The sequence below is a fragment of the Ktedonobacter racemifer DSM 44963 genome, assembly GCF_000178855.1.
GTDB classification, from domain to species: Bacteria; Chloroflexota; Ktedonobacteria; order Ktedonobacterales; family Ktedonobacteraceae; genus Ktedonobacter; species Ktedonobacter racemifer.
Genome location: NZ_ADVG01000001.1, coordinates 1,441,789 through 1,557,131, shown reverse-complemented (window position 1 = coordinate 1,557,131; position 115,343 = coordinate 1,441,789). Strand labels below are relative to the sequence as shown.

The window sequence follows — 115,343 nt, the reverse complement described above, 5'->3', positions numbered from 1 at the left end:
CTCTTTCTTGCTGGGCTTGTCTACTGCTTTTTTCCATTCTTTCTAATGGTGACATTTCTCCTCATTTTCCTTATGCTTAGGAAGACGAAAGCAATGCGAAAGCAAGATCAAGGACCCTGCAAAACCAATGAGGAATTGTCCCTCCACCAAGGAGCAACATTGGCGCAAGAGAGGAGGATGTATCATGGCACAAATCACTGTCCATATCCGAACCGTTCAGGATGCCTGTATTGCCGTAGGATGGGCTGGGCATTGCACACTTACTATTGACCGGGAGACGCAGGCAGGAGGGATGGGATTGGGTTTCAATGGAAGGGAGTTACTCTGAAAAAAACATCTCGAGCTTTCTCCTTATTCTTCAATGAACGCTCGCTAATTATCATACCGAGAAGAAAGGAAAAGAACCATGTCAACACCGAACAGCGAACAGGGGAAGAGTGCAATTCAGATTGTTGCCGAAGCCCGCAAAACCATCCCAGAACTCACCGCCGCACAGGCGAGAGAGAAGTTGGATCAGGGACAAATTGGTCTGCTGCTTGATGTCAGGGAACCCGTTGAGTGGGAGAAAGGACATATTCCAGGGGCAGTACTAGCCCCACGCGGCATGCTAGAATGGTATGCCGACCCGACAACGCCTTACGCCAAACCAGAACTCACGACGAAGCGGGATGCTCACATCATTGTAGCGTGTGCCTCTGGTGGGCGCTCGATGCTGGCGGCTCAGACACTCCAGTCGATGGGCTACACCAATGTGGTAAGTATGGCAGGCGGCTTCAATGAGTGGAGCAAGCAAGGGTTCCCCATCGAGGAGGGGACGGCAGAGATGAAATGACCGTTCTACCAACATATATGCTGGTGAATATAATGAGAGACGAAGGCAGAAGCCTACCACCTTGGAGAGCTTCTGCCTTATACTTGTCTTCTACTATCAGATCACGTAAGCCTGGGCAGGCGATCGTCCAGGCAAGTCAGGGTATGGCCAGGAATGCTCAGCATGCTGCGCCTCTCGCAACCAGAGCAATGATCCTCTAAAAGCATAAATCCTCGCTATTGCAAAGAGAGTGCTGGCCGAAGCAAGGCAAGCATATTCTCGCGCGAAACAACGATATCTCAGTTGTTGTTTACCAGGCGTACAGGCCGGCAATAGGGGAGCGGGGATTGCACGTGGACCATACGGCTGTGCTGCAAAAATAACAGCCCTGGGGGCGATGCTTCAGGCTTGAACACTATCTGATCCTTGTGTTACACTCTTCCTGAATCGGTATATTTTCTCGCAGGAAGGTTACAAATAACATGGACCAACACACTCCCCTGCAAGCGACCGCTACCAGCCAGTGCTTCGAGTTCAGCGCGCCACTGGAGTTGGCGGAGGCCAGACGCGATATGGTTTCGTCGCCGACGCTGGCGATAAATGAGGCGGTGTCCAGGCGGCGAGCGGAGGGCAAGGAGACGCTGCATCTAGGCTTTGGCGAAGCGATATTTCCTCTGCACCCAGCGCTGCGCCAGGCGTTGGCGGAGGCGATTGAGAGTACAGGCTATGCGCCGGTGGCAGGGGTGTTGAAATTGCGCCAGGCTATCGCGGGCTATATGGAACGCACGCGTGGCATAAGCTGCAGCGAGGAACAGGTGGTTGTGGGACCGGGGAGCAAACCCTTGCTCTACGCGCTGCTTCAGGTGCTGGAAGGGGATGTACTCGTACCGCGACCGTCGTGGGTGAGCTATGGTCCGCAGATCAGGCTCGCCGGGTGGCAGGTGGTCCCGGTCGCGACCGATCCTGCGGACCACCACCGTCTCACCCCGGAGGTGCTGAGCGATGCTGTGACCGCCGCCCACGCGTCAGGAGCGAAGCCGCGTGTGCTGATCGTGAATTCGCCCAGCAACCCGACGGGTGGGATGCTGGCAGAAGAGGATGTTGCCGTACTGGGAGCCTGGGCGCGCGCGCATGGTATTACCATCATCAGCGACGAGATCTATGCCGAGCTGGCCCATGGCTGGCGGCCTCATGTTTCGCCTGCGCGTTTCTATCCGGAGGGCAGCATTATCACCGGGGGACTTTCAAAAGCGTTCTCCGCCGGAGGCTGGCGGCTCGGCTACGCTATACTGCCCGCCGGCGAGCGCGGCGCGCAACTTGGCAAGGCTCTGCGCGCGCTGGCTAGCGAGATCTGGTCCGCCGCGGCCACACCGATCGAAAAAGCAGCCATCGTGGCCTTCACCCCCAACACGGACCTGGAGACCTACGTGCGGCGCTCGGCGCGTATTCATGGCTATGTCACCCACGCGCTGTATCAGACGCTGATTGAACTGGGCGTCGCGTGTCCCAAACCGGCTGCCGGGTTCTATCTCTATCCCGACTTTGCCCCCTGGCGCGGCACGCTGGTTAATCTGGGGGTCACAACCGGCCAGCAACTGGCGCAGTACCTGCTCGATGAATGGGCTATCGCGACTCTGCCCGGTGTGGCCTTCGGCGAGGAACCGGACGCGCTTCGCCTGCGATTGTCCACCAGCCATCTCAGCATCGTATCCACTGGCTCAGCGCCGAAGGAACAGGCAGCGGAACTCTGGCAACTGCTCGCTCAGGCTGATGCTCTGCCCGTTCCGGGAGAGGCGGGCCAGCTGGTCGGGCCTGATCTGCCGGAGTTGGCGAAGGCGCAACTGCGCTGGAGAGAAGTGATCGGATATTTCAACAGTCTGGCGTAGTCCAGAAATAGCGATGAAATGCTCAGCGAGAGTGGCTCCTGATTTATACACAACCAGGAGCCACTCTCTATACAGGATAATGGAGAGAACTATGGATGAGTTTCCCACGTGGCTCACAGCTACGCTCGCGTCCGACGCGACTGAAGGACAGGGTGTTCTTCCAAACACTATTCTTCCCCTGCAATCCGCCTTATGCGTTGTTGGTCCGGCCCGCGTGGTGTTGATAAGTCAGGACGACAACCTGGCGGTGCGTAAAGTGCTGGAAGTACCGCCTGCGCCGGGTTCTGTGCTGGTTGTCGCGGGAGGGAGTACATCGCGAGCCGCAACTATTGGCAGCTTGATGGCGCTCGAAATGCAGAATGCGGGAATCGCCGGGCTTGTGACGGATGGCCTGGTTCGGGACTCGCGGGAAATCCGCGAGTCAGGGTTTGGTGTATGGTGCCGGGGCGTGACTCCCATGGCTCCCCATTGGGTTGGACCGGCCTATATCGGTGGCTCGATCTCTCTTGGGGGCACAATCATCCAGGACGGCGACCTGGTCATTGCTGATGATGACGGTGTGGTGATCTGGCCGCAAGAGCGCATCAGTGAATTGCTGATCAAGGCCGAAGCCAGGCTTCAGCAAGACAATGCGCGGTTGGCGCAACTGCTAGAGAAAAAATGAACTGATCCGCACTTGTTTTCTTTCCCTCGAACTGGCCCACAGAGATGTCCCGCGCGACGTTTGAGAAGCCCTGCGCAACGCAAGCCTGGCATTGACAACAAGGCGAGCTTATGATATATTTTTTTGCATGCATCTGATATATCACATAGGCCGATAGGATATATCTCTACGGAAAGTGACTTCAAGGATGAGGAGCAGCCTGTGCAACTAGCTCAGGTCCGCAGTGCTTTTCGCCACGCTGATCCTACTTCCTTCTCCTATGAGAGCGTCGTCTGCTCTCTTGCCTATACTGTTGTACATTTTGTCAGGGGGCGAATTCGCTTTGGCGAACAGCTAGAGCGCTATTTCTCTCACCAAGGAGGAAAAGAGGAACCCTGTACAATACCCGCCGTCGAGAGCATAGAGATGATTGCCGCAAAGTTCCACTCACGCCCGCTAGGGTGTCATAGGAACCACTTCCATAGTGCTTTGTTGATGGATAAGTAGCGCAATATGTGAACATATGATACGTTTCGGGAGTGCCCTTAACATAGGTATGTTTATAACAACCTGACGTGCCATAAATTGGCATATTGGTTTCGTTATAGAAAACTCAGTTGCATGCCTGGCTCGTGTTTGAGACAAGAGAGGCAGGCATACAGCCGAGTCGATGTCAGGTCGTGCATATGATTGGTTGTCTCACTTCAATCGATTGTCTTCGATCGATGGATGGCGAGCGGCCAGGAACAGGGGAGACTATCATACACGGGCATTTTCTCCTGCCTCATGGCCATCCACAATACGACCACGCGTGTCATTTTCTCCATGGGGCGTGATCGCGTGCTGCCCGCTCTGCTTGGGCGCGTGCACCGCCGCTGGTTCTCTCCATATACCGCGATTATCGTGCAGACGATCTTTACGCTGGTGGTTGGCCTTGGCACAGGGTTGTGGTTAGGTCCGGGGGCAACTGGCGCCTATGGTTTCACCGGGGCCATCGGGACAGTGGCGATTGTGGTTGTCTACATCCTGAGCAATATCGCGCTGATTCGCTATTTCTTCGGGTTGCCAGAGCGCAACGTATTTGCGCATATCATTTTGCCGCTCCTGGGTGTAGCCGTGCTGGTGTATCCTCTGTGGGCAACTGTTCAGCCTGGCCAGGCATATCCATATAATTGGGTCCCGATTATCGTGCTTGCCTGGCTGGTGATAGGGATCGCAACCTACTTTTATTTCCACGTCAAGTCTCCTGAGAAGCTGACCGCGCTGGGTTCTTTCCTGGCTGAAGACGCTTCAGCCGAAGAGCCCGCGCTGCTGGATGAGGAGCAGGTTGCCGGGTAGGTTCGTAGACGCGGGGCAGTGACAAAGAAAGAAGGTATGGTGTCTGCGGATGACACGAGGGCGTAGGTGATCCGCAGACGCGATATGATGGTGGAAACGCATGCTAACAGTTGAAAACAAAGTTATTTATTCCACGCTTGCAGAACTGGTTGATCCTCAGCATACAGCGGTCGTTGTTGTGGATATGCAGAACGATTTTTGTAAACCTGAAGGGGCGTTTGACCGATTGGGGATAGATCTCACGATGTATGTGCCGATGATTCCACGCCTGGAGCGGCTGTTAGCCGACGCGCGTGCCGCTGGTGTCCTGATTATCTATATTAAGATGACGGTGCTCCCGGGTCGTCGCAGTGAGTCACCGGCCCAACTGCGTTTTAATATGCGCTTGCATTTGCCATCTCATCCTACGAGCGAGCCGCTCTTATACACGGTAGAAGGTACCCCTGGACAGGAAATCATTCCAGAACTGGCTCCAGAAGCGGGCGATCTCATTGTACAAAAATACCGCTCAAGTGGTTTCTGGGGGACAAATCTGGATTTGCTTCTGCGCAGCAATGCGGTCGAGACAGTGGTTATGACTGGTTGTACCACGGAGGGATGCGTTGAGTCTACCGCGCGCGACGCACTCTTCAACGATTACTATGTTGTACTGCCAGAAGATTGCGTGGCGAGCGATGATCCGCGGCAGCATGAAGCCTCGCTCTTTTTGATGCGTCACCGCTTTGATGTGGCCACGTCTGATGATATTCTGGCGATCTGGCAGGGAGTCGACAAGAAGACGAAGCGATCCTGACTGCTGAGCCGGTGGGGTGCTGGCGAAGCGTAGGGACAAGAGTCGGATGAGAAGGAGGGCGTGTAATGAACAAATTAGCTAGCAAGGTCGCGATTGTAACTGGCGCTGCCCATGGCATCGGACGCGGGATCGCGGAAGCCTTCGCCCTTGAGGGGGCCGATGTCGCGATTGCCGACGTGGCGACTGCCGAGGAGGCACAGCCTGTGCTGGACGCGATACGCCAGATCGGGCGGAAAGCGCTGTTTGTGCGTACTGATGTGGCGGATGAGCAGCAGGTACGAGCAATGGTGGACAGCGTGCTTGAGACCTTCGGACACGTGGATATCCTGATTGGGGACATCTGGATACCATCTTCAATAATGCTGGCGTTATGCCCCATCAGGACGAATCAGTCCTGACCCTGGATGTTGAACTGATGGCACGTATTTACGCAATCAATGTGACAGGGACCGCTTTGTGCTGCAAATATGCTATACCATATATCAAACGGACGGGCGGTGGTGCGGTCGTCAATATGAGTTCGTTCTTGGCGGTCGTGGGCTGCATCAAGCCGCAAGATGCCTATGGTGCCAGCAAGGGAGCCATTGTGGCTTTAACGCATTCCCTGGCCGTGCAATTTGGCAGAGATGGCATTCGTGTGAACGCGCTCTGCCCCGGCCCGATCGAAACTGAGCATGTGCGGCACTTTTTTGCTGACGAGGCGGCACGAAAGTTACGCCTTGATCATATCCCGCTGGGACGTTTTGGGCGGCCAGAAGATGTCGCAGAACTGGCACTGTTTCTTGCATCCGATGCCGCGGGTTGGCTGACGGGTCAGGCTATTGTGCTCGATGGCGGTGTTTCGTGCAATTATTTCAGCGTTTTGTAGTATTTCAAACGAAGAGGAACCTATGTGTCGTCTGCTTGGGTATCTGAAGCTCCCCGCGCTAAAGCGACGGGGGTTCCAGGGGTTCGGCCCACGCTTCCCGTCCTTCTCGCTTCAGCAAGAAAGCTGGCTCTAGTGGTGGTCCCCCTGAACTTTCGGGCAGACGCGCTCTCGCACGAGTCAAACCCATGCTTCGGGGCAAGGTCTGCCCCTCTTTCGCGCGTTGTGTGAGACGCTCGTGTGCTGCCCGCAGGCGCGCTTCCGCACCTTCCCAATACTCCTGGTATCGGGCACACGAGGGAATGGGGTCTGCTGGATCAAGGTAGGCAGCCAGAAACGCCGAATACAGGTCGCGTTGCACGGGACCCACGCCACACGCGCACCGATGCCAACGCTGCGAAAGCGGCTTCTTGAGCTTCTTGCCACAGCCATGACACCACTGGCTCAGCGCGGTGGTGCGTGTGGGGACTTCCACCAGGATGCCGCCCGTACTCTCAACGGTGCGCCTCAACAGTTCCACAAACATCCCTGGTGCTCGCAGTCCCACACTCTTGCCAAATTGCCTCTGCCATGCCTTATAGGAAATCTTTTCGATGATGATGGTGCTGCCAAGCTTCACTACCTGATGCACTTTGTGCCCATGCAGGCTCTTGCGATGCGCTACGAGTTTGCGCTCTTTGCTCGCCTTGCGTTGCCGGGTGGCCTGGTAGCGCTTACTCTGCTTCCAGTGCAGCTTTTTCTTGCCTTGTTTTTTGATGCGCCCCTTCTCGTCGTAGTGCTCAGGATTGGCCGCCCTACGTTGCCGCTCCATCTGCCGTTGCAAGCGACGAATGGCTTTAGCATCAGGAGCCAGTTGTGCACAGAACACCTCCAGGCTTGCCTCTCCTTGCTGGGGGAAGAGGGCCAGGGTGGAGGGACCAAGGTCACCGCCAACAATACTCGCGCCAACTGGGTGTTTTTTCTTTCGGTGGGGCTTGCCCTCCAGTGCCAGTTGCACGACATAGCGATACCCCTCTTCATCAGCGCCCGCCGCTCTGGGGCTGCTGGCAGGACGCTGGATGAGGCGGGCAAACTTGATGCGGTGCCTGAGCCCATGGGTGACCACTTCATCCTTCCAATCGATGAGGGCGGGCAGCTGGTCTCCGTTCCAGAGCAGAGACCCCGCGTTTCCCTCCTCGGGTGGTTGCAGGACGAAGCGCAGGCTGGTATCGTTGCGCTTATTCTCGAGACTGGAGAAGCCGCGTCCTCGGCTTTTGAAACGCACCCGCTTTCCTTTCCCCAGGCAGACGCGATTGAGGGCGCGATAGGCACGGGTCGCCAGGGTTTGCGCGAGGACGGCCTCGATATGCTCGGCAATCCAGCCCACGCGCAGCCCCTTGACGGTTTCATGCAACGCCGTCTCGGTGAAGCCATACGCTTTGCGCAAGGCGGAGAAGACTGCCGCTCGTTCCGCTTTGTGGGTGCGAGGAAGGGCGCGGGCCTCTTGCCAGGCGGGGTCAGACCGCATGCGGCGCAGGCGCTTTTGTCCTTGGGAGAGGATGGCGTTGTAGAGCTGACGAGCGGCTTCCAGATGGGAGCGCAGGCGGGCGGCTTGCCCTGGATCGACGGCCAGGGGCAGCTCGAGCAGAAAGGTGGGGGTCGCAGGTCGCTTCTCCTGCTGTTCCTTCTTCTTGCGTTGTCCCTGACACTTCTTCGGCATTGTGGCCCCTTCTTCGAACACACACGTGATCTCGATCCACTGACGTCTATTGTACCAGAGGAACGGGAAGAACGCTAGTTCTAGGTATCTGCCCCTGCTCTCTTTCCTCTCATCCAGCAGAGGCGGCGATTCATCCCCGGCATCAATGACCGGGGCTTTCTCGCCGCGTTCTCTGTAACGCGTGAGCCGGTTACCGTCGCCCATCTCCTAAACAATACATTACAGGCATTTGTGGAAGCGTCACACCTTCACGGTGACAGCTGGGGCTTTGCCTGGTACGATGAGTCCAATCGATTGCAAGTGGCGAAAGCTCCTGAGCCAGCTCACGCCAGCAGAGAGTTCTCTAACCTGGCAGAACACATGCGTACCGATACCTTTCTCGTCACTTGCGCTGGGCCACCCCTGGTTTTCCGCTCAGTATAGCCAACACGCATCCGTTTACTTATGATCAGATGGCTTTTGCGCATAATGGGCTCATTCAGCCCAATGCAGAACTCGAAAAACTCATTGCTCCGCAGCTGCACGAAAACCTTGCGGGGACGACGGATAGTGAACGCCACTTTCTGGCACTTCTCTCCGCGCTTGAGAGTGCACCTGTGGTTGAGGCTATACAGACATATATAAAGCTGGTTCACGAGCACTTGCAGGTAGTAAGCGCGAATTTTCTCCTACTCATGCCAGACGCGCTCTACGCAGTCTGCGATTTTGATCCGCAATCTGAGCTAGCTCAAAAAGAACCAGACTACTTCTCACTGAAGTATCGCATTACAGACGATGCGGTCTTGATTGGTTCAACAGGTTTGCAGCAGGATGAAGCATGGAAAACGCTCGAAAATGGTCAGATGCTCCTTGTCAATCGTGGTAGACTTAGGGTGGCTGTTATCGATATCGCCGATAAAAGAGAAATCGGCTGAAGTTCAATGCAGGAGTAGTACCGATCATTACTTCAACAGGAGACACGAAGAAGATAGAGCGCGCCAGCGATGTCGCGTATGAGCGTATCCGCGCTATGATTATTGATCTGCGTCTGCAGCCGGGGGCAATGGTGAATGAGTTGTCCCTGGCCGCGGAGATAGAACTGGGACGGACGCCGGTTCACGAGGCAGTGGCGCGCCTGGTGGTTGATCGCCTTGTGAAGGTGCTTCCCAGGCGTGGTCTAATGATCACACCAATTGGACTGGAAGAAGTGCGTGAAATTTTCGAGGCACGTGAGGCGATCGAGTGTGGCAATGCTTACTTCGCCGTACAACACGCGACTGCTGCCGAGCTTGCAGAACTCCGTCGCCTGGTTGAGCAGGCGGAGAACGCTCGCGAAGAGACAGCTGTGCAACGGTTTTTAGATGACGATCAGTTTATTCATCGCTTCCTTGCCAGTTGTGTGCACAATTCGTTATTGCAGGATGCGACCAATCAGATCTTGATGCATAGTTTACGTTTCTGGCGCTTCTATTTTGCAAGGTATCATATCGCAGAGAGCACTCTTATCTCTCATCGAGCATTGCTTGCGGCATTGGAGCAGCGCGATGCTCAAGGAGCGTATATGGCTATGCGTGAGCATATACGAACCTCGCGTGCTTTACTGAACAAGTTGTTCTAAAAAGGATCTCTCTGCGAGTACCTCCAGGTATCCTCCTCACCGCCTCTGAACACCCCCGCATTCATGCATGGGGATGCGCAGAGGCGTTCCTTGTTAGATGAGAGGGGATGGAGAAGAAGAAGAACCTGACATAGAGCAGATAATCACCTGTACTGGCGAGACAGGAATCTCAAGCGTATTTCCGTGACCGGGTCCAGCCTCACTTGCGTCGTCCTGCCTTCATCAAGCGCTTGCAAGATCACAAGTTTTTATTACCAGAAGCGCAAATGTTGGCCCATACCAATAGAGTAAGAAAACTGCGAAAAGCTTTTCAACACCGACGCAATTACTCTTCAACTCGTAAAAATGTAAAAAGGACTTTTTCTAAAATTATCGCGGATTCTGGTACTTTTTCTAATTTCATTGAGGATTTTTCTAAACGTAGAGGGCCACTCTGGACCCTCCTCCTGCTCATTCTATTCTAAAGTTACTGCGGACGACACAGCCGAGCATGATCTCCAGTGTTTTGATGGAATAGGCTGCTTTGATAAAGTGTTTTGTAGAGAGAGATGAACAATCTCAGCTTGCTCAAGGAAAACAGGCTAGGACAAAACCCGAGACCCTTTTATTTCCCAACAAAAATTCATTGAGGAGAATCCCTATGCTCGATTTCAGTACAGTAAAAAGCGGTTCTCAGAGCTTTGCAGACATGGCCGCTGGTCTGACAAAAGCCGATCTTTATCAGCTTACCAACGAAATGATCGATGTAATGCACGAGATCGTCGTTGATGCAGTTGATGCGGACGTAACATTCGTGCCAGTAGACCCCAACGCGAACGATACCTTTGGGAAACCCGAAGAGGCCACCCTGGCGTGGACTCTGGGCCACGTGGTGGTTCACGCCACCGCTTCGTCTGAAGAGTCAGCCGCGCTGGCTCTCGTGCTGGCCCGTGGTCTGCCGGTTGAGGGTCGTTCGCGTTATGAGACACCATGGGAGAGCGTAACAAGTATCGCCCAGGTGCGCCAGCGTCTTGAGGAGAGCCGTCGTATGCGTCAGGCCATGCTCGACGCGTGGCCTGACGAGCCTCACCTGGATATCACCTATTCACCCTACCCGCAAATTGGCGAACTCAACGCCATTGGCCGCTTTATCCTGGGTTTATACCACGATGCAGATCACCTGGATCAACTGCGTGAAATCGTGCGTCAAGCAAGTGTGGCTCGCGTGTGACATTGTTGTGGTGGGGCGGCGAAAGTCGCTCCATCGCTCTGAGAAATGGAGTAATTACAGCTTGCCAGCCTCTCTAGAGAGCGAGATATTCCTCAACAGGGATGAGTATATCTCGGTACATGAGACAAAAACAAGACTTGCTGGGGATGAAGAGGTGCTTGTTGTATATCACTGCAGGCGAATGGGGAATAGTAGGCTCTCAAGCACCACAATCATGGAAGAGATGGCATGAAAAGCCACCTCTTCCATGCGCCTTTCTTCTGTCAGGAGCACCTTCCATATGAAACAGTGCCATCGCGTCTCTTTTCGTGAGGGAGGGGAAGATGGACCGAAAATGTAGTTCCTTTCCCTTCCTCACTTTCAATCTCGATGTCTCCCCCATAATGGGTGGCAATCTCATGCGCGAGGTATAAACCCAGCCCTAGTCCAGGGAAGACGCCTTTTCTCTGACTGTACGCTCCCCGGTCAAAACGGTTAAAGATCGTGTGTTGATACTGTTTAGGAATACCAACTCCATAGTCTTGCACTTGAATGATGGCTGCGTTCTCTGAGGTACCCAGGAAGATGTCTACATCGTGTGCCTGTGGAGAGTATTTGATGGCATTACAAAGCAGATTCGTCACAACCTGTTCCAGCTTGTATTTATCCCCTACGATGTGGATGGGTCCTGCTTCAGGGACGTGAAAGCAAAGGGTATGCGTCGTCGTTGCCTGCTGAACCTGCTCGATAGCTTCCCGGATCATCAAATCCAGGTCAAACAGGTCATCAGCATAGTCAAAATACCCCTGCCGAATCTTAGAGACATCCAGGAGGTCATTGACCAGATGCGTCAAGATGGTAGTTTGAGCCTCTATCAGTGAGAGGGAACGCTCCTGATCCTCCTCTCGTTTCTGCTTTTGCTTCAAGCGTTGGACGAGCAGTTTCAGCGCGGTGAGCGGCGTCTTGATCTCATGGCATGCGAGACTGATAAACTCGTCTTTGCGCTTATCCAGTTCTTTCTGTGCCGTGATATCTAGCACGAATGCAATATAGGTTTGGTGTTCATGATCACACAGCGCTTTTCCTGTCAGGATAGGAACCCGCCTACCGTCTTTTCGCTCTATTTCGCTTTCATAGGGAAGGCAAATTCCTGTCTCCACAAGTTCTTGTGTTGCTTGAAGATGTTGTTCCCGAAATGCAGAGGGCATGAAGCTGAAACAATTGAAAGTTCCTGAACGCGTTTCTGTTGGCGTCCATCCTGTGATATGTGCCCATGCCTCATTGGCATCCAGAATGTTTCCCTGAATGTCACCAAGCACAACACCAAGAATATTGGACTCGAAGAGGGTATAGAATTGAGCTTCGCTGATCTGCCCTCTCTTTCCCAAAGATGTTTTATCCTCGATATCCGTGCAGGTGCCCAACCAGCGGGTCACATGACCATGAGTATCTTTGAGGGGCAGACCACGGGAGAGAAATCGGTGATATGCTCCTGTCCGTCCATTCTGAAGCAGATACCTTACATTATATAGTCGGCTTGTCTGCACAGCAGCGCGCCATGCTGTCAGAACTTTTCCTCGATCGTCTGGATGAACCCATTGGAGCCATCCATTCCCATGTACCTGTTCGCGGTTGGTCTTGGTAAAGGCATACCAGTGCTGATTGAAATACTCTCTGTAGCCATCGGGGCGTGCCATCCAGACGATGTGGGGAATGGTTTCCGCGACCTTTATTGCGGAAAGCACTTCAATGGATAGATGTGCGTGAGTGATATCGTTCTCCATATCATGAAACATGTATTTCTCCTCCATTTTTACCTCATAAACGAGAGACGTGTTCACCGAAACCGCCGCAGGATGCCCCTGCCCTTTCAGGCATGGGGAGGAATGCGGCGTTCCTTTGTAGGTAGCTTGGGTGGAATACGCCGTAGACATTCTTTCATCTACGCAGGGCTATGTAAAAGTCAGCAGAGACCCCAAGAGCAAGCGAGCAACCAGATGAGGTCGAGCGTCGAAAAGCCGCATTTGCTTGGGAACATTCGTCACGCCACAAAAATCGAGCAGTCCTAGGAGAAAACTGTTCAAGACTGCCAGGACGCGGGGAGCGGCCCCCTTGCGGACCTGACAATGATCTTCACGAAGCGTCACATCACGCCGATGGTGGAGGCGATTTTGAGAGCTAGGCAAGAGGGATCGCTCCCTCCTGCCCGCCTTCAGAACCGGACATGAGAGCTTTCCCCTCATCCGGCTCCTCAATGGGATGGCTCGTGTCATGAGTACCCCAGACATGCTTCTTTGTATGTCGTTGATCGTGGCAGTGCCGATGGAGAGCGAAAAGATTACTGAGTGCATCTGTACCCCCTTCACTGCGGGGAGTGATGTGATCGATCTCAATCAAATCGTTCTCGGTAAAGTGCAGTTCACACCAACGGCATTTCCCTTGTTGCTTGTGCAGCAAGGCCCCCAGTTTACTCCTGTTGAGCGGATGAGATTGTTGTAATCTCTTCGCCCAGTAGAGCAGGTTACCATCGAACGGGCTGGCCGTGCCTTTCACCTTCACATGGCGTTGGATCGCCGTTGCTGCGTGATCGCTGAGATAGAGTCCATCAGGCGTTGCAAAGCGCCAGTGATCTTGTCCCATTGTTCGCCAGTAGCGCGTTCGTATCCAACTCGCAGACTTGCGTGTGTGTCGGCGTTTGGCCCAGCGAAGCAGAAGCGGAAACAGGTGGTAGTCGCAGTCATTGAGAGTTTTCTTGGCGGCGACGCTGCGGTAGTAGCGTGACCATCCACGGATCTTTGGGTTCAGTTGCCCAATGAGCGCGCCTTGAGAAAGCCCTGTGCCTGCGAGCACTACCGCCCGCAGCCCTTCCCGATGCCGTTTGATAGCTTCTTTACTGGGGCGAATGAGTGTTTTGAAGCCAAGCCGTTTCCCGTGCAGAGTTCCTGAATGGTGTTTACCAACAGAGTACTGTCGGATCTCAAAACCTAAGAAGTCGAAGCCAGGGGCTTCTGCCCCAAGCGCTTCGAGCGTGTGAGCGATACGGGTTTTGCTCGGCTTCATTTCTAATCCCATGTCTTTCAGCCAGTCTTCTAGCCTGCTTTTGGCCTGTTCAATCCCCTCGCGAGTTCGATACAGCACCACCAGGTCATCTGCATAGCGAACCAGCCTGGGCTTATCCTTGCCTTTGTAGCCTTGTTGAACAGCTTGCAGCATCCCATGCAGGGCGATATTGGCAAGTAAGGGACTCAGTGGACCTCCTTGCGGAGTTCCGGCTGTCGTTGGCTCGAACACGTTGTCTTCCAGCACTCCTGCTCTGAGCCAGGCTTTGATGGCGCGCCTCATCGCGGGAAAGGTCTGGAGTTTGTGTAAGAGTGTTTCGTGATTGATCTGGTTGAAGCAATTCGCGATATCTGCATCAAGCACATATTTGGGCTGTTTGCAGATGTAAATGAAAATGGCTTGAATGGCATCCTGAGCTGAGCGACCAGGACGAAACCCGTAGCTGTCAGCCTCAAATCGTGCCTCCCATTCGGGCTCCAACGCCAATTTTGTCAGGCATTGATGAGCGCGATCCAGCATCGTCGGGATGCCTAATGGCCTTTTCTCTGCCTTTCCTGGCTTGGGTATCCAGACTCGTCTGGTTGGCTGTGGTTTGATCTGCTTGTGATGACGAAGGTATTTCACCAGCGCCAGGCGTTGGGCTGGTTTGACAGATTTGATTCCATCGACTCCAGCCGTCCGCTTGCCCTGGTTATCCTGCGTCATCTTGCGTACTGCCAGCGTCCGGGCTGCTTTCGACTTCATGAGTAACCGTTGAAGGTTGTGAACTGCTTTGTCATTGCCACGAAGAGAGGCTTGATAGATCCGTTTTTGCAGTCGGTACACCGTTCGTTCTAGCTTACGCCAGGGCGTCTGTGTCCAGTCTTCGATTGGTTGGGGGACAACCATCGCTTCCGTTTCTTTCCTGTGACTCATGGCTCTATCCTCCATCTCACCGTGCCGACGTCAGCGTATCCTCTGGCTTTCCCAGAGGCCTTTGCTTCTTCGGCAATCCTTCTCTCCGAGAACATGCGGTTGGTTGCCTGCTCGCTAGATCGACCACCAGCGAGAGTTCTCGCAGAGTTATTCCGTTCCGATCAAGTGTTTTGCGTTCCCGTAGGTTCGTCTCTATCCGCCGGGTCAAGGGGGTGAAGTCGAGAGCCGCATTGATGTTCTCGACCCCTATGTGACCGTGACCATTTTGGTCAGAGCCTCTTACCTCGCGTTGGCTCTTTCACTGTGACGACGGTTCATCGAGCGTTCGCTTGCGCTAACCGTAGGAACCTGTGTAGCGGAGACCACCTGGTCGAGGTCCAGGCTCTTCCGCATTTCTCCCTGCTTCACGGATTGATGACCAGTCGCTACCGTGAGGGAGCCGCGTTTCCTCTTTCACCCAGAGGATGGGGAATTGCGCCCCACATCACTCGATCAGTTGTCAAGGAGCTTTCTCCTTGCTCGCCATCCTTGAGCTTTCGCTCATTTCGGCGAAACGGATCGCACCAATGCCCCAATGCTCTCGTTGCAAGCGCAGAAGGTCCGCGCGCAGTGGCGAGCGCTGGAGAAAGATTCGTCAAGCCATAGACGACCTCCTGATGACGCTTCCCCGATCGCTCAATGGTGCGAGTCAGGCGAAAGACTTGAGCCACTCCTGGCCAGTTCGAAGAGAGAAAATCATTGAGTTCGGTTGTGGCAACCAGTTCCCGGCGCTCCAGGCGTCCATGCCCTTTGCCGAAGGTCTGAGCCGTCCGCCAATCCCAACAGTCTGTTGGCGGTTCGCTGAAAAACAGATGCAGATCGTCGCGCAACGTTGGCTGGTTGCCCTTGGCGATCAGCAGATAAAACCCTCCATAGGCATCGACCGTGGTGCAAAACGTTTTCTGGGTATGCAACGCATCCGCTGACAGAATGCGTCCTTTCACCCACAGCGGAGTCAGAAACTCCGAGACAATGCTCAACTCGTTTTGCTTCTCGCCCACAATTTGCTCTTTGAGCAACACTCCTGTTTGGGTCTCATACAATCCCACCTGATGCATCGGCTGTTGATCTGCAACGTGATGTCCGAGCGTACCTCGCAACGTCTTGCCGTCTAAAGCGAGATGGACATGGGTTTTTGCCTCTTCTTGCCCCAGCAGTCGGCTTGGTTCCTCTCCACACCGCTTGGTGGCCGCAACCCGTAGGATAAACTGGGCCAGCACTTGGTTCACCTGCTCGGCGTCCAGCGTGCGCAACACATTGCTGTAGGTTGAGGCACACGGAAAGCTGGGCCGTGGCCAGGCTATCACTTGCTTGAGCCACTGCGCACGCAAGCGGACCCACTCGGCTATGGCCGCAGGCGTTGTCATTCCAACCAGTTTGCCCAGCGCGACCAGCGTCAAAATTTGGGCAACGCTGTAGCGCACTCCCCGTTTGTGCCGGCCATCAACCACTTGCTCAAAGGCTCGATACACTGACATCGCTTCGATTTCCTGTAACCATTCTTCGGCTTCCCTTGCTCCTTGGGGCATGTTATAGTTCATCCAACGGCCTTCCTTGCTTGTTGAGATCTTTGCTTTTCTCAGTGTAGCAAGGGAGTTCTTTTTTGCCTTCTCTCTGGGACTTTTACATCGCCCTGTCATCTACGACTTCTCTATTGACAAGCTATTGAAAAATATGATAAACTGTACAGTATGAAAACGGTACTAACAGCAAAACTCAAATTGAATGCAACGCCCGAGCAGTTCAAGGCATTACGCACGATGCAACTGGCGTATCGTGATGCTCTCAACTATGTCAGTACGTATGCCTTTGAACATGGCAAGATAAGCAATGCTGTTCGCTTGCAAGAGGGAACCTATGATGAGATTCGCCTCCGTTTTCATCTCCCCTCACAAATGGCCTGTTCTGTTCCTCGCCAAGTTGGAGCCACGTATAAAGCTCTCTGGACAAAGGTGAAGAACAACGCTGCTCATCTTAAGGCAAAGAAAACCAAAAAGCGGCACAAAGGGCTTGATAAGGCTCCTACGTTTCTCTCTCCCACGCTGACCTATCAGTATAAGAAGGATTACACGTTCAAGAAAGAGCAGCAGGTAAGTATCCTCACTCTTGAGGGACGTGTCAAGGTTCCCTATACTGGCTATGATAAGCACGTGGCATTGATCCAGCGTGGAGCGGAGATAGGTGCATCGAAACTCTGGTATGACAAGCCCAAGAAGCAGTTTTACCTCCTCGTCTCCCTTGAAGTGGAGACGGCTGATCCTACCCCCGAAACACACAAGCAAGTCGTTGGCGTGGATGTGGGGATGCGATACCTTGCCGTCACGGCGACAATGCAAGGGAATTGCACCTTCCATGCTGACATCTCTACGGTTGCCAAATCACGCCACTATGCACGACTGAGAAAGCGTCTGCAAAAAAAAGGCACTCGTTCTGCAACGAGAAGGCTCGTTGCCATCAGTGGACGAGAGAGACGGTTGAAAGCAAACGCCAATCATGTCGTGAGTAAACGGATTGTTACCCACTATTCTCAAAGCTTGATTGGACTGGAGCATCTGACAGATATTCGCGAGCAGACCAAACGACGGAAAGGCAAAAGTGCCAAACAGCGCAAAGCCAATCGTGCCTTTTCCAAATGGTCCTTTGCAGAGTTGCACAGTATGATCGCTTATAAAGCGCTCTTGCATCGAAGTATGGCGATCAAGGTGGATGCCAACTCTACCTCGCAGGCCTGCCCCAAATGTGGGCACACCTGCAAAGAGAATCGCCCTAACCATGGTTTGCTGTTTGTCTGTAAGAATTGTCAGTACATGCTCCATGCCGATCTGGTTGGTGCTAGGAATATTGCCATGAGAACGCTTCTTATCCGGCAAGACTGGATAGGAACGGGCGTCTTGTCAGTACGCCCTGATGTGTCGGACGATGAAGCCAAAGCAGCACGCCTGAAAAGGTATGCTGAGTTGCGGTGGAGTTCAGACACAAGCCCTCGGCTTTAGCCGTAGGGTATCTGACGTCTTCGTCCATGTTCCCTTGTTCCCAATACTGTTGAGCCTCACCCAGATCAACCAATCCCAATTGCTCAACGATTGCTTGCAATTCTTGCATTGTCGTCATATGCGTTCTCTCCCTTTCCCAGTAATATTGAGCTTCACCCAGATCAACCAATCCCAATCGCTTAACAATATCCCGCAACTGTTTTTTTGTCGTCATAGTCTCCCCTTTTTATATCCTCTTGCTTTATGCGCCTGTTCTCGTGCGTTTCTGCCTTGTCTCTTCTATCAGAAGAGCGTAACAAGGTCGCGCCGGGCAAAACAGAAAAAGACAACGTGCGTTCGGGTGCTCCCTCTCCCTTCTTGAAAAAGCAATATCTATCTCTTCATGCGTTTCCTCACTGGAAGCATAAGCGCGTACAATGAGCAGCAACAGACAGACCCCAAAGAAAAAAGGCATTGTTCTTGAATACTGTTGTCTGCTCTGCCAGAGAGGGCTGTCTACACTCTCGTGGCCTGTTGTTTCTCTCTCTGCGTGGTCATAGTATAGATGGCAAGAATGCATGGTGTCATGCGGCAGAAGTAGTAAATGAGCATTGGGGCATCTTTGCTACTTTGGATCAATGTGCCTCTTGTGAGAGGTAGTATGGTGGGAAGTAGGAAGAACCGTGAATGGTGCCCGCTCTCACGCCAATGATGAATAAATTGAAAGCGATGTATTTGCCCTCTCGAAGATTTTTGGGAACAAGGCAGTGTTCCCAATGAGCGTTTGCGTGCAACGAGAGTGGAGCAAATGTTGCGTTCAGCCATTGGGAACAAGGCTCTCTCTTCCTCTTAAGCGAGTGATACACCAATGCCAAAGTTAGCAGCACACCGGGTGACCTGGGACCCACAAGCAAGAGCATATCAAGTGAGCGAGAAGACTGGATCACACACGACTTCATGGCTCATGCATGGCGAGAGCCAGCAGTGGTCTGATTGGCTCTCAACAGTGTCCTCTTTTGCTTTTGAGAGCCGGGATGGGCATCGTTTCACCGCACGCAAAGAGACCCGGACAGGGGAGCACCTCTACTGGATTGCCTATCAGCGGGTGGGGAAGAGGCTTGCCCGGAAATACGTTGGTTTGCCCAATCAGATGACCTTGCCGCGATTAGAAGAGGTGGCTCGTGTCCTGTCTAGCCAGGATCAGCCTATGTCAGTCCCGTCTGCGGGCCAGACTGCATCTCAGAAGGTGGATCAAGGGAAGTACGTTCTCTCTCCATGTGAGATTCCTCCAGTGTCACAAACACTGGTGCCACGCCCTCGCCTGATCGCACAACTCAATGAAGGGTGGAAGCACGCGCTCACGCTCGTCTCTGCGCCCGCGGGCTTTGGGAAGACGGCCTTGCTCGCTACGTGGATACGAACCCTTCCCCCTGGCAATCCAGATGTGGCTTGGATCAGTCTTGAAGCAAGGGATAATGATCCCGCGACCTTGTGGACGACCTTGCTCATGGAACTAGAGGACAACCATCAAGAGACGACGTCGTCACGTCTCCAGGCGGCATCCATGCCAGAGGATTCGCTGTTGTTCAAATACGTGATGGAGACCCTGACCAACAGAAAAGAGCACCTTCTGCTCGTCCTGGACGATTATCAATGTATTACAGAGCCTGCTATTCACACGGCCCTGATGTCTCTGCTTGACCAGCGGATTCCTCGCGTTCACCTGGTCATTGCCAGCCGTGTCGATCCACCATTTCCCCTGGCTCGCCTGCGTGCATATGATCAGATACTGGAAATCCGCGAGGAGCAGCTCTCCGCGACGTTACAAGAGGCCACAGTTTTCCTGCGCGAGGTCATGCAGGTACATCTGACCAACGAGGAGATCCAGGAGGTGGAAGCCCTCACTGAGGGCTGGATGGCGGGATTGCGGCTGGCCGCCCTTACTCTCAAGGGACAGCCTGATACAGCGAACCTCCTCCAACGTCTACGCCAGAACCGTGATATTCTGAACTTTTTACTGGATGAAGTGGTGCAACAGCAGCCAGAGTCAGTACGAACCTTCCTGCTCGAGACCTCTATCGTGAACTTCCTATGCGCCTCCCTCTGTAATCAGATGACGCAACGGACAGACAGTCAAAAGATGTTAGAGTATTTAGAGCAAGCCAATCTCTTTATCGATCCTCTTGATACTGGGCACAGGGAGTATCGATACCAAACGCTTTTTGCAGAAGCGTTGCGCTACCGCTTGGAACAGACGCCCAGCATCAATATCACAGAACTTCACGCGCGAGCCGGTCAATGGTTTGAGGAACACGGCAACCTCCATGAAGCGCTGGATCATGCGATAAAAGCGCGCGCCTGGGAGCACGCGGCAGATATGATGGAGTCACTTTGGCTGCAAGGTATCCATTTTGTATAAGCAACCATTACAAAGTATCATCATCTCTTGCATATCTCAAGCAGATAGAGTATACTTGGATGTATGAAGTTATCGAGTTATGCCAAGAAGATTGGGATCAGTTATAACAGCGCCTGGCGTATGTGGAAACGCGGCCAGATTCCCGGCTATCAATTGCCCACCGGCACCGTGATCATTGATCCGCCAGAGCTTCGCTCGGTTCCGGTCCACGCCGTCGCTGTGTATGCTCGTGTTTCAAGCAGCGAAAACAAAGACAACCTGGAAAGGCAAGCCGAGCGGCTGGTGACCTGGTGCAATGCCCAAGGCTGGTCGGTCAGCAAAGTCGTCAAAGAGTGCGGCAGTGGCATCAACGATCAGCGGCCCAAGTTTCTGGCGCTGCTGGCAGATCCCAAAATCGGGCAGATCGTGGTTGAACACAAAGATCGCGCTTCTCGCTTTGGCGTGGCCTATATTCAGACCTTGTTGGCTATGCAAGGACGGAAACTGGTCATCGTCAACACCGCTGATACCGCCGACGATGATCTCATGGGCGATTTTATCAGCATCATTCCCTCGTTTTGCGCTCGTCTTTATGGTCGCAGACAAGCCAAACGCAAGACGGAACAAGTGCTAGCGGCTTTGCAGCAGAATGGACCCGCCCGTGAGCAAGAAGCCCCAAAAAGCCTCGCTTGATGAGAAAAAAAAGCGCAAGCGCAAAAAGAAGACGAAGCAGACCATCACTCGAGCGGTGACCCATATCCGTCTCATTGAGGCCAATCCTGGCAAACTTGAGGCGCTCGATCAGCTTGTGGCGGTTTACTTGCCGCTGTGCCAACAGTACACCACCCTGTTTTGCGAGGCCGAGACAAGCCCGGACAAGTACCAAGAAACCGTCTTCAAAACCGATCTTTCCGACCGCTTGCATCGAGTGGCAATACAGCAAGCCGCAGGCATTGCCAAAAGCGTTCGCACGAATCGAGCGAACGCCTATCAGGCGTACCTGGAAGATGTGGCTGATTACGCTCAGGCCAAAGCTCAGGCGGAAGGCCGGATGTCCGCCTTCAAACGCCGCGAACCGACCTGGACCGAATGGGATCTCCCTGTGCTGCGTGTGCCAGTCATCCAAGCCAATGTCAACGTGGTGGTGCTCGAGAAGTCGGAGGACTCCACGTTCGACTACTGGCTGCGCGTGTCCACCTTAGATGTCGGGAATCCGCTTCGAGTCCCAGTCAAACTCGCCTCCTATCACAAACGAGCACTCGAAGGCCGCACGCTCAATGCATCCACAACACTTCACAAGCGCAATGGAGTCTGGTGGCTGACGCTCTCCTTTGACGAGGACGTTCCTCTTCAAACCAAGCCTGACGCCCCTACAGTAGGCGTCGATGTGGGCATTGCCCATTTCCTCACGACCTCCACCAATAAAGCGTATGGCAGTTTTCATGGCAAGATGGCCCGACAGCACAAGCACGATCGGGAAAAGCGTCGCCGCAAGGCGAAACTGCGAGCCTGTCTGGAAAAGAAAGGCGTCCCAAAGGGCAAGCTTCCTTCGACAAGTTCTGAAACGTCGCAACGCTTGAGCCGTCACGTCAAGCAAGAGATCAACCGGGCGGTCAATGAGTTGGTCAAAGATCATCGAGATGCCAGACTCATTTATGAGGACCTCAATGTGGCCTCGATGCGCTTCAAAGCAAGGGTGATGAACAGTTATCTGTATGCTTCTCACCTGGGGCATATCCCAGAGCAGCTGGCCTGGGCCGCCGCCAAACAGGGCATGGCAGCCCACACGGTCCGAGCCGCCTATTCCTCTCAGGAATGCCCCCGCTGCCATTATGTCGATCGCGCTAATCGGCCGAACCAGAAAACCTTCAAGTGCCTGGTCTGTGGTTACGCAGACCAGGCCGACCGCAAAGCCGCACAGACGCTCGCGGGACGCTGGGGGGATCGGAAACTGGCGGCATGTCGCTCGACCTCGGAGGTCAAGGCGCTCCTCATGACGCGGCATGAAGCGTGGAAACAGCAGAATCAGCAGAGGATCCAGGATGCCGGGCCTCCCGTCCAGTTGAGCTTCTGGGATCCCCCAGAGATGTTCCTGGAATCATCTCACAAGTGAGCATCTCTCAGTAGAGAGAGGTGCATAGGATGCTCGTAGTGCATCCTCCCGCCTAGTGCAAGATTACGAAACCTTTTCGGGAAGAGATAAATGTGGCTCATATGCACACCCATAATAGGCACAGACTCGCTCAGCGAGGTGGTGAGCCGAAAGCAACCCATTGGTTTCGGCCACATTGCGTTTGCCATGGACCCACTTGGGCTCAATTGGATTGAGCCAGGGACTTTTGGTGGGCAGTTGGAAAGGCAAAATCCGTACCCCTTCGTCCGTTTGTTTGACAGCGAGGTTGTGTTTTCTGATCCAGGTGCGCACCATCTTACTCACATGCCAGGAGGCGTTGTCCCAGATGAGGAGCCACTGACGTTTGCCTTGTGCGGCCAATTGCTGACAACACCAGTCCAGAAACTGGATGGTGATCTCACTCACCGGGCGTCCTGTGACAAAACGAAGCCACATCTGCTCTCGCACGGGTTCCTCCGTGGTTCCGTTTTGCCAGAGGACACCATAGCAAGCCAATGCTTTTGGGTCAGGGTCATTCTTTTGCCAGGATTGCTCAACCAAACGGACTGGGTACTCTGGATCTTGCCAGGTGTGAAGGCGTGGAAGAGCAAATCGGCTCCACCAGACCTCGTCGAGGAAGCCAATGGCCCAATCAGAGCGGGGTTGAGCGTACGCGATCAAGCGGTCACGAGCCTTTTTTTTCGTGCATACTGCGGATCGGGGCTGGTAATCCAGTGCTTGGCTCGTTTCCAACTGACGCCCAAGCGCTTGAGCGCGCGGCGGACACTGGCAGCAGTGGTCGGGGCAGCTACGAGTCCTTGTGACAAGCAGATTTGCGCCACCAGTGGGAGAGACCAGAGATTGCGCTCGATACCAAAATCGCGCGGGCTGCGATGGAGCAGATCGCGCAAGGCTGGCAGATTCTCGTCGGCAATGCTGGTGCGTAGCCGATGAGGGCGACAGGACTCCTTCTTGAGCACGTCGAGCCCCTGCTCGTTGAAGTCTTTGATCACATTGCGCACTGTCTGGTCGTCGCAGCCCAGCTGCCGCGCAATGGCGATGGCTCGCTCTCCACGGGCTGAAGCCAGAAGGATCTGGCAACGGCGTAGCACAAAGGCTGAGCCGGAGCGTAAGTGAGCCTCGATATGGGCTCGCTCGGATTCGGTGAGTGGTCGAATGAAAATGGGTTGCATACCTTCTCATATCGGCTACTTTCCTACTTTCTTTTGGACGATTGCACTAGTCCGCTGTTTGGTAAACAGGCGTAGGTTAAAGTGAGAAGGATAATCATTGCAATAGATGGTTATGCTTTGATCAACTATCTGGTATCTGTACCGCTTGGGTATAAAGCGTGGATTGCAACAGCTACCATCTCAGGTTATCTCGGCACACCCATGTCTGTGCGTAGCGTATGGGAGATTATTACTCTTAGGCGGTCAGTCGGATGCAGACCGCTGGCTCCATATGGCTGAGAAACTACTATCATGGTCTCACCCAGGGCTTCTGCCTGGCGAACCAGGTAAACATTCGCTTCCGGAAGGGCAAACGCAGGAGATCATCGAAGGGGAGATTATGGCCTTAAGGGCCTTGCTGGTGGGTTACTACGGAGAAGAGCAGACGGCGCGAGAGCTTTCACAGAAGGCGTTACGTCTTCTCCCTGACCAGGAGTATGAAATACGAGGGTTTGTCAGTTATGTCAATGCCCAGTTAGCGCTCTTCAGTGGGCAAAGTAATAAGGCGTTCCAACAGGTCTTGCAAGCCCGTTCGTTCTTTCAGGCAGCGGGCAACTTTCCTGGACAACTCACGATATGGAGCGTGGCTGCTTTTTTCTCACATATGCAGGGGCATTTACATGAAGCCTGGCAGTTGAGTCAGCAGGCGATAGATGGAGCAGCGCAACTGGGCAATATATCATTCTCCGGAATGATGCTGGCGTATTCCTGTCAAGCCGATATCTTGCGGGAATGGAATCAGCTTAATGCCGCGCTGGATCACGCCCGGAAGGGATTACAGGTGAGTGAGCAAACAGCGTTGGAGCTCTATATGGAGCTGGGGGACCTGGTGTTGATGCGTATCTACCTGGCTCGCGGCGAGTTGGACGCAGCCTATGGCTCTTTTCAGGCAGCAATGCGACAACCTTTGATGATCCATAACCCCTATCGGCAAGCCTGGCTTGCCATCGGAGATCAGGTGCGTTTCTGGCTGAAGCGTGGCGCTCTCTCGTTCGCCACGCATTGGGCCGAACAACTTGTGCATCAGAAGCGATCTCCCTCACCATTCGCACGAGAGCGTGAAGATGTCGCTTGCGCTCGTATTTGGCTCCACCAACAGCAGCCGATCTCGACATTGAGCATCTTGGAACCGCTGGTGCCTCAAGCACGAGAGGGTGGGCGCTTTCTCCATGTGATTGAGATGCTTCTGCTCCAGGCGCAAGCCTATCACCTGTGTCACCAGGAGGAGCAGGCGCTTGATGTGCTCTCACAAGCTGTTCGCCTCGCCGAACCAGAAGGATATATTCGTTGCTTTGTGGATGAAGGAGCGTTGATCGAGACGCTCCTTGCGACCTTGCAAACGCAGAATCAATTACCGGAACAGGCATCTTATCTCGATACCTTGCGAGCTGCCTTTTTACAGGAGCAGAAAGGCGAGGAGCGCATTCGTGGTGGAAAGGATGGACAGCAGCAGCATGCTCCCTCTCTTGCACAGGAGGGAAGCCTTTCCCCGTTGAGTGAGCGTGAATTGGACGTCCTTCGCCTGCTTGCGCAAGGAGCCTCCAATCAAGAGATTGCACACCGCCTGGTGATAACAGTGTATACCGTAAAGCGGCATGTGAGTAATATCTTGCTGAAATTGGAGGTGACGAATCGCACTGAGGCCGTCATTCGTGCACAAGAGTTGGGATTGATCTCCCCAGCGAGAGAACGAATGTCTTAGCATCATTTCGAAGATCAGAGGCCAAACGTTCTTGACAGGAACTTACGCCACCCGCACGGCCTACACATCTAGACCAGGAATCTTCATGGTAATACGCTAATACAGAGAGCTAAGATCCATACGGCCTCACGAGACGTAGGAAATGCATCAAATTTAGACATAAGCAAGAAGGAAAGAATGTAAGTTATTTATCAGAGACTTCCTGAAGGTTTATGGCTCATGTCCACTTTGGGGGATTGAAGAGCTTATCGAATAGTTCCCGTTCAAAAATGTGCTCCGAGAATCGATTGGAAAGACTCTTCAATTATCCGCTGCCCCCAAAGTGGGCATGAGCCACGGAATTCCCAAATTTACACCTTACCAGGCGCTGTACCCTCCATCAACCGATAAAGTGCTGCCGATGGTGAACGTGGCAGCGTCCGAACAAAGGTAGAGAACCGCCGCCGCGATTTCCTCACTGGTGCCGAAACGTCCAATCGGATGCTTGGCGATCAGGTCGTCGCGGGCCTCGCCTTCCTTGCCAACAAAACGATCAACCATGTCGGTCTGAACTGCGCCAGGCGCCACCGCATTCACGCGGATGTTTTGTTTGGCGACTTCCACTGCGATTGACTTGGTCAGACCCTCAACCGCGAACTTCGAGCCGACATAGATGCTGGCAGAAGCCCCACCCACAAGCCCGAACTCACTGCTGGTGTTGACAATCGCGCCGCCGCCCGTTTTCTGCATGGCCGCAACTTCGTGCTTCATGGAGCTCAACACGCCCCAGACATTGATGTTAAACGTGTTTTGGTATTGTTCCTCCGTGACCTGATCCAGCGAACCGACCATCTCAATGCCGGCGTTGTTGAACGCCACATCGAGGCGGCCATACGTTTGTACCGTGAAATCCACGGCTGCCTTCACGTCGGCTTCCTTGGTCACATCGGTATGGATAAAAGACGCCTCGCCACCGCGTTTTTTGATTTCGGCGACGACTGCTGCACCTTCTTTTTCACGGCGTCCGGTGAGAACGACTTTGGCGCCCGCGTCGGCAAAGGCGATTGCGGTTGCCTTGCCGATTCCGGACGTGCCTCCGGTCACGAATGCGACTTTGTTTGCGTATGAATTATGTTCCATCGTCTATCCGCTCATTCTCTGTGTTGGGTGACAGTTCACCCCACATTCTCGTTTGATCGCCACTGCCAGTCTTCTGCTCTTCCAGACCTCTCGGCACAATCCATAGGTTGATGCTCCTTTTACCGGCATCGCTGGAATGTGGGCTTGCTGCTCTGCCGTCAAACGCGGTGTCGCTCCCCTGGCCGGGTTCTTTGCAAGACGACAAGAAGAGTATGTCCAATCGTCACGGCAACGCAGGACTTGTCCCTGGCCTGCATGTCCTCGGAGAGACAGAGAAGTTGCAGGAAGGGAGACGATTCTCTGCTGTTACCTCAACCCCGCCTGAGCCAGGTATGAACCCGCGTGAGGGGGACCTCTTGGAAGTAGTATACTGGAAAGCACTAGTCATCAGTTGGCATCTGCGCCTTTCATTGCTTGACACAGAACCAGATCCGAAAGATTTCACTTGCCAGCAGTCTCTTGATCGCCAGAACCAATCGGTCTGGGGCAGCAAGGGAGCCCCTTTTTTTAGCTGCACTTGATGCTTATTTTGCCGTTTTTTGTGGTAATATGCTCAACATAACCAATAAAGTAGAGCAAAGAACATTAACGGCGGATATCTTTCCGCTTGACACACCAGGCGATGATTCGAGCCTGCACAACGCTGATAACTACCAGTACTCCCCAGCAGAGCAGTAGGTGTTGCACGGCCTGAGCATGCATATTACCATTGACACTTGAGAAGATCGTACTGACAAACGAGAAGTTGTCAACATCAACCTTGTTGGCATGAATACCAGCGGTAGTACCCATGGCCCCCATCCCCCAACGAGCAGCGATGAGGGCGCCGGGTATTTGGAGGAACGTCGGTTCATCTAGATTAAAGATCGCTCCTGAGAAGATGACCTGCGGGATCAGCGCCAGGGAGACGATACTCATGGCGCGATCGTTATTGGGCACGAGTGCAGATATGAGCAGTCCCGTCATCAAGCCTGCGATACCGGTCAGAGCGAGCGAGATATAGATCTCCAGGAACGGCGGTAAGAAGACGCTATTACTATAAGGCGTAAAGAGCGCGATTGTACCAACCAGGACCAGGCTCTGTATCAGGCTAAAGGCGCCCAGTACCACAAACTTGGAGCAGAGGTAAGGCATCAGGCCCAGGTTCACCGAGCGCTCACGGCGATATATGGGTACCTCCTTGACGAGCTCGCGAGCACCATTCAGACAGCCAAACATAATCGAAGCAAACACCATAATGAAAAGGATCTTCTGTGCGTCCTGACCCGATACAGGTAGAATATCGGCGTCCAGTACCTGATCCACGGTCATATTCTTACTCGCAGCAAACTGCTGACCTTGAGGAGTCTTCAAGAAATTGACCAGATAGGTGCAATCGGTTGTCAATGCTGAATGCACATCTGCCGGTTGCACATGCGTCGCGCAGGTCGCGATCTGATTCGCGTCAAACATCCCATGTACCGATAGCCCAAAGAGGAGCGCACCGATGATCGGAGCTTGAAGGACCAGGATTGCCAGATTTACTTTATCGTTATAGATCAGCTCTAGATAGCGGATACACAGCAGTATAAACTGCTTCCACGGATTGCCGTGCCTGGCATGCTTGAGCGTCTTCGCACCGGGATTCTCCTGACTATTCGCGAGGCTCTGGCGCTGCTGCATCGGGACCGCTATATACTTCTGATAATCGGGCGACTGTCTGAATCGGGTCTCCGCCTCAGCTGGGATCTCCGGATTCTCCTCGGTTGGTTCTAGCGCGCTATAGATCTCAGCGAAGTCGGCCTTCCCAAAGAAGTCTCTGGCCTCATTCGGTGGACCAAAGTAGGCGACCCGACCACCCTGGCAGAGGAAGCAGATGTAGTCACAAGCATTGATGTTATTCGTGGCATGCGTCACCAGGACGATCGTATGCCCTTTATCTGCCAGCTTACGCAACAGCATCATCATCTTACGGTCCAGACCGGGATCGAGTCCAGAGGTTGGCTCATCTAAGAAGAAGATACTGGGTTTAGCCAGCAGTTCCAGCGCAATCGAGACACGTTTCCGTTGTCCACCAGAGAGCTTGCTCACCAGCAGGCCACGGCGGAACTGCATCTCAACATCGTCCAGCACCTCATCAATGCGTTCATTGATCTGTGCCTCAGTGAAGTCTTGTGGCAGACGAAGCTTCGCAGCATAGTACAGAGCGCGCTCCACCGTCAGCTCGCGGTGGATAATATCTTCTTGCGGAACATAGCCGAGTTGTGTACTAAACGCTGCCAGATTGGCATAGTAGTCCTGGCCGTTATAGAGGACCGAGCCACTATGTGCAGGGCGCAAACCGTTTAGTGCATCCATGAGCGTAGACTTACCGGTACCGGAACCACCGACCAGGGCAACGAATTTACGTGGCGGGATGATCAGTGAGATATCATCGAGCAGAATAATGTGCTTGTTCCCCTCTTTACGCAGATTGATCGCATCGATACGGATACCCTGGCTCTCATCCTGCTGAGTCAGCTCATTGCCGCTATACGTGAATTTGTAGGGACCGATGCGAATGATATCGTCATTCGCCAGAACCTGGTGGGTATGGACGGGCTCAGTATTTATATAGATATGATTGGCGCTATTGAGATCGACAATACGGTAGCTGCCACCCGGTAGCAGTTCAAGCCGCGCATGATGGCCCGAGATCTGAGGATGCTGGAGGACAACCCGGTTATCGCTCTCACGACCCAGTGTAATGACTGGCTCACCCAATTGAATAGGCGGCATCTGTGGAGCCGGTTCCTGTTCCTCACCGGAACCATCATTATAGATCAGCGATGCAAAGGTACCGTTTTCATCGCCGATGCGGAAGATATCGCCGCGTTGTAATACTCGGTGGAATTGTTCATCACCCTGAATGGTACGGCCCTGAAAGGTCAGACCATTCAAGGTGCGATGGCGCTTCGGATGCGGATGGATCAAAGTCAATTGCTTATTATCACGAATGATTTGTACATGGAAGCTAGAGACGGTCGGGCAATTGATTACGATCTCATTGGAAGGGTGACGTCCGATATTGATCTCTGGGGCAGTGAGTGAGAGCGGACAGAGCTGTTTCTCACGATCGACGTTGGTACTGATCTCAATAGAGGGCAGCCCTGGAATAAAGCGAGCCAGCAAGGTTCGATTACCAGGAGCATTATCATCATTCACGGCTAAAGTTTCGTTTACAGTATCCATCGTCTCTCCCTCAAGCCACATAATGCGGTATACATATTTCACACCTGCTATCATATGTTGTATCTGCTATTACATATTATAATGAAGTGTATTACTTGAGATGAGCTGAATAGATAACTGCTATTTGCCTAAAAGTTTGCCTTCAGATATGTACATCTGCAAAATTTGTAGGATTAATGGTAGCATCTGCTTCCCCAAAAAATGAAACAGCCGAGAGCGCAAGTCTACACTTACTCTCTCGGCTGCTTCTTACAGCGGGCAGTATATTTTTATTTATGCCGTGACCTGCACAGTAGTCCCAACCGGCGCCCAGTTGTAGAGCCAGCCCGCGTCATCTACCGCCATATTGACGCAGCCGTGGCTGCCTGTTACCGTCTGGTCGCTCTCCTCTTCATAATGCTCGCTATTGGTGCCTGGACCAAATTCATTGCGCCAGGGAGCATCATGGATATAGTAGCCGCCACTCGCGAACTCCATCGCATAGCTCACCGTCGTTGGTGGATAATAATAAGGCGAATCCTTACCCCAGGGCGAGATGAACGTCGTCGGACTCTGCTTATTAAAGATGCTAAAATTACCAGTAGGAGTCGGGAGGGCCGGTTGTCCGCTTGTTATAGCAGTCTCAAACACCTCTTCCCCATCCTCATACGCATACAGAGTCTGCTCCGATAAACTAATGACGATAAGCTTGCCTGCTCCATCGGCATGGCTATGCCGTGGCGGCGGACTCATCACTAATAAACTGGCAAGAACAAACGCGAGCATACTAAAGTAAAAAAATTTGTTTACCCGTTTTTTCATTTCAGCCATCCCTTTTGCTTGCGCAAATTTATAATACTTTCTAATAGTGAGTATATAGCACTTTTTGTCAATAAATATTTAAATGTTGTTTCTGCTTTACCAGCAATAAAAGTACCTATAAATAGTAATCGCATCTAAATAGAAAGCGTGATGGGTGGAAAGGCCACAGGCCTTTCCACCCATCACGCTTTCTATTTACTCCATATGCCGCTCATAATCCTGGTAAATATGCAAATAAAAACCCTCCAGGCGCGGCTCTAACTCTTCTACTGTCAACCAGGCTGGCTGCCCCTCGATGCTGGCGCGCAGCTCCCCGCCCACGCGGCTCCCGCGAAAGATCAGGTTAACCGTGCTCAGGCGATTGAAGGCCGGACTACTGATGGTCGCATAGCTAACAATTTCATGCACCTCGACCTCAAGCCCCGTCTCCTCCAGGCACTCGCGTTGTGCCGTCTGCTCAGGCTGCTCGCGCCAGCGCATAAAGCCTCCAGGGAAGGCCGTCTCGCCCTCTGGTCGCTCAACGATCAGAAACTTGCCGTCCTCTTCCACGATCACGCAGACACAGGCAAAGGGCGGGAGGTTGCCACCAAGCCCCACATTCAGCATGTTAAAGAAGATTCCCACAAAGCGCTTCAATGCCAGATAGAACACAAACTCTTACCACCTTCTGGTTAATATAATGGGGCGTGGCAGCCACTGGCCGCCACGCCCCATTATATCATTCACTATGTATTCTTCTTAGCGTCCACTGCTGCTGCGGGACTGTGCGCGGCGTACCAGCGCGTCGGCGGTCACAGCCAGGACCAGGACGATACCTTCGACGATCTCTTTGATGTCGGTACCCTGGCTACGCAGGTCCAGACCATTCTCCAGGCCACCGATGATCAGTGCGCCCAGCACAACGGCCCAGACGGTGCCACGACCACCAAAGAGGCTTACACCGCCGATAACGGCTGCGGCGATTGCCTGCAAGGTCAGCGTCGGGCTGACGGCACTGGCGACAGCCGTGGCGCGCGAGGCGGCGAGGATACCACCCAGAGCGGCAAAGGCCGAACAGAGGGTGAAGACCACGATACGGATGAAGACAACGTTAATACCGGCGCGACGCGCGGCCTCCATGTTGCCACCCACCGCATAGACGTGGCGCCCAAAGCGCGTCTTCGTCATGATGAGCCACATTACCAGGAGCATGCCAAAGAAGATGGCGACGCTATTTGGCACTCCCAGGAAGGTGCCATTGACTGGTCCTGGGGTGTTCTCCAGGACGGCGATTACACCCTCGACGATGACGAAGGGGATCGCGATGTTGGCTACCAGGCTCAAGGTTGACTTCACGCGCAACCCTTGCTGCTTGCGCCGCATTTGCTCAATGATCTGCCAGGCTGCGTACAGGATCAGGATGACGGTTGGTGCGCCAACGCCCAGCCAGTCGGGCAAGAAGCTGAAGGGGGTACCTGCGATAGAGACAATCACCGGGTCATGCACGATCAGGGTTGATTGCCCATTGAGCAGGTACAGCAAGAGACCCGCGTACCCGATTGAACCCGCCAGGGTGACGATGAACGAGGGGACGCGCAATACTGCGATAAAGATGCCGTTGATAAATCCAGCTAACGCACCTACCAGAATGCCCGCCGCCATCGCGACGTAGGGATCTACGCCCAGACGGGTCGAGAGCACACCTGTCACAACCGCGGCAAAGGTACCCACCGCCGCCAACGAGAGGTCGACCTCGCCAAGCAACAGCACCAGGGTCACGCCCAGGCCGTCAATACCAATGTTGACGATCTGTTGTAGCAGGTCCGACAGGTTCGCTGGTTTGAGAAACAGGCCATCTGTGGTGATGGTAAAGTAGGCAACGACAAGTACAAGTGTGAGAATGACCGGGAGAAAACCAAGGTCGCCTCGCAACAGTTGCCCCAGGGACCGCTTCTGTGTATATTCTGCTCGCTCAACACTGCCCGCGGCGCTCGTGCCCCGGGTGTTGGGCTTTTCTACTACATCGCTCATGATTCTTACTTTCCTCCCGGTACGCCGTTGCCGTTAGAGGCTGACTTGCCAAATTCCGCGCCTGTAATGGCGGCAATAACACGCTCGTTGGTGGTGGTGTTAGCGTCAAAGGCGGCCACGCGCTGTCCCAGACGCATGACAATGATGCGGTCTGCGACCTCGAAGACGTCGGCCATGCTGTGTGAGATGACTACAACACCCAGACCCTGCTCGCGCAGGCGCCTGATCAAATTCAGAACCTGCCTGGTCTGCGCGACACCCAGAGCCGCGGTCGGCTCGTCGAGAAGCACGACCTTCGCGTTGCGTAGAATGGTCTTGGCAACGGCGATCGACTGGCGCTGTCCACCTGAAAGCGTGGAGACAATGGCGCGTGCCGAAGGCAGCTTGACGTCCAGGGTGCGCAATACCTCCAGGCTGCGGCGCTCCATCTCAATCTCCGAGAGCACGGTTGCGGTGTTTAGCTCATGACCCAGGAACAGGTTGGAAACCACGTCCAGGTTATCGCATAGCGCCAGATCCTGGTAAACGGTTTCGATACCCAGGCGGTTGGAGGTCTGTGGACTGCTAAGTGTGACCTGTTGCCCGTTGACAAAGACTTCACCTTCGTCGGCCGGCTGAACGCCTGAAATCGCTTTGACCAGGGTCGATTTGCCTGCTCCGTTATCGCCAACCAGGGCCACAACCTCTCCTGGATAAACCTCGAAATCTACATTATTTAGTGCGCGTACCGCGCCAAAATGCTTGCCGATGCCACGCATCTGCAAAATCGGCTGTCCCGCTGGTCTGCCACCGAAGGCCGCTGATGACTCCCGCGCCACTTGATCAGCCATAGAACCCTCCCAAATTGCTCGACTATTATGTTTACTCAGGGATAGACTCCGCTAGAGGCTCTCACCTCGCGGAGTCCATCGTGCACCATCTGAAAGAGGGGAAGAGTGGATAACTCTTGCGAACCACCCACTCTTCCTTGCGTGAGGCTGATTAGCAGATGCCGCCGGTACCCGCGGGCAGACCTTTGCACAGATCGCCTTTGGTGACATAGTTGTCATCAAGTACGGTCTTGACGTTGGTCTTGTCGATTGCGACAGGCTGCTCGAGAACCGAGGGGATCGAGCCACCATCGGCGGTCTTGGTGGTCGCGCCATTGGTGACGCTAGCTGTGTCGGTACCATCAGAGATGGCCTTCACCAGGTCAGCGGTGGCCTGCGCCTCTTTGCTGATGGCTTTGTAGACAGTCATCATCTGGTCGCCCAGGAGGATGTTCTGCAAGCCAGCAACGGTCGCGTCCTGGCCGGTGACCAGTACTTTACCGTTGAGCTGCTTGGCCTTCAGCGCGGCGATGACGGAGTTGGCCATACCGTCGTTAGCGACATAGGCGATCTGGACGTTGTTGTTCTGGGCATTGAGGGCGCCGTCCATCTCGGTGCGGGCCTTGTCATTGTCCCAGGCTGGGGTGTACTGATCATAGACCTTGGTCAATGATTTGGCGTCGACCAGGGGCTGGAGCTTGTTCAGGGCGCCCTGGCGGAAGAGGATGGCGTTGTTGTCGGTCTGGGCACCGTTGATCATGACCAGGTTGGTGCCACTCTTGGTGTAGTTCTTGTAGTGGTCGGCAATGTACTGGCCCTGGATCTCACCAACCTTGACGTTGTCGAAGGAGACGTAGTAGTTGAGGTCCTTGGACTGAATCAGGCGGTCATAGGCAATGACGGGAACGCCACGGGACTTTGCCTTGGCGACGATCGCGGCCGCAGCCTGACCATCAAAAGGAGCGACGACCAGGATACAGGCACCCTTAGTCAGGGCGGTGTCGGCCTGGTTCTGCTGTTTGTCAGACTGGCCTTCAGCATTGTAGTACTGAGGAGCCTGGCCCACTGCCTTCGTGATGGCGTCGGTCAACAGGGGACGGTCCTTGCTGTCCCAGCGGTCGGAGCTGGCAGTCTCGGGGAGTAGTACGGCTACGTTTTTACAACCTTTGCCGTTGGCGGTGCTGCTGCTGCCGGTGTTGCTGCCGGTGTTGCTGCCGGTGTTGCTGTTGCCGCAGGCCGCCAGGAGCATCGTCAAAACGAGCATGGCGAAGAGCGCGTAAAGGGGCTTGCGCTGACGAAATACTTTCATCGCTGAATCTTTTCCTTCCAATTGCTTGTGCTTGGTTCCCTTCCAATGGAAACCCAACTTCATTGAGAGCATCGAATGTTCGCGTGTGCCGTTCATCATCGAACGATAAATGTTTGGGATAAGTCCCTATCCAGGCATACCTGGACACTTACAAAAAAGCGTTCTGCCGCTCATTACCTCCCTTCTTCCGGTACAGTGATATATAGGCGCGTGCGCTTGCCCCCGAATGGGGGTTAGCAGCGCGGCGCCTCAGCCAGGCATCACTTTAGCAGGCTTTACCGCTACACGCACGGCTTCTGCCTCCTTCTGTGTCGCCTGCTCTTCACGCTCCACCAGAATACGTTCCCAGGACTTGAAAAACGGGTAATATATCAAAGCGGAAATCACGAGGTTGACGCCTTGCAGGACACTGCCTCTCCAGTCTCCTCCAGTAGCGATAAACCCGCTTATTCCAACGGGAACGGTGAATGGCTGCATCACGATCGGTACATGCACGAGCCCCAGCGAGAACGCCAGGTAATTGATGCTCACCACGACGATGGGTACCAGGATAAACGGTATCATCATCAATGGATTGAGCACCATCGGCACACCAAAGGTGACCGGCTCGTTAATGTTAAAGATCGCGGGACCCAGGGCGACGCGGCCTATCGTGCGTAGCTGCGACGAACGTGAGCGCAGCATATAGATCACGAGCGGCCAGGTGGCTCCCGATCCACCCAGGTGTGAAAAGATGTGGAAGAATGGCTCGGTAACGATGCCATGCCCTCCTGTGGCATTAGCTGAGATCGTGGTAAGCCAGAATGGCAGGGCGATTGCCGTGACAATGTTCATGCCATGAATGCCTACCGACCAGAGCAACATCATCAGGATGATCTCCAAAAGCGCCGCAGGATAGCTATCCTGCACCACGACCAGTGGCTTGAAGACCTCCATGAGTAATAGCGGGAGTGTAAGCTGCTGTGTCTTCCCATCCGCGATAATCGTATGGGAGCTGATAAACCACTCCAATAACCAGATCACGGTGATCAGGAAAAGTGTGGGTACCAGCGCTTCAAAGGCCCGCTTCACGTTTGGCGGCACCGTCTTGGGGAGGCGAATGGTATAGCGCGAATTGCGAAACCAGTACACCACCTCTGTGGTGGCAATACCCACCAGAATAGCCACCAGCAGACCCTGACCCCCCAGTGAGGGCAGAATCTGCCCCAGTTTTAGCTCATTGAGATCCGTCACTGGCACATTGGCGATCAGAAAGACTACCATGGCCAGGATTCCTGGCTGAACCGCCTCCGTACGCCGGTATTGCGCCAGGCTATGAGCCACGCCAAAGGCCAGGAACAGGGCCATTAACCCGAATGAAAGCTCATACGGCACCAGGATCGCGCCCTGGTACGGCTTCAGCCACTCGGCCAGTGCCCCAATAGGCGGATTGGCGATGATGAGAAACAGGCTTCCCGCGATGATGAGTGGCAGCGTGAAGATAATGAAGGCGTCGCGAATCGCCTGCAAGTAGATACTACTTGCGATGGCCCCCAACGGAGGCACAAAATAGCGCTCAAAAATCTCGCTTAAACGCTCCATTGCCCTGTTCACGCTACACTCATCCTTGGTTAGGTGGTTGTGGTGCTTTCTGGCGACCAGCGGTCGCCAGAAAGCACCACAACCACCTGATTACTCTTCTCCAACACCTGAGAGCATTTGTTGGACCTGTTCAAGCACTGCCTCCCCGTTCATCGTCGCGTAATGAAAAGGCTCGATCATAGCGACTGGCTTGCCAGCCTCATTGGCGATCTTCTCTATGCTCTTACGCAGATGCCGGATCTGAGGCGCAAGCAGGACGATATCGCATTCGTCCACCCTGGACGTATACTCGCCCGCGCTCAATGCCTCAACGCTCAGTGCAAAATGTTGTTCCTGTGCCACCGCTAGCATACTTTCCACCAGGAGGCTTGTTGACATCCCCCAGCTACACACAATCAGGACTTGAACCATACGAAACCCTTCTGCCACGTCGTGTGGATGTTTGGTGCCTGGTGGTTGCTTTCTAGCACACTACGGACCAGGTTGTTTTTCCTACTCTCTATTACTGCAAGTCTCATGCCAATTAGTGTGCTACACACATAGCACACTTCCCCCCCTCCTATCTGTGCATTACTGTGCACCCCAAAGTGGAACGCTCTATAACCATAGGCGCCCGATTTATCGCGCACCTATGGTTAGGGATTGCCTTCCTGCAAATCGGGGAAGCTCCCTTAATTTGAACTATTGGCTACACACAACTTTAACTATCGTATCGGTAAATTCGGATTGATGAATATATCTACCTGGCGTAGAATCCCGACCATATTAAACGCCTCCTCCTCTGGCAGGGTCCGTCCCACCTGGCTTCCCAAGACCTGCCAGGCGCGCCGACACACATCCAGCTCACTCGGATAATGCTTCTGCACACGCTGTCGTACCTCGCTGCTGACCAGAAAGCGCCCCTGATGCCCGCCTCGCTCCAGCACAGTTGCCAGGTGCACAATCAGGCCCGCCAGCACATCAATATCAAAGCTCTCCCCTACCTCGATCTCGATCATCTCCAGCATACTCTCCAGCATTGGAAGCACGCGCCCTGGATTCAGGAAGAGTAGGCGCTCACTCAAGGTGCGCGCGATGGCCTCGAAGAGTTCGCGCCTCCCCTGGAAGGTGGGCGTCGTGCGCCTGGGCTGAGGCTGAAGCAGCGCCGGATCGATGAGCGTGACGCCCAGCAACGTACGCAGGCGTGCGATACCATCGCCAAAGAGCACCTCGGTCAATGAGATAAAGGGGATATGTGGCAAATGTGGATTGATCGTGCCAACGATGCCCACCACCTGCCTATCGCCCACCAGGCGTTGAATCTCGGCCTCCGTTTTGCCTGTGATGTTGATATCCATGCAGATAATCTCAACATCTTGCTCTTGCGTCTCCGGCAGGCGTTCATAAATAATCTCTGCCAGCTTGACGGCGCTTCCATGGCCCGTAATGCAGATCGAGAGGATGACTCGTGACTGGGGCGCGTGCTCCCCATTGTGCCCTGGAAAATTCTCTCCTCGTCCCTCCTCCACCTGCTGTGCCGTCTCCGCCCAACCCCTGGTGTTCCCCGCACCATTCTGCCCTACCTTCTCCTCGCTTGCGACCTGGCTTAAGCTCGCCGCCAGTTGCTCAAGCGAGATATGCTCTCCGCGCCGTGCCCGCCTGGAGGCCTCTACGACCAGGGGTGCGCTGACGTTTGAGACCGTGTAGACCGCGATGCCCGTTCGTTGGGCGATCATATCTCCCAGCGAGAGCAGCGAGGCAAAGTCAACAAGCAGTAGCACGCCATTCCCCTGGTCGGCCTTGCGTACACTCTGTTCGACCTGGTTAAGAATCGTCTCCGGCGTCTGATCCAGGTTCAGCTCGATCGGCGCGACCGAATCAGCTCCAACCAATGTATTGGCCAACTCCGTCAGCCCCGTGGCAATACCGTGTCCATGCGCGGCGATGACGATACCCACGGTCGCATGCTCGACGCTCAGTAGCGTATCTGCATTGGTAAAGAGGAGGGTCAGGACATTGGCCTCGCTGGCTGGTAATGTGATTCCCAGTTCCGCTTGCACGCGTGTCAGGGCCGCCTGCGCGACTGCATATTCGATGGGATAGGTCTGGCGCACCGCTTGCATCCCTGGTACAGCCATTAAGGGCCTCTGGGCCATACGCTCAAGCATACTGGAGAGGTGTAGGGCCAGGACCAGGTCAAGCTTCTCGGGAAAAGCCCGCTGTAACTCTTCCTCCGCGAAGTGCACGACGGAGCGTGCCAGCGAAGAGATCCGTTCATCTACCAGGTGCGCCGCCTGGTTGGGACGTTCCTGGGTGACGGTCTGCGCGTAGTGCTGGAAATATTGCTGGATTTCAAGCTGGAGCAGCTTGGTAATCTCCTCTTCAGGTATGCCGCTTTTACGTAGCGAGGCCAGGCCTGTGCTGATTGAATCGTACAGGTTGCGTGCCGACTCTCCGACTCCATTAAGGCTCAGCCCGCTCGGTGTAAAAATATGCGTTGCCTCCCAGACGGGTTGTTCCCCATCCGTGTCGTGCCGGAGGTCTTTGATACGCAACAGGCCACGCCGCACATGCTCTGGCAGCGTCTCAAGGTGCACATGAAGCTCATGCTGATTATTAGTGCGATACTCCAGGTAGGCGCGTGCACAGATCAACTGTACATCCGTTCTGAGTTGGCCAATATTGCCGGGGCAATCATAGAGTAGTAAGGCCTGCAAGACCTGGGGCGCGACCTGGATGTTGGCGCCAATACTACTACATTCCGCGTTAAAGAAGGCGCGGATCAGCTCATAGCGCTCTCTGGATGTGCGCTCATTCAAGCCCGGGAGCGTAATCACCATCGGAATGCGTCGGCGAAACGTCGGCAGGAGGGCTACGGCAGGATCTTCCGTGGTCGCGGCGATCAACAGCAATGAGGCCTGTCGCTCACGAATATCGCCCAGGCGCCGGAAGCGCTCCTGGTCCATCAGATAAAAGAGCATCTCCTGGCCCTCAGGCGGCAGGCGATGAACTTCATCTAGAAAGAGGATACCCCGGTGTGCCTGCTCGACCAGTCCTGCCCGGTCCCGGTCGGCTCCCGTATAAGCACCCTTGACCACACCAAAAAGATGTCCCATCAACAACTGTGGATTGCCCGCGTAATCGGCACAGTTAAAGCTGATAAAAGGCGCGTCGGGGGAGAACGCGTTATGTTCCAGCGCGAAGCTATGCATCAAGCGCGCAAGCGTAGTCTTGCCTACGCCGCTGGGACCATATAAGAGCGTATGCAGCCCACGTGGTGGATAGAGAATTGCCGCCTTGGCCTGCTGTATCGCCACCTTCAGCCCCTCATGATGCCCGATCATCGTCTCAAAGCTAGTGATGACCGCGCCCAGATCTGCCGAAGCCACAATCGTTTGCGGCCTGCTCAGCACGAGTGGCGAGATAGGAAGTTCTCCTACCGGCTTTGGCACTGAGGCTGCTGCTACACGCAGATCGCGCGCCGCTGGTACCACAGATGCAGCCTTATCTATAGAAGGAGCCTCAGCATCGCCCCTCTCCTTAAGCGCAAAAAGCACAGGACGCCCGGGAATCTTTTCAATCATCCCATCCTGTGCCAGTTGATTTAAATCTCGGCTAGCATTCGTCCGATCAATGCCCGCTTGCTGTGCAACCTCTTCCGCATTGAAGCCAGAATACCGCCTGAGCACGCTATTCTGACCTGGTTGCTGCTGAGTGCACAGGAAGCGCAGAGCCTCCAAGACACGCTCTTTGCGCTGCATGCATGGTCCTTTTTCTCGCCCCCAACCCCCCGCCTGGGGAAACATCCGGAGCAAATAATCTCATAGAAAGTAGAGCTTTTGTAGGCTTGCCCCCTAGTATACAAACACCCCATCGAAAAAGCAAATACCCTTGATCCCTCCTATCCAATGCTCATTTTGTTAACTCTGGTCCAGAAGCGTCCGCAGGCGCTTCTGGACCAGAGTTAACAAAATGAGCACCCACACCTGCACCATTGCAAGCATGTATGCTCATTTTGATGACGTCTTCTAGCACCAGAACGGGCCAGAAGCCGTGATACATGTACCATGCCCAACACCAGGCAGACATGGTAAAGCATGTTTTAAAACATGTCGTAAGGCATGTCTTTTTTTCGCGGCGCAGGATCCGGCGAAGCGCCAGGCGTGCAACATCGCAGAGAGAACGAACTGGAACCCTCAACCCCGTTTTCACGCGAACGCTTCCCCTCTCAATCCCAACCATACCGCCTTTTCAACGCCCAACTTACAAAAGTCGAACATTTGTATTATACCACAACTCGTTCTAATGAAAAAAAGTGAAAGAGGGTTGGCAGCCGGAGGCTGCCAACCCTCTTTCACTTTTTTTCATTAGAACGAACTACTATTCTTTGCCGAGCGCACTGCATCTTTCGAAGTATCGGCGACATCCTGGCCCGTGCTCTTCACGTCCGAAGCCGCATTCTGGCCAATGTTCTTCAGATTGCCAGCCGTGTTCTGTAGAGTACTTGAAGCCTGCTGAGCATAGCCCTTCAGGTTGTCAGCCGTGTGCGAAACACGGTCGCTAATCTGCTGCTTGTACACGGTCAGCTGCTCGTTTTCGGGGAGATAGCCGCGCAGCTCATTTGTGCGCTCACTCACCAGGCGCCGCATCTCTTCGCCCTTCATAGGGGCGACCAGCAGACCAATGCCAACACCAACCAACATTCCCTTGAAAAAGTTATTCATAATCCGCTCTATCCTTCCTTATGAATGAACGTCCGTCTTTTCACTCACCTAAAGCTACAGAATAAGTGCTGAAGCATACTACTAAGATAACGCACCATCTAAGCAATGAGTTTCAATCCCACGCCCCTTTGCGAAATAACTTATATATGGCCTTTATCTCAATAATTTTGTGGGTGAAACCACAAAATTATTGAGATAAACCTCCACTCAGCGTTACCAGCAGCTCCATATAGCTAGCAAAAGCCGCATACGGCCCCACAAAAGGCAGTTCACGCGCTATTTCCTGTAGCCGTGTACCCGTATATCCCTTCTGCCCCAGGTTTCTCAACCAGACCTTAGCCTTCTCCACCCGTGCGCGATCCTCCGTGCTCAATGGCCGCTGCGGCAGCCCCCGCCCATAGTTATAGCGCTGCAATAGCTCTGGATCAAGCAGATAAGATTTCAGCAGGGGCACAATAATGCCATGCACAATGCTCTCGTCCATATAGGTGCGCAAATAGGCCGCCATAAGCCCAGGCTCAGGCGCCTGCGCCTGGCTCATCTGTTGCAGAAGCCTGCCTCGTTCCTCCATCCTGTTCCGCACAGGATGGAGGAGCCGCCCCTCTCTATCTATCCGAACATCATGCAGCGGCCCGATGAGCGTGGCCCCATAGCCCTGACGCCCCACCCATCCCTCTAGCGTCGGCATACGCCGTGCCTGGGGCGTCACCTGACTCTGCCACTCCTGGGCCACCTGGCGCGTAATCGGCCAGCGCAGCCAGGTTCGGGGTGGCGTCACCTGCGAGTCCAGAAATAACACCTCATGCGCCATCTGGAGGACCGCGTCAATAAAGGCCTCCTGCTTCTCGCGCCGATTGCTGCCAATAATCCAGGTATCTATAATACCCGCCTTGCGGTAGGCCTCGTGGCGCATCTGCCACTCCTCGATCTCCAGGGGCGCGCACTGGTATTCCACCGCCTGGCACAGCCCATCCGCGTGGCGCAAAAAGACGTCCGCGATCCGGTTAGGCTCCGGCAACCTCTCCTCCAGCGTTACCTGTGCCTCGGGAAACTGCCCCTTCAACCACCTGGCCAGCACCGCCTTCCCCCGCATATGCTGCACCGACTCCCCCTCCGTGCTCCACGCACACTCTCCCCGCTGGTGCGCGAAATGCGGCTGCATCCGCTTTGCCCCTCCACCACGCAGATGCACCACCCCCCGACAATTAGGGCACTGTAACCGCCTATCCCGCGACCACTCCTGCAATTGTTCCAGTGGCGTCTCGCTCGCCACCACTGTCTGACCCTCCGGTCCATACGCAACCAGCATCGCGCCTACCTCATCTCTGTCAAACTACGGATGTTCTTCTCGCTCCAGGATTTGCTGTACCCATCTTTTTACCTGTACAATTATCTCTTCTCTGCTACTGGTCGGGAGTTTGCAAAGAGGTTTCTCATTGATTAGTTTAAAATCACTCAGTGAACTATCCTCGTTCTGCCCTCTAAGGTGTGCAGAACTGGCGGATGATGGTCTGCATCCAGGGATAATGGTCTCGCAAATGTTCGGTCATGCGGCGTAACACCTTGGCCGTTGTCCACTCTGTCTCTCCATGGATATACACACGAGCGCGCTGTTCAACCGTCAGCCCGCGCAAAAACGCCTCATAATTCATCCCGTTCTCAATCAGCCTGGTGGAAAGCTCTGCCTCGGTTACGGGCGGCATTGCTTCCGGTGGCTGATCGGAGAGACACCCCACATAGTGCGCATCAGCCTGGAGAATATGCTGAAGATGGTCTGTGAGCGACCACTCACCAGGTTTGAATGCGCGGCTCCTTTGAGCAGGCTGTACACCATTGTACAACTCGGCGAGCAGGGCGCGTGCGGTTGCAGCCACAGTAAGGGCATTCGCCATCTCCCGATCAGTTGGAGCAACCAGTTCAGCCTCGAAACACGGCCCAACTCGGTCTGCACGCAAACGTTCCCTGACCACCACGTTGATTGGGGTGATCCCTTCTTCGAGAAAGAGAATCTTGTTCTGCTTTAACCATTCGAGATAGTCTGTGATTGCCTCTGGTGCCTTCTGAATAGCCTCCTCAGCGGTTGGGGCAGCCGATAGGCAACCAGGCAACTCTCGAAAGCTGACCAGGCTCTCCTCTGGCCACTCTTCAACCAGCGCATACAAATCCATCTTTTGTCTCCTTCTACAATATAGAAACGCGTGCTTCAGCAGCGTCGTCCCATCTCGCAGCGTAGCCCCTCGGCTTGATGCCTCTGCCTCATTATTGGTCACTGATTCGTTTTGAAATCGCCCATCTCTTGCGGGGAAAATCGAACAGCCAATTCGCTTGACGCAGCGTAGTATAGCCCAGGATCAAATCCATAGGTATGTCGATATGGGAATTCACGTGTGACAAGTCAACTCCAGCTACTTTATGAGGCGAAAACGCATAATTCCCAATGATAGGAGACGTCATGATGAAGAGAGGCGTTTCCACCTGGGCTCCTGTCGAGTCTGTTCCTTGAGATTGTCCTACTTCCTGAAAAAAAGCGGGATACTTTTTGATAAAGCTCATGTCCGCCAGGGTTATTCCAGCCCCAGTATCCCATACTGCTGCCGCTTCGATCTCTCCGAACCGAAGAGTCACGTAAGGATGAAACTTCTTGTCCAGAATCAGTTCTTGAAAAGGCGAGCTGGACTCTGGTTCATCTTGAATGACAACCCTCTGTTCATCAAATAAAAAGTGGCAGCAAGAGTCTTTGAGAATATCCATCCCGATCAAATTTGCTCTCACAGAGGGATTTGCTTCCACACAATTGAACAAAACGTCGTGTTTGCAGATCGGACCAAGCTCGATCATTGGGATCCGAATCAACTCCAGGTGGCCTGCTGCAAAAACTCCTGATGAGTCCCTCTTCTCGATGCAATCGAATGTGGATGTATAATCGTCGAAGGTAATGCTGCTTGTCGCTGCACCAGTATCAAGAAGAAAACGGTAAGGGGAGCCGCCAATTGTTCCATCAACAAGGACTTCGGCAGCATCGACATCTTCTTCATCCGGCTTGATAATCAAATCGAATCCGTTCATGTTACCTCCTCGCTGGTAAACGCTCGCCAATGCCGAGCATTCTTCGTCTCTCCAAGAGCCTCTTGCAAGATCTCTAGTGTACGTGCGTAGCGCCCCCCCCCTCGCCCAGCATTTGTTAACCCTGTTTCACCATCTCCACCAGCGTAGGCGCATACGCCAGCGTAGCCGCGTACGCAAGTAGCGCACTGCTCTCATGAGTTTGTATCAGTCTATATACTAATATATCGCAAGCAATGACCCTATAGTGCTCCCCTGGAAGACACTCTTCGTAGTAGCGTTGTCGTCATATAGTGCACACGACAACTGTGTATAGACACAGATACCAGAACAAGGAAAAGACATGAAACACTCCGTTCTACGGAAAACTCTCTGTCTGGCCCTACTCAGCACTGCCGTTGCTATCGCCTTAGTAATGACAACTTCAACAAGCACCTCCGCAGCTACTCTCACAGCCACGAAGGTGCAGACCCCCATAACCGTGAACATAGCTAACCGCGATATACCCTGGGGGCCTGGCTGGGGAGGAGGCTGGCGCGGCGGTGGCTGGGGTTGGCGAGGCGGCGGCTGGGGAGGAGGCTGGGGCTGGCGCGGCGGCGGTTGGGGACCCGGTTGGGGAGGCGGCTGGGGCTGGCGAAGTAGTTGGGGACCCGGTTGGGGAGGCGGCTGGGGCTGGCGTGGCGGCGGTTGGGGACCTGGCTGGGGAGGTGGTTGGGGCTGGCGCGGCGGCGGTTGGGGAGGCGGCTGGGGAGGCGGCTGGTAGAGACAAGCCAATGCAAACCATCACCTGGCGTGACACCCCTAAGTCACGCCAGGCGCTAATACCACACTCGACAAAACTCCATATTTCCTCCTATCAAGCTACTCAATCGCGCTGAACCGTCTCCCGGAATAGCGACCCCTGCCCACATAGGCGATCCCCACGACAAGCAACGCGATCCAGCCAGGCAGATTGACGAGAAGCCTGATCCAGGGCTCCCAGGCATCACGCGTCAGAACAAGCAATTCTATTTGCATCACTAGCAGCGGAACAGCCAATCCAAAGCTAATCAGACGCGTCTGCCTGAAAAACACAAACACCAGCATCATCAATGCCATCAGAATAAAGACCCCCACCGTAAGGAAGAAAAGCCCCAACCCGGGACCCAGCTCCAGATGGTAGGACAGTACCAGTATAAAGACAACTGACCACAAAAAGAGCACAATACCCGCTATAAAACCAAACCACCATTTAGAATCATGTATCATAAATACTCTCCCTTCTTGCTTTGCAACACTACAATCCAATGTCTTGACCTCTTTCAAGTATAGAAGCAACATGCGAAAACAAAATGGTGCAAATGCTCTATTTCTGATTGGCGATGCGACCCCTCACTCCCCTCACACTACCAGGCCCCTCCTGCCGGGTGGCTGCCCTCCCTCGTGCGCCCCACGCCCAGCAGGAGAAAAAAGGTAGTGCCCCTGCGCCCCCGAATGGGGGTAGAAGCACTATCTTTTTCTCCTGCATGGGCGTGGGAACTGAGCAACCAACCCTTAACTTCATGCGTATGGATGTGCCCTTCACTCAATTTCTTCAATATTTCCTCTTTTACTTGACGAACCCGCTCCCGGTTAGGCATACTATAAATATATATTGCATAAAATATATTATTCTGCTCCTTCCATCTCTATGCATCGTGAAAACGTCTCTCTACACTTCCTATGGAGGCTTACATGACGAAACACGACCAGCAGACCTACACCAACCTCTTCGCTCGCCCCTTTATGCCCTTTACGGGCCTGAATGACCTCGTCCAGCCCTCGCCCATCACAAGCACCTGGGCCCATTTACAACTTGCTTCCCGCTGGCCTGACGCTCCTCAGCGGCGAATCGCGTTCCGGCAAAACCTCACTCGCTCTCCAGCTCATGCTTAATGTCACGCAGGGTCAGTCTTCCTTCGCTGGCGAGGCTCGCGATGACTCCCAACCCTTCAAATCCACTCGCGGCCGTGCCTTCTACCTCGGCCTCGATCACTCTCTGCTCCGCCTTCATGAACTTCGCTCGCGCCTGTTGTCGGCCCAACCCGGCACTCCCCCACCCAACAATCTCTCCTTTACCAATACCTGGACTCCTCTCACGCCCACCGAGGGTCTACATGAGCTTCAAAGCCGGCTTACTAACTATCCCGATACACGCCTGCTCGTGATCGATAACCTGGCCTCCCTTTGCCCCCTCTACAAAGGCAATGACCGCGAACTACTCGCCCTCCTGTGCCGCCTCGCTGAGCAGCAAGATATCAGCATTCTCGTTCTCCATACCTGTAAGCGTTCCTCCTCCCTGGCGGCCTCCGTTGATCATCACCTCCATCTCAAACGCCTTCCCGTCTCCAACTACTATCATCTCGATGTACTCGGCTCCTCGCTTGCTCCCTTCTCCCTCACCCTGCATTGCCCAACCTCTCACATTCATTTCCGTCATGCCTCCCTCGAAGAGAATCTCGCCCTCACAACACTCAGCGCCCATAAAACTCTCACCCCCGAACGCCTCACCATCCTCCATCTTATCCACACCTGCGAAGACCCCCTTTCACCCGCCCAGGTCACAGCCGCGCTTGGCCTCGACTACACCTGCGTGCGCCAACTCCTCAGCAAAATGGCCCGCGCCAACCTGCTATATACCACCTCTCGCGGCCACTATACCCTTCACCCCTTCATCAAGCCTCTCGTCCCCGAACTCCTGGCCCAGCATCCCCACCAGCCCAAATTCGAGATCGCTCACATTCTCCTCACCCCCGATTCCGAAGACACCCACTCCTCCAACCCCTCCGACACCCACTCCTCAAACCCCTCAGACACTCCCGAATCCTCTCCCGCCAACACCCCCCATTCCACCCAAACTCCTGACACCACCACCAATCTCGCATCCCAAACCCGGATCGCTCACAACCTCACCCCCCATTCCCACACTTTGTCGATCACTCAAAATGGAAATGCCTATCCTGACTAATGTGATGTGCAAGTTGGTGCAAACGGAGTCCAGGGGCAGCGCCCCTGGCGGGGTTCGGGGTGTCCCCGAAAAAATCTTTTTACTTGTTTTGTTTGCCGCCGCAGGCGGCAAACAAAACAAGTAAAACTTAATCTTGCCCTCAGCAAACAGACATGCTATCCTGTATGCCTGTACGGCCGTGCTCGTTGTTTGTCACGCCTGGGCTAAGAGGTGTGTTATGCTCGATCTAAACACTATTCCTATTATCGATAATCATTGCCATCCCTTCCTGCTTCAGCAGCGGATGGATGCTCAGACTTTTCGTGGCTACTTCAGCGAGGCGACACATCCCAGCTTTGCCCAAAAACATGTCTCGCATTCCGTCTACTACCTCTGGTTTCTGCGCCAGGCGGCAGCCTTCTATGACTGCAAGCCGCTTGAGGATGAGATTATCGCGGCCCGTTCGCGCCTTGCTGGTGACGATTTGATGCACTGCCTCTTCACGGATGCGCATATTGAGGCCCTGGTGCTCGACTCTGCCTACCCACCGCCCGCGACCTGTTATGCTCCTGAGCAGATTGCCAGTCAGGGAGGCGTCCGGGTGGCGACCCTCCTGCGCCTGGAGATCCTGATGCAAGGTCTTATTCAGGCCCATACCGATTTCGATGAGGTAGTCGCGCGCTATCGCGAAACGGTGCGCCATGCCCGTAAGCTTGGTTACAGTGGCCTGAAGAGTATCGTGGCCTACCGCACAGGCCTGGAGATCGCGGAATGGCCAAAAGATGAGGCGGTCGCGGCCTTTAAAGAGGCCCGCGCCCAGGCTACCCAACATGGCGAGCTACGCTTAATGCACAAGCCCCTGCTCGACTATCTCTTACATCAAGCCTTTGAGCTGGCGGCGGAGCAAGAGCTTCCAGTGCAGTTTCATACCGGATATGGCGATGGCGATACCGATATGCGCCTGGGCAATCCGCTACACCTGCGCGCCATCTTCGAGCGAGGCGACTATCAGTGTATGCCCATCGTCCTTCTGCACGAAAGCTATCCCTATGTGCAGCTTGGGGCCTATCTGGCCGCGATCTATCCCAATGTCTACTTTGATCTCTCGTATACCATTCCCTTTGTCGAAAAGCTCGAAATGCTGGCCTTCACCCGCCAGGCCCTGAGCATCGCGCCCGCCAGCAAGCTGACCTATAGCTCTGACGGTATCAATGTCCCTGAAATGCTCTGGGTGGGTGCCAAACGCGCCCGTACCATCCTGGCCCAGGTCCTGCAAGAGATGATCGACGCCGACGAACTAGACACATCCCAGGCCCAGCACCTTGCCCGCCTGATCCTGCACGACAACGCCGCCCAACTCTATTTCAGCACTTGACCCAGGGGGTGCAGGGGTTCTCCCCTGCCGGGGTGTGGGGTGTCCCCATCTTCACTCTCTTCCCCCCAACTCTATTTCAGCACTTGACCCAGGGGATGCAGGGGTTCTCCCCTGCCGGGGTGTGGGGTGCCCCCACCTTCACTCTCTTCCCCCCAACTCTATTTCAGCACTTGACCCAGGGGATGCAGGGGTTCTCCCCTGCCGGGGTGTGGGGTGTCCCCACCTTCACTCTCTTCCCCCCCAAATTCTCGCGGAAAGGCACTAAAAAGGAAAAATATCAATGTCTAAATCACTTAATTCTGTGACTAATCTCGCCCAATTTCGCATTGGGATCTCTGCCCTGATCTTTCGCCAGGGCCAGATCCTCCTGGCCCACCGCAGCGATATCGACTGGTGGAACCTGCCTGGTGGCGGCATGGAACTTGGAGAAACGCTTGAGCAGACCGTCAGCCGCGAGGTCCTGGAAGAAACAGGCCTCCAGGTCGCCATCGAGCGCCTCGTAGGCGTCTATTCTAAGCCCCAGAAGCAAGAGGTCGTCCTCTCCTTCCTCTGTCGCATCACCGGCGGCGAACTGACCACAACCCTTGAGTCTCGTGAATGCCGCTTCTTCTCCCCAGATGCCATCCCCGCCAACACCCTCCCCAAGCATCGCCAGCGCATCGAAGACGCCCTCCTCAACCAGGAACGCGCTCTCATCCGCAACCAGCTCTCTAGCACCTCCCACGACCAGGGCCTCCCCAACGCTTAATGCACTTTCTGATGTGCTTGCGAAATAAATGTAGGGTCCATGCTGGCATGGACTCCGAGCGAAGCGACTTCCCGCACACGGGTGTCAGCCTGCGGGTCTCGGAGTCCATGCCAGCATGGACCCTACTTACTCGTTATGCGGAAAAGCCGCCTCTCTCCGTACCATGATATGTAGACGCGTGCTTTAGCAGCGTCGCCCCTGGTTGCGGATCGCCTTATCTATCCCTTCAACACCAGGACGTCGAATGGCTCGATTGTGATAGTTTCCTGGACCTTTCCCTCATCCAGGAGGGAGGTATAGCTTCCCTCTGACAGAGTGATCTGCTGCCGCTCCTTGCTCTGATTGAGCACAAAGTAGAACTTCTCGCCGTGCTCGCCCTCGCGCAGCGTGACCTCGACGCCCTCCGGCGTGGATAGCACCGGCTCTACGCCTGCCTGCGCGCAAATCTGCTTGATAAGCGCATCTACCAGTCGCTGCTCGGGGTGCGTCGCGACATAGTAGGCCTTGCCTTGCCCATAGCTATGCTCAGTGATCGCCGGCTGTTGCGCGTAGTAGTCCTGCCCAAACCTCGCCAGGGCCTGCGCACCCTTGAGATGCACCAGCTCGCCCCATCTGGTCGCTGCATAGCGCCCGCGTAGTTCTCCCTCTTCGATAACGACCTCGTTGGACATCTGCGGCGTCAGGGGATCAAACTCCTCAACATAGATGCCGAGCAGCTCGCGGAGCGCCCCGGGATAGCCGCCCGGGATGACATGCTCATGCTCGTCGACGATGCCGCTGAAGAAGGTCGTGAGGAAGGTTCCGCCCTGCTCCACAAAGCCTTTGAGCTTCTGCTCCACGCCTGGCATGATCATGTGCAGCAAGGGCGCGATGACCAGCTTGTACTTCCCCAGGTTCTCGCCCAGCTCCGCCTCGGGGGACACGATATCCACGGCGATATTCCGCGCATAGAGCGCCTTATAATAGGTGAGGATCTGTTCATAGTAACGCAACTGATCGCTTGGTCCCGGCTGATATTCGGAGGACCACCAGCTCTGCCAGTCCATGAGGAGCGCGACTTTTGCGTGAATGCGAGTGTTGGCGACCTGGGAGGCCAGCTTCGCCAGCTCGGCGCCAGCCTGGGCCACCTGCTTAAAGATGCGATTCTGCTCGCTTCCCTCGTGTGAGACGACGGCGCTATGATACTTCTCCGCGCCCGCCATGGATTGGCGCCACTGGAAGAAGAGCGCACCATTGGCGCCACGCGCGATGGACTGCATGATGTGCATGCGCAGTTGTCCCGGTCGCTTATGGGGGGTCTGTGGCTGCCAGTTGACCTGGCTTGGACTCATTTCCATGACTATGTGGGGCTGTCCGCCCTTCGCCCCGCGCATGATGTCATGAGGCATGGCGACCTGGGCCGCGCCATCATGAGGCGTCGGGTACATATCAAAGGAAACGATGTCCATATGTTTGGCCCAGTCGAAGACATCGACGGGCTTGAAGGCCACCATCAGATTGGTCGTCAAGGGGATAGACGGCGTGGTGCGGCGAAGAATCTCCTCCTCCAACTCGTAGCATCCGCGCAGCGAATCATTCATAAAGCGCCAGTAATCCAGCGTTTGCGTGGGATTGGTCTGCGCTGGCGTGGCACGCGGCGGCAGCACGTCTTCCCACTCATAGTAGTGCTGGCTCCAGAAGGTGGTTCCCCAGGCCTGGTTCACCTTGTCTAGCGTCTGATAGCGTTCTTGTAGCCATTTGCGGAACGCGGCGGCACAATTCTCACAATAGCAGACGCCTGTATGGCAGCCATATTCATTGTTGAGATGCCACATCTTCAAGGCAGGGTGTTTGGCGTAACGCGTCGCGATCTGTTCGACGAGCGCTCCGGCCTTGCGTCGGTAATCGGGGCTATTTGGGCAGTAGTGCTGGCGCGAGCCATGGCTCATGCGCACGCCCTGCTGTGTCACCGGAAGCATTGAGGGGTAGAGGCGACTCATCCAGGTTGGAGGCGAGGCAGTCGCGGTCGCCAGGTCCGCGTAGATACCATGCTCTGCCAGCATATCCATAATGCGGTCCAGTTGCTCAAAGTGATATTTATGCGGTTCTGGCTCTAGCAAAGTCCAGGAGAAGATATTAATTGAAACCATGTTTACGTGGGCTAGTTTCATCAGGCGCATATCCTCGCGCCAGGTCTCCTCTGACCACTGTTCCGGATTATAGTCCCCACCATAGAGGATCTTATTAGGAAAATATTGCTGCATAGCTCTTAAATGCTACCTTTCCTTTCAGCATTGATGCCATATGCAATATATCACGCGTGGGTAAGAGGGTGTGGATGTGCCAGCTCCCCAAATCATGTAGGGTCCATGCTGGCATGGACTCCGAGCGCAGCGACTTGCGGGCCAGCCACGCCCATGCCAAGCATGGATCCTCCAACTTACTTACTATGCAGAATGGTCACCTTTCTCCGTCCCATGATATGTAGACGCATGCGTTTAGCAGCGTCGTCCCTAGTATGGTATTATACGAGTGCAGTTCTGAGAATTGCTGTTTCCAGCAAGAGAGAGGTGGTTGTGTCGCAACGATGCCGCACTCTCCATACATGTGCCCTCTCTGCTGTTTGTTTTTCAGGGACCCCACCCTTATAATGGTGAGTGGGAATAGGTTTTAAAGTACAGAAATTTGGAATTTGTAGGAGTTTGAACGATGCCCAGAACGTCGGTGCAGACTTACGGAGGCTACTGCATATGACAGTAAATATCGAAGCTACGGAAGCTGATACTCTAGCACAGCCGCTAGATGTCATTGCACTTTTCCGCACCATGGTTACCGCACGAGCCATCAACGACCTGTTGAAGACTCGTAAGACTCAGGGTCGTTTCCCTTTCTATATTGGTTGTGCTGGGCATGAGGGTATGGCAGCAGTCGTGGCTGCCTTGCAGGAAAATGACTGGCTCGCGCTTTACTATCGTGACCTGGCCGCCTGGCTCCAGCGCACAGGCGATGTTTATGGACCCCTGCGCGAGGCCTATTCTCGCTCGACTGGCCCCATGTGCTCCGGGCGCAATATGCCATCGCACTATAGCAGCCGGAGCCATCGCATCCTCCCAGGTGTAAGCGAGGTTGGAGGCCTGGCCCCCTTCGCGGGCGGCGTCGGCTTCTCGCTGAAGCAGCATGCAAGCAAAGATCTGATTATGTGTTCTACAGGTGATGGCGGCTCAGCCACCAACGACTTCAGCGTACTTCTGCGCCAGTCGGCTGTGCATCAGCTCCCTGTGCTCATGGTCATTGAAGATAATAATTGGGCGATTACGACCCCCTCAGTGGTCCAGTATGCCGGCTCGCTCGTGGAGTGGGCAAAGGGCGCTGGCGTCTACGCGGAAGAGGTCGATGGCACAGATATCATGGCGACCTATGAGGCGAGCAAACGCTTCATGGCCCGTATTCGTTCCGGCCAGGGGCCGGTCCTGATGCATCTGCGCCTGGGTCTGCTTGATCCGCATTCCAGCAGCACTGATATCAAGTCCTATCGAAAGAAAGAAGAGATCGCGCTCACGACCGAGACCAAAGACCCGGTCAAGAACTTTGGCCGCTGGCTGGTGGCAAACGGTCACTTGCAGGAAGGCGATCCCGAGCGTATGCGCAAAGAGATCCGCTCAGAGCTGGATCGCGTTGAGCGCGAGGTCTTGCAGGAGCCGGAGCCAGATGGCAGCCGCGTGATGCAGCATGTCGTGGCCGTCCCCGAGTGGCATGAGAATATTCCTCGTGGTGCCAAGCGCCCCCTGACCATGTTAGGTGCGATCAACGAAGCCCTGGTCGAGCTGGCCGACCGCGATCCCAACTTCTTTGTCTATGGACAGGATGTTGGTAGCCCCAAGGGCGGCGTCTTTGGCGCGACCGCCAACCTCGTGCAGAAATATCCTGAGCGCGCCATCAGTAGCCCGCTGAACGAGCAGCTTATCGTGGGCCTGGTCGCGGGCGCTGGCATGGCCGATGGTAAGGCGCGTTGCGCCGAGATCCAGTTCGTCGACTACCACCAGTCGTCGACCCAGACTGTGCGCCTGGCGGCTCGTACCTCCTATCAGAGCTTTGGCGACTGGTATGTGCCCATGATCATTCGCACCAAGTCGGGCAGCGGCGGCGGTGGCCCCATCTCCAGCAGCACCGCAGGTGGTGGCGCCTTTGGCCACTCCAATGCCGGCGAGCAGTGGTTTACCAATATTCCTGGCATGATTACCATCTGTCCCGCGACCCCCTTTGATGCCAAGGGCTTGTTGTTACAGGCTGCGCGTTCGCAGTCGCCTGTGACCTTCCTGGAGCGCGGTCGCCTCTATCGCTCGGAGCCGCCCAAGGATGCTGAGGGCAATATTATTCCCCAGATGGCCGAGTACTGGAGCGTCCCCGAGGGTTACTATACCCTCCCCATTGGTAAGGCGCGCCGTATTCGCATCGGCGAAGGCCCGGTGAGCGTGGCGATTGTCGCCTGGGGTTCGATGACTCTTGAGGCCTGTACCGCCGCAGCCAATATCGTCAAGCAGGAGGGAGGCGCGATCGAGGTAGTTGACCTGCGCACGCTGATGCCCTTCGATGAAGCGACCGTCGCTGCCGCAGTCAAAGAGGCTAATCGCGTCGTTGTCGTGACCGAGGAGTCCGATCTGACCAGCTATGGCCGCCATGTGCATTCCTGGATCGTCCAGAACTGCTTCTATGACCTGGATGGCTCGCCAACCTTCATCAGCGCGGTCGCGGCGCCAGCCGCTCCCTACAACGCGCCCGAAGAGGTTGCCTTCTATCCCACGGCCAAAACCATCGAGGAGCGCATCGCTGACCTGCTCGTCGAATAAGATCCTCAGAAAGAAAAGAGTGTGCGTAAAAGCCGGGGCAATGCCCCGGCTTTTACGCACACTCTTTTCTTTCCTCTTTTCTGTGCTCGACGTGTGCTAAAAACTATGCTACACTGCGTCTTAGATGCAAGAAGAACTACGATGCGCTTTTCAAGGAGAACTCTAAAGCCATGACCTGTACATCTTGTGGTGCTGATGTCACCGGAAAGAAGTTTTGTCCTGAGTGCGGTACATCTGTGCAGGCTGCTCAGCCCATGAGGACATGTCCTCACTGTCAGGGGTCTGTGCGCGCAGATGCGGCTTTCTGTGCACATTGCGGCGGCTCACTTAAAGAGGCTGCACCTGTCGCTTCGGCGCCCACGACGCGGGCCTGCCCCTCATGTCATGCTGAGTTGCCCTTGTCCAGCGCCTTCTGCACAAATTGTGGCTCTCAGCTCCAGGCGACCCCTCCCTATACTTCGTCGGGGCAGTATCCACAGTATCCCTCTCCGCCAGCGCAGCCTCAGTATCCGCAAGCGCCGCAGTATCCGAACCAGGCGCCCTATCCACAGCAGCAACCATACTCACAACAGCCCTATCCACAGCAGCAACCATACCCACAGCAGTATGGGCAACAGTATCCCCAGCCAGCGCAGCAACCTTATGGCGCGTATCAGCCCGATCCCATGATGGGCCAGGGGCAGATGGTGCTGCGTTGTCCCACCTGTATGGCGATGGCTCCTATCGGGACCGCCTACTGTCGTGGTTGTCGCACCAATCTGGCAGGTGTCGTGCCCGTGCCCATGAACGCGATGGCTCCTGGTCAGCAGCCCGGCGGCTTTATGCAGGGCAATGGAGGCAAGTATGCCATGGGGGCGCTGGGAGGTGCCGCAGCGGTGATTGGCGGCGAGATGCTCCTCGAGAACCTGGTCGAGGGCCAGCATCACCACCATCATCGACGCGAGGATGATGACGATAATGGTGGCCTGCTCGGCTTTATGGATAATATCGGCCTCTAATCTGACTGGCGCATCTGGGCCCGCTACTGGCGTACGCGACTACCCCTGACATGGTGGCGTAGCCGTGTACCATGTGCCCTTTAGGGTAGCCAGTAGCGGGCCCTCTCATACCTTCAATATACCAAAATTGGCTATCTCCCTTTTCTGTTTAGTTGCGACAACGTCAGAAACCGTCTATAATACGGCGAGATACTCTCGTCTCCGTATGCAGAAAAATAAGCTGTCCGGGTTGTTGGTATTGTATTAGTCCTATTTGGATCAGGAAATATCAGGAAATATAAGGAGAACTGGTGCCCTCTTACCACCTAAGTGCCTATCCGAAAACCTGAGCGCGAAGCGCTAGCCACGGCTGGCGCCGCGCCCCCGAATGGGGGTTGGTTTTCGTTTAAGCATAAGTGGCTACGCGCCAGAACTGCGCATGAACTACGAGCGAACGACTCTGCCTAATGATTTACGTCTACTTACTACCTCAATGCCTGGTATGCGTTCCGCCAGTATTGCCTTCTTCTTTATGGTAGGTTCGCGTCATGAGGATAACCACGTCGCGGGCGTGTCCCATTTCATTGAGCATATGCTTTTTAAAGGATCGCAGCACTATCCTTCTGCCAGGGCTATCTCCGAGGCGATTGAAGGAGTCGGGGGTGTCTTCAATGGGAGCACGGGGAAGGAACTGACGAATTATACGGCTCGCGTACCCGCGGAACAACTCTTTACTGTCATGCGGGTCTTTGCTGATATGTTCCGTCGCCCACTTTTTGATCCAACCGAGGTCGAAAAAGAGCGCAACGTGATTATTGAGGAGATCAGCTCAACACAGGATGATCCCCAGGAATGGGTGAATCTCCTGGCTGACGAGGTGATGTGGCCTGCTCTCCCCCTGGGACGCGATGATGCCGGAACTGTCGATTCTGTCTCAGAGTTGAGGCTTGAGCAAATGCTGGATTATTTCCACACATTTTATCGCCCTAACTCGCTGGTGATCAGCGTCGCTGGCAATATTGATCCTGAGCAGGTGCGCCAGGTGACTGAAGAGCTATTCGGGGACTGGGAGCCGAGCGAGTTCCCAGGCTGGAGTGCCTCGCTGCCCCCCGTCGACGTAGTACCTGTCCGTATGATTGAGAAGGACACCGAGCAGACAAACGTCTGCTTGACCACCCTGGGGACCTCGTATCGCTCTGCCGACTATTTTACATTTTTGCTTATCAATGCTCTACTGGGCGATGGAATGAGTTCACGCCTCTTCCAGTCGATTCGCGAGGAGCAGAGTCTGGCTTATGATATTGGTAGCTATCTGAACTGTTACCATGAAACTGGGAGCCTGGTGGTGAGCGCGGGCGTTGACCCTTCGAGTATTGATGCCACCGTTCGGGCCATCCTGGTGGAACTGGAGCACCTCTGCACAGAGCTAGTACCGGACGAAGAGTTAGCGCGCACCAAAGCCTATGTGCGTGGTGGCTTCTTGCTGGGGCTTGAGGGAACCCAGCAGGTAGCATCCTGGCTGGGTAGCCAGGAGTGCGCGCAGCACCAGGTGCGGGAGATCGATGATATCATTGCCCATATTGACGCCGTGACTGTACAGGATGTACAGCGTGTAGCACAGTCGTGTTTCGCGCCCCAGTGGCGTCGCCTGGCGATTATTGGACCAGATGGAATACAGCGAGCAGGTGAGTTTGAGAAGTTGCTTACAGGTGTGTAATGCTGCGGGAAGAGGAGACCTTGTTTTATGGCACAAACCAAGCTACAAACGAATCCGGCAACTACGCTTCGTGATTATTTACAACAGACCGAGGATCTAATCAGCAGAGGCGAGCATGAAGAGGCCCTGGCTCGTTGTCAGCATATTCTGGCTCAACATCCTGAGTCTCTGGAAGCACAACGCCTGCTCGGTGAGGTCTACTTCGCTCAGGGGAAACTAGAAGAGGCTCAGCAGGCCTTCGACTGGGTGTTGATGAATGATCCCGAGAATGTAGTTGTGTATTGTGACCGGGCCTTAATTAGCGAGAGTCTCTCGGATTTTGATACGGCCCTCGATTGTTACCAGCAGGCTTATGAGTTGAGCCGCGGCAATAGCCACATTCGCGAGGAGTTTAATAAGCTCAGTGCCAGGGCAGGTCAGCAGGGCTTTATGTTCTCGCGCGCAGGTCTGGCCCGGCTCTATACGCGTGGTGACCTGGTAACGCAGGCTATTCAGGAGTGGGAGGCGGTCCTCGCCGTGACCCCTGAACGACTGGACGCGCGTCTGGGTCTGCTTGAGGCACTCTGGCGTGAGGGCTTGTATGATCGGACCGAGCAGCTTGCACGCCAGATTTTGCAGGATGTGCCCGGCTGCCTGAAGGCGCAACTTCTCCTCGCCCACATCATCTCGCCGCGTGATCTGCACCAGGCTGAAGATCTCATCAAGCGCGCCGAGGCTCTCGACCCTGATTTGCTGATGGCACAAGAACTCTTTGCCGATTTGTTGGCGAAGCAGACGCCTGCCCATGAGCCATTTCTGGCCCTTATCCAGCGAGACCCGGTGGCATTGGACAAATCCGTTCAAGAAGTATCTGTTCCTCAGCCATCCACTTCGTCGAGCCGTCCAAGCTGGCCAGGCCTTGATGCAGCCTCCCAGGAGGTTCAGAAGTCAAGCACCTCATCAAGCCGGCCGAGTTGGCCTGGCTTCGATTCCACCTCCCAGGAGGTTCAGCAGTCAAGTACCTCATCAAGCCGGCCGAGTTGGCCTGGCTTCGATGCTATTCCCGAACAACAGCAGTCAAGCACCTCGTCGAGCCGGCCGAGTTGGCCTGGTTTTGGTGCCGAATCTCAGGAGGCGCAACAGGCGCCTGCCAGTGAAGCCTCTATGCCTGGAGCAGAAGCCCCGGCTGGCTCCTCTTCTACCTGGGATTGGCCCGGTGTCGACCGACCCGCCGCTGCTGCCACTACCAATCAGTCGAATCAAACGGACCTCAGTGCCTTGCTGGCCGAGGCCCGTAAATATCTCTCCTCCTCGTTTGAGGACGAAGCATCCTCGCCAGCCGCCGAGCCTGAGCAGCTCTCGAAACAGCCTTCCAGCGCCTCCTGGTCCGGCATAAGCAATGAGCCTTCCGCCAGTGAACCAGCCACCACAGCGCCAAACAAACCATCCAGTGGTGTTTGGGAGGCGCCGACCACTCCGAATAAGGGTGAAGCAACACCCACAGAATGGCTGGATATGTTGACCCAGGGCGAGCGCCAGCGTATGGCGGAGCCTAGTGGTGAGGCCCTGGAGGTCTCTGCTCCGGTTGTATCTCAGCAGCCACCAACGCCAGTCCAGCCATCTCAACCAGCCGTGGCTTCCCAGCCTCTGGTAACTCCTGAAGTGAAAGCCGAGGCTAAGGCTAATGAAGACGCCTTTACCTCGCCCTTTGCCATGAATGATGACGAGGAAGAGTCTTCCTTCGGCCCCTCCTGGCTGAAGTCGATAGGGGCCGCGAGCAGGGAGAATAGCATGGAGATGCCTGCTATCTCGCTCCCCAAAGCCAGGCCAGAAGCCTCCAAACCTGTCGCAAAGTCAGAGGCGCCAGTGAGCCCTCAGCCTGCGGAGCAGCCCAAACCCAGTGTCGAACTGCCCACGACCTCTGAACCCATCCAGCCTGCGCCAGAGCCGGGATCGGCCGATCCCTTTGCCTCCTGGCCGGGATACGCCGCCACGCCCAGCGCACACCTTGAGCAGCCAGAAGTACATCATGAGGCTTCACAGGAAGAGGCGTCACTGCCCACGTTTGATTCCTGGAACTTCTCCAGCGATATGGCTGGCGAGCCAGGCGCGCATGCCACCATGCCTGAGTGGGCAAACCAGTTACTTGGTTCCTCGGGGACAGCGCCCGCCGAGCCTCTGCCCGCTCCCTCGTGGATGTCTCAACTCTCACGCTCCGCCGAGCCTGCGCCTCTCAACGAGGCGCCTGAGCCAGCGCAAGCGGAGGCGCCAGGCACGAACGAGAATGAGCAGAGCGTTGTCAGCTCACTAGAGGATCTGGAGAAAAACCTCTACTCGCAGGGCTTTATCCCCATGGAACCACACAGTCTCTCCTCCCTGGCGGAAACAGAGCCAGTCACGCCAGAGCAGCCTGATCAGCCTGAGTTTTCGGAGATTCCAGACTACCTGGGGGCCCTGAAGCAGGAAACTCAGGGAGCGACGCCCGATTTCTTGCGCGAATTGCAAGGGTGGCAGCAACAGCAGAGTCAACCGGAAGCGCAGGACTGGCAGCAGCAATTACAGCCAAGCCAACCGGAAGTGCAGGACTGGCAGCAGCAATTACAGCCGAGCCAACCAGAGGCGCAGGATTGGCAGCAGCAATTACAGCCGAGCCAACCAGAAGCGCAGGACTGGCAGCAGCAATTACAGCCAAGCCAACCGGAAGTGCAGGACTGGCAGCAGCAATTACAGCCAAGCCAACCGGAAGTGCAGGACTGGCAGCAGCAATTACAGCCGAGCCAACCAGAGGCGCAGGAGAGTACTTCACTCTCTTCCGCCCTGGCCCAGCTAGGCCTGGTGAGCCAGCGCGCTCAGGAAGAGCCGCAAGTTCCTGTCCAGCCAGCCGCGAGTGTCGCGCCCGAGCCACAACCATCAGCGGAACAGCCTTCATGGGTGGCCGCACTAGGTGCCGTTCCTTCCATGCCGGTACAGCCAGTTTCACGCGAGCTAGAGCCTCAGTCGGCCCCTGTCCAGCCAGCTACGCCATTTGCGGCCTCGCCCAAACCTGAGGTGGAGAAGTCCTCGCCGCAGTCGAAGGCGCGCCCGAATCCCTTCCTGGAAGATGGCCTGGAAACAACCATGAAGCGGCCCGCGATACGTCTTCAGCCGATGCAGCGTAACGCGAAAGAGCCGCAATCCCCTGTGGTACGCAGCCGACCCGTGGAGCGCCAATCAGCGGCAAGCGAAGGGAGCGGCAAGCCCCAGGAGCGCCTACTCAAGGGCTATCAGTATCAACTGGTGGGCGACTATGACGAGGCGATGCAAGAGTATCGCGTCTTGGTTCGTACCTCGCCGGAGGTGCTGGGAGAAGTGGTAAGCAATCTCCGGGCATTGCTCAAGCTGGCGCCCAATTATGCATCCGGCTATCGTGTGTTGGGGGATGCATACATGCGCCAGGGAGAATATCTCCAGGCAATGGAGGCGTATAATAAGGCGCTAACCATGGCGAAGAAGGCTAAGTCCTAATCATCAATAAGGAGTTCTGACGTGGAAACTATTCTGCAACGGCTGACTGACCTTGACGAGGTGTACGATGCCATCCTGGTGGGGAAAGATGGTTTGATCGTCTCGGGTATACTGCATAGCGAAGACGAGGAGGTCGTCGGCGCTATGTCCGCAGCCGCATTTGGTTCCATTACCAGTTTTACTGAGCAGATTAGCAATGGGGAAACCAGCCACGTTGTCATCGAGACGAAGAAGGGGACGATTCAAATGGAGGCGGCGGGCGACTTAATCCTGATCGTGACAACAACAGGTAAAGGCAATATGGGCCGCGTACGCCTGGAGATGAAGAAAGCCTGTGCGCAACTGAACGAACTGGTCACCAGCGGGTACTAGAAGAACGGGGGACGTGCGCTACTTACGTACGCGCCTACGCTGGGCGCTTGCACCTGGCCAGCGAGCGTAGGTGCGTACGTAAGTAGCGCCGTGTTGCCCTGGATATGTGGCATCCATTGATCTTCCAGCCTCGAGTTGCTATACTGCGCGTGCGCATGGTAGTTAGCCATGCATATGTGGAGCATATTTCGCCTGAAACGCTTGCTTTTTCGGGCACAGAGGGCAATGCAGCGGGTAGGAGGGTGAGGGTGTTGGTCGTCGTGGCCGATAGCCTCACCCTCCTATCTGCGGCGCAATGCCACAGAGACTAGCATTGCAATTACACATCCATTATATTAAGGAGATTTATTGTAACCATGGAGCGAACTCTTGTTCTGCTGAAACCCGACGCGGTCCAGCGCGACCTGATCGGTGAAATAATTACTCGTCTTGAGCGCAAAGGCCTGAAGATCACTGGCCTCAAAATGATGCGCCTCTCGGATGAGCTGCTCAACGAGCACTATAGCCATCTGGTGGGTCGCAGCTTCTTCCCCGAGGTTAAATCCTTCATGCAGCTTACTCCCGTGGTCGCGCTCTGCCTTGAGGGCGTCGAGGCCGTCGACACGGTCCGCGCACTCTGTGGCATCACCAAGGCGCGCGAGGCGGCTCCTGGCACCATTCGTGGCGAGTTTGCCATGAGCGTGCAGGCGAACCTCATCCACTGCTCAGATTCCCTGGAGACGGCCAAAGCCGAGGTTCCTCGCTTCTTCAAAGCCGAGGAGCTCTTCGAGTACAAGGATATCCTCGAGACCTACGTGTACAATTCGAGCGAGCGCGAGTAGTCGCACGATCGCAAGATCAGAAAACGACAAGGGAGACTTGCTCTTATGGACAAGTCTCCCTTGTTTGTTTATCCTGACCCAGGTCTATGGCCTGGTGAAGAGGCATGGGAAGTGTAGGTAGGGCTCAGCTGGCTTTGCTGGCTCGTTTCTCGTTCCGGCTTACTTTGACGGGTTCTTCTTGTGTGCCTGCCGCAGCCTGGCTCGATGAGGCTTTTTTCTGTTCGCTAAGCCGCCAGCAGCGCGTTTTGCTGCGGAAACATTTATCCTGCTCTTCTAAGGTCTCGGGCGGGGTCCCTTGCAGGCAAAAGACCTGGTACATGGGCTCCCCTGAGACATCGTTGCAGGGAAACCAGCGTTCCCGGTAACAAGGGCAGGCATTCTTGTGTTTCCGCCAATTTGAATTTTCAGATGGATGAGTGTAGATTTCGCCTGCCAAATTGTCTCCTTATCCTTCCTAAATTGTTTTGTATATCGAAGTTACTATGGGTACCCGTAGTATATCACATTGTTTTTAGAATAATAGAGCAAAGACTACAGACAAAACGGGTCAGTTTATGGTATAATAGCTGCAAGATTGTGTTACTTCCGCTATAACTCCACCATTGCCCGCTCTACTTGTGATTTCCCCCTTGCGACTTCTCGTCACTGCGTGGCTCGCTGGGTAAGTGTGGGGCGCCCCAGCTCCGCCGTGCGCCCCACACTTACCCTTCTATGGAAGAGCCAGGAGATTGTATATGGCGCTAGAAAGCAATGTCTGTTGTAGGGAGCACTCTGATAGGATGGGTGGGATGGGCAAGCTGTGCGAGAAGATGATTGTGGTGGGCGACAATCTGAGCGGTGGTCAACTTGCCATTGTCGCTAGTGGTATGACCATCGGCTACCAGGTACACATCGTAGTTGAGGGAGGCGGCACGGCGGCAGGTGGCATCGACACAATATTCTGTTTGAGCGCCAGTTACCACCAGGCGTGTGACCCCAAGTGATTGAAGTGTGTCGTGCAGTGAACTCTCATAAAAGGCATCGGAGGCGCTCTTGTGGACAATAATGTCCTCAGAATGAGGCGCGACCAGGGGATGAATCTGCCAGCCTGGAGTACCGGGTTCTAGTGGATGCCCAGATCCACCACCATGCTGGATATAGAGAATCGGGACCTGCTGATTGCGTGCCCGTTCAAGCAACTCGACGAGAATATATAAGACCGCAGCCTCTTCTTCATATACCTCATCAAACAGGCCATTTTGGACATCAATCAACAGGAGAGCAGTCTGTACAGCCATAGCAGTTTCCTTGTGGTATAAACTATTTGAGACAACCATTAAAGTACTCTCTAGAGCATACCCTTCCTTCAGGATAAAATACGTCCTTATTCACCAATTTTTTGTGAAATGGGAATGTGGAGAGCTGAACAGTTTCGCCCTGAAAAGCGTATCCTCTCTCAATGTTTAATCGTACTATCTATAGAATGGCATAGCGCGCTCATCTGGCTGTCTGAAGTCACTTGAGTCAACCATCCCTTGGTGCAGGATTGCAGTGTATTACAAGGCAAGCGGCGTTTCTAGACGCTGTTAGAACCGGAGCTACCGTTGTTTGAACCGAAGTCTGATCCAAATATTTCTGCTATGCCTCCGCAAAAGGAGGCTTCAGCTATAAGGCAAGAGGAGCGTGACATCGCGCCCTGGACGCTTAATGATGTCATGTTGGGTGTGGTGCTTACCGCCGTCCTCTGGCTTGTCTCCGCCATCATCTACTCCAGTTATACCGTAAGTACGGCCTCCATCACCAATAACCCGCTCAAAGCCTTCCTGACCCTTGTCCTGGCTACCCTGGTTGAGGGCGTCTTCATAGCGGGACCATTGCTTATAGCCTGGCGCACAACCCGGCCTGCTGAAGGGAAATCGCATTGGCGGGCTGCCCTGGAAGGGCTGGGGTTCAGGCGTTTCCATGTCTGGCATGCTTGTGTCGCTATTATTGGTTTCTTCTTTCTGATCTACCTGGCAAACTTTGTATACCAGGCCGTGATTACGACCTTCCACTTGCCGATCCAGACCAATGACCAGTACATTTTTGAGAAAGGGAGGATCGATCCGCTTACTACGTATGCCACGCTGGCGGCTGGTGTGCTTGTTGCGCCCATTTGCGAGGAGATCTTCTTCCGTGGCTTCTTACTCGGCGGCTTGCGCCGGAGCATGTCCAATGGTTGGGCGATTATTATCAGCGCGGTTGTCTTTGCCCTTGCGCACTTTGATCCCGGTTCGTTTGCGGTCTTGTTGGTGATTGGCTTGATTCTTGGCTATTTGCGCTGTCGCATGCGTTCCATCTGGCCAGGAATTCTTTTGCATACGCTCAATAATGCGTATAGCTCGCTGCTGATTGTGTTGGCGCTGACCCACGTTATCAATGTTTAGTGGGCTGTCTGGGTTACTGTTTGGATATTGAGTCAGTACCCTACGGCTAAAGCCGAGGGCTTGGAGTTGTGTCTGAACTCCACCGCAATTCAGCATACCGTTTCAGGCGTGCGGCTTTGGCTTCATCGTCCGACACAGAAGGCGCGTACTGACAAGAGGCCCGTTCCTCTCCAGTCTTGCCGGATAAGAAGTGTTCGCATCGCAATGTTTCTTGCACCAACCAGATCGGCATGGAGCGTGTACTGACAATTCTGACAGACGAAGAGCAATCCTTTGTTGGGTCTATTCTCTTTGCAGGTGTGCCCACATTTGGGGCACGCTTGCGAGGTAGAGTTGGCATCGACCTTGATTGCCATACTTCGATGTAAGAGCGCTTTATAGGCAATCATGCTATGCAACTCAGCGAAGGACCATTTGGAGAAGGTACGATTGGCTTTTCGCTGTTTTGCATTTTTGCCTTTGCGTCGTTTGGTACGCTCTCGAATGTCTGTCAGATGCTCCAGTCCAATCAAGCTTTGAGGGTGCTGTTGGACAATCCGCTTACTCACGACATGATTGGTATTCTGCTTCAACCGTCTCTCTCGTCCACTGATGGCAACGAGCCTTCTTGTCGCTGAACGAGTGCCTTTCTTTTGCAGACGTTTTCTCAGTCGTGCGGAGTGGTTTGCCTTGGGGACAATCTGTTTGCCTGAATGGAAGGTGCAATCCCCTTGCATCGTCGCCGTGACGGCAAGGTATCGCATCCCCACATCCACGCCAACGACTTGCTTGTGTGTTTCAGGTGTAGGATCAGCCGTCTCAATTGCAAGAGAGACAAGGAGGTAAAATTGTTTCTTGGGCTTGTCATACCAGAGTTTCGATGCACCAATCTCCGCTCCACGCTGGATCAATGCCACATGCTTATTGTAGCCAGTATAGGGCACGATAACACGTCCCTCAAGGGTCAGGATGCTCACCTGCTGCTCTTTCTTGAAGGTGTAGTCTTTCTTGTACTGATAGGTCAACGTGGGGGAGATGAACTAGGGAGCCTTATCAAGCCCTTTGTAGCGTTTCTTGGTCTTCCCTTCCTTACGATGAACAGCATTGTTCTTGACCTTTGTCCAGAGGGTTTTATACGAGGCACCAACTTGGCGAGGAACAGAACAGGCCATTTGCGAAGGCAGATGAAAACGGAGGCGGATCTCTTCGTAGGTGGCATCTTGCAAACGAACAGCATTGCTCATCTTGCCATGCTCAAAGGCGTACTGGCTCACATAGTTGAGAGAATCCCGATACGCCAGTTGCGTTGTACGTAATGCCTTGAATTGCTCGGGCGTTGTATTTAATTTGAGTTTCGCTGTTACTACCGTTTGCATACGCTAAATTATACCATAGTTTTCATCTGACTGTCAACAATACATGAGCAGATGAGAGCATGTCTACGGCGTATTCCACCCAAGCCACCGACAAAGGAACGCCGCATTCCTCCCCATGCCTGAAAGGGCAGGGGCATCCTGCGGCGTTTTGGGTGACTTCTCGCCACTATGTGGCTCGCAGAGTAAGAGGATGTGGTGGCGGGCTGCCTTTGCCAGCCCGCCACCACATCCTCTTATCGTTGTAAGGAGTGTCGCGTATGTGAGAGAAGTCTGGAAGAAGGCACGATGGCTTCTTACTCTGTAAGGAGTGTTGCGGATGGGGATTTGTTGCACTCTGGTGTAATCTGGGCGTCTATAGAATGTATCTAGGCGACCGAGCGGCGTTTTCGCTATAATCGGTAGTAATCTGGACAATATTAGTGATTATGGAGAAAGAGCACATATGGATAATCAACCGTCTTCGATTGCAAATTCACAATTTTTTAGCCGCTATCCATTGCCTATACTAGATACAAATTTTCGACGCAATACAGCTCTTACGGGCTTTATCCTGGGAATGATCAGCCTGGCTGGTTTGTGCTCTTACGTTGTGGCGTTTTTCTCTTTTTTCTTGCCAATCCCATACTGGCAATACTTTGGTGCTTTTGCCATATGGGGGGCTATCATCATTATGTTGATTACCGTTCTCCGACACTTGGACAAATATGGACAAGCCACATTCACCCGGATCGGTTCCTGCTTCACCGAGGGCAGTTTCACTGAACCATCTCACGACGGATCAGCCAGAGCTGCCCTCTCCGACAGGCGTTTCACCCTTCCCGAGGAACTCCCGGTAGGGACCTGGCTGCCCGCTCAGATACAAGATCGCCAGCGCTGCCAGGTTCAGCGCGGCATTGAGGTCACGATCGATCACCAGCTCACAGGCCGGATGCTCGCAGACATAGATGCGCTCTGAAAGGTCTATCTCTTCTTTGATATGGTTGCAGCCAGAGCACATTTTGGTGGAAGCAAACCAGCGATCTGCCCACAGCAGGTTTTCTCCTTGCCAGAACGTTTTGTAGCCTATTTGCCGCTTGAACTCGCCTAATCCGACATCGCTGATTGCCAGAGCCAGCTTGTGGTTCTGTGCGCATCCCTGCCACATTGAGATCTTCAAGCACGACCACGGCAGGACGCCTCTGGGCATCCGAGATGCAAGCCTGGCGCAGCAGTTTTTTCATCTGCTTGGCTTTGACCTTGTTCGCAATGGTTTTCGGCAGGGGCTCTGGGGGCGGCTTCTTCTTCGATCGCTTGCCACGCTTTGGCTTCACCTTGGCTTTCGGCTCTGGCAACGTAGCAGCAATCTCAGCTTTGCGGATTTCACGTTCTTCTGGCGTCAGTTGGGCGCGGGTGAGCTGGCTTGTGCCTTTGTGGAGGGCATCCTCGCGCACATAAGCGACGCGGGCATACTTGCGCGCTAATTTTTGACGGGCTTTGGCGCGGTTCTTGCTCCCTTTCTGTTTCCGGGAGAGCCAGCGATGCAGCCGCTTGATCCGCTTGAGTTCGGATGTGAGGGCTTTGGGGTTGGCAATGGCACGCCCATCGGAGCATTGGGCCAGGGTTTTGATCCCGGTATCTACGCCGATCGGCGGACCAGCTGCCTGTGGGGGATCGGGCACCTGCTCACTCACCTGCACCGAGACAAACCAGCGCCCTGCCTTTTCACTGACCGTGGCCGAGAGCACAGCGACGCCGCCGGTAGGCAAATAGCCACACTCGTGCAGGCGCAGCCGTCCGAAGCGCGGCAGTTCAATGGCTTGCTCGTAAAATATGAATACTGCCTGTCAGCCGGAAACTGCCCACTCCGTTCCGTTTGGTCTTCGGCTTGGGGAACCCCGGCTTGCCCCTCCACTTGCCTTCTTTCTTGAGGTCACAGCGGCGGAAAAAGTTCCTGTAGGCTTGATCCAGATCGCGTAACGCCTCCTGCGGCGCGGCTTTTGACACCTCGTACATCCAGGGAATCTCGGTTTGCTTGAGCGTGTTCAATTCCCGGTGCAGTTCCATCGCACTGATCCAGCGTTTCTCCTGTTGATAGACCTCTTGCTTGCGTCTGAGCCCCCAATTCCAGGACCAGCGCGCTGCGCCTGCATGCTGTTTGCAGAGGGTGATTTGTTGGTGATTGAGATCTAATTGCGTGCGATAGCCGCGTGTAATCAGCATCGATCCGGTCCTGCCTGCCTCTTAAGAACGCCTCATCAAACGCACTCCTCGGTCCGCTCCTCTTTCATGAGAGATTCCACGCACTGCTTGATTCGTTCGGCTCTGTGCCGAGAGCCGCGCCTGCCGTACATCCGGGCCGCCATACTGGTAATGAGGCTGACAACGTCATCGACGAGATCGTCCTGCGTCTCATGGGGAAAGATGGCTTCGATGCGGCGTCCCTGGGCTTGGAGCAGCGTTGTGAGATACCGCCACCCAAAACGGGTGCCACGATCGCGGTGTTCGACAAGAAGGGTGCCAATACTTGGGTCGGCCAGCAGCTTGAGGAATTTCGGGCGGTTGTCGTTGAGGCCCGATGCAATTTCGACGACGTCTTTGGCCACTGGGTAGCCACGGGCCGCCGCGTAGTCGCGCAGGCGTTGCACCTGGCGCGCGAGATCGCTTTTTTGAGCAGCAGAGGACACGCGCGCATACAAGGCGATGCGCCCCGTCTCCGGCTTCTCCGCCACCGGATCGCGCACGATCACCGTCCCTGTGGGCGTTTGGTAGGCATCGAGCGTCCCGGCTTTATACCACCGCCAGGCGGTTTTATAGGTGACTCCAGCTTTTTTGGCATACTGACTTAACTTCATGTCCATAGATTGCCATGAAATATCCATATTAGTCAATGTGCTCTAAAATATTTTTAACCCCTGTATTTGGGATTGTTTTCTCTGCCATCGGCCTCGGATCTTCTACTAGAAAAGGTATGGCTATCAGTGGTTTAATTCTCTCAATTGCCCCTCTTGCTATATTTTTTGCAATCTGTTGTTTATTCTTTATGCTAGCGTGGTCGAATCTGCAATCCTGATAGGTTCCGTTGAGACGCTCTACCTTTGGCATGAGGAACGCGCTATTGTATTAGCTGGAGTGGCTGTGCTCTGTTCTCCTCAGTGTGCTTTTGGTGGCGGAGTTCGCCCTGGACGAGGCGGCAGAGGGCCAGGAAGAAGCAGAGCATCGCTACCTGGGGGAGGAAGATGCTGTCAGCACCTGTAATGAGCTTGGGGATGCTGAAGAGGAGTGAGAGGAGTGAAGCAAGCCCAAATAGGATGGTGGGGCTGGTCTGCGTTTTCCAGCAGGAGGGGCGTAGCCACCAGATGGCGATACCCAGGCAGCGTGCCGTGATGCCCATCCAACTCTCAATGTTCTCCAGGGAACGCGCATCGAGAGGGCTGAAAAAATAGAGGCCTAGCACGACCAGGGCGCCGACGAGAGGAAGCAGGGCGACAAAATAGCTGTCCCAGCGTTTGATGGGGGTGCGATGGATGGAGAGGCAGGCATAGGTGCCCAGCAGCACAATAGAGGGCGCGGTTGTAAAGTAGGCAATGAGGGCATCATCCAGGTGGGGGGTGAAGGTTCGCAGCGCAAAATTAAGGAGCGAGAGCACTCCCCAGGCGCCACCACAGATGCTGCCCAGGCGTAGCCAGGTGTTACGCGAGGTAAAGAGAAGGGTAATCCAGCCCCCAAAGACGAATGTGGTCTCGACGAGGAGGATCTTGCTGTTGGGAGATAGGAAGGGCAGGTGATTTTGCAGGCCCTGAGCTATCAGGCTGCCAGCACTCAGCCAGATGACCGCCAGTAGCGCGAACGTCACCATAAAGCGCGGCGTCCAGATAATAACCTCTTTCTCTGGAAGCGCTTTAATGGGTGTTTCAGGCTGCTTGAGTGTTTCAAGCTCGGAAGCAAGCATGGGCGTATGGATAGCTTGTTCAATTGGAGTGGCGATACGTTCTGGCATCCTAATTGTTTTACCTTACCTCTCAGTTTATATGGCTCTGTTGTTTCTAACGATTGGGCAGCATATTCGGGTACATTTTTTCTTCCCACAAAAGAGTGATCTTGCGCGCGACGCGAGAGATGCGGCGCTATGCACAAGATCACAGGTATTTATTTTCGAGGCAATAGCGGACAATAGTCCTAATCGAGGTCGACGCCAATCAAGCGTGCAGCCTGTTTGCGGAGTGATTGCAGACCATCGCTGAAGCGTACGGGATAGGGCTGCTCTGGTGCGAGGGCGCGATATCGGGCGGGGAGCGCCTCCAGATTTTGCTGAGCCAGCTCGCGGATCTCTGAGAGTGGGGGGAGGCTACCGGGAATGATTTCGCCGTTGCGCACCACGGGACGCAGCAGGCGCTGGTAGCCTTCTGGATGTGGTTCATGGGAAAGCTGAATGACATCCTCTTCCCAGTTGGGGTGGCGATAAATCTCTTTCTTCCCTGGCCAGGTACTTTTGGCGCCTGCGATCTTCATTTTGGGATATTCGGTCCCTGACTCGTCGACGTACCAGACCTCTTTATAGACGGTCCCAAGCGAGCCACCGGCGATGCCACGCTCAACGGAGCCCGCGCCATAGCCCAGAGTGGTCCCGATGCCAAAGGAATCTATTGTCGCTCCGGCCTCGAGTAGTTCACTGATCTTCCACTCGTCCAGGTCACCACTGGCAAGGATGCGTACGCTGTGTAGTCCAGCCTTGTCGAGCTGTTCGCGGATATAGATACTATCAGAGGCGAGATCGCCACTATCCAGGCGGACCGCGGCCAGGGTATGCCCCATCGTCTCCTGTGTGCGTAGAGCGACCTCAATGGCTTTATGGATCGCCGCACGTGCATCGTAGGTATCCAGGAGCAGCGTGTAGCGATTATAGGCCTCAGCAATGGCGTAGAAGGATTCTTCCTCGGTCGGGAACATCTCAATCAAGGCATGCGGCACAGTTCCCGTCGCGGGTAGGCGATACTCATAGGCGGCATTGAGCAGTGAGGTGCTGGCACAGCCACCAATGTAGGAGGCACGCGCCACCGTCATAGGCTCCTGAGCGCGACGAAAGGCGAACTCGGCCACGCGGCGTGTACGACCTTTTTCAGCGGCATAAACGATGCGCGAAGCCTTGGTGGCGATCAGGGTCGAGAGACCCATGGACTGTAGCAGTCCGGCCTCCAGCAATATAGCCTCGCGGAAAGGGGCCGTCACGCGCATAATAGGTTCGTTAGGAAAGGCAATTGAGCCCTCTGGTAAGGCCAGGATTTCACCTGTAAAGCGTGTCTGCGCCAGTTCATCGAGGAATGAGGCATCGTAGTCGCGGATGCGCGCGAGAAACTCCAGTTCTTTGTCGCTGTAGCGAAAGGCCTGTACAAACTCAAGCGCGGCCTCCAGACCTGCAACCAGCATATAGGTACCACCGAAGGGTGCCGTACGGGTATAGAGATCGAAGGTTGTGAGTCCATTATAGCCGGTGCGCCACGAAACATATGCTGAATCTGGATGATACATATCACTCATTAATCCTGGATGGTAGTTGGGTGCGCGACGATTCATAAACAAACCTCTTCAGGCAATGCCCTCTGCAAAATTATGCTTCTGCCAAGTTAGTGTACATCTTACCATATTTAAGCAAGCCAATGTGCATTAAAGGGTCATGCGGGTGTCTATGTCGGGCACATGCCCGACATAGACACCCGCATGACCCTACTCTTATGAGGGGAGTTGAGGCTTGCATACCCCCACTGGTACTACTCTAGTACTATCCTTCTCTGCTTTATAAAAAGTTGTTATTGCTTTTATATATCTTCAAGCCTTATAGGGTCCTGGCTTTATTGCTTCTAGAATATTGCTAAGTAGCATTTTGACTCTTTTGTTGATTGCTTGCTATAGCCTGGGGGTACTATGTTTTCTCAAGTCTGGGAAATGATAGCCGTATATCTTTAGTATCAAGACGCGGTGACATGAGACATATACAGTCACCCACAAACGTTTGTGCTTGAACACAAGCGATCTACCACTAATGAGATACAACCACTGATTTTGACTGATTTTGTAAAAAAAGGAGTATACGTGAAAGAGCATACTATCCAGACATCCAAACAGGCGAAGAACGTAAAGAGCTTGCTGCTGAAGCTTGGAATGGCAACACTGTTTGGTGTTATGATGATGACTGCCATGCTTGGTTTGGGTGCGCGGACAGCCTCTGCTAAAGTTCACACGGCTAATGCCAATGCGGACGTCGTTTCGATGATTCGCCAGGTCTTTGGTTCTCACGCCGATCAGGCGATCAACATCGCCCGTTGTGAATCGCACTTCAATCCGAACGCGACCAATACGCAGCCCATTGGTAACAGCCATGCGGCTGGTGTCTTCCAGATCCTCTACCCAAGCACCTGGAATGGGACGCCTATGGCTGGTAGCTCACCTTATGATGCTTATGCCAACATCAAGGCAGCCTACCACATCTTCCAGCGCGACGGCTATAGCTGGTACGAGTGGCAGTGCCAGCCCTAATCAATAAAGAATAGCGTATACGCAACAGCCCACCTGATATTTCATCGGGTGGGCTGTTTGCTTTGTAGAAGTGACTTCTCGCCACTACGTGGCTCGGAGAGTAAGGGAGTATGGTGTCAACGTGGCACTGCCACGCCGACACCATACTCCCTTACTCTATCAGGTATGAGGAGAAGGATAGGGCAAGCCCATCCCAAGTTGAAGCACCTCATGCGCTGATGGTGTCTATATGTTCTCAGGCGAGGAGTAGGATGATGCCGGTGGCGATCATGCCGATTACCCTTTTTCTTAACTTTTCCCGTCTATTTCAATGTGTGGATGAGCCTGGCTGGCGTGATAAGCACATTGCTGGCAGATTGTTGTGTGAGGGGCATACTGGAGATAGCTGTAGCTTTTTGGCACTTATGATATTGTTGCGTTACATAGAGGATAAAAGTAGGGTGCTGACCCATGAAGATTGTTGTTATTGGTAGTGGCTTTGGTGGTTTGACCGCCGCGATTCGTTTGCAGGCTCAGGGACATGAAGTGACCATTCTTGAGAAGCGCGATAAGCCAGGTGGGCGCGCCTATGTCTATGAGCAGGATGGCTTTACTTTTGATGGGGGACCAACCATTATTACGGCTCCCTGGCTGATTCATGATCTCTTCACGCTCTGTGGCAAAGAGATGGCGGACTACGTCAATTTGATGTCGATCGATCCTTTTTATAATATTCGCTTTGAAGATGGTTCTGTCTTTCATTATGATGGTGATCGCGAGCATATCTTAAATGAGATTCGGCGCTTTAATCCTGACGATGTGGATGGTTATCTGCGTTTCGCCCAGGATACAGAGCAGATTTATGAGAGGGGCTTTGAATTAATTGACCAGCCCTTTACAACAGTGTCTTCGATGGCGAAGGTGGCACCAGATCTGGTGCGTTTGCAGGCTTATAAATCGGTCGCGGGCCTGGTGAACCAGTATATAAAGGACGAGCGCCTGCGCCAGGTCTTTAGCTTTCACCCCCTCCTGATTGGCGGCAATCCCTTTGAGAGTACCTCTATCTACGCGCTGATCCACACGCTGGAGCGCAAGTTTGGCATCTGGTACGCTCAGGGTGGTACTGGGGCACTGGTCAAGGGCCTGGTCAAGCTGTTTGAGGATATGGGAGGCACGCTGCATCTCAACCAGGATGTTGGGCAGATCCAGGTAAACGAGCGCACTGGCCTGACGAATGGCGTTGTGCTCAACTCAGGAGAGTATATCGCGGCGGATAGCGTGGTCTGTAATGCCGATGTGGCTTATTCATACCTGAATCTCGTGCCAGCGAAGGCCCGGCGCAAGTATACCGATAGCCGGATCAAGAAGATGCAGTACTCGATGTCGCTCTTTGTGATCTACTTTGGTACGGATCGCAAGTATGAGGATGTCGCGCACCACGAAATCCTGATGGGACCGCGTTATAAAGGTTTACTGGATGATATCTTCAAGCTCAAGGTCCTGGCGAAAGATTTCTCGCTCTACCTGCATCGTCCAACGGCGACCGATCCCTCGATGGCCCCCGAGGGCTGTGATTGTTGGTATGTGCTCTCCCCGGTGCCGCACTTGGGCAGTGGGATTGATTGGACGCAGATGGCGAAGCCCTATCGGGACTCGATCGTTAGCTACCTGGAGGAGCGTTACCTGCCGGATCTCTCGAAGCATATCGTGAGCGAGCACTATATTGATCCGTTGCATTTCCAGAATACATTGAACAGCCATCTGGGCAGCGCCTTCTCGGTTGAGCCGATTCTGACACAGTCGGCCTGGTTCCGTCCGCATAATGTGAGTGAGGATATTGCCAATCTTTACTTTGCGGGTGCAGGAACTCACCCCGGTGCGGGTTTACCTGGAGTCATGAGTTCAGGTAAAATAGTAGCAGATATGATTGGTCAGGATGGCCAAAAGGGGAAAGTTAATTTAGGAGAAGTAAGTGGCGGAAGGGAAAACGTGTTACAGGCGCGTACATAGGAGAGACAGGCGGTTCGCTCATATAATTGAGTGGCTATGCTATTTACCTGTATGCGGCAGAGGTGGCCTCACGATGAGGCAGGCCTTGGCCGCCAAGGAGCCACCAGCTTAGGGTGGAAAAGCGTGTATGCAGGTAAATAAGCGTCATTGGAGCGCATGTTGTGCGTGCTTAAGGACACGTGCCATGCATTCCGTGGTCCCTAGAAGGAGGGCAGCCATGTCTGAGCAGCGTCGCTGGGCATTGGGTGTCGCGACCGGTACCGGCATCCTGGGCTTGACAGTTACTAGTGGTCTGGCGTTTATTGCGAATCATATCGTAGAGGAGTTTTCTCGACCGCACCTGGTTCTGGATGAGTCCGGTTTCACCTGGACCATGCCTCAATCTGCCTCTGATCCTGATCCCTCGTTGCAACGATCTCTACTCTTCAAAACCGCCGATGGCAAACTGCTTAGCGGTGACTTCTGGGCGCAGCCGTGTCCAGCTCCCACAGTCGTCCTCTGTCATGGATATCGTATATCGCGGGCGCACCTGCGCTCCGTAGCTACCTTAGAGTATGCGCGTGGCTATAATGTGCTGGCTTTTGATTTTCGCGGGCATGGAGGCAGTGAAGGGGCTTCCACGAGTGGGGGAAATGTTGAGGTGCGTGATCTCGAAGCCGCTTTGATTGTGGCGCGTAGTCAGCCGGAGACATTACCTGGGCGTATCATCATCCATGGTTTCTCGATGGGAGCTTCCGTGGCTCTGCTGACTCCTCCACATCCCGATGTCTGTGCCATCATCGCCGATAGCCCCTATGCGCGCTCCGACGAGGTTATGCGCAGGCTGGTGCAGTACCGCCTGCTGGAGGCCAGTAATCGCTGGAAGCGCTGGCCGCGCCTGGTGGCCCAGTTGCGCTCCCTCCTGCCTCCGCTGGCCTGGGCGACTGTGGGCATGAGCGTGCTTGTCTTCCGCCTGCGCTTCGGCTTCACCTTTGTGGCGCGTCCGGATGCTAGCTTTAAACGCTGGCAGGGCTGGAAAACCTATGCCCAGACCTCGGATCGTCGGCGCCCCGTGCCTATCCTCTTGATTCATGCTGAAGGAGATCAGCTTATTCCCATTGCGCATGCGCGTCAGATCGCCAGCCAGGCCAAGATTTACGAGGTTCCCCTGGAGACCTACTTTGTAGAGGGGGGATCGCACTGTGATGCCTATGGATATAATCCGCGTCAGTACAATAGCGTCTTAAAGAACTTTCTAGAGCGCCAGTTGGGACCAGACTTTCCCGAGCAGCACCGTAACGATGAGGGCGAGAACTGAATAGTTGCTAGCCAAGCGAAAATATCAGGCCTGAGTACCTGGACAGGAACACTTGCAAAAATAGAGTTTTTATGTGCATAATCTTTTTAGGGATAAAGGTATGTTTTATGATGAAACGCGCATAAGTTGTCTAATAGCTGATGTACTACCCGGTAAGTGTGCTTCTAGAGGAGAGACATGCTGACACCTGATGAGATAACTCCCACCACGGGCGAATTGGAGAGCATTGTACGTGTTCCCGATCGCCGGAGTGCGCTGCGCTTGAAGCGACAGCAGTTACGTCATCAACCAACGACCGATGCCCTACCCAATCTTCATGTGGAGACGTTCCCGCCACGTATTGCTCCCCGCCAGCATACACAGACGCGCGAAGAGAATCGACATCTGCGTATGATGCTGGAGACAGTACGTGAGGAACTGCACCAGGCGCGCCAGGAGTATGCTCTGCTTCATGTGCGCTATGAACACGATGTCGCCATCATTCATAGCGCGCACCAGCAGGAGATGGACGCGCATGGGCAGCAATTGCAGGAGGTATTGGAGGCACATACTGGCCTGCAACGCGAACACCAATCGCTGGTGACGCGTTTTCAGGAGTTACAGCAAGCGCTTGATGCCTCGGCCTCACAACTCGCTCAGGAGAAGATTGCGCAAGTGACGCAAGAGCTGGAAGTTGCCCCAGAGACAACCCCACCTTTGTTGGAAGGAGTGCTTGAGACGCTCCAGCGCCACGCGAAAGAGCGGGAAGACAAAAACCTGGTAGAAATTCTCTTCTTAAAGCGTGAGATCCAACGTATGAATGAGCGGCTGGAACACGAGCGCCAGCAAGTAGACGCCGAGCGGCAGAAGTTGCTAACATTGCAGAACTCGGCGCGCGAGCAGGCTGAGCTACGCGAGCAGATGGTAGAGGCGCGTTTCCAGGCGCGCTGGCGTATGCGAGCCATTGTGTCGTCGCTTGGGATGCTCTTGCTGCTGGTCACGCTCCAGTTTGGCGGTTTGCATCTTCTCCATGCCGATACCAGCCCTCTGCTCTCGCTGGCGTTGATTGCACCCATAGTCATCTGTGTCGTCTGTGCGATTGTGTTTGCGACCCCTGTCTCGATGGTAAAAATCATATACCATGGAGCACCACATAAGCGGAGAGTGAAAGCCTGAACTGAATGATAGCCACAATCGAATAGTTGTTCTGGCGAGAGGTTGGCCCGTTTGATTACGGCGTATAGCCCTCTCAAAATAAGCCCGGTTGTCTGGATGAGTCTGAAGATCTTATTAATAGGTATGTCGCAGTTCGACGCGACCTCCTATGCGTTCTCTCCACCTCAGCAAGCGACCGGGTTTTGTGTGGTATTCAGGCGCGACTGGTGGGAGGCACGGCCGTTTTATCCTTTAGTGGAACCTTTATCGTGTACTATAGAGAGAAGGTTTTTGTAATGAAGGAGAATATATATGACTCAGCAGGCTGAAGCCTCGCAGAAATTGAAGCCACATAAGATCTGGCAGGATGGGCATATGCCCCAGCCCTGTGCAATCGTCATATTTGGAGCAACTGGCGACCTGGCGCAGCGCAAATTGCTCCCAACACTGGCACATTTGATGCATGATCATCCCCTCCCTCAGAGCTTCTGTATTGTGGCCTTTGCGCGCCGTCCCCTGGATGATGAGCAGTGGCGCGCGATGGCACTGAAGTCTATCAATACCTATATGCCCGAAGATGATCGCCTTGATGAGGAGGGGCAGAAGCAGTTTGCCTCGCACCTCTTCTACTGCCAGTCGACGTTTGAAGATCCGCAGGGATATCAGAAGCTCAAACAGCTCTTAGAGAAGTTGGACCATGAGCAAGGGACGGCTGGTAATCGCCTCTTCTACCTGGCCACGCCTCCCGAAACGGATAGTCAGATTATCGCGCAACTGGGCGCGGCGGGCCTGGCTCGTGCCGGAAATGGTCATGATGAGCATGGGAACCATGGCAACAATCATGGCAAATCCTGGGCCAGGATCATTATTGAGAAGCCCTTTGGGCATGACCTGGCAACGGCACAGAAGCTGAACCGGGACCTGGGCCGCGTCTTCCGTGAAAATCAGATCTACCGCATCGATCACTATATGGGCAAGGAGACGGTGCAGAACATCCTGGCGTTCCGCTTCTCCAATGGCATTTTTGAGCCACTGTGGAACCAGCGCTATATTGACCACGTGCAGATAACGGTTGCCGAGTCGCTAGGTATTGGCACGCGGGCCGAGTTCTATGAGAGCGAGGGCGCGATCAGGGATATCGTGCAGAACCATATTATGCAGGTGCTCTGCCTGACAGGTATGGAACCGCCTGTGGCCTTTGACGCGGAGGCGATTCGCGATGAAAAGGTCAAGTTGCTGCGCGCGATCAATCCCCTGACGCCTGACGAGGCCAAACAGGACGTGGTGCGTGCGCAGTATGTGGCGGGCGAGGTCGATGGCGAGCACGTGGTGGGCTATAAAGAAGAGCAGGGTGTGAAGCCTGACTCGACGACGGAGACCTATGTGGCGCTCAAGTTCTTTATTGAGAACTGGCGCTGGGAGGATGTACCATTCTATATTCGTACGGGCAAGCGTCTGCCCAAGCGTAGCACTGAGGTAACCATCCAGTTCAAACGTGTGCCGCATCAACTGTATAAGCCCTCCGAGACGAAGGGCCTGGTGCCGAATCGTTTGACGATTCGCATCCAGCCGGATGAAGGTATCGCGCTTAAGATTGGAGCCAAGGTGCCTGGCGCGGCCAACCAGCTAAGTTCGGTTGATATGAGCTTCTCTTATAACCAGGCTTTCGGTATTGAGTCGCCTGAAGCCTATGAGCGCCTCATCGCGGACTGTATTCTGGGTGACTCGACGCTCTTCATTCGCCGCGACGAGATCGAGGCGTCCTGGCTCATTATCGATAGCATTACTAAGGTCTGGAAGCGGCTGCCCACCTCGACGGTGCATACTTATAAAGCCGGAACCTGGGGGCCTGTTGAGGCGAATGAGTTGCTTGAGCGCGATGGGCGTTCCTGGGATAACCCTTAGTTGCCTGTTCTGCATCACTTCTCAGCACCTGCGGTGCTTCGCATAGGGTAAGGGGAATGTGCTGGTGGGCTGGCGGAGCCAGCCCACCAGCACATTCCCCTTACCCTAAATAAATGCAAGGAGAGAGGTCATGCCAGGCATGGCCTCTCTCCTTTATGAGGAAATTTAATCGGTGCTACCCGAAATAGGTTATGTTAGCGCTCGCGGTCGCGGTTGCGGCCGAACTCGCCCTTTTCCTGCTGCTGCTCCCATTCGAGCGCGCTGCCCTGGCGGCTCTTCAGCTCCTGCTGGCCCTCGGAACGGTTGCCGTTCTGCTGTTGCTGTTGCTGTTGCTGTTGCTGTTGCTGTTGCTTTTTCTCCTGTTTGCGCTGCTCTTCTTTGCTATTGAAGTTCTCGTGTTTAGCCATGATGAAAGTTTCCTTTCTTAACACACTCGTGTGTGTACTCTAACACTCGTATTCGAGAAATACGTAGTAGTATACTGGTGATGTTGTATGTGTACTGCCATCAACAGTGGTTTCTACATAACTCTCTATAGTTGATACTAACAACGCTTTAAAATGAGCAATTTGAATAGCAAAGGTGAATATATATGTGGTGATGTGTTGAGTGCTGGCAGCCGGAGGCTGCCAGCACTCAACACATCACCACATATCTGACCAAAAAGGTGAGGTGCTCGCAACCCATACGTCGCGAGCACCTCAGCCTTTCACATTTGATGGTGAACGTTGCTTATTAGCCCAATAGATCTTCTATTTGTGAGAGGTAGGATTCGAAGAGCTGGAAGGCCTGATGAACTGGCTCGGGCTGAGTCATGTCGACGCCCGCGTTTTTGAGCAGGTCGATGCTGTACTGAGAGGAGCCGGAACTGAGGAAGTTCAGGTAGCGGTCTACCGCTGGCTGACCCTCATGCAGGATCTTCTGGACCAGGGCGGACGAGGCCGAGATGCCCGTCGCGTACTGGTAGACGTAGAAGCTGGAATAGAAGTGGGGGATGCGTCCCCATTCGATGCCGATCAGGTCATCGACGAAGGTCTCGCCGCCATAGTACTTCTCATTGAGCTGCTTGTAGAGCGCGCTGAGGGTATCGGCGGTAAGGGGCTCGCCCTCGCCAGCGCGTTTATGGATCTCCTTCTCGAACTCGGCGAACATGGTCTGGCGATAGAGGGTGCCGCGCAGGTCCTCCAGGGCATGGTTGAGGATTGCTAAGCGCTTGCCTTTATCGCTGGTGTGCTTGAGCAGGTAGTTCGTCAACAGGCCCTCGTTGAGGGTCGAGGCGACCTCGGCGACGAAGATGGTATAGTCGCCATACTGATAGGGCTGATTGGTACGCGTGAAGTAGGAGTGCAGCGAGTGGCCTAGCTCGTGCGCCAGGGTGAACATGCTGTCGCGGTTCTCCTGGAAGTTGAGCAGGATAAAGGGATTGGTGCTATAGGAGCCGCCGCTATAGGCGCCGCTGCGTTTGCCGGGGGTCTCGTAGACGTCAATCCAGCGCTCGGAGAGGCCCTTCTTAAGCGCGCTGATATAGCGTTTGCCCAGGGGGGAGAGAGCCTCGACGATGATGTCACTGGCCTCCTGATAGGTTAGCTTATCCTGCTGCTCCTCCACGATGGGAACGTACAGGTCATACATGTGCATCTCATCGAGTTTGAGGACGCGCTTGCGCAACTGTAAATAGCGGTTGATCAGGGGGATATGGTCATGGACCGTCTGGATCAAGTTGTCGTAGACGCTTTCGGGAATATTGTGGGCTGAGAGTGCGCGCTGGCGGGTGCTCTCGAAGTTGCGCTGGCGTGTGTAGAAGGCGTCGGACTTGACCTGGCTCGAGAGGGTCGCGGCAATGGTATTGCGCTGCTTTAGGAACGAGTTGTGCAGGCCTTCAAAGGCCTCCTTGCGCACGCGGCGATCTTTGCTACGCACGAAGACCAGGTAGTTGCCCTGGGTCAGCTCAACCTCTTCGCCCTGCTCATTGCGGATCTTGGGCAGCTTCATATCGGCGTTTTCGAGCATGGAGAAGATGGTATCGGGCGAGGTGGCCATCTCTTCGCTGGCGGCGAGCACGGCCTCGACCTCGGCGGAGCGGATATGCGGGCGCTTGCGGTTGAGATCATCCAACTGATGACGGTAGAGGGCCAGGCCGGAGACCTCTTTAATATAGCGCTCCAGGGTATCCTGGGGCAGGGCCAGGAGTTCAGGCTCGATGTAGGAAATAGCGGTCACGACCTGTACATAGAGTTGCATAGCGCGGTCGGCCATTCCCTGGTAGAGGCTATTAGTGGTATCTTCGTCGCGGCGCATCGAGGTATAGACGTAGAGGCGCTCCAGGACCTCACCCACCTCATCGCGTTTTCTGAGCACATGAAGGAGAGCCTCGCCACTCAGGGCCAGTGTGCCTTGCAGGGCCGCCAACTCTGAAACGTTGCCCTGGATGCGCTTAAAATCTTGCTCCCACTCCTCATTTGTGGCGTAAATGCTCTCAAGATTCCACTTAAAATCGGACGGAATCTCGTTGCGGTTCTTGAACGTTTGCACTGCTATACTACCTTTCACTACTGCTACATAGTACGTGGGCAAATGCGGTCAAAATGTTGTGGTTATACGTGCTTGTATCGTACCATAAATTGGGCGTTTATGGTTAGCCGGATGGGTAGGGGAATGAAGGAGTAGTAGGCGTGGTGCCCGCGCTGCTAAAGACACATGTCTACATATAATGCTATATGTAGACATGTGTCTTTAGCAGCGTCGGCTGGGAACGAGGAATCAACCTTTCTACATCCAGGTCTAGTCCTCGTCGTCGTCTTCTTCGTCGTCCTCTTCATCGTAGAGGAGCAGGTCGTCGCGCTCGCCCCATTTGCTGAGGAAGCGGTAGAAATTACGCTTGCTCAGGCGGGAGCGCTCGTCATCTGAGTAGTAGGTCTCTTCGATCTCCTCGTGGCGCATGAGGGGTAGGTCTGGTGTGACGCACGTCTCCAGGCCCAGGTCGCGCATGGCAAAGTTGAAGTCGATATCCATGTAGTGTGGATAGCGATAATGCTCATCGAAGAGTCCGGTCTCCTTGAGTCGGCTGCGCCTGAAGGCCAGGCATTGTAGGTCAATGACCTCGACCTCTTGTTCCTCGCTCTCTTCAAAGTGGCGCAGGTCCGCGGTCACCCAGCCCTGGGTGCCGGTGATACCAACGTCGGGGTCCGAGAGGGTACGCGCGAGCGGGGCAAAGATATCGCCAGTCAGCTCAACGTGGCTGGAGAGCAGGACGATATCGCGCCCCAAGCTCTGTTTGAGGGCGAGATTGTATGCCTCTGCCGTCCCCAGGCGGCGCGAGGGACGCACGAGGCGCAGGCGTGGCTCGTTATAGCGGCTGGCATCTGCCCAGAGGTCGAGGCCGTCCTGGGAGGCGTTGTCGACCAGCAGGATCTCGAGGTCTGTATCGCCAGCATGGCGCAGAACGCTCTCGATGCAGCGGCGCGTCTGGTCTTGTGTGTTGGTGCCCAGAACGATGATCGAGAAGTCGCGGGTCGCCTTCTCGTCGAGGCGCGAGGGAACCAGGCGTGTGAGTCGGTAGGTCTTGTCATCGATGTCGACACTGGGCAGGATGACCAGGTGCGCTCCACGCGGGTTATCTTTTACGGCGTAGCCAGCTTCCTCAAGCTGCTGTTTCAGTTCGTCTGCACGTGCATATTGACCACGTCGCCGCAGTTGATCGCGTTCGTGTGAGAGGGCTAAAATCTCGGGTGGTATGCTATGTCTATAAGGACGAGTAGTCATATCTCAAATTCCTTCCTTAGCTACGTAAAAACTCTATCCACATCTTCCCGCTCCTGGTTGAGCGCGAGACTGTTGTCGCGGGGATCGACTCTCTACTCAAGCTAATATTGCTTCTGTTGAGGTGAGTCGTTTGAGTGTCTCTCAGGTACTTTACCTGTCCAGCCTCAGTGGATGAAGAGACGATAGATGAGCATGTGAAGCGCTAGTGGCACGTTTGTGGGGAAGCGCTGCTCCAGGACAACAATCTCGCTGATGGTAGCATCCAGATATTCAGCAACACCACTCTGTCCTCCTGTATCTTGTTCTTGTCCTGCTATAAGGGGAGCGTCCGCTATGCCAGCGTGGAGCCTGGATAGTTTGTGGGACGTTCTCCCTCAAGTCTAACATAATGGAGCGTAATTGTACATAAAATTTGTGCTTGTGTACCTTCACTTATACACAGTAGGACGATGAGAAAAGGAGGGGAGGTAAAAATGCGCTCCTGGTATTGGGAGACAAAAATGTGTCAATGTCGGGAGCGCACGCGAGCAGAAAATGAAGTAAGGTTTCTAGCCTTAGGATTGCAGGGGGCCTGTCTGGTTGCGGTGATGTTCCGCAAGTTCTTTTACGCGCTGGACAAGGCTCTTGTGACAGATGATGGTAAGGTCGTCCATTTCTACAACGATTACATCTTCCAGGCCTATGGTGTAGATGCGACGCCCAGTGTTATTGAAGATGACTACGTTCTGGCTGCCAAAGCCTGTGTGGTTGCCAACGGCGTGGACTCCCTGGGCGTCGGCGGGAAAGAGGGCGCCATACTGCTCCCAGTTGCCCACATCGCCCCAGCCCAGGTTGGCGGGTATTACTACCAGGTTACTGGTTTTTTCGAGGACCGCGTAATCGACGGTAATGTTTTCGAGCGTGGGCCAGAGCTCCTCGAGGAGCTGGGACTGCTGGTCGGTGGGGGCATTGACGATGGTATCGATTTTCTGGGCGCTGTCGGGGAGGTGTTCTTGCATCTCAGCCAGGAAGGCCGAGGCTTTCCAGATGAAGATGCCTGCGTTCCAGACATAATGGCCGTCGCGCAGATAGCTCTCAGCCGTCTCGCGATTGGGTTTCTCCACAAATTTCTCGGCGCGGCAGGCCTGGTGTCCATGGCCTTCGCTGACGGCATCCGCGAAGCGGATATAGCCAAAGCCAGTCTCCGGGCTTGTTGGCTTGATGCCAATGGTCACGAGGCGATCCTGTTCCGCCAGTTCACAGGCCAGTTGCAGGGTCTGACGGAAGGTTGGTACATTGGCGATGACATGGTCGGCGCTAAAGATGCCAAGGATGGCTTCGGGATCTTTATGCGCGATAGCGGCGGCTGCCCAGGCGATGGCGGCGGCAGATCCGCGTCCCATGGGCTCCTTCAAGATCTGGTTCGAGGGAACTGTAGGTAGGTGTTCCTCTACGAGTGGGGCCATATGTTTCCCTGTGACGACCCAGGTCTGGTCCGCGGGGGCCAGAGGGGCAACACGCAGGAGCGTCTCCTGGATCATGCTATTGCCAGTTGGTAGTGGCAAAAACTGCTTAGGGAAACTTGGTGTGCTGAGTGGCCAGAGACGTGTGCCACTGCCGCCAGCCAGGATGATGGCATAAAAGTGTTTCATGGAAAGGGGTCGCCTCCTCGCATGCTTCATTTTCTCTATAGGTGGCTTTAATAAAAAGCGTTCAACCTCATATGTAAATACGAATTGATTGTAGCGATGTTGATAGGTTTCTGTCAAATAGCTAGGCTTTTTTCTCTGTAATATGTGCGTGGAGGAAAATCGTCGGAAAAAAACTACCAGGCTTCAGCTTAAAGGGGCTGATTGCCTGGTAGGAAAGAATGAGTTGGTACCCGGTTTTAGCGCTGTGCGCCAACGGGCGTGCGCTCGACTGTTACGGTCTGAGCAGGCGCGGCAGAGGCGCTGGCAGCGCGATCCTGGCGTTTCTGCATCTGATCGGAGCTGATGCGATAGACATCCTTTGCCAGGCCCAGTTTCTCCAGGGACCAGATCAGGTAGCCGGAGCCATCAATCTGCCACCAGCGCAGGCCGTGGAAGGCCGAGCGAGGGAAGGCATGATGGTTATTGTGCCAGCCCTCGCCGAAGCTGAGCAGGCCTACGACCCACTCGTTGCGGCTCTGGTCGTTGGTTTCATAGTCGCGGCGACCAAAGATGTGGCAGACCGAGTTGACGCTCCAGGTGACGTGGTGGGTCAGGAAGATGCGGACCAGGCCAGCCCAGAGCAGGCCGGACCAGCCACCAATGGCAAAGGGGATAATCAGGCTGAGTGCGACCCAGAGCAGGAAAGTCTTGCTAACAAAAACCACAATCGGATCTTTTTGCAGGTGTTTGGCGTACTGATTGGGATCGGCCATGCGATCCTTAAAGAGCCAGCCGATATGAGCGTGGAAGAAGCCTTCTACAGGGCTATGGGGATCGCCCTCTTTATCTGAATAAGAGTGATGTTTAATATGGGTTGCGGCCCACTCCAGCGCGGGACCTTCCAGGGCCATAGAGCCGAGTACCAGGAGAAGGAACTTGACAACCGGATGAGCGGCGAAGCTGCGATGTGTGAGCATACGATGGAAGCCGACGGTGACGCCAAGGGCGACAAGGGAATACATAACGAGGAGAAGGGTGAGATCCGTCGCGTTAATGGCCTTTTGCCAGAGCGTGGCAATCGCGTATATGGTAGCGACGAGAGGTCCAACAACCGCCAGGAGAACTATGCTTTTATAAGCAAGACTTGTCTTCAAAAAAACCTCCAGGTAAAACTCATCCGATCAGGAGAGCGATTTATAATTTCTTCCACTAACTAAAATGCTACTGATTCTTTGGAGTGGGGAGGTTTCATTTTTGTTTCACGAGTTTGAGTATTTTTGGCCATTTCGCTAAATATGCTTTAAACTTGTTTTGCATGTATGTGCATAGCTAATCGGTTTTTATTTAGTAAAAAGTTTAATTTCTTATTCTGTTAAGTATGTAATATTTGGCGATTCTGTATCATCTGTGCATATCTTGCTTGTAGCCATTCAGGACTTCTCGCCACTACGTGGCTCGCAGGGATATGGGATGGTGGCATTTCCACGCCACCATCCCATATCCCTGCGAAGGGTTGTAGACACCCGAAAAGGCTGTTCGCTGGGTTGAAACTGGAGGCGCTTTAGAGCGTGCTTTTCATCTCCATTCCAGCGGTGCTTGGCTTGATGGCTGTCAGCCTCTCTATGGTGCAGGTGTTGTGTCATATCAGTTTTGCCCAGGCTCAGAGCCTGGCATGGTTATAATGGACCAGGCGTATAAGTATCTTGTCTCATCAGAGTAGTCAGAAAGTGGTGAGTGTGGTATGCTGAACCAACAATACTGTACAATAATACATGGTAGGAAACACCCGTAGAGATACAGATAGAGCTCGAAATCGAAGCTAATAATAATTGTAGAGTTTAACGACTGTGGAAAATCAAGGACAGCAACCATCACAACCAGTGCAGGGATCGTCTGAGCAGCAGGGGAATGGGTTTTATGGGTGGCAGTACGACCAGGACAACACTGAGATTGCGGGACCCAGGCCACCGGCGGCACCCTTGCCTCCGCGCCAGTTCGCCCCGCCATCGCAGGGTGGTCTGCCACCGTCCCAGGGAGGGATACCAACTTATCCCGAGCCCCAACCGTCGCCACAGGCATATATCCCGCATAGTTTACAGCAGCCACCAGGTGCCTATCCACCTCCCGGGCCATACCAGGAGCAGTACGTGGATATGGGCTCCACTTTGAGCTATGGTCAGGGTATGGAGTATCAGTATTTTGATGCCCCACAGCCCTCGCAGCCTATTGCTCAGTTGCGCCAGGAGCGTTTGCAGCAGTTGCGTGAAGAGCGCATGCGGCGCCAGCAGAGGCGTATGAAGGCTGATGTCACAACTATTATTCCCTGGCGTAGAAGCCCCTCCAGGCCTACTCCTCCATTGATACCGGGCAGTAAGCCCTCCTTCCCTGATGCGCCGCTTCCTTCGGGGAATAACTATTCGTCCGTTCAGGCTGGCCCCGTGGCGCCTCCACACTCTCCGCTCTCGCTTCCTGGACGTGAGGAGACCGGGCGGAAGAGTGGGCTATTGGGGATCTCACAGAAGCTGAAGACAGCGGGCACTTCGGCACAAGATACGGGAATGATCCAGAAGGCGGCCATTGGGCGCGCGACGATGATCCTGACCGTCGCTTTTGTGGGCAGTCGTGTACTGGGTCTCCTGCGTACTTCTATGTTCGCGTTTGTGTTTGGCGCGAGCAACGTCTCAGACGCTTACCTGCAGGCCTTTCTTATCCCGGACTTAATCTTTAATGTTGTCGCGGGTGGCGCTCTGAGCTCGGCTTTTATCCCCGTGTTTACCAAGCATATGGTCGCGGAGAATGATGAGAAGACAGCATGGCATATTGCTAGCTCGGCTCTGAACCTGGCCATTCTGGGCATGGTAATTCTGGCTGGTCTCGCTATCCTTTTTGCTCCAGGTCTGGTGCCGCTGTACAACCAGGGGGATGCCGCGCACCTTGCCCTGATTACCTCGTTGACGCGTATCATGCTCCTGCAATCGATTGCGCTTGGGGCGGGCGTGATTACAACCTCGGTCTTGAATGCACGCCAGAACTTCCGTATCCCCGCGATTGGTACAGTATTGTATAACGTGGGATTGATCGCCGGTCTGCTGCCTGGTTTACTCCTGGCCTTCCTGGGGAAGCGCAACGATACCTTCGCCATTTATTGTGCGACCTGGGGCGTTGTTATTGGTGCGATCTTGCAGGTAGGCATTCAAGTGCCAGCCATCTTTAAGGTGGGTATGCAGTACTCTCCTAAATCGCTTGACTGGCGAAATCCGAGCATTATTCAGATCGCGCGCCAGATGGTGCCACGTATCGTCAACGCCTCGATGCTGAGCTTTACCACCTTTGTAGACCGTAGCTTGATTGGTCTGCTTGCGGTAGGTATTGTCGTGGCCAATGCCAGGGGTGGCACAGATGGCTTAATCTCGTTGTACTACCAATCGATGCAATTGATGCTCCTGCCATTGGGGGTCTTTGGCATGTCGGTGGCGACTGCGGCCTTCCCGACGCTGGCTGAGAATTTTGTGAAGGGGCGCCTGGACCGTGTGCGTAACACGATTATGGAGACACTACGGGGTATTCTCTATATGTCGATTCCCTCAAGCGTGGCCTTGATCGTGATTGGTTTCCCCATTATTCAGGTGCTCTTGCAGCATGGTCGCTTCGACCTGCAAGCGGCACAAACCATGACAATTCCATTGGCCTTCTTCGCCTTTGGCCTGGCGGGCCTGGCGGCTGTAGAGATCCTGACGCGCTCGTTCTACGCCTTACGTGACAGTAAGACGCCAGTCATTGTGAGTATTGGTCAGTTTATCTTCAAGATCGCTCTGGCGCTGCTGCTCATCAACATCGCGGTAGCCGCGAATGGTGGGTCATCCGGTGCCACTGCCTGGGGATTGGGTGTGTTGGCCTTCTCGACGTCATTCGCGGGCTTGTTAGAGGCTATTATCCTGTTCTGGCTCTTGCACCAGCGCCTTGGTGGCTTCAACCTGCGTGACTTTGGCGCCTTTACAGGAAAGGTGCTGGGGGCCTCGGTCGCCATGGGTGCCGCGCTGCTCGTCCTCAATTTTGTGATAAGTAACTTGGTGTTCAAATGGATGGGGCATATCCCCTTCCTGGCCTGGCTGGATACGACAGCGACACCCTCGCTGGGTCTCCTGGGAACAATTGTCGCGCTGGCGAAACTGGCCGTGTTTGGCTTCGTAGCGCTCTTCGTCTACGTACGCGTGGGACGCAGGTTGGGTATTGAAGAGCTTGGCCCAGTGCGACGTGTGCTTGATCGCTTGAAGCTTTCCTGGATCTAGTCTAGCGCCTGCCTGGGTAATAGTAAGATACAGTAGCCCGCTACTTGCGTACGCGGCTACTGTATCTTACTATTACCCAGAAATAAGTTATGTGAAGGAATTACCTATGAGAAGAGTGGATGTATCTCTAGTGGGCTTTGGTGTGGTGGGGAAGGGATTGGCCCGGTTGCTGTTGACGAGACGTGAGTGGCTCCAGGAGCAACGGGGACTCGATATTCGCCTGGTGAGTGTCGCCAGTGCGCGCGCTGGTTGCATATATGCTGAGGACGGCCTGGATATCGCAGGCTTGCTGGCCTTGGCGGAGCAGCGACGCCCACTGACCGAGCTTGCGCATACTCAATATTTTTCCAGCACCCTGGCGGGAATCGAGGCCTTCAAGAGCGATATCCTGGTAGAGGCGACGGGCACGAATCTGCGAGACGGGGAGCCGGGGCTGAGCCATATTCGCGCGGCTCTCTCGCGTGGGCAGCATGTGGTGACGGCCAATAAGGGGCCAGTTGCGCTGGCTGGGATTGAGCTGCTACAACTGGCGCGCCAGAATGGAGTCCAGCTGCGCATGGAATCAACGGTTATGGCAGGGACTCCAGTCTTGAGCACGGCCCTGGAGGGGATGGCGGGCGCGCAGATCAGCGCGGCACGTGGCATCGTCAATGGGACGACCAATTATATTTTGAGTGCGATGGCCGAGGGGCGTGACTATGCCGAGGTGCTGGCGGATGCCCAGGCACGCGGCTATGCTGAGGCCGATCCCACCGCCGATGTCGAGGGCTATGATGCCGTAGCCAAGGCTATGATTCTCTCCACACTGCTCTTCCAGCAGCCTTTAGGAGCCGAGCAGGTGGCGCGAACGGGGATTACAGGGGTCACCCGCGAGCAGGTCCAGCATGCGAGTGAGGCGGGGAAGCGTATTAAGCTAATCGCCTCTGTGCGGCGTATGAGCGGTGGCGAGGTCGAGGCGCGCGTGGAACCGGTTGAATTGCCTCTCATTGACCCCCTGGCACACGTTGTGGGCGCGATGAATGCTCTTACCCTGGAGTCGGAGACGCTCTCTTCTGTGACGGTGATTGGTCCCGGCGCGGGAAGTATTGAGACGGGCCAGGGATTGCTCGCGGATATTCTTGCTATCGCAGGCGTCTAGATTTGATAGGGTAAAAAATATATTTAGAATACATTGACTAATATGGATATTTCATGGTAATCTATGGACATGAAGTTAAGTCAGTATGCCAAAAAAGCTGGAGTCACCTATAAAACCGCCTGGCGGTGGTATAAAGCCGGGACGCTCGATGCCTACCAAACGCCCACAAGGACGGTGATCGTGCGCGATCCGGTGGCGGAGAAGCCAGAGACGGGGCGCATCGCCTTGTATGCGCGCGTGTCCTCTGCTGATCAAAAAAGCGATCTCGCGCGCCAGGTGCAACGCCTGCGCGACTACGCGGCGGCCCGTGGCTACCCAGTGGCCAAAGACGTCGTCGAAATTGCATCGGGCCTCAACGACAACCGCCCGAAATTCCTCAAGCTGCTGGCCGACCCAAGTATTGGCACCATTCTTGTCGAACACCGCGATCGTGGCACCCGTTTTGGGTGGAGGTATCTCACAACGCTGCTCCAAGCCCAGGGACGCCGCATCGAAGCCATCTTTCCCCATGAGACGCAGGACGATCTCGTCGATGACGTTGTCAGCCTCATTACCAGTATGGCGGCCCGGATGTACGGCAGGCGCGGCTCTCGGCACAGAGCCGAACGCATCAAGCAGTGCGTGGAATCTCTCATGAAAGAGGAGCGGACCGAGGAGTGCGTTTGATGAGGCGTTCTTAAGAGGCAGGCAGGACCGGATCGATGCTGATTACACGCGGCTATCGCACGCAATTAGATCTCAATCACCAACAAATCACCCTCTGCAAACAGCATGCAGGCGCAGCGCGCTGGTCCTGGAATTGGGGGCTCAGACGCAAGCAAGAGGTCTATCAACAGGAGAAACGCTGGATCAGTGCGATGGAACTGCACCGGGAATTGAACACGCTCAAGCAAACCGAGATTCCCTGGATGTACGAGGTGTCAAAAGCCGCGCCGCAGGAGGCGTTACGCGATCTAGATCAAGCCTACAGGAACTTTTTCCGCCGCTGTGACCTCAAGAAAGAAGGCAAGTGGAGGGGCAAGCCGGGGTTCCCCAAGCCCAAGACCAAACGGAACGGAGTGGGCAGTTTCCGGCTGACAGGCAGTATTCATATTTACGAGCAAGCCATTGAACTGCCGCGCTTCGGACGGCTGCGCCTGCACGAGTGTGGCTATTTGCCTACCGGCGGCGTCGCTGTGCTCTCGGCCACGGTCAGTGAAAAGGCAGGGCGCTGGTTTGTCTCGGTGCAGGTGAGTGAGCAGGTGCCTGATCCCCCACAGGCAGCTGGTCCGCCGATCGGCGTGGATACCGGAATCAAAACCCTGGCCCAATGCTCCGATGGGCGTGCCATTGCCAACCCCAAAGCCCTCACATCCGAACTCAAGCGGATCAAGCGGCTGCATCGCTGGCTCTCCCGGAAACAGAAAGGGAGCAGGAACCGCGCCAAAGCCCGTCAAAAAGTAGCGCGCAAGTATGCCCGCGTCGCTTATGTGCGCGAGGATGCCCTCCACAAAGGCACAAGCCAGCTCACCCGCGCCCAACTGACGCCAGAAGAACGTGAAATCCGCAAAGCTGAGATTGCTGCTACGTTGCCAGAGCCGAAAGCCAAGGTGAAGCCAAAGCGTGGCAAGCGATCAAAAAAGGAGTCGCCCCAAGAGCCCCTGCCGAAAACCATTGCGAACAAGGTCAAAGCCAAGCAGATGAAAAAACTGCTGCGCCAGGCTTGCATCTTGGATGCCCAGAGGCGTCCTGCCGTGGTCGTGCTTGAAGATCTCAATGTGGCAGGGATGCGCACAGAACCACAAGCTGGCTCTGGCAATCAGCGATGTCGGATTAGGCGAGTTCAAGCGGCAAATGGGCTACAAAACGTTCTGGCAAGGAGAAAACCTGCTGTGGGCAGATCGCTGGTTTGCTTCCACCAAACTGTGCTCTGGCTGCAACCATATCAAAGAAGAGATAGACCTTTCAGAGCGCATCTATGTCTGCGAGCATCCGGCCTGTGGGCTGGTGATCGATCGTGACCTCAATGCCGCGCTGAACCTGGCAGCGCTGGCGATCTTGTATCTGAGCGGGCAGCCAGGTCCCTACCGGGAGTTCCTCGGGAAGGGTGAAACGCCTGTCGGAGAGGGCAGCTCTGGCTGATCCGTCGTAAGGTGGTTCAGTGAAACTGCCCTCGGTGAAGCAGGAACCGATCCGGGTGAATGTGGCTTGTCCATATTTGTCCAAGTGTCGGAGAACGGTTGTGTGTAAATCCCAACATTAAACTGAGTCTGGCCCAATTTAGGTGATAAGATCTTCAATAAACTCGACAATATCATAAACCCGAGCTCGAAAAATAGGAGAAGCTAGAAGGATAAGCTCATCATTCACCTCAATTGGGCCAGACTCATTAAACTGGTTCCTGCTCCGGCCCGGCTGTACCTCTGATCACCGTCAAAGGTACCTGCTTGTCTGGGTAAGCCTGGAAAGCCTGCATATCGTAGTGGTCGTAGTGCTCGTGGCTGACGATGATGCCGGCGAGTTGAGGCAGATCCACCAGCTCAATTCCATATGGCTCACCATGATAAAAGCCTTCTTGCTCCGAAAACCAGGGATCAGTCAACACGCGTTACCCGTCGAAGTCGATCAGCACCGTAGAATGGGCTATACGTGTAATCGTCAGTGTCTTCATAACTGTTGTCCTATCTTTTTATTGCTTGTTTGAGCAAGCTATTATCATCATATAAAAACACGCTGGGGCTCCTCGTTTTCCGCTCGCCGCCCGCCTCACAACTGGGAGAGAGCGGCAGCGGGGTTCCTGTCGCTTCGGCAACCTACAGGGTCGCTCTGATGCTGATCGCGAAGTGCCGCACAAGGGTCAGCAGGCGCTCAGGCTGCTCGATCTGTGGCAGGTGACCGGCTTCTGGGATCGGTTCAAAGCGCGCGTTGGGGAACGATTGGGCATAGACACGACCATATTCAAGGTCTGCCACGCGGTCGCTCTCTCCCCAGGCCACCAGCACGGGGATGGTCACATACCTGAGGCGACGCTGGAGCTTGGGATCACCGCCCAGCCTCTGGCGGTCATACACATAGAGCGTCTCGGTATTGGCTTTCCTGGTGGCAATCTGCTCCGGGGTGATGGTCGACGGGTCGATGCGGAAGGCTGCGGGATTATGGAAGCTGAGGGCCGCGAGCTCCTGGGGAGCCAACGTAGAGACATCAGGAACGGGATGCCCCTCTACCTGAATCCCCACGCCATTGATCAGCACGAGACCGCGAAGCCGCCGCGTGGTATCGCGCAAGGCCATCGCAGAGGCGATCCAGCCCCCGACTGAGGAGCCAATGACCAGGACGTCACGCAGGTTGAGCCGTTCCAGGAGGTCCAGATAGGCGAAGGCGAGATCATCAATACTATCGAACCACTTCGGACGTGGCTCACCTTCAAAGCCAGGATGGGTCGGCACTAGGGTGTGCGCCTTGTCCAGCCCAGCAGCGATGCCCGCCACGGTCTGCGGACCGCCACCACCATGCAAAATGAGTATGGGACGACCGCTGTTCGCTCGCTCGTCAAAGCGTATGGTCAGACCATCGGCGAAAGACTCTTTGCGTGTCTCAGGAAATGAAGTGCTCATGGAATGTAATCCTTTCTGTTGAAACCATTTCTCTTGCCTGATATTAATTGCTCAAGCAAGCAATAGAAAACGAAAAACTATCTGTGAGTGAGCAATTCTGCCACCTGGCGTGCTCTCTTGCTCGGGCAAGATCAGCGCGTCGCGGGTGACGGAACCACCTCGGTGTCGTAGCGAGCCATCAATTCCGTGAAGGCTGGCGCACCGGGAGCCATCCCTTCCTGGATGAGCTTGCTCATTTCTTCAAAGTAGTGGATATAGCGCGGAGGCGTAAACGTATTAAGGAAACGAGCGGGCCTGTCCGTCGGGTTGCTAAAGGTATGCAGAGCCCCGATGGGCACCATTACGAACGTTCCAGCGCCGGCTCGCACGGTCTCTGTCCCTGCCAGAAAATCTAATTCGCCTTCCAGGACGTAAAAGACCTCTTCATGCGCGTGATGGATATGAGCAGGAGGAGTGGGAGCATGGGGAGGCACAGTAAATTCCGCCACGCCCAGTGTTCCCCGCGTCTGCGTTCCATCTTCCTGAACGATCATTTGAATGGGACCAAGAGAGATGGCGCGTCCTTCTCCTGGTCTCAGGACGATGACACTCATAACAACATCCTTTCATTATTGCTTGCTCAAACAAGCAATGTTGCAGTTCAAAGAGCGAGGTAAAAAGCGGCGCTCTGTTCCCAGAGCGCCGCTCGCTCGCCCGTGGTCTGTCTATCGATGCTTCGCGTGTTGCCAGGGGTGCGCGAGCTCCCTCAACTTACGAGCAATCCACGCAGCATCCGCGCCAGGACGCTATACGCGGCCTCCAGATCGAAGCTGGCGTCCATGATTTTTTGCAAGGCCAGCCCATCAAAGAGCGCGAGCAGGAGCGCTGCCAGGATAGTTAGATCGACAGCGGAGCGTTCCACCCCTTCTGTCCTGGCCAGCTTCTCCAGGATCGTCCCCATGACCGAGCCAATTTCCTCCCGTCGCCGTGCCAGCCGTTCGCTCACCGCCGGGGCGATGAGGGCGTTATGCAGACCCAGGGAGAACGATTCATAGCGCAGGCGATAGATGTTTTCGTCCTGTTCAACTCGTTCCGAGATCTGCGTCAGGAAGGCGTCGAGCGATTGCTCGTCGGGTATCTGGCGGACCAGGTGCTGCATGCGTTGATGAAACTGCTGACCAGCGGCCTGCAGGGCCTCCACGAGCAACTGATCCTTGCCCCCAAAGTAATAATGCACCAGTCCAGGGGCTGCCTGGGCTTCGCGTGAGATCTCGCGCAGCGTGGTCGCGTCATAGCCCTTGGTTGCGAGCACCCTTGAGGCGGCGGCGATGATGCGCGCTCTCGTCTCTTGCGGTTCCTCAGTTTGTGGGTCTGTGGTATATTGCTTGCTCATGCAAGCAATATACCACAGAAGAAAAGTATCTGTCAGGCTTTTTGGTGACGAATTTTCTCATCAGTTCAGGAATCGGTTGCTTGTCACTACATGGGCTGGATGGGAGCAGCATGAGGATGTTTGAGGCGGGCCATGGTTGTAAATCCCAACATTAAACTGGTCCTTTTACAACAATTATCCCGGCGGGCAAACCATTCTGGAACCGCTTGCTCACCGGGATAATTGTTGGATTTTCGCCATGATAGTGTTGGGATTTACAGGTTGTGTTAAAAAGAACTGGGCTGGCAGCATGCCAGCCCAGTTCTTTTTATTTTTCTTCTTTGTCTAGTTTTCAACCGCATTCTCGCCCTTTTCCGCATATCTTCTCCGGACTGCTTAAGCTCAAGTTTATACGGGGAGCGGCGAGAAAACCACGAGGTCTTCAGCCTCGTGGATGAACGCCGCTCCTTCCTCCTATCCCTGGCTTTCAATGTACTGGTGAATAGTCTCCTGCTTGCATTCCCGATGGTGCAGCAGAAGTACCCATCACTCCAGAATGTCCTCTCTTTCCAAATTTGCCTTTTTAACGCATTGCGCATGCCTTTGCCAACATTGCATGGTCGAGATGTGTTTCCGTCTGCCGACGATGGCCAGCGGTGCGCATCTGAGGTTCGCTTTTCACCAAACAGTGAATATGATCTTGATCCACTTCAAGTGCCTCAAAAGAGACATCTGAGTGAGCTGCAATTTCCTCAAATACTTGTTTAACCTCATTTCCAGAGAAGAGAAGCAGCTTTTTCCGGTATTTGCACACGAACATCAGATGAGAGAGCTTGAGGAACCTGGCATGATGCTTTGACAGGTCATCCATGAGGATCGCGCACTCACTCTCTTCATCTTCTCAAACTTGGGAATGGGTTTCAAATCGACCTTTTTCCCGTCTATCATCATCAAAATAGCATAACCAGTAGACATACGCCCTTTGATAAAGTATTCCTGACCTCGATAACGCACTTTGTCGCATTTGCGCGCATCCCTGGATTTTTCCTGTCGGGATCCGTTGCTCGCTTCGCTTTCCTTTGGTTTGCTGATACTCTCCATCTGGAATGCATTTCTTGACAAACACCGTTTGTATCTGGAAAACAGGCCGATTTCCGCGTGTCGCAATCATGGCCGCGTCAAAACAATGTTCTTTGGGCAAACCCGCAAGCAATCGATGTTCTTTCGTCACGAAGCCCCAGGTTTCTTCCGCCTCAACCAGTTTCAACAATTGCACGCGGATGCTATTCATCTGGGTCGCGTGCAGCAAATCCCCTTTTTTCTTTCCGGTGCGCTTGAGGGGAATAGTCCCAGCGTGAAGGGCATCATGACAGGTCTTGCAGAGCGTCAAGAGCTTGCTTTCCTCATCGCTTCCGTGTTGGCTACGAAAGATGATGTGATGCACCTCGAGCCGTTGATCCTTGGATTTCCCCTGGCAGTGTTGACAGGTGTAGCCATCCCGTGTGAGCACATAGGCTTTGGTATTGGCAAAACCGTAATTGATGCCCTTCTGATAGAGCCACTTCTTTCGCACTACCTCCGGGTTTTTGAGCGCATGTGTGTCAAAGGTTCCTGTTTCCAGCACAATGGACGAGATTGGCAACAAGGAGTGCGCAAAGTGGATTTCTCGCAGATGGGCGTCGATCTTGCTTCTCATGGTTGGGGAGAATCGCCCAGTCTTGATGGAATTCCTCCGATGTAACCAGCGTGCAGGCCGATAGCGTGTCTTTCGGTTGCGGCGATCTCGACGATGGGTGGCTCGTTCTTTCATCGTCGTGGCAATATCATTGCGCACTTCCACTTCAGAAAGATACAAGATGCTGCCCTGTTCCATCCGCGACAGCCGAACCAATCACCGCACTCCCGGTATCCACTCCCAAGGTCAAGGGTTGGGTGTAGGTACGCTCTGGCTGTACAGACAACTTGATCGTAAAAGGGGTTCTGCGGACGACTTTGGCCTTTCCCTCTTTGAGCAACAAACGGGCAATCGCAGCAGAGCAAGGCATAAGCGGCGTCCTATCTGGTGAGAGGACATAGACCATGTTCAGACGATTCCTTTCGGAAAAATGCTCCGGCAAGCGCCGGGTGATGCGTATCCCTGCACTGTGACCATGCAGGGAATCCGACCTCATCTCGACAGTGTTCAAAAGGCTTTTTGCACCTGGATCACCGGGCCTTTCCTCAGCCCTACTTAAACCCAGACGACAGAGCAGCGGTCTGATGCGTCAACCGCAGGTGTCATGACCTTTCAAACGGTCTCATCATTTCTGATGAGGAGTCTGGTGAACTTGAGCTTCCTAAAAAGCTCCCAAACCGCAGACCCGACGACTTCCGAAGAAGCCGCTGCGTCTTCAGCTCAGTGGTAGTTCACTCTAGCTCTTTTGAGGGGGTAAGCGCGCGCATACCAGGAATTTCGAAGCGAAGGCGCACGCTCCCGAAGGCGATCCAGTCGCCATGTTGCAGGAGTTCTGCCTTGAGCGGAGTGAGCACAAGTTCGCCAAGGCGTGTCTTATTATGGCTCTTAATATCCTCGATATAGAAGAAGGTCTCCTCGAAGCGAATGCGCGCGTGCTGGCGCGAGACGGTCTTGGTGAGATCGAGAGAACTGAGATCGATATCCGGAGTATAGCCCCGTTTAGGATCAACACGCCCAATAATGACATTTTTTCCGGTGATGGGTAGGCGTTCTTGCAGCTTGCCAGCCTTCTCGTAGCGCAGGTAGGCATAGATGCTTTGTTCCTCGGCCAGGGCGCGGATGGCAGGTAGCGGCAACGACTGCGCGAGGTCGGAGCTTTGGCGCTGGGTCTGTGGAGGCGTGTGCGGTGTAGAGAGCGCCATTTCGCTGGTGAGAGAGCTGCTGGGACGGCCCTGGTCGGCATCGCGTAGTGTCTCCTCGAACTCAATGGGCCTGGTGGCTGGCGGGAGGGCAACGCTTTGTAGCGCCTTGAGGAAGGCATTGACATTGGCGAAGCGGCGACCAGGTTCCTTGGACATGGCGCAGTCGACGACGGCCTGCAATTCATCTGGCATATTATACATATACTGTTTCATGCGTGGTACCCCGGTCGTACCCTGCATGACACCTGTCTCGGCAGGTGTATGACCCACGAAGGGGATGCGCCCTGTGACCAGTTCAAAGAGCAGAATGCCTAATAGATAGATATCGCTCCAGGGGCCAACAGGCTGGCTTTTGAGGTGCTCAGGAGAGGCATAGCGTGGATCGATTGCGACAAGGCTATCGCTGGCTGTACTATTGGAGGTTCCCAGCGCTCTGAGGAGTTCACGCAGGCCAATATCATCGAGACGAACACGATCTGTGAGACCGTTGTTGTCCATGAAGGTCTCGACAGTAACAAACTGGGGGCGTAGATCCAGGGCCGCGATATGTGCTTCGTGCAGGACCTTGACACCCAGCGCAAGCTGGCGAATAAGATCAAGCGAGCGCGGAAGATCGATGTTCTCATTGTCCATAGCGTGCCGCAGGGTCACGCCACGTGGTGGATCGGTAGCGATAAAGATGCGATTATTATCGACGCCCCAATCGGAGATATGAAGTAGATGCGGTGAGGCGTGCGCCCGGCGTTGTGCCAGGGGCTGGAGCACCTGTTGGATCACATGTGGAGGGACGTTTGGTGGACAATGCAGTACATAGAGACCAACAACATCATTTGTATTGCGATTATAGGCCGTGTAGGTTGTCAGTATGCCATCGCTACTGAGAATTTGCCCTGTCCGATAGATGCCGCCAATAAGACGCGTATCACGCTGAGACATGCCAGCCCCTCCAATGTAGAAGATGTTACCTTGCTAAAACAGTATATACCGATGGCCGCATCTTGTACAGCTACAGGCAGAAATGGACCTTCCTCAAGCGAGAAACCCGCTTTCGAGATTGCTATTTTTTAGTGGGGGCAAGCTTTTCCCCTTCATTATGCATGTGCCAATGTTCCTGCCCATTTTGATCGCAGTACCATTCGCCCCATTCCGCCATCTGGAGCAGTAATGGCTCTAAGCTCCGTCCGAGCTCTGTTAGTGAATATTCGACCTTGGGAGGTACCTGAGCATAGACCTCGCGATGGAGCGCTCCCGCCTGTTCTAACTCTCGTAATTGCATCGTGAGCATTTGCTGGGTAGCTCCAGGAATGAGCCGCCGTAACTCGCCAAAGCGCCTGGTTCCGCTAAGCAAATGCCAGACAATCATCGGCTTCCATTTTCCACCGATGATTGAAAGCGTCACTTCGACCGGACATTCTATGGCTTTCAGCATCTGCTTCATTGCTTATCCCTCCCAATAGTATGGTTTTATATACTACGTCAGATAAAATTGCGTACTTGTTTCTTTCACGTCTATCATCTATTTTAATTCTATCAAGAAGAGTGAGAGATGACAAGCGTCTTCTACATTTCACCTGGCTATTTTCTGTTGCTCACTATTGCCTGGATGGACCTGGGAAGAGGTAGTAGCGAAGTTATGGCTAGAATGCTTCTCGTTTGACAAGAGTTGAAAAGGAGATCTTTATGAAAACGGTACGCATTGCCTCATTGATTGCACGAAGCGCCTTCATGCTTGCCATGCTGCTAGGGCTTTTACTCTGGATCGCTCAGATATTAGATCTTTATATGCTTCTGAGGATACTGCTACAGATAGGTATGACTTACATTCACGAGATACTCGGCATTACAGGCACTCTGGCCTTTATCATCCTTGCGTTTGTGGCTGTCTGGAAGCGCGAACTCCGGCTGCTAGGTATATTCAGCATGGTCTATGCGATTCTGGTAGTGGCCTTTGGCGTGACGCAGTCGCGGATTCTCGTGGGCAATCTACACTGGTTGATCCAGGTTGCTCACCTGCTGATTGGCATCGGCGCGATGTACCTGGCACGAGGAGTAGAGCGGCGCTATCGTCGCCTCACGCAGTCAGGGTTAGGACGCCAGAACTCAGAGGCATCTGTGTTGCAGGTTATGTGATTTTACCATGATCAGGCAGCCGAGCGATGATTCATCACTGCTCAGCCTGCACCAAACTAGATATAAAGAAAGAGAGATAATAATGGCAACTTATGACCCAATGAATACTCCGCTACAGCAACAGATCGATGCGTTTATAGCCCAGACGTGGGACCAGATATCCGCATCCATGCGTGAACAATTACTGCGCCCTATCCAACAAATTATCGCATCTAGAGGGGCTGAGAAGGCCCTCAAAGAGGGTGAACGGGTACCGGATTTTACGCTGCCCGATGCTCTTGGTCGCCCCGTGTCACTCTCAGACCTGCTCAAGCAAGGGCCAGTTGTCGTGACTTTCTATCGAGGCGCCTGGTGTCCATACTGCAATCTGGAATTGCGTGCTTATCAGCAGGCCTTGCCGCAGTTGCAGGCGCTGGGTGCTTCTCTGGTCGCGATTTCTCCACAGACGCCAGATCAGAGCCTTTCGCTGGCGGAGAAGAACGCTTTGACCTTTGAGGTTTTAAGCGATGTTGGCAACCAGGTTGCGCGAGAATATGGTCTCGTTTTTCGCATTGATGAGGCTGTGCATGCGGCATATCAGCAGATTGGTGCCGATCTGCCCGCCTACAACGGCGACGCATCGTGGGAACTGCCGATACCAGGAACCTTCCTGATTGATCAGTCGGGAACGGTAAGCCTGGCCTTCGTTGATCCGAACTTTATTCATCGTCTTGATCCGGCCATCATCATTACACAGCTCAAACAGCGCAAGGGTGAGCTGAGCTTGTAAGATTGGAAGTCCGCATACAGCTTGAATTTGCAAAGGAGCGCACTATGTTTCAAATTATCGGCCTTGACCATATCGCTTTGACCGTTAGAGATCAAGAACGTTCGCTGGAATGGTATCACCAGATATTGGGGATGGAGCGACGACACGAGGAGGCTAAGGGCGCGGATGATCCGGTCTTTGCGTGCGTAGGGGACTCGTGCCTGGCACTCTTTCCATCTGAGACGACCGATCCGCTTCCTAATCCAGGTCATGATGTGATTACCATGCGCCACTTTGCGTTTCGGCTTGACTGGCTCAACTTTGAGCGGGCGCAGGTCGAACTTCGTAAACAGGATATTCCCTTTCGCTTTGCGGATCACACGATTGCGCACTCGATTTACCTCTCTGATCCTGATGGTCATAGAGTCGAGCTGACAACCTACGAGCTTGCCTGAGGTATCCGTTGGTCGAGGCGTTGTGTCGGCCAAAAAAGCAAGAGCAGCCCTGGCGTATTGGTACGCGCCAGGGCTGCTCCTGATTGACTGCTTATTTATAGAGCTTGGAGTCGACGTATTGTTTGATGAGATCCCAGTTGTTACCCTTGGGGATCAGGATACTTTGTCCATCGTTCGAGGTGCTGGAGGTCAGAACGTTATCGTAGCTGAGACCGATCCGCGCAGTCTGTGGGTTGTTGAGGTCCATCTTCATGGTAAAGAGACCCAGGTCGGCGAGCGACATGTTAGTATAGATGGCCTTTTGCAGGGCATCCATCGCGTTGAAGAGGCTGGGCCAGCTGGAGATCTGCTTCATCTTTGCCAGGGCTGTCTTGATGATAAGCTGCTGGCGGATGGAGCGAGCGAAGTCGGTGCCCTCGGCGGGATTGTCGGTCACATAGCGGGAGCGGGCGTAGCGGATCGCGGTCTCCCCATCCATGTGTTGCATGCCCTTATTGAAGTGGACAGTAATCCAACTGGCATCAACGTTGGGGTCATCGTTTTTGGGATAGTTCGAGGTAAACGAATCAGGCACATATACATCAATGCCGCCAAGAGCGTTGATCAGATCGCGGAATCCATTGAAGTCGATCAGCATCCAATTCTTAACATCGAGACCAGTAATGGAAGAGAGCTTGGTCGCTGCCGTGTCTCCGCCAGCTCCGCGATCGGCGCCATTGTTGGAGCCTACCTGGTAGACGGTATTGAGCTTGGCATAGTTGCCGGAATTGGAGGGTACCTGCACCCAGAGATCGCGCGGCACTGAGACCAGCGAGGTATGCTGATTGCTGGGTGTCATGCTAATGACCACCATGGAGTCCGTCAGGTTAGCACCATCGTGAGCACCACCGCCATAGCCCATAACGAGCAGGTTGACGCGGTCGCCGGTATTCATATAGCCTGTCTGCGTGGAGAGTGCAACCTTGTCCGTCGAAATGGCTGAGCCAAAGGCCAGGACACGCTGACCCGTGTAGGCCCCGGTGCAGAGCAGGATAATGAGAAGAATTCCCACTATCAGGCAGCCGGGCGCACAACCAGAGCGTCTGCGCTTCGCTGGCCGGGGCGCGGAACCGGGCAGTTTTTCTCCGTTTTGCGCCTGCGAATAAGGGGGCGCGCCAGGAGGATAGATTCCTGGGCGAGGAGTATAGGTTGGGGGAACTGGTCCGCCCTGTTGAGGGTAGCGTGGCCCCGCATTGTGTGAGGGGTTATGTGGTCGCCCCTGTGGCGGTTGGTTGGGCTGTTGGCGGGGGGGAACATTAGCGTTATTGAAATTGCCCAGCACAAGCTTACCCGGGGGGGTCTCAGGCTGTGGTCGATTCTGAGATCCTCCAGGTGGATAGGGGCGTGCGGGCATTGTATGATCGTCGTAGTAGTTATTATCTGACATGTATAATCAACTCTTTTCTGATCAAAATGAATGAGAAGGATAAAAGCGCTTTGAAAGTAAGTTATACCAAATTTAATGACTCTATCTTCCAGGTAATAAGATCTTATTCCGAAACCCAACGTCACTTGCGTGACTAGCGCTTCGCGCTCAGGGTTTTCGGATCAGAAGTAGCTAGATTTTTGTAAAGAAAGAACATCCTCTACAAAGATAAACGCATTGGCGCGTAAGAAGTTGCAAACCACTACTATTTTTGCTGCCAATCAAGGGTGCTCTTGCTATCCTTCTTGTTGCGTGTCGCGATGATTTCCGCCATGATGGCCAGGGCGATCTCTTCAGGTGTTTTAGCTCCAATGTTCAGGCCTATGGGACCATGAATGCGCCACAGTTGTTCCTCAGTGATACCTTCATTCTTGAGGCGTTCCGCACGCTCCTCGCCTGTTTTGCGGCTGCCTATCGCGCCAATGTAGCCGACCTCGTGGGCGAGCAGGACCTTCAATGTTGGCTCATCGAATTTAGGATCGTGGGTCAGGACGGCGATGGCGGTTGAGGGATTGAGATCGAGTTTCTGTAGCGCCTCATCTGGCCACTCTACAATGAGCTCGTCAGCATGGGGGAAGCGCTCTGGTGTGGCGAAGGCTGAGCGTGCATCCACAACGATAACACGGTAGTTCAGCGTTTTCGCGAAGGTGGTGAGGGGAATGGCGATATGACCGGCCCCAACAATGATGAGGGTTGGCGGGGGCGCGAAGCCTTCAATAAAGACCTCGTAGGTTCCTGTGGGCAGTGTGATAGTGTGACTCGCGCCCGCTCCAGACCAGGTGGCGCGCTCCGCAATGGGGAGAACCTGTTGATCAAGCTCCGCGGAACCAAGCGTGCCCTGGGGGGCCTGGCCAGGAAGGAATAAGAGCTTGGCGCCGATATGCTCAGGACCCTGAACGAGCGTGGCCAGGGCCGCGCCCTTCTGACTGTCAAGCGCACTCTTTAATGTGGTATAGATCTCACTCATGGTGCTTGTATCCCTCAAGTCCTGACGTAATAACGATGTGGTCTTACCAGTCGAGGCGTTCGACGAAGACGCGAATCGTGCCTCCACAGGAGAGGCCTATCTTTTCTAGATTATCGGCTTCACTGATGCCAAACTCAAGCAATTGTGGTTGCCCACTTTTGATTACCTGGTGGGCGGCATGAATGACGGCAGGCTCGACGCAACCACCACTGACGGAGCCTGCGATCTCGCCTTTCTCGCTGACAGCAAGCTTGGCTCCTGGCAGACGTGGGGCGGACCCGATCATACTGATGACGGTCGCGATGGCGACCTGCTCGCCTTGAGCGCGCCAATTTTCAATATCCGGTAAGACATCGTGCATAGTGTGTGCTCCTTTCAGAGATGTTGGCATGACTATGTTACTGTTAGATCTTGCGCCTGGTCCAGGCTTCGACTGCCTTACGCCTGCTGTAGGCGTCGCGGAGTGGACGGCTATCATCAATGCTGGAGAGCGTATTGCCCAGTGAGATCAGGCTGTCCAGGTTATGCGAGGGCAGGAAGTTATCGATGTAGGGCAAGGCGGTCTTCATGCCGATGGTAAGGGGGCGGTAATCGGGTGAGCCCAGCAGGGGGTTCAGCCAGATCAGGCGGTGGCAACTATGTTGTAAGCGATCCATCTCCGCGCGCAGGGTATCTGCCTCGCCACGGTCCCAGCCATCGCTGATGACGAGCACGACCGCGCCTCGTCCCAGCACGCGTCGGGACCAGTGATGATTAAAGTAATGCAAGGCGTCGCCAATGCGCGTACCACCAGACCAGTCCTGCACTTGCTTGGAGACATCGTGTACCGCCTCATCGACATCGCGGCGCTTGAGCTGGCGTGTGACTCGCGTCAGGCGTGTACCAAAGACAAAGGCCTCTACATTCTGGAGCCCATTGGAGATCGTATGGATAAAGTGCAGCAGGAGACGTGAATAGAGGCTCATGGAGCCGCTAATATCACAGATGATCACCAGGGGACGGGGCTTGCGCTTCGTCTCGCGCCAGGTCAGTTCGATCAACTCCGCGCCATATTTCAGGTTTCGGCGCACGATACGGCGCATATCGGGATAGGAGCCGCGACGTCGGGGGGCTTTGCGCCGCGTTGGACGCATGCCCAGGTTCCAGTGCATCTCGGCCATCAAGCGTTTGGCCTCCTGCACCTCTTCCCAAGAATAGTTTTCAAAGTCTTTCTGGCGCAGACGCTCGATGGCGCTATAGGCCCCGCTCTGAGGATCTCCCAGGTCATTGTCGTCCTTGTTGCGGTCGCGCGCGCTTGTAGAGGGCTTACGCTCAGATTGACGCGGATCGCGCGTCATATCCTTGTGTTGCTCTTTGGCATTCATGTGCTCAGCCAGGCGCTTGCGCTCAGAAGGCGGCAGGCGCAACTGGCGCTGTTCGCGCTTGACCTGCTGGCCCTTGTCAGGTTTTTTCTGATTGGGATTGTCGCGTACAAACCAGAAGTATTGATACATCTGCTCGAAGAGTGGTTCCTGCTCGTGGCGCGTGAGCAGGCTGCACTTAAGCGTGTTGTAGAAGTCATCCGGGCGGGTAATATCCACCAGGTTCAGAGTCTCGGCTAGGTCAATCATCTGGCGCGGCCCGACCTGGATACCCACTTCCCAGAGCAAGCGGCCAAACTCGGTCAGGCGATACAGTAGTTTCTCGCCGCGCTCAAGATCAATCGGGCGCAGAGGCGCGGCGATGGCTGCCTGCTTAGTACCATTGTTCTGGGGTTCGATCTGCATGCCTCTACACTCCTGCGATTTTGCGAATGACCTTGCTGAGCTCGCCACCGCCACCGACTTTGAGCACATCGTCCTGATACTTGAGAAGCGCGCCCAGCGTATCACGTACCGTACCTTCAACGAGTTCGAGCTGATGTAGTGCGAGGAGTGAGCTTAACCAATCAAGGGTCTCGGCAATACCGGGGGCCTTATACAGGTCCATGCTACGAATCTCGCCCACGAAGGCGCAGACCTGACGAGCCAGTTGCTCAGGGGCCTCGGGCATGCGTGCGCGCACGATGGAGTACTCTTTCTCCAGCGTGGGGTAATCGATCCAGTAGTAGAGACAGCGGCGGCGGAGCGCGTCATGGATCTCGCGTGTGCGGTTGGAGGTAATGATGACGAAGGGTGGCTCCTGGGCGCGAATGGTGCCGATCTCTGGAATGGTAATCTGGAAATCGGAGAGCAACTCAAGCAGGTAGGCCTCGAACTCTTCATCGCTGCGATCTAGTTCGTCGATCAAGAGCACTGGTGGCTTGGCATTGGTAGGGCTGATAGCCTGGAGCAGCGGGCGCTGGAGAAGGAAGTCTGGCCCAAAGATCTCTTTGAGTTCCTCCTGGCGACCCTGTGCGCCGCTCTCCATCAGGCGAATATGCAGCATCTGGCGCGTGTAGTTCCACTCATAGACGGCGGTACTGACATCGATGCCTTCATAGCATTGCAGGCGGATCAAGTGGGTATCGAGAAGGGAGGCCAGGACCTTCGCAATCTCGGTTTTGCCCACGCCGGGTTCGCCTTCCAGCAGAAGCGGTTTGCGGCGCTTGAGCGCGAGGAAGATGGTTGTGGCGAGGCTACGGTCGGCTATATAGTTCTGGGCGAACATGGCCCGTTGGACGTCTTCAATTGAGGCAAGCGACGAGGCGTTTGCCGTGGTGTTCTGGGTGGTCTCGATAAGATGTTCCTGCTCCAAAAAATGCCTCCAGCTACTACCTTGCGGAAACCTGAGCGCGAAGCGCTAGTCACGAGAGTGACGTTGGTTTCCGCGTAAGTTCCTAGGGAAACTACAGCGAAGCACATATGTGTTCGAGGTGATAGTTGTATTCTAAGCCATAGGAACATATATCTGCAAGAACAATTACCCTTTACTTGCGTCCTAGAGCGCAGAGAATGTTGGTGGGTGTATGCTCCTTGATCTGGAGTTCGGTATTGAAGAAGCCAATTTGAGTCAGGTCGAAGAGGAGTTGTTCGCCGATGGCCTTGAAGTCCTGATCTGTTTTGGCGTTGTGTGGCTGGAGGGTGAGCGCGAGCATTCCATCGGAGCGTAGTACGCGGTACAGCTCGCGAATAGCGGCCTTGCGGTCGCTCCAGAGCTGAACGGAGTTGATGGCAAAGGCCTTGTGGAAGGTATTGTCTGCGAAAGGGAGATGCTCGGCGCTTCCCTGCTCCAATTGCACGCGCCCGGAGAGGAGGGCGGCGGCATTGCGTTTTTTCGCCATACTGAGCATAGCTGTAGAAGCATCGACGCCCGCAATGAGGGCGGCCTGTGTCTGTTTTGTTAGCAGATGGATGGCCTCCCCCGTGCCGAAACCTACCTCCAGCACATGATCGCCCGCTTGAATGGGCAGGAGCGAGAGCGTCCAGTTGTAGAGGGGCTGGTTCTGGCGTGCCATGATTCTCCCACCCAGGCGCCCCAGGAGCCCCGCTGGATGGCCAAATAAGATGTCCCGCATATATCCGCATCCTCCCTTTGCTGGTAAGGCGAGTACTTCCAGGTTATTATTCTTGCTATATATACCGTAATTGGCAAAAAATGTTGCTATATACAGTATTGTAGCCAGCTTGAAGGAAAATAGCGAGCCTTATTGAGGCCAGGAGAGCAGGATGCAATTTACCAACAATTCCCACGGGCCGACGATTCGCCTGCGCGCGGTTGAGCCGGAGGATTGGGAGATACTCTATCAGCGCTGGGGGAGAGATGTAGAAGGGGATCGCATGACCGACATGGTCTGGTTCCCCATGACACGTGAACAGGTACGAGCCTGGGCGGAGAAGGAGTCGAAGCGTGGAGCCGAGGAAGACAACTTTCGCTTTCAGATCGAGACCCTCAATGGCGAACTGGTTGGGACAATTAACACACATGAATGCGATGCGCGCTGCGGAACATTCTATTATGGCGTCTTTATTGAGGCGCAGCATCGGCGCAAAGGCTATGCTGAAGAAGCCCTCGCATTAGTGTTGCGCTATTTCTTTGAAGAGCGACGCTATCAAAAGGTGAATGCGGAAGTCTTTGGCTTTAATGAGGTCTCACAACGCTTCCATGAGCGTTTTGGCTTTACACTGGAAGGTCGGCTTCGGCGCATGATTTATACTGGTGGCCGCCATTGGGATACATTGGTATATGGCATGACAGCCGAAGAGTTTGCAGAGAAATATCGATAGCAAGAGGGAACTGAGTATGCAGAATGAGATGGATGTCAATAAGATAGAGATGCTGGAGACCGAGCGCCTATTGCTGAAGCGCCCGAGCCGCGAGGAGGATGCGGGCCTGAGCGGATTATGGCGCGACGCCGAGGTGCGGCGGTATTTAGGGGGAGTTGTGGGTGAAGAGGTGATTGAGAAGAAACTGGCCTGGCAACAGGAGCATTGGAACCAGGCAGGCTTTGGGCAGTGGACCGTCTATGAAAAGGCAAGCGGACAGATTACGGGCCTGTGTGGGCTGCACCACTCGCAAAAGGGCATCGAGCTCTCCTATATGTTCTATCTCGCCTTCTGGGGCCGTGGTATTGCCACTGAGGCGGCGCGTGCCTGCCTGGAGGATGGCTTTAGCAGGCTTCATCTAGAGCGTGTGTTTGTTGTAACGCAGGAAGCAAACGTGGCGTCATGCCACCTGGCGGAAAAGCTTGGAATGCAGAAGGTCGAACGACTCTGGGAGTTTGAAGCCTGGCAGAGCGTGTACGAGATCACACACCAGGAGTGGAGGAAAGGGTAAGTCTTGGTAAGAGATGTGTTGTGTCCTGGCTGACTGTGGCAGCCAGGACACAACACATCTCTTACCAAGAAATTTAGCTGATGAGAAGCTTGCCATCTTTGAGGAAGAGGGTATCATCGACCCAGACCTCGCCCTGCTGGCGCAGGTCGCAGATCATATCCCAGTGCAGCGCCGACTTATTGAGGCCGCCAGTCTCGGGATAGCATGCACCCAGGGCCAGGTGGACGGTGCCACCCATCTTCTCGTCGAAGAGGATATTGCGGGTCCCACGGGTGACGCGCGGATTGTTGCCAAAGGCGAACTCGCCCAGGTAGCGCGCGCCCTCGTCCATACTGAGCATGTTCTCCAGGATATCCTGGCCCTCGCGCGCCGTGGCCTCGACGACCTTGCCATCCTTGAATACGAGGCGAATACCATTGACTGGGCGGCCAGCATATGTAGAGGGGATGTCGTACTGAATAACGCCGTTGGCGCTATTCTCAACCGGACTGGTGAAGAACTCGCCGCTGGGGAAATTGCGTTTGCCATCGCTATTGATAAAGATGCGATCCTCAATCGAGAGCGTCAGATCTGTCCCCTCACCCACGACATGCACCTTCTTATGCCCCTTCAGCCAATCAACCTGGCCATGCTGGCGCTTGGAAAGCTCTTTCCAGCGTGCAGCGGGGTCTTCATCATTGAGGAAGCACACATCGAAGACGAACTCCTCGAACTCGCGCAGGGACATATTGGTATCCTGAGCGTAGGCTGTGGTTGGGTAGAGGGTCAGGCACCAGCGGAAGTTTCCCTCCTGCTCGCGTTGGCGGAAGGTGCTCATAAGTTGACGACCAACCTGGTGGCGTTTGGAGAGGCGCGCGGGATCGATATTGCTCATGGCCTTGGTATTGCCACTGGCCATAATAGTCAGGCGGGCAGTAATTTTATCGGCCAGGGCGGGCATGACAGGCGAGAGCCAGGAAAGTTGCTCATCGTTGGCCTCACGCAGGTGGATCTCGTCCAGTTCTTCGAGCTGGATAAGCGGAACGGGGTAGGCTCCCGCGCGTAGAATCTCTTCATAGACTGCTGAAATAAGAGGAGCAGCCAGGGGCGTGGATTGAATAGCGACCACGTCGCCGGGCTTGATATAGAGGGAGTACTGAACCAGGGTTTTGGCCCAGCGTTCGATGCGAATATCGCGCATAAGGATATTACTCTTCTTTCCGTTTGATATTGATCTTCAACATTATACAATGAAGAGTGCTACTTACGTACGCGCCTCCACTGGGGCTTGGAAGCTGCTTAGAGGCATGTACTTTAAGGTAGTAAGTAGCACTCTCCAAGACGTAGTAAGCCATTAGGCCGTGCTGGACGACGCAACACCGATGCCTATGACCAGAATCATGGCTGCTAGCCCAGTCCAGAAGCTTAGTGGACGTGGAAGCCTGAGTGAGAGGCGATTGTCGAGGGCATAAGAGCCCGGGCCTGCCAGCCCGAGAATGCCTGCGAGCAGGAAGTGCAAGAGTGCATATTCGAGGCCACCACTGGCAATCCAGAAGCCATGTGTCAGATGAACTTTGAGAATGGCCACTAGCATTGCCCCCATAATTGCCAGGGCCCCAAGAGGATGAAGGAGTCCTAGCAGGAGCAGGAGGCCGCCGCCAAACTGGCTCAGTGCAGCCAGTAGCCCCCAGAAAGGCGCCGGGCGTAGCCCTAGTGCCTCAGTCAGCTGGATGGTCCCAGCCAGCCCCGTTCCGCCAAACCAGCCGAAGAGCAATTGTGTCCCATGCGCGACAAAAAGCAATCCCACGAGGACACGAATAAGTGAGAGCGCCGATTTATAGGACATTTCGAGTCCCCCTTCCTTGTGCTTTTGAGTGTTGCCTATAGTCATAAATATAGTATATAAAAGAGGGAAGAAAAAAGGACGCTGCTGGGCTTACAAGCCCAGCAGCGTCCTTTTTTCTTCCCTCTGGATTTACGCTCGTTCGAGGGCTTGCTCGATGGCGCGGCGGGTCATGACGGAGACCATCTGGCGGCGATACTCGGGGGAACCGTGGATGTCGCCGACCAGTTCCAGGCCCTCGGCGGCATGGCTGGCGGCTTCCGCGATGGTTTCGCTGGTAAGCTGCTTACCGATCAGAGCCAACTCGGTGGCGCTGGCGCGGGCGGTCTGCATGGCGGCACCTGTGACAACGACGCTGGCGGCTGAGCAGGTGTTATCGCTGTCGAGCGAGAGCACAGCGGCGCAGCCCGCGATCGCGTAATGCGAGGCGCGGTTGGAGAGCTTGGTATAGGCGCTGCCCGTTTTGGCGGCAGGTTTGGGGAAGAGCAGCTCGACGAGGAGTTCATTGGGCTCCAGGACGGTCTCGAATGTACCCAGGATAAACTCATCGGCCGAGACGGTGCGTTTCCCATTTGGTCCCTGAATGACCAGTTCGGCCTTGAGGGCCAGGATCACGCCGGGCATGTCCGCGGAGGGATCGGCATGGGCGATGCTCCCGCCGATGGTGCCGCGATTGCGCACCTGCTGGTCCGCGATATGCGAGGCGCATTCGGGCATGAGCGGGAAGACGCGGCGCAGGAGGTCGGAGTACTCGACCTGGGTATAGGTGGTGAGCGCGCCGATTGCAATCACGTCGTTCTCTTCACGAATATAGGCCAGTTCTTGAATCTTGCTGATATCGATCAGATGCTCGGGCTGGGACAGGCGCAGTTTCATCGCTGGAATCAGGCTATGACCGCCAGCGAGCACCTTGGCCTCGTCGCCATATTGTTGCAGGAGGGCAAGGGCCTCATCCACCGTTTTCGCGGGATGATAATCAAAGACTGCTGGTATCGACATACTGCTCGTATCTCCTCTTGAGTGTGTATAGTGTGCTGACCGAGGAACGCTGCCATTTCTGACCAGGGTTCTTCAGCCAGCGTGCTTTATCCTTGTTGGTGGTGGATGATCTTCCACAACTTTTCGGGTTTATAGGGCATATCAATGTGGTCGACGTTGAGCGCGTCCGCAATAGCGGCAGCGACCGCAGGCGTCGAGCCAATGGTGCCAGCCTCGCCGACCCCTTTGACGCCCAGGGGATTGACCGGGCTGGGTGTGACGGTGTGATCGAGTTCAAAGAGTGGGAAGCCCTCGGCGGCGGGCATCGCATAATCCATAAAGGTCGCGGTGAGGAGCTGTCCATCCTCACTGTATTCTACACTCTCCCACAGTGCTTGCCCAATACCCTGGGCGAGTCCGCCGTGAATCTGACCCTGGACGATCATGGGATTGAGCTGGCGTCCACAGTCATCCACGGCCACGAAGCGCGTAATCTGCGGCTCTCCGGTCTCCTGATCAATCTCGACGACGCAGATATGCGTGCCGAAGGGGAAGACACAGGCATCAGGCTCGAAGAAGACGGTTGTCTCCAGGCCAGGCTCAATGCCAGGGGCGAGCGTATTTGAGGTATGCGCCACCGCGGCCACCTGGGCGAAGGAGACGGCCTTCTGTGGGGAGCCAGCGACGCTAAACTTCCCATCTTCAAGCGAGATGTCTCCAGGGCTGGCCTCAAGCATATGCGAGGCGATGAGCTTCATCTTCTCTTTAAGCTTCTGTACGGCGTTGAAGACGGCTGAACCACCAACGGCGGTGGTGCGGCTGCCATAGGTGCCTCGCCCCTCGGGTGTAGAGTCGGTATCGCCATGCAGGATCATGACGTTTTCAACGGGAATACTAAACTCGTCGGCCACGATCTGCGCGAAGGTCGTCTCCTCGCCCTGTCCATGCGGAGAGGCCCCGGTATACACCATCGCGGTCCCGTTCTGCTCGACGCGTACGCGCGCGCTCTCATAGAGGCCCACAGGTGCGGTACCTTTGGGACCGAAGCCGCAGATCTCAATGTAGGATGAGATGCCGATGCCCATGAATTTGCCAGCGGCTCGTTTGAGCTTCTGCTCCTCGCGTAGCTCTTTATAGCCAACGATATCCATGGCCTTTTCAAGCGCGCCCTGGTAGTTGCCAGAGTCGTAGACGGCACCCGTGGCTGACTTGTAGGGGAACTGTTCCGGCTTGACGAAGTTGAGCAGGCGGATCTCGGCTGGGTCTTTATGCAGGGCGTACGCTACCATATCCATGACACGCTCGGCCACGTAGGTCGCCTCGGGTCGACCGGCGCCACGGTAGGCATCGGTGGGTACCTTATTGGTAAAGACGACATCGCTACTGAGGTAGATATGGGGAATATCATAGGAGCCGCCAGCGACGGGGAAGCCGAAGGCGGTCATGATCACATCCGTAAAGAGCTGGCTATAGGCTCCCAGGTCAGAGATGCCATGAACCTTAAGGCCGGTGACCTTGCCCTCACGCGTCGCGGCAACTTCTACATAATCGACCTGGTCGCGTCCATGGACGGTAGTGGCCAGGTTCTCGCTGCGATCCTCGATCCACTTGATGGGGCGTCCGAGCTGCATGCTGATATAGGCTGCCAGCGTCTCCTCGGGATAGACATTGAGTTTGGAGCCAAAGCCGCCTCCCACCTCTGGCACGATCACGCGCAACTGGTGTTGCGGGAGATTCAACTGAGAGGCCAGAATGTTGCGCAACAGGTGGGGAATCTGCGAAGAGCTCCAGACGGTCAGCGTCTTATTAGCCTTACGGTATTCTGCTAGCACACCACGAGTCTCCATCGAGGCGGGGGCGAGGCGCTGATTGACCAGGCGGAATTTCAGAGTGATACCGCCATTGGCCTCAGTCTCGGCGAAGACTTTGTCGATCTCATCAGTGGGTGGCTTCACATTCTGAGCCACATTCGTCCCAAACTCTTCATAGAGCAAGGGAGCGCCAGGTTGCATGGCCTTCTCGATATCAATGGCTGCGGGAAGGGGATCATAGTCCACCTCGACCAGGTCGGCAGCATCGCGGGCAATATATGTGTTCTCCGCGACGATGACCGCCACCGGGTCACCATAGAAGCGTACTTTGCCTTCCGCGAGTGGCCCGCGTACGCCCATGCCATTGACGATATGGCCCACGGGAACCGCGATTGGAACATTGCCCACTTTGCCTTTAATATCTTCAGCGGTATAAACGGCGACGACGCCAGGATGTTTCAGGGCTGCTGACGTATCAATGCTAAGAATGCGGGCGTGACCATACGGACTGCGCACAACGGCCATATGGAGCGTCCCTGGGAGTTTAATATCATCCACGTAGGTAGCCTGGCCGGTGATCAGCCTGGGGTCTTCACGTCGTTTAATCGACGTACCAAGCATAGAAGCAATACCCATAAATAGTTACATCCTTTCTCCACTATGAGAAACGCAACGCGATGGGCCTGAGAGCGGTGTGAAAAGGGGCCTAGTCGCCGGTGCTCACCGGCTGCGAGGCTCGAGTATCCAGGGCTTCAGCGGCGGCCTGGACGGCGCGTACAATGTTCTGGTAGCCAGTGCAGCGGCAGATGTTGCCTTCCAGACCCTTGCGAATCTCTTCCTCGGAGGGATGAGGATTCCGCTTAAGGAGCTGGGCGGTGGCCATGATCATGCCTGGTGTGCAGAAGCCGCATTGCAGGCCATGTTTCTCCCAGAAGGCCTCCTGAATGGGATGGAGATTGTCCTCGCTGGGGGCCAGGCCCTCGATTGTTGTGACCTCGCATTCATCGGCCTGGACTGCCAGGACGGTACATGATTTGACCGCTTCTCCATTGACATGTACGATGCAAGCGCCACATTGAGAAGTGTTACAGCCGACATGGGTGCCGGTAAGGTCGAGGGCATCACGCAGGTAGTGAACCAGGAGTGTGCGAGGCTCGACCTCAGAATGATACTGTTTCCCATTTACCGTGACTGTGATTGCGCGTTTCATCGCCATCGATGGTCCTCCATCTGAGTCTAGTTGTGTGTGCGCCAGGTATCTGGAGCGCATAGACACAAGTGTACAAAGTCTGTGAACATATAGAACGATATCGAGAGTGAGCAACCCGGAGGCTACTCAGGAGCAAGGCATGTTTTTCGTCTAGAAACAGGGATGACTATGTCGTGTAGAACCTGCTATTAGTGTACAGGATTGGCCTAGAGCGAACCCTTCAGGCTACAGTATGCAGCACAATTGCTACAGGTAGATGTAACATAGTGTTGAGCTATGACGGGTTAAACGTCAACTGCCCTTTTACTCCACTTGTAGATGTGGAACCAGGTTTTCCATACGAAAAATGCACAGAGAGAAGCCAGGGGAGCCAGAATGTAGCAAAAGAGATATACTGAGATGCAAGGAAATGGAAATTAAGCAATTGACAAACTGGCCTCTCGTTTGAAGGTTGCGCCCTACTTGCCAGGGCTTTTTAATCGTTGATGCGCGAGAGAAAAAGCCTTAATGAAGGAGGTTTGTGCAGCCTAAAAAAAGCGTAGCATACAAAAGCAAGCATTGTCAATGCGACAACGCTTGCTTTTGTATGCTACGCTTCAAAACCCCATATTGCTTATGGGCAAGCAGGGGGCGTCACGTTAGGTAGTGTGAAGGTTGGGCAGAATTTAGGAGTGCCAGTTGGCTGACCGCCAGGGCCACCGGGATTGTTTGGTTGGGTGGGAGAGGGAGAAGGCGTGACCGTTGGTTTCGTCAGGCTAAAGAAGGCCGCGCGATCCTGTCCGACCGAGCAGTGTGAGCCGTCGGGTCCTGTAAAGTCAAGCGTGACGATAGTGGTACGACCAACCGCACCCTCGTGTCCGGCGGTGGAGATAGGAATAACGACGAGTCCGTCGCTGGAGGTTGTGCCGCTGGCATTGCTGGCTGAGCCGTCGCCCCAGTGGATAATGGCTGAGGCCGTAGCGCCCGCGACGCCCTGGGGGTTGCCTCCGTTATTTTTGGTGAATTTGGCGTTGATGCCCAGAGTCAGTTGCTGCGCATCGGCGTTATAGGCAGGCGAGGTCTGGGTGGCCCAGGCGCCGCACCAGTAGCCGGGTGTGGGCGAGGCGGTAACTTGTTTCTGGATATGGTTAGGATCGATGGTGACCGTTACCTGGGGCTTTTCGGTCGCGCTCATGCTATTGTCAGGTGCGCCACAGGCGGCAATGATGGTGGTAAATATCACAAGGAAGAGGACGACCGCGCCTTTGAAATAGAGTGAGGCCCTCGCTGAAAGTTTTGGCTGCTTGTTTGGATCTGGTGCTGGTATATGTGGTGCATCCATAAAACATTAACCTTTATCTTTAAATTTACTTATATGCACGTTGCTGTCAAGTTCTTAAGAGCGCTATGCGCCCAACTGGGACGCAGGAGATTTTTCTCGTGATTATAACATACTAAACGACGTGTATGGTGAGAATTGTGTAGCACGTACCATAAAAGTACTAGATAGAACATGGTTTATCGGGAGGAGGTGCATAAGAGGAGAACGTATGCTCTGTGGAAAAGAAAAGTGGAATATCTTGCATCCCAAGAAGGGAGAAGATATTCCACCTATGTTTTTTGTGTTGTGATGGGCTGCTGATTTAGACGACTTTTACCGTTAAATTCATTCCTGGGTGGATAGTACAGTAGAACTCGAAGGTGCCAGCGGTTGTGAAGGGCCCAATATTTTTCGAATCATTGCCCGCGAAGTTAATAGTGCCAATATTAGGTGCTCCGGGCTCTGCTCCAGCTTTGGCTTTATTGCCCTGCCAGGTACCATTCGTGATAACATGGGGACCACTGACGGTATCGACCAGGGCAATGCTCTCGCCCTTTTTGACGGTCACTGTTGTGTCGATGAAGCTGGCGGAGCCCATCTTTACCTTGGTGCTAGCTTCGACCTGCTCTTTGATGGAACAAGCGGCGATAATGACGGTGAAGAGTGAGAGGCAAACCATCACAAATAAGAGTTTTTTATACATAAGAGATCCTTTCAGTCCTCCAAGGGCCTGGGTTTTGGTTATGGGGAGACCGGGTGAGTAAAACCGAGAATGCCTCCCCAGGAAAGCTCATAGTAAATATAGCAAAATCTGCCATACATAGCAAAGAGACAAGGGACTAATGCCCTTGTCTCTTTGTTTATTGAAGTGGTAGCGCATACGGGATTCGAACCCGTGATCTCCGCCTTGAGAGGGCGGCGTCCTAGTCCACTAGACGAATGCGCCAGAGCGTATCACCACCGGGTGATTAGTGTAAGCAAAAAAGAAGACAAGGGCTTATCCCTTGTCTCAGGGAAACGTATGGTAGCGCATACGGGATTCGAACCCGTGATCTCCGCCTTGAGAGGGCGGCGTCCTAGTCCACTAGACGAATGCGCCGGACTTTTGATGCTTGTCGGGGCAGGTCTCGCTGCCATCGACTTAGCACGGTGTGAATAATACATGATAGCGGGGCCGTTGTCAAGAGTTTTGCAGGCTATTTCTTCCAGCAGCCTAAAAGTCATGAGGCGGCCAGGTAGGCTCATGCATAGAAACTTGCTTTCACTTCTCGCGCCTGCGGCGCTCGCTGAGGTGAAGTAGGAGAGTGTGCTGCGGGCGAAGCCCGCAGCACACTCTCCTACTTCACCTCAAACGTTTGCTTCAGGAA

General features: G+C 54.5%; 100 protein-coding genes, 2 tRNA genes and 4 pseudogenes (1 of these 106 running past the window's edge). 44 read left to right on the top strand and 62 right to left on the bottom strand.

The genetic code is table 11. From position 1 onward, the window contains the following. Positions 1-184: 184 nt before the first annotated feature. From KRAC_RS70870 to KRAC_RS75610, 8 genes are all read left to right on the top strand, one after another. Positions 185-328: a hypothetical protein gene (locus tag KRAC_RS70870; protein WP_157506335.1), complete on the top strand. Its 144-nt coding sequence runs from the start codon at positions 185-187 to the stop codon at positions 326-328. Positions 329-406: 78 nt separating this feature from the next. Continuing rightward, positions 407-832, top strand: a complete 426-nt coding sequence (locus tag KRAC_RS06820; RefSeq protein ID WP_007905501.1) for a rhodanese-like domain-containing protein — start codon at positions 407-409, stop codon at positions 830-832. 461 nt (positions 833-1,293) lie between these two features. After that, a complete protein-coding gene (locus KRAC_RS06815; protein WP_007905499.1) occupies positions 1,294-2,697 on the top strand; it encodes a pyridoxal phosphate-dependent aminotransferase in 1,404 nt (467 codons plus the stop codon). A gap of 91 nt (positions 2,698-2,788) precedes the next feature. Further along, entirely contained in the window at positions 2,789-3,361 is a 573-nt protein-coding gene (locus KRAC_RS06810; RefSeq protein WP_007905497.1) for an RraA family protein, read from the top strand. Between the two features lie 708 nt (positions 3,362-4,069). Continuing rightward, entirely contained in the window at positions 4,070-4,678 is a 609-nt protein-coding gene (locus KRAC_RS06800) for an APC family permease (protein WP_274532112.1), read from the top strand. A gap of 100 nt (positions 4,679-4,778) precedes the next feature. Next, on the top strand, positions 4,779-5,471 hold the full coding sequence (locus KRAC_RS06795; RefSeq protein WP_007905493.1) for a cysteine hydrolase family protein: 693 nt from the start codon (positions 4,779-4,781) through the stop codon (positions 5,469-5,471). Positions 5,472-5,536: 65 nt separating this feature from the next. Beyond that, positions 5,537-5,869, top strand: a complete 333-nt coding sequence (locus KRAC_RS75615) for an SDR family NAD(P)-dependent oxidoreductase (protein WP_052568050.1) — start codon at positions 5,537-5,539, stop codon at positions 5,867-5,869. After that, positions 5,842-6,339 (top strand): SDR family NAD(P)-dependent oxidoreductase, encoded by a 498-nt coding sequence (locus tag KRAC_RS75610; RefSeq protein ID WP_052568048.1) that lies wholly within the window; start codon positions 5,842-5,844, stop codon positions 6,337-6,339. The genes KRAC_RS75615 and KRAC_RS75610 overlap by 28 nt, the downstream gene beginning before the upstream one ends. Before the next feature lie 58 nt (positions 6,340-6,397). On the opposite strand, the gene KRAC_RS06785 is transcribed toward KRAC_RS75610, so the two are convergent. Continuing rightward, on the bottom strand, positions 6,398-8,035 hold the full coding sequence (locus KRAC_RS06785; protein ID WP_007905490.1) for a zinc ribbon domain-containing protein: 1,638 nt from the start codon (positions 8,033-8,035) through the stop codon (positions 6,398-6,400). A gap of 386 nt (positions 8,036-8,421) precedes the next feature. On the opposite strand from KRAC_RS06785, the gene KRAC_RS06780 reads away from it, so the two are divergent. The 3 genes from KRAC_RS06780 to KRAC_RS06770 all read left to right on the top strand — a co-directional run bounded on the left by KRAC_RS06780 (position 8,422) and on the right by KRAC_RS06770 (position 10,842). Further along, positions 8,422-8,949 carry a class II glutamine amidotransferase gene (locus KRAC_RS06780; RefSeq protein WP_052568046.1) on the top strand — a complete coding sequence of 176 codons (528 nt, stop codon included), beginning with the start codon at positions 8,422-8,424 and terminating at the stop codon, positions 8,947-8,949. Further along, positions 8,946-9,632, top strand: a complete 687-nt coding sequence (locus KRAC_RS06775) for a GntR family transcriptional regulator (protein WP_338010115.1) — start codon at positions 8,946-8,948, stop codon at positions 9,630-9,632. The genes KRAC_RS06780 and KRAC_RS06775 overlap by 4 nt, the downstream gene beginning before the upstream one ends. A gap of 640 nt (positions 9,633-10,272) precedes the next feature. Beyond that, on the top strand, positions 10,273-10,842 hold the full coding sequence (locus KRAC_RS06770) for a DinB family protein (RefSeq protein ID WP_007905485.1): 570 nt from the start codon (positions 10,273-10,275) through the stop codon (positions 10,840-10,842). A gap of 263 nt (positions 10,843-11,105) precedes the next feature. Here the strand turns inward: KRAC_RS06770 and KRAC_RS06765 are convergent, their stop codons facing one another. From KRAC_RS06765 to KRAC_RS06750, 4 genes are all read right to left on the bottom strand, one after another. Continuing rightward, positions 11,106-12,617: a PAS domain-containing sensor histidine kinase gene (locus KRAC_RS06765; protein WP_007905483.1), complete on the bottom strand. Its 1,512-nt coding sequence runs from the start codon at positions 12,615-12,617 to the stop codon at positions 11,106-11,108. A 156-nt stretch (positions 12,618-12,773) separates the two neighbouring features. Then, a complete protein-coding gene (locus KRAC_RS60970; RefSeq protein WP_052568044.1) occupies positions 12,774-13,007 on the bottom strand; it encodes a hypothetical protein in 234 nt (77 codons plus the stop codon). Beyond that, positions 13,000-14,796 (bottom strand): group II intron reverse transcriptase/maturase, encoded by a 1,797-nt coding sequence (ltrA, locus tag KRAC_RS06755; RefSeq protein ID WP_007905481.1) that lies wholly within the window; start codon positions 14,794-14,796, stop codon positions 13,000-13,002. The genes KRAC_RS60970 and ltrA overlap by 8 nt, the downstream gene beginning before the upstream one ends. Before the next feature lie 425 nt (positions 14,797-15,221). Then, positions 15,222-16,376, bottom strand: a complete 1,155-nt coding sequence (locus tag KRAC_RS06750) for an ISAs1 family transposase (RefSeq protein ID WP_007905479.1) — start codon at positions 16,374-16,376, stop codon at positions 15,222-15,224. 150 nt (positions 16,377-16,526) lie between these two features. Here KRAC_RS06750 and KRAC_RS06745 point away from each other — a divergent pair, with 150 nt between their 5' ends. The 4 genes from KRAC_RS06745 (at position 16,527) to KRAC_RS06730 (ending at position 22,318) form a co-directional block, all read left to right on the top strand. Further along, a complete protein-coding gene (locus KRAC_RS06745) occupies positions 16,527-17,828 on the top strand; it encodes an RNA-guided endonuclease InsQ/TnpB family protein (protein WP_007905476.1) in 1,302 nt (433 codons plus the stop codon). A gap of 847 nt (positions 17,829-18,675) precedes the next feature. Continuing rightward, the gene (locus KRAC_RS06740; protein ID WP_157506334.1) at positions 18,676-20,226 is read left to right on the top strand and encodes a winged helix-turn-helix domain-containing protein; all 1,551 of its coding nucleotides are present in this window, start codon (positions 18,676-18,678) and stop codon (positions 20,224-20,226) included. A 63-nt stretch (positions 20,227-20,289) separates the two neighbouring features. After that, positions 20,290-20,898: an IS607 family transposase gene (locus KRAC_RS06735; protein ID WP_007905474.1), complete on the top strand. Its 609-nt coding sequence runs from the start codon at positions 20,290-20,292 to the stop codon at positions 20,896-20,898. Beyond that, positions 20,867-22,318, top strand: a complete 1,452-nt coding sequence (locus KRAC_RS06730) for an RNA-guided endonuclease TnpB family protein (RefSeq protein ID WP_040442037.1) — start codon at positions 20,867-20,869, stop codon at positions 22,316-22,318. The genes KRAC_RS06735 and KRAC_RS06730 overlap by 32 nt, the downstream gene beginning before the upstream one ends. A gap of 63 nt (positions 22,319-22,381) precedes the next feature. Here KRAC_RS06730 and KRAC_RS70865 read toward each other — a convergent pair whose 3' ends face one another. Both KRAC_RS70865 and KRAC_RS70860 read right to left on the bottom strand, forming a co-directional pair. Beyond that, the gene (locus tag KRAC_RS70865) at positions 22,382-22,999 is read right to left on the bottom strand and encodes a transposase (RefSeq protein ID WP_007905171.1); all 618 of its coding nucleotides are present in this window, start codon (positions 22,997-22,999) and stop codon (positions 22,382-22,384) included. Further along, positions 22,996-23,511, bottom strand: a complete 516-nt coding sequence (locus KRAC_RS70860) for a helix-turn-helix domain-containing protein (RefSeq protein ID WP_007905169.1) — start codon at positions 23,509-23,511, stop codon at positions 22,996-22,998. Before KRAC_RS70860 ends, KRAC_RS70865 begins: the two co-directional genes overlap by 4 nt. A gap of 271 nt (positions 23,512-23,782) precedes the next feature. Between KRAC_RS70860 and KRAC_RS78140 the strand changes: the two genes are divergently transcribed. Then, positions 23,783-25,252, top strand: coding sequence for a LuxR C-terminal-related transcriptional regulator (locus KRAC_RS78140; RefSeq protein ID WP_040442035.1), 1,470 nt, complete (start codon positions 23,783-23,785; stop codon positions 25,250-25,252). Between the two features lie 357 nt (positions 25,253-25,609). Here KRAC_RS78140 and KRAC_RS06710 read toward each other — a convergent pair whose 3' ends face one another. The 14 genes from KRAC_RS06710 to KRAC_RS06640 all read right to left on the bottom strand — a co-directional run bounded on the left by KRAC_RS06710 (position 25,610) and on the right by KRAC_RS06640 (position 43,860). Continuing rightward, positions 25,610-26,371: a glucose 1-dehydrogenase gene (locus tag KRAC_RS06710; protein ID WP_007905470.1), complete on the bottom strand. Its 762-nt coding sequence runs from the start codon at positions 26,369-26,371 to the stop codon at positions 25,610-25,612. Between the two features lie 585 nt (positions 26,372-26,956). Next, the gene (locus KRAC_RS60965; protein ID WP_052568040.1) at positions 26,957-29,581 is read right to left on the bottom strand and encodes an ATP-binding cassette domain-containing protein; all 2,625 of its coding nucleotides are present in this window, start codon (positions 29,579-29,581) and stop codon (positions 26,957-26,959) included. A gap of 273 nt (positions 29,582-29,854) precedes the next feature. After that, a complete protein-coding gene (locus KRAC_RS06695) occupies positions 29,855-30,382 on the bottom strand; it encodes a L,D-transpeptidase (RefSeq protein WP_007905467.1) in 528 nt (175 codons plus the stop codon). 195 nt (positions 30,383-30,577) lie between these two features. Next, positions 30,578-31,033 (bottom strand): NUDIX hydrolase, encoded by a 456-nt coding sequence (locus KRAC_RS06690; protein ID WP_007905465.1) that lies wholly within the window; start codon positions 31,031-31,033, stop codon positions 30,578-30,580. Positions 31,034-31,120: 87 nt separating this feature from the next. Further along, a complete protein-coding gene (locus KRAC_RS06685) occupies positions 31,121-32,392 on the bottom strand; it encodes a sugar ABC transporter permease (protein ID WP_007905464.1) in 1,272 nt (423 codons plus the stop codon). Positions 32,393-32,397: 5 nt separating this feature from the next. Continuing rightward, entirely contained in the window at positions 32,398-33,222 is an 825-nt protein-coding gene (locus KRAC_RS06680; RefSeq protein ID WP_007905463.1) for an ATP-binding cassette domain-containing protein, read from the bottom strand. 151 nt (positions 33,223-33,373) lie between these two features. Then, positions 33,374-34,609, bottom strand: coding sequence for an ABC transporter substrate-binding protein (locus KRAC_RS06675; protein ID WP_007905461.1), 1,236 nt, complete (start codon positions 34,607-34,609; stop codon positions 33,374-33,376). 150 nt (positions 34,610-34,759) lie between these two features. Continuing rightward, entirely contained in the window at positions 34,760-36,091 is a 1,332-nt protein-coding gene (locus KRAC_RS06670; RefSeq protein ID WP_040442029.1) for a PTS sugar transporter subunit IIC, read from the bottom strand. 90 nt (positions 36,092-36,181) lie between these two features. Then, a complete protein-coding gene (locus KRAC_RS06665) occupies positions 36,182-36,502 on the bottom strand; it encodes a PTS sugar transporter subunit IIB (protein ID WP_007905457.1) in 321 nt (106 codons plus the stop codon). 293 nt (positions 36,503-36,795) lie between these two features. Then, positions 36,796-39,831, bottom strand: coding sequence for a sigma-54-dependent transcriptional regulator (locus KRAC_RS06660; protein ID WP_007905456.1), 3,036 nt, complete (start codon positions 39,829-39,831; stop codon positions 36,796-36,798). Between the two features lie 606 nt (positions 39,832-40,437). Next, positions 40,438-40,794 carry a YtxH domain-containing protein gene (locus KRAC_RS06655; protein WP_007905455.1) on the bottom strand — a complete coding sequence of 119 codons (357 nt, stop codon included), beginning with the start codon at positions 40,792-40,794 and terminating at the stop codon, positions 40,438-40,440. A gap of 187 nt (positions 40,795-40,981) precedes the next feature. Next, positions 40,982-42,103, bottom strand: coding sequence for a competence protein CoiA (locus KRAC_RS06650; protein ID WP_007905454.1), 1,122 nt, complete (start codon positions 42,101-42,103; stop codon positions 40,982-40,984). Positions 42,104-42,275: 172 nt separating this feature from the next. Continuing rightward, positions 42,276-42,962 (bottom strand): type II toxin-antitoxin system HicB family antitoxin, encoded by a 687-nt coding sequence (locus KRAC_RS06645; protein ID WP_007905453.1) that lies wholly within the window; start codon positions 42,960-42,962, stop codon positions 42,276-42,278. Between the two features lie 91 nt (positions 42,963-43,053). Beyond that, entirely contained in the window at positions 43,054-43,860 is an 807-nt protein-coding gene (locus KRAC_RS06640; protein ID WP_007905452.1) for a retropepsin-like aspartic protease, read from the bottom strand. Positions 43,861-44,399: 539 nt separating this feature from the next. Here KRAC_RS06640 and KRAC_RS74440 point away from each other — a divergent pair. Next, positions 44,400-44,735 carry a hypothetical protein gene (locus KRAC_RS74440; protein ID WP_040442025.1) on the top strand — a complete coding sequence of 112 codons (336 nt, stop codon included), beginning with the start codon at positions 44,400-44,402 and terminating at the stop codon, positions 44,733-44,735. Here the strand turns inward: KRAC_RS74440 and KRAC_RS06630 are convergent. Continuing rightward, complete coding sequence (locus KRAC_RS06630; RefSeq protein WP_007905449.1) at positions 44,719-45,105, bottom strand: hypothetical protein; 387 nt, start codon at positions 45,103-45,105, stop codon at positions 44,719-44,721. The two genes, KRAC_RS74440 and KRAC_RS06630, sit on opposite strands and share 17 nt — an antisense overlap. A 465-nt stretch (positions 45,106-45,570) precedes the next feature. On the opposite strand from KRAC_RS06630, the gene KRAC_RS75595 reads away from it, so the two are divergent. The 4 genes from KRAC_RS75595 to KRAC_RS06605 all read left to right on the top strand — a co-directional run bounded on the left by KRAC_RS75595 (position 45,571) and on the right by KRAC_RS06605 (position 48,945). Next, positions 45,571-45,771, top strand: a complete 201-nt coding sequence (locus KRAC_RS75595) for a hypothetical protein (RefSeq protein ID WP_040442023.1) — start codon at positions 45,571-45,573, stop codon at positions 45,769-45,771. Further along, on the top strand, positions 45,692-46,843 hold the full coding sequence (locus KRAC_RS06620; protein WP_244421974.1) for an AAA family ATPase: 1,152 nt from the start codon (positions 45,692-45,694) through the stop codon (positions 46,841-46,843). Before KRAC_RS75595 ends, KRAC_RS06620 begins: the two co-directional genes overlap by 80 nt. A gap of 217 nt (positions 46,844-47,060) precedes the next feature. Then, complete coding sequence (locus KRAC_RS06615) at positions 47,061-48,197, top strand: amidohydrolase family protein (protein WP_007905447.1); 1,137 nt, start codon at positions 47,061-47,063, stop codon at positions 48,195-48,197. 280 nt (positions 48,198-48,477) lie between these two features. Next, positions 48,478-48,945 carry an NUDIX hydrolase gene (locus KRAC_RS06605; protein ID WP_007905442.1) on the top strand — a complete coding sequence of 156 codons (468 nt, stop codon included), beginning with the start codon at positions 48,478-48,480 and terminating at the stop codon, positions 48,943-48,945. Positions 48,946-49,163: 218 nt separating this feature from the next. Here the strand turns inward: KRAC_RS06605 and KRAC_RS06600 are convergent, their stop codons facing one another. Beyond that, complete coding sequence (locus tag KRAC_RS06600; protein ID WP_007905440.1) at positions 49,164-51,188, bottom strand: beta-galactosidase; 2,025 nt, start codon at positions 51,186-51,188, stop codon at positions 49,164-49,166. Positions 51,189-51,674: 486 nt separating this feature from the next. On the opposite strand from KRAC_RS06600, the gene KRAC_RS06595 reads away from it, so the two are divergent. The 6 genes from KRAC_RS06595 (at position 51,675) to ndk (ending at position 61,141) form a co-directional block, all read left to right on the top strand. Continuing rightward, entirely contained in the window at positions 51,675-53,771 is a 2,097-nt protein-coding gene (locus KRAC_RS06595; RefSeq protein ID WP_007905437.1) for an alpha-ketoacid dehydrogenase subunit alpha/beta, read from the top strand. 170 nt (positions 53,772-53,941) lie between these two features. Beyond that, positions 53,942-54,769, top strand: a complete 828-nt coding sequence (locus KRAC_RS60960; protein ID WP_007905435.1) for a zinc ribbon domain-containing protein — start codon at positions 53,942-53,944, stop codon at positions 54,767-54,769. Positions 54,770-55,187: 418 nt separating this feature from the next. Beyond that, a complete protein-coding gene (locus tag KRAC_RS06585) occupies positions 55,188-56,465 on the top strand; it encodes a M16 family metallopeptidase (protein ID WP_007905433.1) in 1,278 nt (425 codons plus the stop codon). A 27-nt stretch (positions 56,466-56,492) separates the two neighbouring features. Then, positions 56,493-59,948, top strand: a complete 3,456-nt coding sequence (locus KRAC_RS06580) for a tetratricopeptide repeat protein (RefSeq protein ID WP_007905432.1) — start codon at positions 56,493-56,495, stop codon at positions 59,946-59,948. A 21-nt stretch (positions 59,949-59,969) separates the two neighbouring features. Continuing rightward, on the top strand, positions 59,970-60,320 hold the full coding sequence (locus KRAC_RS06575) for a roadblock/LC7 domain-containing protein (RefSeq protein ID WP_007905431.1): 351 nt from the start codon (positions 59,970-59,972) through the stop codon (positions 60,318-60,320). Between the two features lie 356 nt (positions 60,321-60,676). Continuing rightward, the gene (gene ndk / locus KRAC_RS06565) at positions 60,677-61,141 is read left to right on the top strand and encodes a nucleoside-diphosphate kinase (RefSeq protein ID WP_007905430.1); all 465 of its coding nucleotides are present in this window, start codon (positions 60,677-60,679) and stop codon (positions 61,139-61,141) included. A gap of 124 nt (positions 61,142-61,265) precedes the next feature. On the opposite strand, the gene KRAC_RS70850 is transcribed toward ndk, so the two are convergent. Further along, complete coding sequence (locus tag KRAC_RS70850) at positions 61,266-61,460, bottom strand: hypothetical protein (protein WP_157506332.1); 195 nt, start codon at positions 61,458-61,460, stop codon at positions 61,266-61,268. Positions 61,461-61,881: 421 nt separating this feature from the next. Next, complete coding sequence (locus tag KRAC_RS06555) at positions 61,882-62,418, bottom strand: cysteine hydrolase family protein (RefSeq protein WP_007905423.1); 537 nt, start codon at positions 62,416-62,418, stop codon at positions 61,882-61,884. Between the two features lie 306 nt (positions 62,419-62,724). On the opposite strand from KRAC_RS06555, the gene KRAC_RS60955 reads away from it, so the two are divergent. Beyond that, on the top strand, positions 62,725-63,546 hold the full coding sequence (locus tag KRAC_RS60955) for a type II CAAX endopeptidase family protein (RefSeq protein WP_007905421.1): 822 nt from the start codon (positions 62,725-62,727) through the stop codon (positions 63,544-63,546). A 46-nt stretch (positions 63,547-63,592) separates the two neighbouring features. On the opposite strand, the pseudogene KRAC_RS06545 reads toward KRAC_RS60955, so the two are convergent. The 8 genes and pseudogenes from KRAC_RS06545 to KRAC_RS06515 all read right to left on the bottom strand — a co-directional run bounded on the left by KRAC_RS06545 (position 63,593) and on the right by KRAC_RS06515 (position 70,451). After that, positions 63,593-64,901 (bottom strand): annotated as a pseudogene (locus tag KRAC_RS06545) (RNA-guided endonuclease InsQ/TnpB family protein). Positions 64,902-65,679: 778 nt separating this feature from the next. Continuing rightward, complete coding sequence (locus KRAC_RS75590) at positions 65,680-65,931, bottom strand: zinc ribbon domain-containing protein (protein WP_244422107.1); 252 nt, start codon at positions 65,929-65,931, stop codon at positions 65,680-65,682. Next, the gene (locus KRAC_RS75585; RefSeq protein ID WP_052568033.1) at positions 65,819-66,646 is read right to left on the bottom strand and encodes an RNA-guided endonuclease InsQ/TnpB family protein; all 828 of its coding nucleotides are present in this window, start codon (positions 66,644-66,646) and stop codon (positions 65,819-65,821) included. Before KRAC_RS75585 ends, KRAC_RS75590 begins: the two co-directional genes overlap by 113 nt. A 43-nt stretch (positions 66,647-66,689) precedes the next feature. Then, positions 66,690-67,100 (bottom strand): helix-turn-helix domain-containing protein, encoded by a 411-nt coding sequence (locus tag KRAC_RS75580; protein ID WP_052568031.1) that lies wholly within the window; start codon positions 67,098-67,100, stop codon positions 66,690-66,692. A gap of 35 nt (positions 67,101-67,135) precedes the next feature. Then, entirely contained in the window at positions 67,136-67,738 is a 603-nt protein-coding gene (locus tag KRAC_RS06530) for an IS607 family transposase (RefSeq protein ID WP_083814685.1), read from the bottom strand. Positions 67,739-67,760: 22 nt separating this feature from the next. Then, complete coding sequence (locus tag KRAC_RS74435) at positions 67,761-67,982, bottom strand: hypothetical protein (protein ID WP_040442014.1); 222 nt, start codon at positions 67,980-67,982, stop codon at positions 67,761-67,763. A 10-nt stretch (positions 67,983-67,992) separates the two neighbouring features. After that, entirely contained in the window at positions 67,993-68,877 is an 885-nt protein-coding gene (locus KRAC_RS06520; protein ID WP_007905410.1) for a hypothetical protein, read from the bottom strand. A 179-nt stretch (positions 68,878-69,056) separates the two neighbouring features. Continuing rightward, the gene (locus KRAC_RS06515; RefSeq protein ID WP_007905409.1) at positions 69,057-70,451 is read right to left on the bottom strand and encodes a nicotinate phosphoribosyltransferase; all 1,395 of its coding nucleotides are present in this window, start codon (positions 70,449-70,451) and stop codon (positions 69,057-69,059) included. Between the two features lie 516 nt (positions 70,452-70,967). Between KRAC_RS06515 and KRAC_RS06510 the strand changes: the two genes are divergently transcribed. The 5 genes from KRAC_RS06510 to zwf all read left to right on the top strand — a co-directional run bounded on the left by KRAC_RS06510 (position 70,968) and on the right by zwf (position 77,736). After that, positions 70,968-71,411 (top strand): transglycosylase SLT domain-containing protein, encoded by a 444-nt coding sequence (locus tag KRAC_RS06510; RefSeq protein ID WP_007905408.1) that lies wholly within the window; start codon positions 70,968-70,970, stop codon positions 71,409-71,411. Positions 71,412-71,861: 450 nt separating this feature from the next. Beyond that, a complete protein-coding gene (locus KRAC_RS06505) occupies positions 71,862-73,400 on the top strand; it encodes a phytoene desaturase (protein WP_007905406.1) in 1,539 nt (512 codons plus the stop codon). A gap of 217 nt (positions 73,401-73,617) precedes the next feature. Beyond that, on the top strand, positions 73,618-74,697 hold the full coding sequence (locus KRAC_RS06500; RefSeq protein ID WP_007905402.1) for an alpha/beta hydrolase: 1,080 nt from the start codon (positions 73,618-73,620) through the stop codon (positions 74,695-74,697). A 177-nt stretch (positions 74,698-74,874) separates the two neighbouring features. Next, positions 74,875-75,852, top strand: a complete 978-nt coding sequence (locus KRAC_RS06495; protein ID WP_007905401.1) for a hypothetical protein — start codon at positions 74,875-74,877, stop codon at positions 75,850-75,852. 291 nt (positions 75,853-76,143) lie between these two features. Continuing rightward, entirely contained in the window at positions 76,144-77,736 is a 1,593-nt protein-coding gene (zwf, locus tag KRAC_RS06490) for a glucose-6-phosphate dehydrogenase (RefSeq protein ID WP_007905400.1), read from the top strand. A gap of 194 nt (positions 77,737-77,930) precedes the next feature. On the opposite strand, the gene KRAC_RS06485 is transcribed toward zwf, so the two are convergent. From KRAC_RS06485 to KRAC_RS06465, 5 genes are all read right to left on the bottom strand, one after another. Continuing rightward, positions 77,931-78,143, bottom strand: a complete 213-nt coding sequence (locus KRAC_RS06485) for a hypothetical protein (RefSeq protein WP_007905399.1) — start codon at positions 78,141-78,143, stop codon at positions 77,931-77,933. 328 nt (positions 78,144-78,471) lie between these two features. Continuing rightward, the gene (pepF, locus tag KRAC_RS06480) at positions 78,472-80,268 is read right to left on the bottom strand and encodes an oligoendopeptidase F (protein ID WP_007905398.1); all 1,797 of its coding nucleotides are present in this window, start codon (positions 80,266-80,268) and stop codon (positions 78,472-78,474) included. Between the two features lie 249 nt (positions 80,269-80,517). After that, the gene (locus KRAC_RS60940; RefSeq protein ID WP_052568029.1) at positions 80,518-81,498 is read right to left on the bottom strand and encodes a glycosyltransferase family 2 protein; all 981 of its coding nucleotides are present in this window, start codon (positions 81,496-81,498) and stop codon (positions 80,518-80,520) included. 554 nt (positions 81,499-82,052) lie between these two features. Then, positions 82,053-83,129 (bottom strand): mannose-1-phosphate guanylyltransferase, encoded by a 1,077-nt coding sequence (locus KRAC_RS06470; RefSeq protein WP_007905397.1) that lies wholly within the window; start codon positions 83,127-83,129, stop codon positions 82,053-82,055. Between the two features lie 236 nt (positions 83,130-83,365). Beyond that, positions 83,366-84,262, bottom strand: coding sequence for an acyl-CoA desaturase (locus KRAC_RS06465; RefSeq protein ID WP_007905396.1), 897 nt, complete (start codon positions 84,260-84,262; stop codon positions 83,366-83,368). Between the two features lie 693 nt (positions 84,263-84,955). Between KRAC_RS06465 and murJ the strand changes: the two genes are divergently transcribed. From murJ to KRAC_RS78135, 6 genes and pseudogenes are all read left to right on the top strand, one after another. Then, complete coding sequence (gene murJ, locus KRAC_RS06460) at positions 84,956-87,397, top strand: murein biosynthesis integral membrane protein MurJ (RefSeq protein WP_007905390.1); 2,442 nt, start codon at positions 84,956-84,958, stop codon at positions 87,395-87,397. A gap of 106 nt (positions 87,398-87,503) precedes the next feature. Continuing rightward, positions 87,504-88,535, top strand: a complete 1,032-nt coding sequence (locus KRAC_RS06455) for a homoserine dehydrogenase (protein ID WP_007905389.1) — start codon at positions 87,504-87,506, stop codon at positions 88,533-88,535. A 63-nt stretch (positions 88,536-88,598) separates the two neighbouring features. Further along, positions 88,599-89,201, top strand: coding sequence for an IS607 family transposase (locus KRAC_RS06450; protein WP_007905388.1), 603 nt, complete (start codon positions 88,599-88,601; stop codon positions 89,199-89,201). 35 nt (positions 89,202-89,236) lie between these two features. Then, positions 89,237-90,262, top strand: a pseudogene (locus tag KRAC_RS60935) (RNA-guided endonuclease InsQ/TnpB family protein); the annotation flags it as partial. After that, positions 90,249-90,497, top strand: a pseudogene (locus tag KRAC_RS79000) (hypothetical protein); the annotation flags it as partial. The pseudogenes KRAC_RS60935 and KRAC_RS79000, both read left to right, overlap by 14 nt. A 24-nt stretch (positions 90,498-90,521) precedes the next feature. Further along, complete coding sequence (locus KRAC_RS78135) at positions 90,522-90,656, top strand: hypothetical protein (protein WP_274532122.1); 135 nt, start codon at positions 90,522-90,524, stop codon at positions 90,654-90,656. Positions 90,657-90,903: 247 nt separating this feature from the next. Here the strand turns inward: KRAC_RS78135 and KRAC_RS06440 are convergent, their stop codons facing one another. The 8 genes and pseudogenes from KRAC_RS06440 to KRAC_RS06405 form a co-directional block, all read right to left on the bottom strand. Then, positions 90,904-91,119, bottom strand: a complete 216-nt coding sequence (locus KRAC_RS06440) for an MBL fold metallo-hydrolase (protein ID WP_075164180.1) — start codon at positions 91,117-91,119, stop codon at positions 90,904-90,906. Between the two features lie 208 nt (positions 91,120-91,327). Then, positions 91,328-92,128: an alpha/beta fold hydrolase gene (locus KRAC_RS06435; protein WP_007905384.1), complete on the bottom strand. Its 801-nt coding sequence runs from the start codon at positions 92,126-92,128 to the stop codon at positions 91,328-91,330. 131 nt (positions 92,129-92,259) lie between these two features. Continuing rightward, positions 92,260-92,721 carry a cupin domain-containing protein gene (locus KRAC_RS06430; RefSeq protein ID WP_007905382.1) on the bottom strand — a complete coding sequence of 154 codons (462 nt, stop codon included), beginning with the start codon at positions 92,719-92,721 and terminating at the stop codon, positions 92,260-92,262. A gap of 152 nt (positions 92,722-92,873) precedes the next feature. Beyond that, positions 92,874-93,500, bottom strand: a complete 627-nt coding sequence (locus KRAC_RS06425) for a TetR/AcrR family transcriptional regulator (protein ID WP_007905381.1) — start codon at positions 93,498-93,500, stop codon at positions 92,874-92,876. 562 nt (positions 93,501-94,062) lie between these two features. Then, complete coding sequence (locus KRAC_RS65420; RefSeq protein WP_157506331.1) at positions 94,063-94,350, bottom strand: transposase; 288 nt, start codon at positions 94,348-94,350, stop codon at positions 94,063-94,065. Next, positions 94,299-95,566 (bottom strand): annotated as a pseudogene (iscB, locus tag KRAC_RS06415) (RNA-guided endonuclease IscB). Before iscB ends, KRAC_RS65420 begins: the two are co-directional and overlap by 52 nt. Before the next feature lie 319 nt (positions 95,567-95,885). Further along, positions 95,886-97,292: a protein kinase domain-containing protein gene (locus KRAC_RS06410; protein ID WP_007905380.1), complete on the bottom strand. Its 1,407-nt coding sequence runs from the start codon at positions 97,290-97,292 to the stop codon at positions 95,886-95,888. 121 nt (positions 97,293-97,413) lie between these two features. Next, positions 97,414-97,794: a winged helix-turn-helix transcriptional regulator gene (locus KRAC_RS06405; protein WP_007905379.1), complete on the bottom strand. Its 381-nt coding sequence runs from the start codon at positions 97,792-97,794 to the stop codon at positions 97,414-97,416. 242 nt (positions 97,795-98,036) lie between these two features. Here KRAC_RS06405 and KRAC_RS06400 point away from each other — a divergent pair, with 242 nt between their 5' ends. From KRAC_RS06400 to KRAC_RS06390, 3 genes are all read left to right on the top strand, one after another. After that, positions 98,037-98,486 (top strand): hypothetical protein, encoded by a 450-nt coding sequence (locus KRAC_RS06400; RefSeq protein WP_007905378.1) that lies wholly within the window; start codon positions 98,037-98,039, stop codon positions 98,484-98,486. A gap of 82 nt (positions 98,487-98,568) precedes the next feature. Beyond that, complete coding sequence (locus KRAC_RS06395; RefSeq protein WP_007905377.1) at positions 98,569-99,255, top strand: peroxiredoxin-like family protein; 687 nt, start codon at positions 98,569-98,571, stop codon at positions 99,253-99,255. Between the two features lie 44 nt (positions 99,256-99,299). Further along, positions 99,300-99,689: a VOC family protein gene (locus KRAC_RS06390; RefSeq protein ID WP_007905376.1), complete on the top strand. Its 390-nt coding sequence runs from the start codon at positions 99,300-99,302 to the stop codon at positions 99,687-99,689. Between the two features lie 91 nt (positions 99,690-99,780). Here KRAC_RS06390 and KRAC_RS06385 read toward each other — a convergent pair whose 3' ends face one another. The 6 genes from KRAC_RS06385 to KRAC_RS06360 all read right to left on the bottom strand — a co-directional run bounded on the left by KRAC_RS06385 (position 99,781) and on the right by KRAC_RS06360 (position 105,596). Further along, complete coding sequence (locus KRAC_RS06385; RefSeq protein WP_007905375.1) at positions 99,781-101,115, bottom strand: LCP family protein; 1,335 nt, start codon at positions 101,113-101,115, stop codon at positions 99,781-99,783. Between the two features lie 244 nt (positions 101,116-101,359). After that, positions 101,360-102,121 (bottom strand): XdhC family protein, encoded by a 762-nt coding sequence (locus KRAC_RS06380; protein ID WP_007905374.1) that lies wholly within the window; start codon positions 102,119-102,121, stop codon positions 101,360-101,362. 43 nt (positions 102,122-102,164) lie between these two features. Next, complete coding sequence (locus tag KRAC_RS06375; RefSeq protein ID WP_007905368.1) at positions 102,165-102,482, bottom strand: XdhC family protein; 318 nt, start codon at positions 102,480-102,482, stop codon at positions 102,165-102,167. Positions 102,483-102,525: 43 nt separating this feature from the next. After that, positions 102,526-103,887, bottom strand: coding sequence for a vWA domain-containing protein (locus tag KRAC_RS06370; RefSeq protein ID WP_007905367.1), 1,362 nt, complete (start codon positions 103,885-103,887; stop codon positions 102,526-102,528). 4 nt (positions 103,888-103,891) lie between these two features. Next, complete coding sequence (locus tag KRAC_RS06365) at positions 103,892-104,749, bottom strand: AAA family ATPase (RefSeq protein WP_052568276.1); 858 nt, start codon at positions 104,747-104,749, stop codon at positions 103,892-103,894. Positions 104,750-105,008: 259 nt separating this feature from the next. After that, entirely contained in the window at positions 105,009-105,596 is a 588-nt protein-coding gene (locus KRAC_RS06360; protein ID WP_007905365.1) for a class I SAM-dependent methyltransferase, read from the bottom strand. 151 nt (positions 105,597-105,747) lie between these two features. On the opposite strand from KRAC_RS06360, the gene KRAC_RS06355 reads away from it, so the two are divergent. Next, positions 105,748-106,305 (top strand): GNAT family N-acetyltransferase, encoded by a 558-nt coding sequence (locus KRAC_RS06355; protein WP_007905364.1) that lies wholly within the window; start codon positions 105,748-105,750, stop codon positions 106,303-106,305. A gap of 16 nt (positions 106,306-106,321) precedes the next feature. Then, a complete protein-coding gene (locus KRAC_RS60925; protein ID WP_007905363.1) occupies positions 106,322-106,855 on the top strand; it encodes a GNAT family N-acetyltransferase in 534 nt (177 codons plus the stop codon). Positions 106,856-106,928: 73 nt separating this feature from the next. Here KRAC_RS60925 and KRAC_RS06345 read toward each other — a convergent pair whose 3' ends face one another. The 10 genes from KRAC_RS06345 to KRAC_RS06300 form a co-directional block, all read right to left on the bottom strand. Next, entirely contained in the window at positions 106,929-108,035 is a 1,107-nt protein-coding gene (locus KRAC_RS06345) for an aminopeptidase (RefSeq protein WP_007905362.1), read from the bottom strand. A 153-nt stretch (positions 108,036-108,188) separates the two neighbouring features. Then, entirely contained in the window at positions 108,189-108,680 is a 492-nt protein-coding gene (locus tag KRAC_RS06340; protein WP_007905361.1) for a DoxX family protein, read from the bottom strand. A gap of 129 nt (positions 108,681-108,809) precedes the next feature. Beyond that, complete coding sequence (locus KRAC_RS06335; protein ID WP_007905360.1) at positions 108,810-109,676, bottom strand: FAD binding domain-containing protein; 867 nt, start codon at positions 109,674-109,676, stop codon at positions 108,810-108,812. Between the two features lie 86 nt (positions 109,677-109,762). Further along, positions 109,763-112,102: a xanthine dehydrogenase family protein molybdopterin-binding subunit gene (locus KRAC_RS06330; protein ID WP_007905359.1), complete on the bottom strand. Its 2,340-nt coding sequence runs from the start codon at positions 112,100-112,102 to the stop codon at positions 109,763-109,765. A gap of 70 nt (positions 112,103-112,172) precedes the next feature. Further along, positions 112,173-112,682: a (2Fe-2S)-binding protein gene (locus KRAC_RS06325; protein WP_007905358.1), complete on the bottom strand. Its 510-nt coding sequence runs from the start codon at positions 112,680-112,682 to the stop codon at positions 112,173-112,175. Between the two features lie 607 nt (positions 112,683-113,289). Then, positions 113,290-113,997 carry a hypothetical protein gene (locus KRAC_RS06320; protein WP_007905357.1) on the bottom strand — a complete coding sequence of 236 codons (708 nt, stop codon included), beginning with the start codon at positions 113,995-113,997 and terminating at the stop codon, positions 113,290-113,292. 301 nt (positions 113,998-114,298) lie between these two features. Next, on the bottom strand, positions 114,299-114,679 hold the full coding sequence (locus tag KRAC_RS06315) for a cupredoxin domain-containing protein (RefSeq protein ID WP_007905356.1): 381 nt from the start codon (positions 114,677-114,679) through the stop codon (positions 114,299-114,301). A gap of 166 nt (positions 114,680-114,845) precedes the next feature. Further along, positions 114,846-114,922: transfer RNA gene (locus KRAC_RS06310), tRNA-Glu, on the bottom strand. A gap of 76 nt (positions 114,923-114,998) precedes the next feature. Beyond that, a tRNA-Glu gene (locus KRAC_RS06305) sits at positions 114,999-115,075 on the bottom strand. A gap of 261 nt (positions 115,076-115,336) precedes the next feature. After that, positions 115,337-115,343: the 3' end of a glycoside hydrolase family 65 protein gene (locus KRAC_RS06300; protein ID WP_052568023.1), read on the bottom strand. 2,180 nt of this gene lie beyond the right edge of the window; the window shows 7 of its 2,187 coding nt (coding positions 2,181-2,187); its start codon lies beyond the right edge, outside the window; it ends in the stop codon at positions 115,337-115,339.

What these genes read in the sequence shown, in the direction of transcription:
- KRAC_RS06370 (WP_007905367.1), bottom strand. Translation starts at nt 103,887, where the DNA reads ATGCAGATCGAACCCCAGAACAATGGTACTAAGCAGGCAGCCATCGCC.
- KRAC_RS06555 (WP_007905423.1), bottom strand. Translation starts at nt 62,418, where the DNA reads ATGGCTGTACAGACTGCTCTCCTGTTGATTGATGTCCAAAATGGCCTG.
- KRAC_RS75615 (WP_052568050.1), top strand. Translation starts at nt 5,537, where the DNA reads ATGAACAAATTAGCTAGCAAGGTCGCGATTGTAACTGGCGCTGCCCAT.
- KRAC_RS70860 (WP_007905169.1), bottom strand. Translation starts at nt 23,511, where the DNA reads ATGCAACCCATTTTCATTCGACCACTCACCGAATCCGAGCGAGCCCAT.
- KRAC_RS06380 (WP_007905374.1), bottom strand. Translation starts at nt 102,121, where the DNA reads ATGAGTGAGATCTATACCACATTAAAGAGTGCGCTTGACAGTCAGAAG.
- KRAC_RS06340 (WP_007905361.1), bottom strand. Translation starts at nt 108,680, where the DNA reads ATGTCCTATAAATCGGCGCTCTCACTTATTCGTGTCCTCGTGGGATTG.
- KRAC_RS06695 (WP_007905467.1), bottom strand. Translation starts at nt 30,382, where the DNA reads ATGAAAAAACGGGTAAACAAATTTTTTTACTTTAGTATGCTCGCGTTT.
- KRAC_RS06735 (WP_007905474.1), top strand. Translation starts at nt 20,290, where the DNA reads ATGAAGTTATCGAGTTATGCCAAGAAGATTGGGATCAGTTATAACAGC.
- KRAC_RS60925 (WP_007905363.1), top strand. Translation starts at nt 106,322, where the DNA reads ATGCAGAATGAGATGGATGTCAATAAGATAGAGATGCTGGAGACCGAG.
- KRAC_RS06800 (WP_274532112.1), top strand. Translation starts at nt 4,070, where the DNA reads ATGGCGAGCGGCCAGGAACAGGGGAGACTATCATACACGGGCATTTTC.
- KRAC_RS06430 (WP_007905382.1), bottom strand. Translation starts at nt 92,721, where the DNA reads ATGAGTGTCATCGTCCTGAGACCAGGAGAAGGACGCGCCATCTCTCTT.
- KRAC_RS06765 (WP_007905483.1), bottom strand. Translation starts at nt 12,617, where the DNA reads ATGTTTCATGATATGGAGAACGATATCACTCACGCACATCTATCCATT.
- KRAC_RS06495 (WP_007905401.1), top strand. Translation starts at nt 74,875, where the DNA reads ATGCTGACACCTGATGAGATAACTCCCACCACGGGCGAATTGGAGAGC.
- KRAC_RS06335 (WP_007905360.1), bottom strand. Translation starts at nt 109,676, where the DNA reads ATGTCGATACCAGCAGTCTTTGATTATCATCCCGCGAAAACGGTGGAT.
- KRAC_RS06315 (WP_007905356.1), bottom strand. Translation starts at nt 114,679, where the DNA reads ATGTATAAAAAACTCTTATTTGTGATGGTTTGCCTCTCACTCTTCACC.
- KRAC_RS06685 (WP_007905464.1), bottom strand. Translation starts at nt 32,392, where the DNA reads ATGAGCGATGTAGTAGAAAAGCCCAACACCCGGGGCACGAGCGCCGCG.
- KRAC_RS75610 (WP_052568048.1), top strand. Translation starts at nt 5,842, where the DNA reads ATGCCCCATCAGGACGAATCAGTCCTGACCCTGGATGTTGAACTGATG.
- KRAC_RS06505 (WP_007905406.1), top strand. Translation starts at nt 71,862, where the DNA reads ATGAAGATTGTTGTTATTGGTAGTGGCTTTGGTGGTTTGACCGCCGCG.
- KRAC_RS06710 (WP_007905470.1), bottom strand. Translation starts at nt 26,371, where the DNA reads ATGGAACATAATTCATACGCAAACAAAGTCGCATTCGTGACCGGAGGC.
- KRAC_RS06390 (WP_007905376.1), top strand. Translation starts at nt 99,300, where the DNA reads ATGTTTCAAATTATCGGCCTTGACCATATCGCTTTGACCGTTAGAGAT.
- KRAC_RS06650 (WP_007905454.1), bottom strand. Translation starts at nt 42,103, where the DNA reads ATGCTGGTTGCGTATGGACCGGAGGGTCAGACAGTGGTGGCGAGCGAG.
- KRAC_RS06580 (WP_007905432.1), top strand. Translation starts at nt 56,493, where the DNA reads ATGGCACAAACCAAGCTACAAACGAATCCGGCAACTACGCTTCGTGAT.
- KRAC_RS06820 (WP_007905501.1), top strand. Translation starts at nt 407, where the DNA reads ATGTCAACACCGAACAGCGAACAGGGGAAGAGTGCAATTCAGATTGTT.
- KRAC_RS06470 (WP_007905397.1), bottom strand. Translation starts at nt 83,129, where the DNA reads ATGAAACACTTTTATGCCATCATCCTGGCTGGCGGCAGTGGCACACGT.
- KRAC_RS06345 (WP_007905362.1), bottom strand. Translation starts at nt 108,035, where the DNA reads ATGCGCGATATTCGCATCGAACGCTGGGCCAAAACCCTGGTTCAGTAC.
- KRAC_RS06515 (WP_007905409.1), bottom strand. Translation starts at nt 70,451, where the DNA reads ATGAATCGTCGCGCACCCAACTACCATCCAGGATTAATGAGTGATATG.
- KRAC_RS06645 (WP_007905453.1), bottom strand. Translation starts at nt 42,962, where the DNA reads ATGGATTTGTATGCGCTGGTTGAAGAGTGGCCAGAGGAGAGCCTGGTC.
- KRAC_RS06585 (WP_007905433.1), top strand. Translation starts at nt 55,188, where the DNA reads ATGAACTACGAGCGAACGACTCTGCCTAATGATTTACGTCTACTTACT.
- KRAC_RS75595 (WP_040442023.1), top strand. Translation starts at nt 45,571, where the DNA reads ATGACGAAACACGACCAGCAGACCTACACCAACCTCTTCGCTCGCCCC.
- KRAC_RS06375 (WP_007905368.1), bottom strand. Translation starts at nt 102,482, where the DNA reads ATGCACGATGTCTTACCGGATATTGAAAATTGGCGCGCTCAAGGCGAG.
- KRAC_RS06785 (WP_007905490.1), bottom strand. Translation starts at nt 8,035, where the DNA reads ATGCCGAAGAAGTGTCAGGGACAACGCAAGAAGAAGGAACAGCAGGAG.
- KRAC_RS06410 (WP_007905380.1), bottom strand. Translation starts at nt 97,292, where the DNA reads ATGTCTCAGCGTGATACGCGTCTTATTGGCGGCATCTATCGGACAGGG.
- KRAC_RS06675 (WP_007905461.1), bottom strand. Translation starts at nt 34,609, where the DNA reads ATGATGAACGGCACACGCGAACATTCGATGCTCTCAATGAAGTTGGGT.
- zwf (WP_007905400.1), top strand. Translation starts at nt 76,144, where the DNA reads ATGACTCAGCAGGCTGAAGCCTCGCAGAAATTGAAGCCACATAAGATC.
- KRAC_RS06325 (WP_007905358.1), bottom strand. Translation starts at nt 112,682, where the DNA reads ATGGCGATGAAACGCGCAATCACAGTCACGGTAAATGGGAAACAGTAT.
- KRAC_RS06740 (WP_157506334.1), top strand. Translation starts at nt 18,676, where the DNA reads ATGCCAAAGTTAGCAGCACACCGGGTGACCTGGGACCCACAAGCAAGA.
- KRAC_RS06750 (WP_007905479.1), bottom strand. Translation starts at nt 16,376, where the DNA reads ATGAACTATAACATGCCCCAAGGAGCAAGGGAAGCCGAAGAATGGTTA.
- KRAC_RS06770 (WP_007905485.1), top strand. Translation starts at nt 10,273, where the DNA reads ATGCTCGATTTCAGTACAGTAAAAAGCGGTTCTCAGAGCTTTGCAGAC.
- KRAC_RS74435 (WP_040442014.1), bottom strand. Translation starts at nt 67,982, where the DNA reads ATGCCAAAGGTAGAGCGTCTCAACGGAACCTATCAGGATTGCAGATTC.
- KRAC_RS06520 (WP_007905410.1), bottom strand. Translation starts at nt 68,877, where the DNA reads ATGCCAGAACGTATCGCCACTCCAATTGAACAAGCTATCCATACGCCC.
- KRAC_RS06450 (WP_007905388.1), top strand. Translation starts at nt 88,599, where the DNA reads ATGGACATGAAGTTAAGTCAGTATGCCAAAAAAGCTGGAGTCACCTAT.
- ltrA (WP_007905481.1), bottom strand. Translation starts at nt 14,796, where the DNA reads ATGAGTCACAGGAAAGAAACGGAAGCGATGGTTGTCCCCCAACCAATC.
- KRAC_RS06670 (WP_040442029.1), bottom strand. Translation starts at nt 36,091, where the DNA reads ATGGAGCGTTTAAGCGAGATTTTTGAGCGCTATTTTGTGCCTCCGTTG.
- KRAC_RS70850 (WP_157506332.1), bottom strand. Translation starts at nt 61,460, where the DNA reads ATGTACCAGGTCTTTTGCCTGCAAGGGACCCCGCCCGAGACCTTAGAA.
- KRAC_RS06360 (WP_007905365.1), bottom strand. Translation starts at nt 105,596, where the DNA reads ATGCGGGACATCTTATTTGGCCATCCAGCGGGGCTCCTGGGGCGCCTG.
- KRAC_RS06595 (WP_007905437.1), top strand. Translation starts at nt 51,675, where the DNA reads ATGACAGTAAATATCGAAGCTACGGAAGCTGATACTCTAGCACAGCCG.
- KRAC_RS70870 (WP_157506335.1), top strand. Translation starts at nt 185, where the DNA reads ATGGCACAAATCACTGTCCATATCCGAACCGTTCAGGATGCCTGTATT.
- KRAC_RS06405 (WP_007905379.1), bottom strand. Translation starts at nt 97,794, where the DNA reads ATGAAGCAGATGCTGAAAGCCATAGAATGTCCGGTCGAAGTGACGCTT.
- KRAC_RS06795 (WP_007905493.1), top strand. Translation starts at nt 4,779, where the DNA reads ATGCTAACAGTTGAAAACAAAGTTATTTATTCCACGCTTGCAGAACTG.
- KRAC_RS06615 (WP_007905447.1), top strand. Translation starts at nt 47,061, where the DNA reads ATGCTCGATCTAAACACTATTCCTATTATCGATAATCATTGCCATCCC.
- KRAC_RS06500 (WP_007905402.1), top strand. Translation starts at nt 73,618, where the DNA reads ATGTCTGAGCAGCGTCGCTGGGCATTGGGTGTCGCGACCGGTACCGGC.
- ndk (WP_007905430.1), top strand. Translation starts at nt 60,677, where the DNA reads ATGGAGCGAACTCTTGTTCTGCTGAAACCCGACGCGGTCCAGCGCGAC.
- KRAC_RS06600 (WP_007905440.1), bottom strand. Translation starts at nt 51,188, where the DNA reads ATGCAGCAATATTTTCCTAATAAGATCCTCTATGGTGGGGACTATAAT.
- KRAC_RS06530 (WP_083814685.1), bottom strand. Translation starts at nt 67,738, where the DNA reads ATGGACATGAAGTTAAGTCAGTATGCCAAAAAAGCTGGAGTCACCTAT.
- KRAC_RS06665 (WP_007905457.1), bottom strand. Translation starts at nt 36,502, where the DNA reads ATGGTTCAAGTCCTGATTGTGTGTAGCTGGGGGATGTCAACAAGCCTC.
- KRAC_RS06605 (WP_007905442.1), top strand. Translation starts at nt 48,478, where the DNA reads ATGTCTAAATCACTTAATTCTGTGACTAATCTCGCCCAATTTCGCATT.
- KRAC_RS06365 (WP_052568276.1), bottom strand. Translation starts at nt 104,749, where the DNA reads ATGTTCGCCCAGAACTATATAGCCGACCGTAGCCTCGCCACAACCATC.
- KRAC_RS06455 (WP_007905389.1), top strand. Translation starts at nt 87,504, where the DNA reads ATGAGAAGAGTGGATGTATCTCTAGTGGGCTTTGGTGTGGTGGGGAAG.
- KRAC_RS06395 (WP_007905377.1), top strand. Translation starts at nt 98,569, where the DNA reads ATGGCAACTTATGACCCAATGAATACTCCGCTACAGCAACAGATCGAT.
- KRAC_RS60960 (WP_007905435.1), top strand. Translation starts at nt 53,942, where the DNA reads ATGACCTGTACATCTTGTGGTGCTGATGTCACCGGAAAGAAGTTTTGT.
- KRAC_RS75580 (WP_052568031.1), bottom strand. Translation starts at nt 67,100, where the DNA reads ATGCTGATTACACGCGGCTATCGCACGCAATTAGATCTCAATCACCAA.
- KRAC_RS06320 (WP_007905357.1), bottom strand. Translation starts at nt 113,997, where the DNA reads ATGGATGCACCACATATACCAGCACCAGATCCAAACAAGCAGCCAAAA.
- KRAC_RS06330 (WP_007905359.1), bottom strand. Translation starts at nt 112,102, where the DNA reads ATGGGTATTGCTTCTATGCTTGGTACGTCGATTAAACGACGTGAAGAC.
- KRAC_RS06745 (WP_007905476.1), top strand. Translation starts at nt 16,527, where the DNA reads ATGAAAACGGTACTAACAGCAAAACTCAAATTGAATGCAACGCCCGAG.
- KRAC_RS60965 (WP_052568040.1), bottom strand. Translation starts at nt 29,581, where the DNA reads ATGGATACTGTAAACGAAACTTTAGCCGTGAATGATGATAATGCTCCT.
- KRAC_RS06485 (WP_007905399.1), bottom strand. Translation starts at nt 78,143, where the DNA reads ATGGCTAAACACGAGAACTTCAATAGCAAAGAAGAGCAGCGCAAACAG.
- KRAC_RS06630 (WP_007905449.1), bottom strand. Translation starts at nt 45,105, where the DNA reads ATGATACATGATTCTAAATGGTGGTTTGGTTTTATAGCGGGTATTGTG.
- KRAC_RS65420 (WP_157506331.1), bottom strand. Translation starts at nt 94,350, where the DNA reads ATGGATGACCTGTCAAAGCATCATGCCAGGTTCCTCAAGCTCTCTCAT.
- KRAC_RS06385 (WP_007905375.1), bottom strand. Translation starts at nt 101,115, where the DNA reads ATGTCAGATAATAACTACTACGACGATCATACAATGCCCGCACGCCCC.
- KRAC_RS06810 (WP_007905497.1), top strand. Translation starts at nt 2,789, where the DNA reads ATGGATGAGTTTCCCACGTGGCTCACAGCTACGCTCGCGTCCGACGCG.
- KRAC_RS06655 (WP_007905455.1), bottom strand. Translation starts at nt 40,794, where the DNA reads ATGAATAACTTTTTCAAGGGAATGTTGGTTGGTGTTGGCATTGGTCTG.
- KRAC_RS06680 (WP_007905463.1), bottom strand. Translation starts at nt 33,222, where the DNA reads ATGGCTGATCAAGTGGCGCGGGAGTCATCAGCGGCCTTCGGTGGCAGA.
- KRAC_RS06425 (WP_007905381.1), bottom strand. Translation starts at nt 93,500, where the DNA reads ATGAGCAAGCAATATACCACAGACCCACAAACTGAGGAACCGCAAGAG.
- KRAC_RS06815 (WP_007905499.1), top strand. Translation starts at nt 1,294, where the DNA reads ATGGACCAACACACTCCCCTGCAAGCGACCGCTACCAGCCAGTGCTTC.
- KRAC_RS06640 (WP_007905452.1), bottom strand. Translation starts at nt 43,860, where the DNA reads ATGAACGGATTCGATTTGATTATCAAGCCGGATGAAGAAGATGTCGAT.
- KRAC_RS06400 (WP_007905378.1), top strand. Translation starts at nt 98,037, where the DNA reads ATGAAAACGGTACGCATTGCCTCATTGATTGCACGAAGCGCCTTCATG.
- KRAC_RS78140 (WP_040442035.1), top strand. Translation starts at nt 23,783, where the DNA reads ATGGCTGAGAAACTACTATCATGGTCTCACCCAGGGCTTCTGCCTGGC.
- KRAC_RS06355 (WP_007905364.1), top strand. Translation starts at nt 105,748, where the DNA reads ATGCAATTTACCAACAATTCCCACGGGCCGACGATTCGCCTGCGCGCG.
- KRAC_RS06660 (WP_007905456.1), bottom strand. Translation starts at nt 39,831, where the DNA reads ATGCAGCGCAAAGAGCGTGTCTTGGAGGCTCTGCGCTTCCTGTGCACT.
- KRAC_RS06435 (WP_007905384.1), bottom strand. Translation starts at nt 92,128, where the DNA reads ATGAGCACTTCATTTCCTGAGACACGCAAAGAGTCTTTCGCCGATGGT.
- KRAC_RS60940 (WP_052568029.1), bottom strand. Translation starts at nt 81,498, where the DNA reads ATGACTACTCGTCCTTATAGACATAGCATACCACCCGAGATTTTAGCC.